Here is a 111540-nt window from a genome sequence, read left to right as displayed (position 1 = left end):
CCAGCGACCCGCTGCCCACCGACCCCGACTGGGCGGGCGGCAGCCTCTACACCGACCGGCGCGAACGCTCCGTCGAGGCCACGCCCGAAGCGCTGTGGCGGGTGGTGGAGGGCATCGGCGGCGACAACGGCTGGTACTCCTTCCCGCCGGCCTGGGCCGTCCGGGGCTGGCTGGACCGGCTCTTCGGCGGGGTCGGCATCCGCCGCGGCCGCCGCGACGCGGCCCGGCTCCGGGTGGGGGACTCCCTCGACTTCTGGCGGGTGGAGGAGATCGAACCGGGCCGCCTGCTGCGCCTGCGCGCCGAGATGCGGCTGCCGGGACTCGCCTGGCTGGAGATGTACGCGGAGCCCGCGCCGGCCCGCGCCCCCGGCGAGGCCCCCGATCCGTCCCCCGCCGGGGGCCCGCGGTCGCGGTACCGCCAGCGCGCCCTGTTCCACCCCCACGGGCTGCTCGGGCACCTGTACTGGTGGAGCGTGTCCCCCTTCCACGCCGCGGTCTTCGGCGGGATGGCCCGCAACATCGCCCGGGCCGCCGAACACCTGAACCAGGAGTCCCACGACAGCGCCCCCGCATCCGCGCCGGCCCCCACCGGCGAAGTACCCCACGACAGCCGTCCCCCACAGCCCTGACGCGGAGCGAGACCCATGAACGTCGCGGTCGTCCTGTACACCTCCGACCTGCGCCTGCACGACCATCCGCCGATGCGCGCGGCCCTGTCCTCCTGCGACGAGGTGGTGCCGCTCTTCGTCCGCGAACGGACCGCCCCGCCCGTCTCCTTCACCGCGCCCAACCGGCTCGCCTTCCTCGCGGACTGCCTCGCCGACCTCGACTCCGCACTGCGCGACCGAGGCGGCCGCCTCGTGGTCCGCTCCGGCGACACCGTCGCCGAGGTCTGCGCCCTGGTCCGCGAGTGCGACGCCGACGAGGTCCACACGGCGGCCGGGGTCAGCGGCTACGCCCGGGCCCGCGAGGAGCGCCTGCGCGCCGCGCTCGAAGCCGAAGGCCGCCGGCTCTACGTCCACGACACGGTGGTGACCGCCGTCGCGCCCGGAGCCGTACTCCCGGCCGGCTCCGACCACTTCGCCGTGTTCACGCCCTACCTGCACCGCTGGGCGGACCTGCCGCTGCGCCCCGCCACCACCGCTCCCCGCTCGGTACGCGTCCCCGACCGCGTCGGCTCGGAGCCGCTGCCCGCCCGCGCCGCCGTCGCCGGGGTCTCCCCGGGCCTGGCGCGGGGCGGGGAGCGCGAGGCCCGCCGCCTCCTGGCGGGCTGGCTGCGCTCCGGAATCACGCGCTACGAGGAGGCCCACGACGACCTCGCCGGCGACGCCACCTCCCGCCTCTCGCCGCACCTGCACTTCGGCACCCTCTCGCCCGTCGAGGCCGTCCACCGCTCCCGGGCGGCCGGCGGCCCCGGTGCCGCGGCCTTCGTCCGGCAGCTGTGCTGGCGCGACTTCCACCACCAGGTGCTGGCCGCCCGGCCCGCCGCCGCGACCGTCGACTACCGGGACCGGCAGGACCGCTGGCGCACCGGCACGGCCGCCGAGGAGGAGACCGAGGCCTGGAAGGACGGTCTCACCGGCTACCCGGTCGTCGACGCGGCGATGCGCCAGCTGCGCCACGAGGGCTGGATGCACAACCGCGGGCGGCTGCTGGCCGCGAGCTTCCTCACCAAGACCCTGTACGTGGACTGGCGGACCGGGGCCCGGCACTTCATGGACCTCCTCGTGGACGGGGACCTCGCCAACAACCGGCTCAACTGGCAGTGGGTGGCGGGAACGGGCACCGACACCCGGCCCAACCGCGTCCTGAACCCCGTCCGCCAGGGCCTGAAGTACGACCCGGACGGCGCCTACGTGCACCGCTGGGTCCCGGAACTCGCCGGGCTGCCCGCGCCGCGCGTGCACGAGCCGTGGCGACTGCCCGCTGCGGAGCGGGCCCGGTACGACTACCCCGAGCCGGTGATCGGGCTCTCCGACGGGCTCGACCGCTTCCGGCGGGGGCGCGGCACCGGGTGACCGCCCGCCCGGCGTCCACGCCGTACCGTGAACGAGTGCAGCCCGCGCCGCCGACCGACCCCGCGCCGACCGACCCCGCTCGGGGCGTGTCCGACGCCGCGCTGAGCACCGGGGCCGTCGCCCGCCACCTGGGGGTCTCGCCGACCACCCTGCGCTCCTGGGAGCGCCGGTACGCCATCGGGCCCGCCTTCCGGGAGGAGGGCCGGCACCGCCGCTGGACCCCGCGGGACGTCGCCCGCCTGGAGCTGATGTGCCGGCTCACCGCGCAGGGCGTACCCCCGTCCGAGGCGGCGCGAGCCGCCCTCGGCACGCCCCCCGGCTCGGCCGCCGTGCGCCCGGCCCCGGTTCCGGCAGGGGCGCCGGGCGGGTCCGCCGCCCTTCCGCTGGGGGAGGTCCGCCCCGAGTGCAGGGGGCTCGCGCGGGCCGCCGTACGACTGGACGCGCCGACCGTGGCGCGACTGCTGGACGCGGCTCTGGCCGAGCACGGCCTGGTGACCGCCTGGGAGGAGGTCCTCGCGCCGACCCTGCACGCGGTGGGCCGCAAATGGGCTTCGGCGGGGGAGCGTTACGTGGAGGTGGAACACCTGCTGTCCTGGCAGATCTCCGCGGCCATGAGCCGGATCCGCCCCCTGGCGGAGCGGCCGCGGACCCGGCCGCTGCTCCTCGCGTGCGCGCCGGGGGAGCAGCACAGCCTGCCGATCGAGGCGTTGACCGCGGCCCTCGGGGAACGCGGCCTGCCCGTGCGGATGTTCGGCGCGGCGCTGCCCGCCGACGCCCTGCGCGAGGCCGCCCGGCGCACCGGCCCGCAGGCCGTCGTGCTGTGGGCGCAGACCCGTACGACCGCCGACGACGGCCTGGCCCGGTCGGTGGCCGCGATCGAGTGGGGGCAGCGCGGGGCGCGCGGGCACCCCGCGCTGCTGCTGGCCGGGCCCGGCTGGGGGACCCGCACCCCGGCACCGCGCAGCCGGCGGCTGTTCGGGCTGCGTTCGGGACTGGCCGTCATCGAGGCGCTCGTGGCGGGCGCGGCTCCATCGACCGGCGCAGCACGTGCAGAGCCCGCCGCATATGGCTCTTGACGGTGCCCAGCGGCATCCCGGTGTGCTCCGCGATCTGTGTCTGGGTCAGGTCCCCGTAGAACGCCAGGCGCAGCACCCGCTGCTGTGCCGACGGCAGCCCGGCCAACTCGCCGAGCACGGCCATCCGCTCCACGACCCGGTCCTGCTCGCTCTCGGGGCGCGTGAGGGAACCGGAGCGGCCGGCGGCCGCCGCTACCCGGGCCCACCGGGTCCGCGCCTCCAGGGCGTCGGCCACCTTGTGCCGGGTGATCCCGGTCAGCCAGGCCCCGAGCCCGCCGGGTCCCGGGCGGTAGCGGCCGCGGCCGCGCCAGGCGGCCAGGAAGACCTGCTGGGTCACGTCCTCGGCCTCGCGCTCGTCGCCCAGCGCGCGCCGGGCGAGGGAGTGCACCAGAGGCCGCCAGCGCCGGTGGACCGCCTCCATGCACGCCTCGTCGCCCGCCGCGAAACCGGCCGCGACGCGTTCGTCGAGCTCCGCCTCGTCCATGCCCCGAGCCTCGCCATGGACGAGGAGCGGGCCAACTCGCACCGTTTGTGCATCGAATTTCGACCTCCTGTCCGAGACCTCCTGTCCGAGACCTCCGATCCGTGACGTCCGGCCGTGACACGCCGCCCGCATCCCCGGGCGCCGACCCGCCGCAGGCCGTAGGGTCCGAGACGTGAGCGACCTGCTGCTGGTGAGGCACGGCGAGACGGCCTGGAGCGCGAGCGGTCGGCACACCGGGCGCACCGACGTCCCGCTGAACGCGCGCGGGGTCGAGGAGGCCATCTCGCTGGCCCCGTTCTTCCGCGGCCGCCACCCGGCCCTGGTGCTGACCAGCCCGCTGCGCCGGGCCGTCGCGACCGCCGAGCTCGCCGGCCTCACCGGTGGCGAGACCGACCCCGACCTGTACGAGTGGGACTACGGCGGCTACGAGGGCGTCACCACCGCCGAGATCCAGCGGAACCGGCCCGACTGGTCCCTGTGGACCGACGGAGTTCCCCCCGGCGACCCCGAGCACCCCGGCGAAAGCGCCGCCCAGGTGGGCGCCCGGGCGGACCGGGTGCTGGCCCGCGTGGCCGACGTACTGCGCGCGGACCGCGGCAACGCCGTCCTGGTCGCCCACGGCCACCTGCTGCGCGTGCTCACCGCCCGCTACCTGGGCCTGCCGCCCGAGGAAGGGCGGCTCTTCCTCCTGCACACCGGCACCTACAGCGTGCTGTCCACCGAACACGGCCTCCCGGTGATCGCGGGCTGGAACAGCAGCCCCTGAGCCCGACGGTCCTCCCGCCTCGCGCACCGGCAGCGCTTGCGTGACCATGCGTACATGGCCCACCAAGGCGACGGCGGCGATCCGGCGGGCGTGCTCCCGGAGGCGGACGCGGGGCTCAAGGCCAACGCGATCGGTTTCCTCGACGCGCTCGTGATCGGTTTGAACTCCACCTCTCCCGCCTACTCCCTGGCCGCCGTCATCGGCCCGATCGTGGCGCTGGCCGGGATCTACGCACCGGGCGTGATGCTGGCGTCCTTCGTGCCGATGCTGCTGATCGCCGCGGCCTTCTACTACCTCAACAAGGTCGACCAGGACTGCGGGACCACCTTCTCGTGGGTGACCCGCGCCATGGGCCCCTGGGCGGGCTGGCTCGGCGGCTGGGCCATCGCCATGACCGGCGTACTCGTCATCGGCTCGCTCGCCGACGTCGCCGTCCACTTCGGCCTGCTCGCCGCGGGCCTCGACAGCTGGGCCGCGAACGAGGCCGTCCGTCAGGGCCTCACCGGCGTCGTGATCCTCGCGATGACCGCCATCTGCGTCATCGGCACCGAGATGTCGGCCCACCTCCAGGACATCCTGATCCTCGCCCAGGTCTTCTTCCTGCTGGTCTTCGCCGTCGTGGCCATCTACCGGATCTACGCCGGCACCAGCACCCTCGACTCGATCGAGCCCTCGATCGGCTGGCTCAACCCCTTCGGCGCCGGCGGCGCCGCCCTCACCGGCGGACTGCTGCTCGGCGTGTTCATCTACTGGGGCTGGGAGTCCGCGGTGAACCTCACCGAGGAGGTCGAGGACTCCGCCACCGCGCCAGGCAAGGCCGGCATCTGGTCGACGGTGGTCCTCCTCGTCACCTACCTGTCCGTCGGCTTCGCCGTCGTCGGCTACTCCGGGACCAAGTTCCTCGCCGAGAACGCCGGCGAGGAGGAGGCCGTTTTCGCCGTGCTCGCGCACGAGGTCATGGGCGGCTGGGACTGGGTCGTGCTCCTCGCGGTCTGCACCTCCGCGCTCGCCTCCACCCAGACCACGATCATCCCCGCCTCGCGCACCGCCCTCTCCATGGCCCGCCGGCACGCGCTGCCCCCGGGCCTCTCGCACATCCACCCGCGGTTCCGGACTCCGGACGTGAGCACGTGGTGGGTGGCCGCGATCGCCATCGGCTGGTACCTCGTCGTCAACCAGATCAGCGAGAACGCGCTCCTCGACTCGCTGACCGCGCTCTCCCTGCTCATCGCCTTCTACTACGCGCTCACCGGCCTGGCATGCGCCGTCTACTACCGCCGCCACCTGCTGGAGAGCGCGCACAACTTCCTGCTCATCGGCTTCGGGCCGGTGGTCGGGGCCGGTCTGCTGGCCTGGCTGCTGGTGGAGTCGATCGGTGACATGTCGAACCCGGAGAACTCGGCCGGCGGAGTCGCCTGGTTCGGGCTCGGCCCGCCACTGGTCATCGGGATCGCCATCGCCGTCGTCGGGGTCCTGGTGATGTGCTTCTGGCGGCTGCGGGACGGCCGCTTCTGGCAGGAGCGGCGCGGGGTGGCCGACCCGGCCCTCGTCCACGCGAAGCATCCGAGAACGAAGCCGGAGCCGAAACCGAAGCCGGAGTCCTGAGGAGGCTGCCCCATGTCCGTCGTCCTGGGCTACGACGAGTCGCCCGGCGCGGAGCGCGCCCTGCGGGTGGCCCTGGAAGTGGCCACCGCCTTCGGCGAGCCGCTGGTCCTGGTGTACGGCGCGGCCGCGCCCGGCTCGACCGGGGAGGAGTACCGCGCCCACCGCGAAGCCGTCCGCGAGGCCGGCCGCAGCGCGCTCGCCCGGGCCGTGGAGGCGGCCGACGCGGCGGGAGTGCCCTCCACGGTCGAGGTGGTCGACGAGAAGCCGGCCCAGGCCCTGCTGGACGCGGCCGATCGGTACCGGGCCCGGGTGATCATCGTCGGGAGCTGGGGCGACAGCCCGATCCGCGGCGCCCTCCTCGGCTCCACCCCGCACAAGCTCCTGCACCTGTCGCCGGTGCCGGTGCTGTGCGTCCCGACGGGCGAGGCGGACCAGCCGTAGGTCCGTTGGCATCCAGGTGGCCGAAGAAATGTCCGTCCGGCTGTACCAGTGGCTCAGTGCAGAGGCCTTGACTTGAGCCAGTGGGCCCATCGGTGGTTATCTGTGTCCTATCCATGTACTTACGGCGCCGCGCGGTGCCGGACGGCAACGAGGCCGGTCCGGAGCGCGGCGCCTTCGCCGTGCCCGTACGCCGCCCACCACCCCGGGCGGACGCGGGCGGGCGTGCGCCATCGCAAGGGGGGCGGCACACCGCCGTGAAGAGGATGTTCGTGGTTCCGGATCCGGGGCGTGTGAGACTCAGGAACTCGCTGCGCGCGGTGATCGGCGTGGCCGCCGCAGTGGCCGTCGCCGAGCTGTGCGGGCTGTCCCTGACCGCCTCCATCACCGGGGGACTGGCGGCCCTTCTCGCGCTCTTCACGGTGCTCGACGCGAACCTGCGCGCCCAGCGGATCACCACCGCACTGCTGCCCGTCGCCGGCTTCCCGGTCCTCGCGCTGGCCACCACCCTGCACGGCGTGCCGCCGGCCCGCGACGGCGCCTTCCTGGCCGTCGTCTTCGCCGGGGTCTACGCCCGCCGGTTCGGCCCGCGCGGGCACGCCCTCGGGATCTTCGGCTTCATGATGTTCTTCGTCACCCAGTTCCTGCACGCCGTCCCCGCGCAGCTGCCCGAGCTGTACGCGGCCGTCGGGCTCGCGCTCGTGTCCGCGGGCGCGGTCCGCTTCGTGCTGTGGCCCATCGAGCGGCGCACCCCGCCCGCAGCCGCCCCGTCCGCCCTGCCCGGAACCGGACTCGCCCGGCCCACCACCCGGCAGGCCTTCCAGGCCACCGCCGCCTGCGCCTTCGCGCTCGCCATCGGCCAGGCGCTCTCCGAGGACCGCTGGTACTGGGCCGTCGGCACGGCTTGGTGGATCTTCGTCAACACCACCTCGCGCGGCGAGACCCTGGTGCGGGGGTTCCGCCGGGTCGTGGGCACCGTCGTCGGCATCGCCGCCGGACTGCTGGTCGCCGTCCCGCTGCACGGTGCCCCCGCGCCCACGGCCGTACTGGTCGCCGTATGCGTCTTCGGCATCTTCTACACCGCCGCGCCCTCCTACTCCTGGATGATGTTCTTCGTCACCGTCATGGCCGGCCTGCTCTACGGGCTCCTCGGCGTGCTCCACCCGGGGCTGCTGCTCCTGCGCTTCGAGGAGACAGCGGTCGGCGCGCTGGGCGCGGCCCTCGCCGTCGTCCTCGTGCTCCCGGTGACCACGCACGCCGCCAACGACGCCTGGATCCAGCGCGCCCTGCACTGCGTACGGGCCTCCACCGCCGCCGCCCTCGACCGGCTGGCCGGGGACCCGGCGGCCGACCCGGCCCCGCACGCCGCCGAGCTCGAACTGCTGCTGGCCCGGGTGCGGATGGCGCTCGCGCCCCTCGTCCACCCGATGAGCCCGCTGCGCGCCCGCAAGGCCAGGGCCCGGCAGGTCCTGGCGCTGCTCGACGACTGCGCCCGCGAGGTGCGCGGGCTGGTGGCCGTCGCCGCCGACCCGCAGGCCTCGCACGACGCCCGGCTGGCCGCGGCCTGCTGGCGCGTGGAGGCGGCCGTGGAAGCCCTGACCGCCCCGAGCAGCGCGACGGAACTCATCGCTCCGGCGGTTCCCCGCCCGGCCGCCGCCGAGCCCGCCCTCGCCCATCTGCACGGCCTGGAGCACGCCTTGGCGGCCCTGCACGCCCCGCTGCGGACCCACCCGAGCTCCCCGCTGGTGATCACCGCCTGACCGGGCACGACTGCCCGGCCGCCCGGCCGACCCTCAACCGGGCCCGGGCGGTGGGCGGATGCTACGTCGCGTCAGACCGCACCCGCAGGCCTATCGATGAAGATCACTCGGAGGAGTGTTCCGTGCGCTCCTCACACACGGCGCTGACCTGCGGCATGTACAACGGGTGATTGTTCATTGCACATTCATCCGGCATGTACAGGGTGGATCTGGTAGGACAGGGGGTAACCGCCCGGAATGGAAATACTTCAACAGCGCTCCACCACCGCTCAGGTGTGGGAAGCGGCCGAGGAGTTCATCCGGCTGTTCCATCGGGAGAATCCGGACTCCGGTGATCCGCGTGTCCGGCTCGCCGCCGTACGGGCCGAGCTCGCGGAGACCGGCACCTACCGGCACACCCCGCAGGAGTTGACCCACGGGGCCAGAGTGGCCTGGCGGAACAGTAACCGGTGCATAGGCAGGCTGTACTGGAACTCGCTGCGGGTCCGCGACCGCCGCCGGCTCACCGACGCCGACCAGATCGCCTCCGAGTGCTTCGAGCACCTGAGAGAAGCGACCAACGGCGGCCGGGTCCGCCCCACCATCACCGTCTTCGCGCCCGACGCCCCGGACCGCCCCGGCCCGCTGATCTGGAGCGAGCAGCTCGTCAGGTACGCCGGCTACGGCGACCACCACTCGATAACCGTCGGCGACGCCCGCAACGCCCCGCTCACCGAGGCTCTGCTCCGGCTCGGCTGGTCCGGCGGCACCGGCACCCCCTTCGACCTCCTCCCGCTCGTCGTCCAGGGCGTGGACGACAAGCCCCGCTGGTTCGACACCCCCGCGGACGCCGTGCTGGAGGTGCCGATCGAGCACCCCGACGCCGAAGAGGGCGGAGACGGCTGGGCGGACTGGGGGCTGCGCTGGCACGCCGTACCCGCGATCTCCAACATGTGTCTGGAGATCGGCGGCATCCACTACCCGGCGGCCCCCTTCAACGGCTGGTACATGGGCACCGAGATCGGCGCCCGCAACCTCGCCGACACCGACCGCTACAACCTCCTGCCGGCCGTCGCCCGGCGGCTCGGCCTCGACACCTCCAGCGACCGCTCCCTCTGGAAGGACCGCGCGCTCGTCGAGCTCAACCGGGCGGTGCTGCACTCCTTCGACCGGGCCGGCGTCACGATCGCCGACCACCACACCGAGTCCCGCCGCTTCCTCACCCACCTGGCGAAGGAGGAGCGCAAGGGCCGCGACGTGGGCGCCGACTGGTCCTGGATCGTGCCGCCGATCTCCGGATCGGCGACCCCGGTCTTCCACCGCACGTACGAGGACCGGCCGAGTGCGACCGCCTACGTCCACCACCACGGCGCTCAGGAAAGGGCCCAAGGGCGAGATTTGGTCTAGACCCTTCTGTTACCGTCGCTCCGGACGGATCCGGAACGGCGGAGAGGGGGCACCCCGTGGGCGGCGCGAACAGTACGGACCACAGCGGCGGACACCGGGCCTGGATCGGCTCGTTCACCTCGGGGGGCGGCCGCGGTGTCACCACCGCGGCCGTGGATCCGCTCACCGGGGCGCTCACCGTGCTCACCGCGAACGAATCCCTCGCGGACCCCTCCTACCTCGCCCACGACCCGCGCACCGGAGTGCTCTACGCGGTGAGCGAGACCGAGGAGGGAGCCGTCGGCGCCTTCCGGCCCACCGAGGACGGGCTCGCCGCCCTCGGGCCGGCCGTACGCGTCGGCGGCTCCGGCCCCACCCATCTCAGCCTGACCGGGAGCGGGCTGCTGGCCGCCAACTACACCTCCGGCAGCGTCAGCAGCCTTCCGCTCGCCGCCGACGGCACCATCGCGGGGCCCGCCTCGGTGCTCGCGCACCAGGGCTCCGGCCCGGACGCCGACCGGCAGGAGCGTCCGCACGCTCACCAGGTGCTGCCCGACCCGAGCGGCCGCTGGGTGCTCAGCGTGGACCTCGGCACCGACTCGGTACGGGTCTGCGCGTCCGACCCGGCCACCGGGAGCCTGCGCGTGCACGCCGAGATCGCACTGCGCGCCGGGACCGGCCCCCGGCACCTCGCCTTCCACCCGGGAGGCGAGGTGGTCTACGTACTCCACGAGCTGGAGCCGCAGCTGACCGTCTGCCGGTGGAACGCGGGGTCCGGGCAACTGGAACCGGTCGGGGAGGTTCCGATCGCCCCCAGGGTCACCCCGGACGGCGTACGGGCCTATCCCTCGGCGATCGTGGCCTCGCCCGACGGGCGCTTCGTGTGGGCGGCCGTGCGCGGCACCGACGTCATCGCCACCTTCTCCCTCGCCGACGGAACCGAGAAGCCGCAGCTCACCGGCACCGTGCCGGGCGGCGGCGACTGGCCGCGGGACCTGGCGGCCGACCCCTCGGGGCGTCGGCTGTACGCGGCGAACGAGCGGTCCGGGGACGTCACCTGGTTCGAGGTCGACCCGCTGACCGGGGAGCCCCGACGGGCGGGCTCGGTCGCCGTGCCCGCCGCCACCTGCGTGGTCTTCGGCTGACCCGACCCGGTCCGAAGGCCCGAACGCGGGAGGGCCCGCACCCCGGAATCCAGGGGTGCGGGCCCTCCTCGCGCAGACGCGGGTCCGGGCGGTGCCGCGGTCAGTGGGGGGCGGCGCTCGGTGCGAGGCCCAGCGCGGCGGAGTACTGGGTGACGGCGAGCTTGCCGAGCGCCGAGTAGGCGCCCAACACCTCGGCGGTCGCGCAGTCGGCCTCCTTGCACGCGGTGTCCAGCAGCCCCTCGGCGGCCTCCGGGCCGATCAGGTAGGGGGCCAGCGCGAGCTGCGTGGAACCCTCGCGGCGCAGCTGCTCGGCGACCGCGGCCACCGAGCCCTCCTGGTCCAGCGCGGCGGCCATCACCGGCACCGCGAGGCGGGCGGCCAGCAGCATGCCGGTGATCCCGGCGGCCTGAACGGCCTCCTCGCCGCCGGTGGTGGCCAGGATGATGCCGTCGGCGGCCGTGGTCACCGAGAAGAGCCGGGCCCGGTCCGCGCGGGACAGGCCAGCCTCGGACAGCCGCACGTGCAGGCCCTCGGCGAGCAGCGGGTGCGGACCGAGTACGTCGGCCAGCTCGGCGGCCGCCGAGGAGTCCATCAGGGCCTGGCGCATGCGGCGCAGCAGGCCGCCGTCGGGGCCGGCCAGCAGCGGCACGACCACGGCGTCGGGGCCGGTCGCCTTCGGCACCTCGTGCCCGGCGGCGCGGGCGAACTCCGCGCGCGCGGCACGCTCCTGCGCGACGGCGGTCAGCACACCGGAAAGGGAGGGGAACTCGGTGGCGTCGTCACCGTCGAGGAAGCCGACGCGGGCGTCCAGACCCGGCAGCTCGGAGCGGCCGATGCTGATGATCTCTTCCGCGAGCCCCCGCGAGGCGGCCGAAGGGGCACCGGGCACGGCGAGCACCAGCGCGGGCGCGCCCTCGGGCGCCACCGCGGGCTCGGGCCGGCGGTGCCGTCCGGTCTGGCGGGGTCGCGGCATTCGTACGGGCAGGCCATTTGCGGGCCCAGTGGGGGAGCTCATGGCGCCGCATGCTACTGGCTTATCGGAACGAGGTGTTCGGGCAGGGCCTGGTCGGGCGGCATCTGTCCGTATTTATCCGCGGAATGTCATATACGGTTCAACCAGTCGGCCAACCGGTGGGACGGTCGGTCGGCCGACGCGCCGACGGGCCGACCGCGCAGCAGGCCGGTCGGCTGGTCAGGCAGAGGACGGCAGCCGCCAGTCCACCGGCTGCGCCCCCTGCCGCAGCAGGAGGTCGTTCGTCCTGCTGAAGGGCCTGGAGCCGAAGAATCCGCTGTCCGCGGACATGGGGGAGGGGTGGACGGACTCCACGGCGGGCAAGTCCCCCAGCAGCGGCCGCAGATTACGGGCCTCGCGCCCCCACAGCACCGACACCAGCGGCTTGCCGCGCGCCGCGAGCGCCCGGATCGCCTGCTCGGTGACGGCCTCCCAGCCCTTGCCCCGGTGGGCGTTGGGCTTGCGCGGGGCGGTGGTCAGCGAGCGGTTGAGCAGCAGGACGCCCTGCCGGGTCCACGGGGTCAGGTCGCCGTTGTCCGGGCGGGGAACCCCGAGGTCGGCATGGAGCTCGCGGAAGATGTTGTCCAGGCTGGGCGGTACCGGGCGGACGTCGGGAGCCACCGAGAAGGAGAGGCCCATGGCGTGCCCCGGGGTGGGGTAGGGGTCCTGGCCGACGATCAGCACCCGCACGTCGTCGAAGGGCTGCTGGAAGGCGCGCAGCACATTCGCCCCGGCCGGCAGGTACGTTCTCCCCGCCGCGATCTCGGCGCGCAGGAAGTCGCCCATGGCGGCGATCTGCCCCGCCACCGGCTCCAGAGCGCGGGCCCAGCCCGGCTCGACGATCTCGTTCAACGGTCGTGCTGCCACGTCGAGTCACTCTACTGGCCGATCAAGGCCGCCCGCACACAGAGCACGTCCGGCAGGTGCTCGGCGAGCAACTGCCAGCTGTCCCCGTCGTCGTGGCTGGCGTACAGCTCGCCGTTGCGGTTTCCGAAGTAGATCCCCGCCGGGTCCGCGTCGTCCGTGCACAGGGCGTCGCGCAGCACCGTGCCGTAGTGGTCCCCGGCGGGCAGCCCCTTCGTCAGCGGTTCCCAGGTCGCCCCCGCGTCCCGGGTCCGGAAGACGCGGCAGCGGTGCTCCGCCGGGACCCGGTCGGAGTCCGCGTTGAGCGGGAAGACGTAGGCGGTGTCGGGCCGGTGCGGATGGGCGGCCACCGCGAAGCCGAAGTCCGAGGGCAGTCCGGCGCCGATGTCGGTCCAGCGGGCCCCGGCGTCGTCGCTGCGGTACACGCCCCAGTGGTTCTGCAGGTACAGCCGGTCCGTGTTCGCGGCGTCCTGGGCGATCTTGTGCACGCACTGCCCGAACTCGGGATTCGGATCCGGCAGGAACACGGCCGAGACCCCGTCGTTGGACGGGGCCCAGCTCTCCCCGCCGTCCTTGCTCCGGAACACCCCCGCGGTGGAGACGGCCACCGTGATCGCGTCCGGGTCGGCCGGGTCGGTGATCACGGTGTGCAGGCCCTCGCCGCCGCCGCCCGGCACCCATCCCGACCTGGTCGGGTGCTCCCACAGCGGCCGGACCAGTTCGAAGGACTCGCCGCGGTCGCTGGAGCGGAACAGCGCGGCCGGCTCCGTCCCCGCGTAGACCACGCCGGGGGCCTCGGGGCCGGCTGGATGCAGCTGCCACACGCGCTCCAGGGAGGCACCGGTGTCCTTCGGGAACTTCACCGCCGCCGCGGCGGGCTCCCGCCAGGTCGCCCCCAGGTCGTCGGAGCTGAAGACGGACGGCCCCCAGTGCGAGCTGTCCCCGCCGACCAGCAGCCGGGTCGCTCCGTCGCGCCGGTCGATGGCGACGGCATAGACGGCCTGGGCGTTGAAGTGGGGCCCGTCGAACTCCCACGGGCCGCCGCCCCTCCTGCGCCCGATGAACAGGCCCTTGCGGGTTCCGGCGAGCAGCACTACGTCGGTCATGGCCGACACCTCCGGACGTCGTTGTCCCAGCACGGCAGCTTTTCCGCCAGTCTGCACCCGCCCACTGACAGCGGCCGGTCGGCACGCGGGCGGCGCACCTCGTTGTACGGGAGGTCTCGTACTACGAGAGAATTCGTAGTACGGTGACTCTCGTACTTAGCCGCCGACTTCCGGTGCGCGTCCGGTCACCTCTGGAGAGCCCTCATGAGTGCTGCCCCCGCGGCCTTCGCCGCCCTGTTCCAGCCGTGGACCATCCGCTCGGTCACCATCCCGAACCGGGTGTGGATGGCCCCGATGTGCCAGTACAGCGCCGAGGCCTTCGGCCCGGACGCCGGAGTGGCCCGCGACTGGCACTTCGCCCACTACGCGGCCCGCGCCACCGGCGGCACCGGCCTGATCATCCAGGAGGCCACGGCCGTCGCCCCGGAGGGCCGGATCTCCCCGTACGACCTCGGCATCTGGAACGACACCCAGGTCGAGGCACTGCGCCGGATCACCGCCTTCCTGAAGACCCAGGGCGCCGTCCCGGGCATCCAGCTCGCCCACGCCGGCCGCAAGGCCTCCACCGACCGCACCTGGAAGGGCGGGCGCCCCGTCGGACCCGACGCGCACGGCTGGCAGCCCAGCGCCCCGAGCGCCGTGCCGTTCGCGGAGGGCCACCCGGTCCCGCACGAGCTGACGGTCGGGGAGATCGGGGAGGTCGTGGAGCAGTTCGCGGCCGCCGCCCGGCGCTCGCTCGACGCCGGCTACCAGGTCGTCGAGATCCACGGCGCCCACGGCTACCTGATCGGCCAGTTCCTCTCCCCGCACAGCAACCGGCGCACCGACGAGTACGGCGGCTCCTTCGAGAACCGCACCCGCCTCGCCCTCGAAGTCGTCGACGCCGTACGGGCCGTGTGGCCCGAGGAGCTCCCGCTGTTCTTCCGGATCTCCGCCACGGACTGGCTGGAGGGGGACGGCTGGACCGCCGACGAGACCGTCCGGCTGGCCGCGCTGCTCCAGGAGCACGGGGTCGATCTGCTCGACGTCTCCACCGGCGGGCTCGCCCCCGGCGTGACGATCCCCCTCGGCCCCGGCTACCAGGTGCCCTTCGCCGCCCGGGTCAAGGCGGCGACCGCCCTCCCCGTCGCCGCCGTCGGCCTGATCACCGAACCGGAGCAGGCCGAGAAGATCCTGGCCAACGGCGAGGCCGACGCCGTCCTCCTGGGCCGGGAGCTGCTGCGCGACCCGTACTGGGCCCGCCGCGCGGCCGCCGAGCTCGGCGCCGAGATCCGTACGCCCGACCAGTACCACCGCTCCTGGTGAACCGGGTGCGGCGCGACGGCACCCCAAGCCCCGCGCCGCACCCCCACCGGCCTGATCGCACCTCACGGTCATACGACGGTTCTCGTACGATGGACCCGACCAAGGATCACCCGAGCGAGTGGAGCCAAGGACATGACGGAACGTGACGCGGCCCGTGCCCTGGCCCACCCCCAGCCCGCCGGGATCCGGCTCGAAGCCGTCCTGCACGCCCTGTCCGACCCGGTCCGCCTCGCCATCGTCCGCGACCTCGCGGCCACGGACGCCGAGCTGGCCTGCTCGTACTTCGAACTCCCGGTCACCAAGTCCACGACCACGCACCACTTCCGCGTCCTGCGCGAGAGCGGTGTCGTACGCCAGACCTACCGCGGCACCGCCAAGATGAACGGGCTGCGCCGCATCGAGCTGGAGGAGCTGTTCCCCGGGCTCCTCGACAGCGTCCTCACCGCGGCCGCCGCCGAGGAGGCGCGGCTCGCCGCGTCGCCCGCGGCCACCTGACGGGCCCGTCGGCAACCGGCCCGCCAGGACCCGGCCCGCCAGGACCCGGCCCGTCAGGACCCGGCCCGCCGAAGCACGCCCGCCGAAGCCCGCCCGGCAGAGCCCGCTCGTCAGCCCGTCCGGCTCGCCGCGCCCAGCAGGCCGGTCCAGTCCGGGATCTTCACCGAGCGACGGCCCAGCGAGCGCCCGAGCTCCGCCTCGGCCGCCTCGATGGCCAGCCAGCCCGGCCACTCCACCGGGCTCAGCCCCGCCTCCCGCAGCGCCTCCAAGGGGTCCCGCGGCAGCGCGCGCCGGGCCAGCGCCCCGGCGTCCTGCAGCAGCGAGGACGCCGTCTCCTTGGCGCAGGGCCGGTTGGTGCCGATCACCCCGGTCGGGCCGCGCTTGATCCAGCCCGCCACGTACTCCCCGACCGAGGCGCGGCCCGCGCGCACGATCCGGCCCGCCGCGTGCGGGACCGTACCGGTCGCCTCGTTGAACGGCAGCCCCGGCAGCGGGACCCCCTGGTACCCCACCGAGCGCAGCACGAGCTGCGCCGGGATGTCCTCGTAGACGCCCGTCCCACTGACCCCGCCCCGGCCGTCGGGGGCCGTCCGCTCGAAGCGCATCCCGGTGACGCGCCCGTCCGGCCCGCCGAGCACCTCCACCGGACGCAGGAAGAACCTCAGCGCGATCCGCCGCCCGCCCCCGCGCGGGGGGTCGGCGGCCCAGCCGCGCAGCACTTCCACATTGCGCCGGTTCACCGCGGGCAGGGCCGCGCCCGGGTCCGCGTACGCCGGGTCCACGGCCATCTCCGCGGGGTCCGCCACGGCGTCCACGCCCGGCATAGTGCCCAGTTCGCGGAGCTCCTTGGTGGTGAACTTGCCCTGCGAGGGCCCGCGTCGGGCCACCATCTGCACCTCGCGCACCCCGCTCGCGCCGAGCGCCCCGAGCGCCGGGTGGGGCATGTCGGTCGGAGCCAGCTCCGGTACGCCCCGGGCCAGGATCCGCGTCACGTCCACGGCGACGTTGCCCGCCCCGACCACGATCGCCGCGCCCACGCCGGGCAGGTCGAAGGCCTCGGCCGCCGCGTCCGGGTGGCCGCTGTACCAGGACACGAAGGCCGTCGCGGAGTGCACCCCGGCCAGTTCCTCGCCCGGAATCCCGAGCAGCCGGTCCCGAGCGGCACCCACGCAGTACACCACCGCGTGGTACAGCTCCAGGAGCCGGTCGGTGGACAGGTGCGGACCGCCGACCTCGACGTTCCCGAGGAAGCGGATCCGCTCGTCCTCCAGCACGGTGCGCAGGTTGCCCTGCAGGGACTTGATCTTCTCGTGGTCGGGGGCCACCCCGTACCGCACCAGCCCGTACGGGGCCGGCAGTCGGTCGAGCACGTCGACCCGTACGCCCGGGACCTCGCGCTGCTGGACCAGTGTCTGAGCGGCGTAGACCCCGCTGGGGCCCGATCCGACGACGGCGATACGAAGCACGGCGGAGCTCCTCCCGCAGGTGCTCCCAGCATGACACCGGGCACCTGCGGCGTCAGCCCATCGCGCGCATCCGGTGGATCTCGGCGCTCTGGGTGGCCACGACCTCGTTGGCCATCTCCTCGACGGCGACGTTGTTGCCGCCGGCCAGCGCCTCGCCGGCCATCTTCAGGGCGCCCTCGTGGTGGGTGATCATCAGCCGGAGGAAGAGCCGGTCGAACTCCGGACCCCTGGCCGCCGCCAGCTCGTCGAGCTGCGCCCGCGTCGCCATGCCCGGCATCGCGCCATGGTCGTGGCCGCCGGTTGCGGTGCCGCCGGTTGCGGAGCCGGGGGTCGCGGAGCCGGGGGTGGGCGCCGGGTGGAGCCCCAGCCACTTCTCCATCGCGCCGATCTCGGGCCGCTGGGCGGCGCTGATCCGCTCGGCGACGCGTCTGACCCCTTCGGCCGAGGCCCGCTCCGGCGCGAGGGCGCTCATCTCCAGGGCCTGGCGGTGGTGCTCGACCATGTTCCGCACGTACGTCTGGTCGGCGGTGTTGGGGCTGTCGTCGGGCCGCTCCTTGGCGGCCTGTTCGGGGGAGAGGGTGCGGGACTTCTCGCCCGGCTTGCCCGGAGCGATCACCGCGGCGGCACCCTCCTTCGGCCCGTCCCCGCCCTCTTCCTCGCAGCCGGTGACGGCGAGGAGCAGGGAGGCGGCCAGGGTCGCCCCGGCCATTCGGTGAAATAAGACTTTTGCCATGTCCATGAAAGGAAGATACTGCCGGGGTCCTGGTTCCGTTCCCATCCCGAACGGAACCGACAGGACTCCCATGGGAGGCACAGTGACCTCGTTGCGCACCAGCAGAGTGGGGACCAGGAGCCTGGGGGCCGCCGTCGCGGCGGCAGGGCTCCTTGCCACGCTCCTCTCCGCGGCCCCGGCATCCGCGACCCCGGATCCGGGGGACTTAACGCCGGGCGCGGCCCGCTCCCGGCAGAGCGCGGACGCCGCTCCGGAAGGCCGGGAGCTCGCACCCGGTGAGATCCCCGGCAAGGACGAGATCGTCCACAGCCGGAACATCAAGCACCTGGCCAACATCCCCAGCACCGACTCCACCGTCATCAACTCCGACCTGGCATTCCAGGGGAAGTACGCCTACGCGGGCAACTACTCCGGGTTCACGATCTACGACATAGGCAACCCGAAGGCCCCCAAGACGGTCTCCCAGGTGCTCTGCCCGGGCGGCCAGAACGACATCTCGGTCCAAGGGGACCTGCTCTTCCTCTCCACGGACTCCTCGCGCAGCGACGATTCCTGCAACAGCGTGTCGCAGCCCGCCACGGAGAAGTCCTCCTGGGAGGGCATCAAGATCTTCGACATCAAGGACAAGAAGAACCCGAAGTACATCAAGTCCGTCGAGACCAGCTGCGGTTCGCACACCCACACCGTGGTGCCGGGTCACCGCGGGGACGTCTACCTCTACGTGTCCTCGTACTCGCCGAACGAGGCCTTCCCGGACTGCAAGCCGCCGCACGACGGCATCTCGGTGATCAAGGTCCCGAAGAAGGCGCCGACGCAGGCCGCGGTCGTCTCCTTCCCGATCCTCTTCCCGGACGGCGGCAACCCGGGCGGACCGGTCAACCCGGGCGTCTCCAAGACCACGGGCTGCCACGACATCACCGTGCTGCCGTCCAAGAACCTGGCCGCCGGCGCCTGCATGGGTGACGGCATCCTCTTCGACATCAGCAAGCCCGAGGAACCGCGGGTGATCGACCGGGTCCAGGACAACGTGAACTTCGCGTTCTGGCACTCGGCCACCTTCAACGAGCAGGCGAACAAGGTGGTGTTCACCGACGAGCTCGGCGGCGGAGGCGGCGCCACCTGCAACGCGGTCGTCGGCCCGGACCGGGGCGCCGACGGCATCTACGACATCACCGGCCGGGGCGACCAGCGCAAGCTCGTCTTCAAGAGCTACTTCAAGATCCCGCGCCACCAGGCCGACACCGAGAACTGCGTGGCCCACAACGGCTCGCTGATCCCGGTCGGCGGCGGCCGCGACATCATGGTGCAGGCCTGGTACCAGGGCGGCGTCTCGGTGTGGGACTTCACCGACTCCACCAAGCCCAAGGAGATCGGCTACTTCGAGCGCGGTCCGCTCAGCACGGACACCCTCGGGGTCGGCGGCTCGTGGTCGGCGTACTACTACAACGGGCACATCTACTCGAACGACATCGCCAAGGGCCTCGACGTGCTGAGGCTCGACGACTGGCGCACCGAGAGCGCCAAGTGGGTCTGGATCGACCGGCTGAACGTCCAGAGCCAGCCCGAGTACCGGTAGCGGCAGGCAGCCCGCACCTAGCGCGGAAACGTTCCGTCGGGCGGTCCGCCGTCCGGCGGGACACCGAGCTCCCAGTCCAGCCCGTAGCGCTGGAACAACTCGGCCCGCAGCCGGGGCCCCGGCATCGGGGCCCCCGGCAGCAGCACCGCGACCACCGCGCCCATCAGCAGCGCCCGCAGCAGCGGGTAGTCCGTGTCCACGTCCGGCGAGCCGTACCGGGTGACGGTGTCCCTCAGCAGCTCGGCCAGCCGCTGCTGCTCCGGGCACTGGACGAAACCCTCCGCCTGGAGGATGCCCGCCATGTGCGTGCGCATCAGCAGCGGATGGTCGCGGGCCAGCCCGAGGATCGCGTCGATGGCGCGCGCGAGCCGTTCGCGGCCGTCGTCACTGCGCGGCTCGCGCTCCAGCGCCGCCTCCAGGGTGAGGTGCATCAGCCGGTGCACGGCCGACTGGAGCAGTTGCCGCTTGCCCGGGAAGTAGTACGAGACCAGGCCGCGCGCCGCCCCCGCCCGGTCGGCGATGTCGCCGAGGGTCGTGGACTCGTACCCGCGTTCGCCGACGAGGTCGACCGTGGCCTGGAGCAGCCGCTCGCGGGAACGTCTGCGCAATTCTTCATTGACCGATGCGCTGCGCGGGGACATGCTTACTCCTGCGTTGACTGGCTTCCAGCCAATATACTCAGCGCACGGGGCCGTCTGCTCTGGGCGACGCGGGGGATCGCCCAGAGCAGGCACTCCCGCACGGCGCCCGGCTATGCGGAACTTCCTCTGTCATATGCCTATCCGGCGCCCGATAGCCGTGCATATGGTGTGGGTCCGGACCATCCCGGGCCGTCACCCCTCCCGGCTCCCCACGGGAGGGCTGCCGCGCGCCGGCGGCCGCCCACGCTCAGGGCAGGTCCAGGGTCGGGGATTCGGGCTCGTACTGGTGCGCCGCGTCGCCCTGCCACTCGATCAGCGCCGACTCGCCGCCGAGGGCCACCTCGTCCGGCTCCGGCACCTCGATCCGGCGCAGGAACTCGATCACGTCCGCATCCGAATGCGCGACGCCGAGGGAGGTCTCCGTCCCCTGCACGCGGATGGTGACCCGCCGGCCGCCCGAAGCGGAGATCCGGTGCACGACGATCGGCGCATGCTCCATCCCCCCAGCCTGCTGCCGGATCGCGGCGGACGCATCCGGGCCGGGGCGCGCGGGTGCGCGGCGGCTACGTCAGCGCGCTCAGCGCGGGTACGAAGGCCACCAGCAGCGGCACCACGGGCACCAGCGTGGCCAGCGCCGTCAGCTGGACCCGGCGCCCCGCCGACAGCCGGGGCGCGGCCGACAGCAGCCGCCGGACCCGCTGCGGGACGTGTGCCTCCGGAGCCGAGCCGGGCCCGAACACACCGCTGTCCTCGTTCAGCCCCACCAGCGCCAGCGCGACGGTGAGCCGCCCGAACCGCCGCGAGGCCACGTCGTCCGCGGCCAGCTCGACCAGCCGGTGCATCTCCTCCTCGAACGCGGCGAACACCGGCACCTGCGGGAACCCGCCGGACAGCGCCCGCGAGCAGTGCAGCAACCAGTCGTGCCGGGCTGCCGCGTGCCCCTGCTCGTGCGCCAGCACCGCGTCCAACTGACTGCCCTTGAGCCGCCCCAGCGCCGCCGTCGTGACCACCAGCCGCGGGGCCGCGCCCGGCAGCCACCAACTGGCGGGCCGCTCGCCCTCCAGTACGACGAGCCGTACGCCGGCGGGGTCCTCTCCCGGCATCAGCGGGGCCCGTACCAGCAGTTCGGCCCCCTGCGCGCGCCGCCGGGCGCGGGCCCGCAGGATCTCCCGCGTCAGCATCGCGCCGGTCCACAGCCCGCAGCCGGCCAGCGCGAGGGCGGTGCCGACGGCCCAGGGGCCGCCCGAGGCACCCAGGGCGTAGGCGTCGACCACCCCGGTCGGGGCCACGGCGAACAGCCGGCCCCGGACCGCCTGCCAGGCGGCGGCCGCGCTCAGCAGCATCGACAGCGCGAAGCACAGCAGCACGGCGCCCACCACGCACTGCCACACCCACAGGGCGACGACGGGTTCACGCTCGGGCCACCGGGCCCGGGCCAGCAGACGGGGGGCCAGCACCGCGGTCAGGGCGCCGAGCAGCAGGAGAGCTGCGGGGACCATCATGCTCCCCACCTTATGAGCGCCCGGCTACCTGCGGGTACGGTCCGGGTGATTGGTGACGCAGCACACTTCCGCTCCTGGCCTCACATGGTCAGCAGCATCGCCAGCATCCCCGTCCCCATGGCCAGCCGGCAGGCCCGGATCAGCTCGGTGCTCCCGCCCCGCCCGCCCCGGTCCCCGGCGCCACCGGTGTCGGCGCCCGCGGCGGCCGTCGCGCCGACCGTGACCAGCCGGGCCCCGCCGAGCACCACGTACCCGGCGTAGTAGACGAGCAGCAGCCCGGTCAGCAGCGGCAGTCCGGCCGTGCCCGCGTGCCCGTGCCCCGGCCCGGAGGCGGCCGCCAGGGCCATGTAGACCATCGTCAGCGAGCCCACCAGGTGGTGGGTGTGGTGCGCACCCTCCCGCAGCAGCCACACCGAGTGCAGCGCGGCGGCGCAGAAGACGACCAGCAGCACGGGCCCCTGCCAGCCCCCGCCCGTCCCGAGCGGCAGCGCCATCAGCGCCATCCCGAACCCCATCAGGGCCTCCCCGGCGGCCGCCGACCCACCGCGCGAACCGCGCCCCGTTCTGCGCACCCGCAGCAGGCAGTAGGCACCGCTCGCCGTGCACAGCAGGACGAGCAGCCAGGCGGAGACGGAGGAGGAGAGGGACATCGCGGGACCGTGCACGGCGGAACCTCCCGGTTCGTCGGCGTCACCGGAAGAGATGCCCGTGCGGAGAGGTCCGCACGCCGTGCAGGGTTAGGCTCTCTGTGCCGGACCAGGCATGTCATATGCCCAGCACCCGAACGGAGCCACCCGATGCCCACCGCCGAATCCAACACCCTGAGCTTCCGCAGTGCCGTCGAGGCCGACGTGCCGCAGCTCGTGGAGCTCGTCGAATCGGCGTACCGGGGAGACGCCAGCCGGGGCGGCTGGACCACCGAGGCGGACTACCTGGAAGGGCAGCGGACCGACGAGGACGGCGTCCGCCGGGTCATCGAGACCCCGGACGGCACCCTTCTCGTCGTGGAGCGCGGGGGCGAGCTCGTGGCCTGCTGCCAGCTCGAACACCGCGGGGACCACGTCTACTTCGGCATGTTCGCGGTCCGCCCCGGGCTCCAGGGCGCCGGTCTCGGCAAGGAGATTCTCGCCGAGGCCGAGCGTCGCGCCCGGGAGCAGTGGGACGCCAAGGAGATGCGGATGACGGTGGTGAACGTACGGGAGGAGCTCATCGCCTACTACGTGCGCCGCGGCTACCGGCGCACCGGACAGATGAGCCCCTTCCCGTACGGGGACGAGCGCTTCGGCATCCCGCTGCGCGAGGACCTGGCCTTCGAACTGCTCGTCAAGTCGCTGTAGTCGCGCCGGCGCCGCCCGTCAGGCCGTGAAGCGGCCCGTGCTGCGGATCTCCGGGAAGTCGGTGGCCGCGCCGTCCAGTTCGAGCGCCCGCGCCAGTCGCAGCTGCTCCAGGGAGTTGACCGTCCAGCCCGTCACCCGCAGCCCGGCAGCGTGCGCCGACTCCACGGTCTCCAGCGTCAGCCGCCGGATGTTCAGAGCGACCGTTTCCGCATGCGCGGCCAGCGCCCGCGCCACGATGTCGTCCGCGTCGCTCCCGCTCTGATCCGCCCGGAGCGCGGTCCGTACGCCCGGCACGAGGCGGGCGACCGCGCCGAGCAGCGCGTCGTCGGGGGATGCCACCTCCACCCGCGCGGTGAGGTCCCGGCTCAGCAGCACCTCGGCGAGCACCCCGGCGGTGCCCCGGTCCCGGACCGACACCTGGAGCGGGGCCCGGACGGCGTCCAGTACCTCCTCCAGGACCGGCACGTGCTGGCCGTCACCGGCGTCCAGCTCGCGCAGCTCGGCCAGGGTCAGGTCGGCGACGGCGCCCGAGCCGTCGGTGGTCCGGTCCACCTCGGCGTCGTGCAGGACGACCAGGGCGCCGTCCTTGCTGAGTCGCAGATCCAGCGCGATGACGTCCATGCCGGAGCGTTCCGCGCGGGTGAACGACCGCAGGGTGTTCTCCGGTTCGACACCCATGACCCCGCGGTGACCGATGGTGAGGAAAGTCAAGGTTCTCTCGCTTCCGTCGACGGCGGCTCCCCGCACGGCGGCGGTGTCCCGACCGGCCGCGCGCGGTGAGGACGCATGCTAGTGCGCCGCGGGTGCGATGAGACCGCCCGTGCAACGGCCCGCACGCGCCTTCCGGCCGTTGCCCGTCCGGGCCTTGGGGCCGCGGCGGGCGCCGGGGCGGGATTGCGGCGTCACCCGGGCGTGGGCGCGTCCCCACCGGCTTGACGTTCCGGCAGGCGCCGGGTTCTGCCTCTTCTCTTGCTTCTTCGAGGTATGACTACTAGTCATATTCCTAACCGAAATAAGCGCGCACGGGACGCAACCCTGGAGGCATCGTGAAGTTCTCCGTGATCTTCGAAGCGCAGCTGGCCGACCCGACGGCGGAGCGGGAGCACCAGGTCATCCGCGACTGCGTCGAGCAGGCGGTGCTGGCCGAGCGGATGGGATTCGACCGGATCTGGGCGGTGGAGCACCACTCCCTGAAGTGGTACGCACACATGTCCGCGCCCGAGGTCTTCCTGACCTGGGTCGCCGCCAGGACGAGCACCATACGCATTGGGCACGGTGTCGTGTGCATGCCCTTCAACTTCAACCACCCGGTCCGGGTCGCCGAGCGGGCCGCGATGCTCGACCTGCTGTCCGGCGGGCGCCTGGACCTCGGCGCGGGACGCGGCGGCACCGTGCAGGAGACCTCGCTGTGCGGGGTCGACCGGGACCGCACGGCGGCGGAGGTCGAGGAGGCGCTGCGGATCATCGGCAAGGCCTGGCAGGAGGAGGAGCTGGAGTACCACGGGGAGCTGATCGACATCGGCCCGCACCCGATCCTGCCGAGGCCGCAGCAGCGCCCGCATCCGCCGCTGTTCCTGGCGTGCAGCCGGGGCGAGACCCTGATGCAGGCCGCCGAACTGGGAATCGGGGCGCTGGTGATGGGCTTCGCAGGCCCCGCGTCGATCGCGGCCATGCGGTCCGTCTACGACGCCGCCATCGCCGGGCGGGACGGCGGCCGGTTCGTGTCCACCGTCGTCAACGACCACTTCTCGGTCCTCTGCCCGACCATCGTGCTCGACGACGCGGCCGAGGCGCGCCGGATCGGCATCCGGGGCCAGCGGTTCTTCGCCCAGTCCATCGGCCACTGGTACGGAGGGGCCGGCGTCCCGGACGAAGCCGTGGTCGAGGGCGCCGACGAGGCGGCGGACATGCGCAGGGCCGCCGAGCAGGTGGTGGCCCGGCTGAACGAGCAGGACATCCCGGTCCGGCCCACCTCCAGGGCCACCTTCAACGCCGACCACGCCTACGGCAGCGCCGACGACGCCATCGCCTACGTCGAACGGCTCCGGGAGGCGGGGGCCGATGAGGTCATGTGCCTGATCCAGATGGGCACGGTGCCGCAGGAGGCCTGCCTGGAGACCCTCCGGCAATGGGGCGAGAAGGTCATCCCGCACTTCGCCGGGCAGCGGTCCGGCCGGACCGCGTGAGCGCCGCCGGGACGCCGGGACCCGACCGGCTCGACCCCGCCGCCCGGCCCTACGCGGATGCGCTGGCCGCCCGCTTCCCCGACCTGGGCGGGGCCGTCACCGACGCGGTCGAGGCCCGCCGGATCCTCGCTGCGGCTGCCGGTTCCGCGACGCAGTCCCCGCCCCCGCTCCCGCCCGCCGTGGGCGCCGTGCTGGACCGCGAGGTCCCCGGGCCCGCCGGGGCGCCGCCGGTCCCGGTGCGGATCTACCGCCCCGACCCGCGGCTCTGGCCGGGGCCCCGGCCGACCGTCGTGTACTGCCACGGAGGCGGCTGGGTCCTGTGCGACCTCGACAGCCACGACACCACCGCCCGGGAGCTGTGCCGGGCCGCCGGCGCGGTCCTCGTCTCCGTCGACTACCGCCGCGCCCCCGAGGCCCGCTTCCCCGCCGCCGCCGAGGACGCGTACGCCGCCCTGGCCTGGGCCGGAGAGCACGTGCGCGAGCTGGGCGGCGACCCGGCCGCACTGGTGGTCGCGGGGGACAGCGCGGGCGGGAACCTCGCCGTCGCCTCGCTGCTGCTGACCCGGGAGCGCGGGGGGCCGGCGGTCGCGCTCCAGGTGCTGCTCTACCCGGTGCTGGACGCGGCCCAGGACACCGCGTCGTACCGGGACAATGCCAGCGGGTACTTCCTGAGCGCCGCGCACATGCGCTGGTTCTGGGAGCAGTACCTGGGGCCGGACGGATACGGCGGGCATCCGCTCGCCTCACCCCTGGTGGCCGACCTGAGCGGGCTCCCGCCCGCGCACGTGGTGGTCGCCGGGTGCGATCCGCTGCGGGACGAGGGTGAGACGTACCACTACCGGCTGATCGGGAGCGGGGGCCGTTCGGCCCTGGACGGGCACCCCGGGATGTTCCACGGATTCCTCGCGCTGGCGGCCGTACTCCCGCATGCCAGGCAGGTCTTGGAGCAACTGGGCGGAGTAATCGCTTCCACCCGAAAGGACGGGAAGAATTTCGGTGAAGAAGGGGGTCGGGCAGGATAATTTCCCGTGCTGCCTCTTGAGTAGGAGAGCCTCACATGCCTACGCTGTCTTTACGTGAGGTTCTCCTGTGGAGGAAGTGACATGACGGAAACTCTTGTGCCGGGTGTCGGCGGTACCGTGATATCCGCTGGCGCGCGGGTGGTCGACCACCCTGCGTGGCCCGAGCTCAAGGCCGCCGTGGAGGAGATCCGCCCCTGGCAGTCCAAGGACGGCTCCATCGACTTCGAAGCCGATGGCGCTCCCGCCCGGGCCGCCGCCGAGGCCGCCGTGGAGCGGGTGATCGCCGGGGTCGAGACGCTCTCCCCGCTGCTCCCGCACGCCGCCTCCTACCACCGGGCGCTCGTCGCCGACCTGCGCAAGTGGGCCGCCGACGGCTTCCAGGTGCCGGACTTCCTCGACTCCCTGCTGGCCTTCCACCCGGCCGCCGGGCGCGAGGACGGGCTCCAGCACCTCGTCGTCTTCCCGATGTACACGCAGAACGGCAACCCGGACCGCAATCTGGAGGCCGTCGCGCTGAAGATGGTGTGGCCCGAGTGGCTCGCCGAGCTGGAGCGCACCCGGTACGACAACCCGCTCTTCCTCGGCATCACCTTCGAGGACTTCACCCCGGGTTACGACACCAACTCCGCCGTGCTCTTCCCGGAGACCATCGCCGTGCGCGAGGCCCCCGAGCGCTTCACCTGGGGCGGCATCTTCTGCGACCGCGAGGCCGCCCGCTACCGCAAGGTCACCGCGGCCGCCGTGGACATCCTGGGCATCACGCTGCCCGAGGACATCGCCGCCATGGTCGACGACCAGGAGCGCTGCGAGAAGGCCTTCGTCCTGTGGGACATGGTCCACGACCGCACCCACAGCCACGGCGACCTGCCGTTCGACCCCTTCATGATCAAGCAGCGCCAGCCGTTCTGGATGTACGGCCTGGAGGAGCTGCGCTGCGACCTCACCGCCTTCAAGGAGGCCGTGAAGCTGGAGTCCGAGGGCAACGAGCACGGCCGTGACGTGCAGTACGCCGTGCTGTTCGACCGGATGTTCCGCTTCCCGGTCTCCGGCGACCGCAACCGGAACTACGACGGCCTCGGCGGCCAGCTCCTCTTCGCGTACCTCCACAAGCACGACGTCGTACGCTGGACGGACAACAAGCTGAAGATCGACTGGATGCGGGCCCCGCAGGTCACCAACCAGCTGTGCGCCGAGATCGAGGACCTCTACCGGGCCGGCATCGACCGCCCGAAGCTCGTCCACTGGTTCAAGGCCTACGAGCTGGTCTCCACCTACCTCGCCCCGCACCCGGGATCCAAGTGGGCCAAGGGCCCCGACGCCCTGGACATGACGCAGCCGCCGCGCAAGCTCGTGGACGACGTGCTTGCGGACGAGTTTCCGCTCAGCATGTTCTATGAGGCCCTCGCCAAGAAGCTCAAGGGCGTGATCGCCTCGACCAAGGGCATCACGGCCCTGAACGCCGAGCACGCCGAGCGGGTCGCCGCGTGAGCACTCGCCCACAGGAGGCTGCACAGATGAACGGCTCCGGGAACGGCAACGGGAAGCTCCACGGAGCGGTGGTGGCGGTGGCCGGGGCCGGCGGGCCCGCCGGCCGCGCCACCCTGCTCCGCCTCGCCGAGGCGGGCGCCGTGGTCGTGGCGTCCGACGCCGACGCGGGACGGCTCGCGGAGGCCGTGGACGCCGCGCGCTACGCACACGGCGGCGCCACCATCACCGGTGACACGGTGGACCTGCTCGACCTGGGCGCCACCAAGGCCTGGGCCGAGCAGACCGAGAAGGAGTTCGGCCGGGTCGACGGCCTCGTCCACCTGGTGGGCGGCTGGCGCGGCAGCAAGACCTTCACCGACGTCGACCTCGCGGACTGGGACTTCCTGGAGAAGCTCCTCATCCGCACCGTCCAGCACACCTCGCTCGCCTTCCACGACGGGCTGCTGCGCAGCGACCGAGGCCGGTACGTGCTGGTCAGCCAGTCCGGTGCGCACAAGCCGGTCGCCAACAACGCCGCGTACAACGCGGGCAAGGCGGCCGCCGAGGCCTGGACGCTCGCCATGGCGGACTCCTTCCGCAAGGCGGGCGGCGAGGACGGTCCGAGCGCGGCGGCTGCGATCCTGGTCATCAAGGCACTGGTGCACGACGCCATGCGCGCCGAGCGTCCCAATGCGAAGTTCGCGGGCTTCACCGACGTCAAGGAGCTGGCCGAGGCCATCGCCGGCGTCTGGGAGCGGCCCGCCCCCGATGTGAACGGACAGCGTCTGTGGCTCACTCCGCAACCGTGAGGACCGCTACCGGGAAGACCGACGCCCGCCGGCACCACGACCCGGCGGTGCGCGGCTTCGCGAGCGACAACTACGCGGGAGTCCACCCGGAGATCCTCGAAGCCATCGCGCTGGCCAACGACGGCCACCAGGTCGCCTACGGCGAGGACGAGTACACCGAGCACCTCCAGAAGATCATCCGCAGCCACTTCGGCCCGTACGCCGAGGCCTATCCGGTGTTCAACGGCACCGGCGCGAACGTCACGGCCCTCCAGGCCCTGACGGACCGCTGGGGCGCGGTGATCTGTGCCGAGTCGGCGCACATCAACGTCGACGAGGGCGGCGCGCCCGAGCGGATGGCGGGGCTCAAGCTGCTCACCGTCCCGACGCCGGACGGCAAGCTCACCCCCGAGCTCATCGACCGGCAGGCGTGGGGCTGGGAGGACGAGCACCGGGCGATGCCGCAGGTCGTGTCGATCACCCAGAACACCGAGCTGGGCACGGTCTACACCCCGGACGAGATCCGGGCGATCTGCGAGCACGCCCACGGCAAGGGTATGAAGGTCCACCTCGACGGGGCCCGGATAGCCAACGCCGCGGCCTCGCTCGACGTGCCGATGCGGACCTTCACGAACACGGTCGGCGTGGACGTGCTGTCGTACGGCGGCACCAAGAACGGCATGATGTTCGGCGAGGCCGTGGTGGTGCTCAACCCGGACGCGGTCCGGCAGATGAAGCACATCCGCAAGATGTCGATGCAGCTCGCGTCCAAGATGCGTTTCGTTTCGGTGCAGTTGGAGGCCCTGCTCGCGAAGGACCTGTGGCTGCGCAACGCCCGGCACGCCAACGCGATGGCGCAGCGGCTGGCGGCGGGGGTCCGGGAGACGGACGGGGTGGAGATCCTCTATCCGGTGCAGGCGAACGCGGTGTTCGCGCGTCTGCCGCACGAGGTGTCCAGGCGCTTGCAGAAGCGTTTCCGCTTCTACTTCTGGGACGAGGCCGCCGGCGACGTCCGCTGGATGTGCGGCTTCGACACCCAGGAGGAGGACGTGGACGGCTTCCTCCAGGCGCTGAAGGAAGAGCTGGCCCGCTAGCCCCTCTCTGGTTGCATAGCTATGCCCCCACCCGTAAATCTATTGATCTACGGTCGGGGGCGTAGCTATGCTCCGGGCCATGGAGCTGATCCAGCAGAACCCAGATATTCATGCCTATTTGGCGTCGGATGAAGTCATCGACCACTGGCACCCCCTGGTGCAGGAAACCGCAGACGGTCTGTGGTCGGCCACCGGCGACGCATATTCATACGCCAAGGCGGCCTTCGAGTTCGTCCGTGACGTGATCCCGCACTCCGCGGACTCGGGAGACCCGCGCGTCTCCTGGCGCGCCTCGGACGTACTGGGCACCCGCAACGGCATCTGCTACGCGAAGTCCCACGCCCTGGTCGCCCTGCTGCGCGCCCAGGGCATCCCCGCGGGCCTGTGCTACCAGCGCCTGACCCTCGGCGAGGACCGGAGCTCCGGGCACGCGGTCCACGGCCTCGTCGCCGTCCGCCTGCCCGGCGCCGAGCGCTGGTCCCGGGTCGACCCGCGGGGCAACAAGCCCGGCGTGGACGCGCGGTTCACCCTGGAGCAGGAGCAACTCGCCTTCCCCGTCCGCCCGGAGCAGGGCGAGCTCGACCATCCCGAGCTGTACGCCGCCGCGCACCCCGCCGTGCTCAAGGCCCTGCGGGAGTCCGCGGACCGAACGGCGCTCTGGCGGAACCTTCCGACGGCTCTGTAGCGGCCCCGGCCGCCGCGGGCCCCCGTGCGGCCACCAGGGCGTGCAGCAGGGCTGACGCCAGCAGCAGTACGGAGATCCCGGCCAGCAGCACCCGCGGCGGGGCCTCGGCGGCGAGCCCCACGAGGGCCGCACCGAGCGACGCGGCCGTCACCTTGAGCCCCGCGCCGAGGGTGAACACCTGGGTCCGTACCGCGTCCGGGGCGTACTGCGACCGGATGCGGAGCGTGGCCGTCAGGATCGGCCCGTCACACACCCCCGCGGCGGCGAACAGCGCCACGCCGACGGGGAGGGACGTGGTGAACGAGGCCCCGGCCAGCGCGACCCCGGTTGCGGCCATGGCCCAGCGCGCCAGGCGCCCCGGAGGCACGGCCGTGATCCGGCCCAGGGTCAGGGTGCCGGCCAGCGCGCCCACCGCGAAGGCCGTCATGAGCAGGCCGCCGGCGCCCGGGCTGTCGAGCCGGGTGGCCAGCAGCACCGAGACAGTGGTGAGCGAGCCGATGCCGACGAAGGCCAGGGTCGTCGCCGAAGTGATCGCCCGCAGCTCGTGGATCCGCCACAGGGCGACGAGCCCCGCCCCGAGCCCGGCGCGAGGGCCGCTGGAGGGGGTGCCCGCGCCCGGATCCCCGTACGGGAGGGTCGCCGCCAGCACCGCCGCCAGGGCGCCCGCCACGACGAGCAGCGCCATCGCGGGCCCGGCCGAGAGCAGGGCCGCGATCAGGCTGACCGCGGCCGGCGCCGTGATCGAAGCGGCGTTGTAGGTGGACGCGTCCCAGCTGTACGCCCGGTCGCGCCCGGCCCCGGCCGGGACCAGGCCCGTGACCAGGCTGGACATGCCGCCCGTCACCATCGGCCCGCAACTGCCGCCGATGACCGCCACCACGAGCACCAGCGGGGCGGGCGCCCGGCCCAGCAGCGCGGCCAGTACCGCCGCGGCGACCGTGAACCCGGCGAGGGCGCCCACGTGGAACAGCCGGGGCCGCCGGGCCCTGGCGGCGGCCGCCCCGGCGAGCGGGGCCGCCAGCACGTGCGGTGCCAGCCAGGCGGTCAGTACGAAGGCCCCGTGGGCGGCGCTCCCGGTGCGCTCGACCGCGAGCAGCACCACGGCCATGGCCATGCCCTCGGAGGCGAACCGCGCGGCCAGTGCAGCCGCCAGGTACCGCCCGAACCCGTGCATCCCCGGTCCCCTCCCCGCCGTATGCATCGAACGTTAAGGCGAAAGGGTCGCGGCGCGGCGGACTCCCGTTCAGATCGCCGGCTCACCGCGCCCCGAACGCACGGTGCGGCCCCGCCGTCGCCGACGGGGCCGCACCACGGTCACGCGTTCGCGGGCCGAGGTTCAGCCCGCTTCCTTGACCTGCGCCGGCGTGGGGGCGGTGCCGCCCAGGTGGGCAGGCAGCCACCACGAGTCCTCGGCGCCCTTCGGCTGGGCCGGGTACGCGCGCTGCGCGGCTTCCAGCAGCTCCTGCACGCGCTCGCGCAGCCGGCGGGTGATGGCTCCGGCGTACTGGTCGGCGGGAGCGTCGATCGGCTCGCCCACCCGCATCGTCACCGGGATGTGGCTGCGCTTGAGGTTCTTCGGGCGGCCCTTGGTCCACAGCCGCTGGGTGCCCCACAGCGCCACCGGGATCAGCGGCACGCCGGCCTCCTGCGCCATGCGCGCGGCACCCGACTTGAAGCTCTTGAGGGTGAAGGACTGCGAGATCGTCGCCTCGGGGAACACTCCGATGATCTCGCCGGCCCGCAGCGAGTCCAGGGCGTGCTGGTACGCCGTCTCACCCTGCTTGCGGTCCACCGGGATGTGCTTCATCGCGCGCATCAGCGGGCCGGACACCTTGTGCCGGAACACCGACTCCTTCGCCATGAAGCGCACCAGGCGCTTCTGCGGCCGCGCCGTCAGGCCCGCGAAGATGAAGTCGAGGTAGCCGATGTGGTTCGACACCAGGACCGCTCCACCGGTCCGCGGGATGTTCTCGGTGCCCTTCATGTCGATACGGATGTCCAGCGCGCGGAACAGCCCGTGCGCGGCGCCGATCACAGGAGGGTAGACGAGCTCAGCCATGGTGGGGAGACCCCGCTTTCTGCCTGGGGAGGTGCTCCCGGCCGGAAGTTACGGCTGCGTAGGTTACGCGGCCATGGGGATCGTGCCCCATACGCGGGCTGCTGGCCAGCCCAGACGCCCGTGCCCGGCGAGATTCTCGTCACGCCGGGAATGCGGCGCACGTGCCGGGCGCTCGATGGTGCGTACGAGCGTACGGCGATGATGTACCGATACGACGGCGGCGACGGGAGGCACGAGGTGCGCGGGGACGAGGGCGGCGGCCGGCTGGGCGCCGCGGAACTGGGTGCGGAGACGGGGGAGCGCGCCAGCCTGGTGCAGTTCTCCAGCGCCTTCTGCCAGCCCTGCCGGGCCACGCGGCGGATCCTCGCCGAGGTCGCGGACATGGTCGAAGGCGTCGCGCACATCGAGGTCGACGCGGAGAAGAACCTGGATCTGGTGCGGGCCCTCGGCATCGAGAAGACCCCCACCGTGCTGGTGCTGGACGCCGGCGGCGGGATCGTCCGGCGAGCCGCCGGGATGCCGCGCAAGGCGGACGTGATCGCGGCCCTGGGCGCCGCGATATGACCGCCGCGCCGGTACGCGCGCCCGCACACAGCGTGACGCGCCCTACATCTGCCCGATGCGGCTTGACTGTGCGCAGGGGTGATCGCCAGGCTGGCGACATGCGGTATGAACTCCTGCTTTACGGACGGGGAACCCCCTCATGACGGCTCCGACGGTCCCGTCGCCCCGCTCGGGCGCAGGCCTGCCCGGCTCGCCCGAGCTGCTGCGCTCGGTGTTCCGCCGCCATGCCGCGGGAGTCGCCGTGATCACCGCCGCGGGCGACGCGGGACCGGTGGGATTCACCGCGACCTCGCTCAACTCCGTCTCAGCCGACCCTCCGCTGCTGTCCTTCACGATCGGCACCGGGTCCTCCAGCTGGCCCGCGATACGCGACTCCGAACACCTCGGCGTCCACATACTCGGTGAGGACCAGAGGGAGCTGGCCGGCCTGTTCGCCCGGAGCGGAGCCGACCGCTTCGGCCCGGCCACCGAGTGGGCTCCGGGGCCGCGCGGGGTTCCGGTGCTGGACGGCGTCCTGGCGTGGCTCGTGTGCCGCGTCGTGGCGCGGGTGCCGGCCGGTGCGCACCGGGTGATCATCGCGGAGGCGGTTGCCGGGGACCCGGTGGGGGAAGGCCGACCCCTGCTGTACCACCAGGGACGCTTCAACGCGTTGCGCGACTGAATCGTCCCTGCTCGGGCGGGTTCGGGTGGCGTTGGCAAGGTCACAGTTCGCCGACCTTGCAACCCGGCTCCACCCACGCTGTACTGACGAGTAACATTCCCTTCGGAGCGCGGGCCGCCCCGACCGGGATCCGCCCAACATGGCGCCTATGCTGCCTGCACAAGGCGGTACCAGAAATGACGATGCGGTAGGAGAGCCGGCGTGAGCCTGAGGATCGTTGTCTGTGTGAAGTACGTGCCCGACGCCACTGGCGACCGGCAGTTCACCGAGGACTTGACCGTCAACCGTGACGACGTCGACGGCCTGCTGTCGGAGCTCGACGAGTACGCCGTCGAGCAGGCGCTGCAGATCGCCGACGAGGCCGACGACGCGGAGATCACCGTCCTGACGGTGGGCCCCGAGGACGCGAAGGACGCGCTGCGCAAGGCGCTGTCGATGGGTGCCGACAAGGCCATCCACGTCGAGGACGACGACCTGCACGGCTCCGACGTCATGGGCACCTCGCTGGTGCTCGCCAAGGCGATCGAGAAGGCCGGCTACGACCTGGTCATCACCGGCATGGCCTCGACCGACGGCACCATGGGCGTCCTCCCGGCGATCCTGGCCGAGCGCCTGGGCGTCCCGCAGGTCACCCTGCTGTCCGAGGTCAAGGTCGAGGACGGCACCGTCACCGGCCGCCGCGACGGCGACTCCGCGAGCGAGCAGCTGGAGGCCTCCCTCCCCGCGCTCGTCTCGGTGACGGACCAGTCGGGCGAGGCCCGCTACCCGTCCTTCAAGGGCATCATGGCCGCCAAGAAGAAGCCGGTGGAGTCCTGGGACCTGGAGGAGCTGGAGATCGAGGCCGACGAGGTCGGCCTGGAAGGCTCCTGGACCAAGGTCGACTCCGCGGCGCAGCGTCCGGCGCGCACCGCCGGCACGATCGTCAAGGACGAGGGCGAGGGCGGCAAGCAGCTGGCCGAGTTCCTGGCCGGCCAGAAGTTCATCTAAGAGCTTCGGCCAACCCCTCAATCGCCCCCAGACACTTCGCAATCGCAGGAGAGCAGTCCCATGGCTGAAGTTCTCGTCTACGTCGACCACGTGGACGGCGCCGTCCGCAAGCCCACCCTTGAGCTGCTGACGCTGGCCCGCCGCATCGGCGAGCCCGTCGCCGTCGCCCTCGGTGCCGGCGCCGCCGACACCGCCCCCGTGCTCGCCGAGCACGGCGCGGTCAAGGTCCTCACCGCCGACGCCCCCGAGTTCGCCGACTACCTCGTCGTACCGAAGGTGGACGCGCTCCAGGCCGCGTACGACGCCGTCTCCCCGGCCGCCGTGCTCGTCCCGTCCTCCGCCGAGGGCAAGGAGATCGCCGCGCGCCTCGCGGTCCGTATCGGCTCGGGAATCATCACCGACGCCATCGACCTGGAGGCGGGTGACGAGGGTCCGGTCGCGACGCAGTCCGCGTTCGCCGCGTCCTTCACCACCAAGTCCCGTGTCTCCAAGGGCACCCCGGTCATCACCGTGAAGCCGAACTCGGCCCCGGTCGAGGCCGCTCCGGCCGCCGGCGCCGTCGAGGCGCTCGCCGTCACCTTCGGCGCCCTGGCCACCGGCACCAAGGTCACCGCGCGCACCCCGCGCGAGTCGACCGGCCGCCCCGAGCTGACCGAGGCCGCGATCGTGGTCTCCGGCGGCCGCGGCGTCAACGGTGCCGAGAACTTCCACATCATCGAGGAGCTCGCGGACTCCCTCGGTGCCGCCGTCGGTGCCTCGCGCGCCGCGGTCGACGCCGGCTGGTACCCGCACTCCAACCAGGTCGGCCAGACCGGCAAGTCGGTCTCCCCGCAGCTGTACATCGCCTCCGGCATCTCGGGCGCGATCCAGCACCGGGCCGGCATGCAGACCTCGAAGACCATCGTGGCCATCAACAAGGACGCCGAGGCCCCGATCTTCGACCTCGTCGACTACGGCGTGGTCGGCGACCTCTTCGCGGTCGTTCCGCAGCTGACCGGCGAGATCAAGGCGCGCAAGGGCTAATCGCCTGACCTGCGCAGATGCTGAGGCCCGGGGCCGCGTGGTGACACTCACCACGCGGCCCCGAGCCGTTTCCTGCAACCATTGACTAGTCAATGACCCGTGACTAAATTCTGCTATGCGGATCTAAGCTTCCGTGAAGCGGAAAAGAGGAGAGTGCACGATGGGTCAGCAGGAGAAGGTGGCGACGAGCCTCGCAGGCGCGGTCAGCGAGGGCATCAGCGCCTCCCTCGCCCCGGTGGACGCGGAACTCGCGCGCCACTACCCGGGCGACCCCGGCACCCGCCAGCCCATCCACACGGTCTACGTGCCCGGTGACGTCTTCGCCGCCGACACCATCCGCTCCTGGGGCGACCAGGCCCTCGCGGCCCTCGACGAGCACGCCCCGGACGCCGCCACCTTCGCCAAGGTACTGGGCATCTCCGACGAACTGGCCGTACCGGTCTACGACCGCGTCCGCGCCAAGCTCGCCTCCGAGCCGATCGAGGACCTCCGCGTCGACTTCGAGGACGGCTTCGGCGTCCGCTCCGACGAGGAGGAGGACCAGGCCGCGGCCCGCGCCGCCCGCCTCGTCTCCGAAGCCTTCTCCAACGGCACGAACGCCCCGTACATGGGCATCCGCATGAAGTGCATGGAGTCCAACGTCCGCGACCGCGGCATCCGCACCACCGACATCTTCCTCTCCGGCCTGCTGGAGCACGGCGGCCTGCCCGAGGGCCTCGTCCTGACCCTGCCGAAGGTCACCTACGCCGAGCAGGTCAGCGCCTTCGTCAAGCTGCTGGAGGCCTTCGAGACCGCCCGCGGCCTGCGCCCGGGCCGGATCGGCTTCGAGATCCAGATCGAGACCAGCCAGTCCATCGTCGCCTCCGACGGCACCGCCACCGTGGCCCGCATGATCGAGGCCTCCAAGGGCCGCGCCACCGGCCTGCACTACGGCACCTTCGACTACAGCGCCTGCGTCGGCGTCTCCGCCGCGTACCAGTCGAGCGACCACCCCGCCGCCGACCACGCGAAGGCGATCATGCAGGTCGCGGCCGCCGGCACCGGCGTACGCGTCTCCGACGGCTCGACGAACGTCCTGCCGATCGGCACCACCGAGCACGTCCACGAGGCCTGGAAGCTCCACTACGGCCTCACCCGCCGCGCCCTGGCCCGCGCGTACTACCAGGGCTGGGACATGCACCCGGCGCACCTGCCGACCCGCTACGCGGCCGTCTTCACCTTCTACCGCGAGGGCCTCGAAGCGGCGGCCGCGCGCCTGAAGGCGTACGTCGCGAAGATCGAGGGCGACGTCATGGACGAGCCCGCCACCGCCAAGGCGCTCGCCGGCTACCTGGTTCGCGGCCTCGACTGCGGCGCGGTCGGCGCCGACGAGGTCACCGCCCTGACCGGCCTGACCCGCGCGGAGCTGGACGCCTTCGCGATCCCGCGCCGCTCGGCGACGCTTACGGCCACCGCCTGAGGCTGACGTACGGCGTGGGGCCCGGCCGGGGAGTTCCCCGGCCGGGCCCTCGGCGTTCACAGGGGTCCGACGATCCAGCGGCACAGGGTTCCGTCGGTGCCCGCGGTGGCCAGCAGACTCCCGTCGGGGGAGAAGGCCACGCCGTGGACGGGCCCGTCGTGGCTGGTCAGCGGGCTGCCGACGAGCCCGCCGGTGGCCCGGTCCCACAGCAGTACCGTCCCGGCGTCGTCGGCCGAGGCCAGCAGTGCTCCGTCCGGTGAGAAGGCGAGGTCGTTGACCGCCGAGGCGTTGCCGGTGTGCAGCGCGCCGACCGGGGCTCCGGTGGCCGGGTTCCGCAGCCGCACGACCCCGTCGGCCCCGCCCACGGCGAGCAGGTCGCCCGTCGTCGAGAAGGCCACGGCCCGGACGGAACCGGTGCTCACGGTGAACTCGCGGACCAGACGATGGCTGGGAACCGCCCACAGCGCGACCTTCCCGTCCATCCCGGAGGCGGCCAGCAAGCCGCCGGGGGAGAAGGCCAGCCCGACGACCTCGCCCGAATGGTCCCGCAGGGCGAAACGGGTGCGCTCGCCGGTGACCGGGTGCCACAGCCGTACGGTGGTGTCCGCACCGGCGGTTGCCAGCAGCCGGCCGTCGGGCGAGAACGCGAGGTTGTGAACGGCGCCGTCGTGGTCCGTCGGGATCTCCCTCAGGGGCCTGCCGGTGAGCGGATCGCGCAAGCACACCGACCGCTTGGCGGACGCCGTGGCCAGCACCGTGCCGTCGGGCGAGAAGGCCATGGCCCGGGAGCCCGCGGACGCGTCGTCGAGCTGGGCGGCGAGGATCCGCCCGGTGACCGGGTCCCGCAGAACCAGTGCACCCCGCGAGGTGGCGCCCGCGAGGATCCGCCCGTCCGGAGAGAAGGCCAACCGCACCAGACCGTCCTCGGTCGACACGGCCGGAAGCTGAACCCCGTACTGTGCGCGCAGTGCGGCGGCGAGGGCACGCTCCGCGAGCGGGACCGTACGGGCGGGGCCGCTGCGTTCGTACAGCCGCACCGTGCGGTCGTCGGACGCGGTGGCGAGCAGCCGGCCGTCCGGTGAGAAGGCGAGCCCGTTCACCGCGTGGGAGTGGAGGCTGAGCGGCGGGCCCACGCGCCGACCCGTGCCGGTGTCCCAGAGCCGTACGCGCGAGTCCTCGCACGTGCTGGCGAGCAGTCCGCCGTCGGGCGAGAAGGCCATCGCGTGGACCGCTCCCCTGTGACCCTTGAGGGTCAGCTCGCCCCCGGGGCCGGGCCGGGAACCGAGTAGCCCCGCACTACCGTCGGTGCGGCCGAAGGCGAGCATCCGGCCGTCGGGGGAGAGGGCCAGCACGTCAGGGGTGTCCACCAGTGGAGGCTTGGGCTCGCCGGGGCGGTGGCGCTCTCGGAACATGTCCCACACCCGCCCGCCGCTGCCCGCGCCGAGCAGGCGTCCGTCGTCCGTGAACGCCACGGTCCGGATCCCGTGGCCGGCGTGATCGGGCAGGGGCGGCCCGGCTTGGCGGCCGGACCTCAGGTCCCAGAGCCGCACGAGTCCGTCGAAGTCGAGCGTGGCCAGGAGGTGCCTGTCCGCGTCGTACGTCATCGCGCGGATCTGAGCGGCGCCCCCGGACAGGGACGGGCCGCCCGGGGTCAGGTCCGAGACGACCAACTGACGTACCACCGACCGGTCCTTGTCGTCGACCGCCAGCAGCACACCGCCCCGCGTGAACGCGAGCGGGAAGGTACAGGCGATCCATCGGGGAAGGGGCACACCCGTGCCGGTGTGCCACAGCTGCACGATCCCGTCGTCGTCGGCGGATGCCAGCAGCCGGCCGTCGGGCGAGAAGGCCACGGACCACACCGCGCCGCCGGTGCGGCCGATGAGCCGATGGAGCGGGGCGAACGGCGCGTCGGCGGCCGTCGCCGACCGGCCTCCGGCGCCCTGTTCTGCGGTGTGCGGGGGCGGTGTCGGCTCCGGCTCCGGTTCGTGTGCGGCCGCGGGCACGGGCACAGGTACGGGCTCGGGCGCCGGAATCCGGGCGCGCCCCGCCCCCGTCGGCTGGAGTGCGGCCAGCTCACGCCAACGCCGTCGCCAGGGGTCCAGTTCCGGGGCCGCGTGCGGGGGGACAGCGCTCTCCTGGCCGTACTCGTCGTACGAGTACAGGATCCGGACCAGCGCCATCAGCGTGTCGAAGCCGAGCAGTCGCCTGCCCCGGAACGCGTCGCTCTGCGTCGCGACCGGGAGCCGGATGCCGGTGTCGGTCCGCGCCGCCCGGAGCGCGAGGTCGCGGTACGAGCGGTTGCCGCGCTCGATCCGCAGGCGGCGCAACTCCGCCGCGAAGGCGGCGAGTCCCTCGTCGAAGGCGGTGTGTGCATCCATCGCCCACCAGGCTAGGGCGGACCCGGCGCGGTCGTCCCGGACTTGCGCGAACACGGTGGAACGCCGTGGAACAGTGCTGAACACCCGTTCCGTTCGGTGTAGTTCGGCAGTGATCGGCTTCGTCCCCGGTTCGTTCCGCCAGTGCGGCCCGAGGGTGTCCCGCCTGGTCGGATCGGGCCATGACGAACCCTGAACCGACGAACCCTGAACCGACGAACCCCGAACCGGCGAACCCGGCACCCTTCCTGACCCTGCACACCGCCTTCGTGCTCGTGACCGCCGTCCTCATCGGCTGCGCGGTGGGCGTGCTGAGCCGCCTCGGCGGTACGCATCCCGCCCTGGCCGTGCTCGCCGGGCTCGGCGCGGCGGGCGGGGCCGTGCCCGTACTGCGGAGCCTTATCCGCTGACCGGGGGGAGTTCGCCCGAGCCGCGCCGGATCAGGCGCGTCGGCAGCTCGATGCGCGACGGGGGCAGGTCGGCTCCCGCGAGGCGCTGGAACAGGCGGTCCGTGGCCACCCGGCCCAGGGCCGCCGCGTCCTGGGCGACCACCGTGACGCCGGGACGCAGCAGATCGGCGAGCTCGAAGTCGTCGAAGCCCACCAGCGCCACCGGACGGGGCCCGGCCGCCAGGATCCGCACCACCGTCACCGTCACCCGGTTGTTGCCCGCGAAGACGGCGGTGACGGGCTCCGGGCCCGACAGCATCGACCGGGCGGCCGCAGAGACGCGCTCGGGCGTCGTCGAGCCCAGCGACACCCAGGATTCGGCCACCGGCAGGTTCGCCGCCGCCATGGCCGTGCGGTAGCCCCGCAGGCGCTCGGTCGCCGTGTGGATGCGGGGGTGGTCGCCGATGAACCCGATCCGGCGGTGGCCGCCCGCGATCAGGTGGGCGACCCCGTCCCGGGCGCCGCCGAAGCTGTCCGACAGCACCACGTCCGCATCGATCCGGCCCGCAGGGCGGTCCACGAACACCGTGGCCACGCCCGCCCGGATCTCCGGCTCCAGGTAGCGGTGGTCGTCCCCGGCCGGGATCACGATCAGGCCGTCCACCCGGCGGGCGCAGAGCGCGAGCGCCAACTCCCGCTCACGGTCCGGATCCTCGGCACTGGAACCGTTGATGAGCAGCGCCCCGTGCGCGCGGGCCACCTCCTCCACGGCCCGGTTGAGCGGCCCGTAGAAGGGATCGGCGAGGTCCTCCAGCACCAGGCCGACCGTGGCCGTGCGGCCCTTGCGGAGCACGCGCGCGCTGTCGTTGCGGCGGAAGCCCAGCGCCTCGATGGCCTCCTGGACCCGCCTCTCGGTGTCGGGGGTGACGCCCGGTTCGCCGTTGACCACGCGGGACACCGTCTTCAGGCCGACACCCGCCCTGGCCGCCACGTCCTTCATGGTCGGCCGGTTGCCGTAGCGGGGCTCGGACGGGCGGCGGGTCTGCGGCACGGTACGGAAACCTCCGGAGGCGATGTGTGGCGATGTGTGACGCGTGGCTGGTCAAAGCTCTGACCACGAGGATAAGCACTCGGCCGATAAGCGGGTTTCCGTGGCAGGGTGGTGCGGGCAAGCCACTGGGGGCTCTGGACGGGCCATGGGGAGAGGGGTAGACGTGATTGTCTGGATCAACGGCACCTTCAGCGCCGGAAAGACCAGCACGGCCCGCGAACTCGCCGGGCTCCTGCCGGACAGCACACTGTTCGACCCGGAGTTCATCGGCGACGCGCTCCGCGTGCTCCTGCCGCGCAAGCGCCTCGCGGAGGTCTCCGACTACCAGGACCTGCCCAGCTGGCGGCGGCTCGTCGTGGACACGGCGGCGGCGATGCTCGCGGAGCTCGGCGGGGTGCTGGTGGTGCCGATGACGCTGCTCAGGCAGGAGTACCGGGACGAGATCTTCGGCGGGCTGGCGGCGCGCCGGATACCTGTACGGCACGTGCTGCTCGCACCGGGGGAAACGATCCTGCGGCATCGCATCGCGACCCGCGAGGAGCCCGGGGCCGCCCATGACGTGGAACTGCGGGTGCGGCAATGGGCGTACGACCACATCCCCGTCTACCAGCAGGCGCTGGGCTGGCTCACGGCCGACGCGCACGTCATCGACAACGGCACGCTGAGCGTGCGGGAGACCGCGCAGCGCATCGCCGAAGCCCTGCGCACCGACACGGCCCGCGCCTGCGACATCGTCCAGACCCCGCATCCGACGGCGGAGACGGTGGCGGCCGGGGTGCTGCTCTTCGACGCCGAGGACCGGGTGCTGCTGGTGGATCCGACGTACAAGGCGGGCTGGGAGTTCCCGGGCGGCATCGTCGAGCCCGGCGAGGCGCCCGCACGCGCCGGGGTGCGCGAGGTCGAGGAGGAGCTGGGCCTCTCGCTCGTACGGCCCCCCGAGCTGCTGGTGGTGGACTGGGAGCCGCCGCTGCCCCCGGGGTACGGCGGACTGCGGCTCCTCTTCGACGGCGGCCGGCTCTCGGAGGCGGACACGGCGGAACTGCGGCTGCCCGGACCCGAGCTGAGGGCCTGGCGGTTCGTGACGGAGGCGGAGGCCGCCGGGCTGCTCCCGCGACAGCGGTACGAGCGGCTGCGCTGGGCACTGCGCGCGCGGGAGCGGGGCCGGCCGCTGTACCTGGAGGCGGGCCGCCCGACGCCGTAGCGGCCCTACGGGCGGGGCGTCGCCGCGGCCGCCGCGAAGAGCGCGGCGGCGGTGTCCGCCACCAAGGGGTCGCCGTGTCCGAAGCACGCCACCGCCGGGCACAGGTCCGCCAGCCGGCGGAAGGACCTGAGGGCCTCGGCCCGGTCCACGTTGAAGACCCCCAGCATCACCGGGCCGACGGCGGCGACGCAGTCACCGGTGAACAGCACGCCGTGCGAGGGCAGATGGACCCCGATGCTGCCCGGCGTGTGGCCCGGGGCGTGGACCGCCACGGCGCCGTCACCGAAACCGAGCGCCTCGCCGTCCTCCAACTCCCGGTCCACCGCCGTCGGCGGGGCTTCCGGCGCCGTCAAACCGTGTGTGTACAGCGGGAGTTCCCAGTCCAGCAGGTCCGGTTCCGGAACCGGGGCCTCGCCCCGGATCACGGGGGCGTCCAGCCGGTGCGCCAGCACCTGCGCACCCCAGCGGGCGGCGAGTTCACCCGCCGCGCCGACGTGGTCGCGGTGGCAGTGGGTCAGCACGATCCGCTCCAGCCGCTCCGGCCGGAGCCCGAGGGAGCGGATCGCCCCCTCGATCGCGGGCGCGCCGCCGGCGTGCCCGGCGTCGATCAGCGTCAGGGCGTCACCGTCGCGCCACAGGTACGCCTGACCGATGGGGAAGCGGAGCATGTGCAGCCGCCCGGGGAGTATCTCGACAAGATCCATACCCCGAACGTACGGGCGGCGCCCCCGCTCCCGGCCGACGGATCGCCGGGAGCGGAATACGCCGACAGCGCAGACCTCAGGCGCGCTTGGACTCCGCGTAGTTGACCAGGAACAGCGCCTCCGCGACCGACAGCCGCTCCAGCTCCTCCGGCGAGACGCTCTCGTTCACGGCGTGGATCTGGGCCTCCGGCTCGCTCAGACCGATCAGCAGCATCTCCGCCTCCGGGTACAGCGAGGTCAGCGTGTTGCACAGCGGGATCGACCCGCCCATGCCGCTGATCTGCATCTCCTGACCGGGGTACGCCGCCTGCAGCGCCTGCGCCATCGACGCGTACGCCGGGCTGCTCGTGTCCGCCTGGAACGGCTGGCCCTGGCCCACGACCTCCAGCTCCAGACGCGCCTTCCACGGGGTGTTCGCCACCAGGTGCGCCTCCAGCAGCTTGATGGCCTCCGTGGTGTCCACGCCCGGCGGAACGCGCAGGCTGATCAGCGCGCCCGCGCTCGCGTGCACCGACGGCGTCGCCCCGACCACCGGCGGGCAGTCGATGCCCAGCACCGTGACCGCCGGACGCGCCCACAGCCGGTCCGCGATCGTGCCCTCGCCGATCAGCTCGACCCCGTCCAGCACCTTCGCGTCGGCGCGGAAGTCCGCCTCCGGGTACTGCAGGCCCTCCCACACCGCGTCCGAGGCCAGACCGTCGACCGTGGTCGAACCGTCCGCCGCGCGCAGCGAGTCCAGCAGCCGGATCAACGCCGCCAGCGCGTCGGGCGCGGCCCCGCCGAACATGCCCGAGTGCAGGTTGCCGCCCAGCGTGTCGATCTTCACCTTGATCAGGGTCATGCCGCGCAGGGTGGCCGTCACCGTCGGCAGGCCGAGGCGGAAGTTGCCCGCGTCGCCGATCACGATGGTGTCGGCGACGAGCAGTTCGGGGTGCGCCTCGGCGTACTGCTGGAGGCCGCCGGTGCCCTGCTCCTCCGAGCCCTCGACGATCACCTTCACGCTCACCGGCACACCGCCGTTGGCCTTCAGGGCGCGCAGCGCGAGCAGGTGCATGATGAACCCGCCCTTGCAGTCCGCCGAGCCGCGCCCGTACCAGCGGCCGTCGCGCTCGGTCAGCTCGAAGGCCGGGGAGATCCAGGCGGCGTCGTCCAGCGGCGGCTGCACGTCGTAGTGTGCGTACAGCAGCACGGTCGGCGCGCCCTCGGGACCGGGCAGGAACCCGTACACCGACTGGGTGCCGTCGGGGGTGTCGAGCAGCGCCACGTCCTGGAAGCCCTCGGTGCGCAGGGCGTCGGCCACCCAGTTCGCCGCGGCCTCGCTCTCGCTCTTGGGGAACTGCGCCCAGTCCGCCACCGACTGGAAGGCCACCAGTTCGGTCAGCTCCTGCTTGGCGCGGGGCATCAGCGAGGCGATGGTCTCGGCGATCGGGTTGGGCGACATGGGCACGCTCCTCTTGGGTGCGACGTTGTTCCGTGTGTACGCCGCCGCATCCGCGGGGTGTGCGCATGGCGGTACGGCGAAAGTCAGCATCGATCCTCGCACAGAGGGGCGAGGTGGTCTCTCACCGTAGGATTTCCCCGGCATCGGGCAACAGGATGATCAGGAGCAGCAGCACATCGTGAGCAGCGAAAGCAGTGACGGCGTACCCGGCACGGCAGGGGAGACGCCCGGGGAGAGCGGCGGGGCCGGCGAGGTGTGGGACGTGGTCGTGGTCGGTGCGGGACCGGCCGGATCCTCGGCCGCGCACGCCGCGGCGGCGGCGGGGCGGCGCGTCCTGCTGCTGGAGAAGGCCGAGCTGCCCCGGTACAAGACCTGTGGCGGCGGCATCATCGGACCTTCCCGGGACGCCCTCCCGCCGGGCTTCGTCCTGCCGCTCAAGGACCGGATCCATGCGGTCACCTTCTCCCTGGACGGGAAGCTGACCCGGACCCGGCGCTCGAAGCAGACGCTGTTCGGGCTCATCAACCGGCCCGAGTTCGACGCGGCCCTGGTCGCGGAGGCCGAGAAGGCCGGCGCGACCGTGCGCACGGGGACGGCGGTGTCGCGGGTCGAGCAGCACGGCGCGGCCGTGCCGGACCGGCGTACCGTCGCCGTGGTCCTCGCGGACGGCGAGACCGTCCTGGCGCGGGCCGTGGTCGGCGCGGACGGCAGCGCGAGCCGGATCGGTGCGCACGTCGGGGTCGAGATGGACACCGTGGACCTCGGCCTGGAGGCGGAGATCCCCGTACCGGAGACGGTCGCCGCGGACTGGAAGGGCCGGGTGCTCATCGACTGGGGCCCGCTGCCCGGAAGTTACGGCTGGGTCTTCCCCAAGGGCGACACGCTCACCGTCGGGGTCATCTCGGCGAAGGGCGAAGGCGCCGCGACCAAGCGGTACCTGGAGGACTTCATCGCCCGGCTGGGGCTGGCCGGTTTCGAACCTGCCGTCTCCTCGGGGCACCTGACCCGCTGCCGCAAGCCCGATTCGCCGCTCTCGCGCGGCCGGGTGCTGGTGGCGGGCGACGCGGCGGGGCTGCTGGAGCCGTGGACGCGGGAGGGCATCTCCTTCGCGCTGCGCTCGGGGCGGCTCGCGGGGGAGTGGGCGGCGAAGATCTCCGAGGCGCAGGACGCGGTGGACGCGCGGCGCCAGGCGCTCAACTACGCCTTCGCCGTCAAGGCCGGGCTGGGCGTGGAGATGGGTGTCGGCAAGCGGATGCTGACGGTCTTCGAGGCCAAGCCGGGGTTCCTGCACGCCGCGATCACCGGCTTCCGGCCGGCCTGGCGGGCCTTTGCCCGGATCACCCGCGGCTCGATGACGCTGGCCGACATGGTGCGTGCGTACCCGCTGGCGCGCAAGGCCCTGCACCTGGTCGACGCCCGCCAGTCGCGATCCCGCCCGCGCGCCTGACCCGCGACCCCCGCGCGGGGCCCAACCCGGCCCCGCCGGCGGCGCAGCCGGGGGTCCGGACCCGGCCCGGCGCCCGTCCCCCGACTGCGCGGCCGGGGGTCGTCCGCCAACGGCGCGGCCAGGATCCGGTCGGTGAGTCCGGCCCCGACCCGGCCCGGCCGTCGAAGAGTCGGCCCCGACCCAGCCCCACCCGCCTGGGTGCGGCCGGGGGCCCGCCGGGGAGTCGGCCCCCGAACCCGGCACCCGGACCGGCCCGCCGGGGGCGCGGTTGGGACGCAGCCGGTAGTACGCCGGGGGGCCCGAGACCCGGATCGGCCCGTCTGGGTCCGGCGGGGGGCCCGCTGGGGAGTCGGGCTCCGGTCCCGGAACTCGGATCGGCCCGTCGGGGGTGAACAACAGTCGTATTTTTCATCAGTAGTTATCTGCCTTCATCAGCTCTTATCCTGATGGCGTGAAGCTTTCCGAGTAGGCGGCGCGCAACGGTGTGCACTACCAGACCGCATGGGCCTGGGCGAAGGAGGGCCGTATGCCGGTCCCTGTCGTGCAGACGCCGTCCGGTATGTGGCTGGTTGAAGAGTCCGCTCCCGAGATCGGCGGGCGGACGGTGGTGTATTGCCGTGTTTCGTCCGGTGACCAGAAGGCGGATCTTGACCGGCAGGTCTCCCGTGTCGTCCGGGGGGCCAACGGGCTGGGGCTCGCCGTTGCCGAGGTTGTGACCGAGGTCGGGTCGGGACTGAACGGGAAGCGGCGGAAGCTGCACCGTGTCCTGTCGGACCCTGCCGTTGCCGTCATCGTCGTGGAGCATCGCGACCGGCTGGCCCGTTTCGGTGTCGAGCATCTGGAATCGGCATTGTCGGCTTCCGGCCGACGCCTGGTGGTGCTCGATCCGCAGGAGACGACCAGCGACCTGGTCCGGGACATCACCGAAGTCCTCACCTCGATGTGTGCCCGGCTGTATGGGCCGCGAGCGGCGAAGAACCGGGCCGCACGCGCTATCGCCGGGGCCACCGCCCCGGCGGCGGAGACGGCCGGGTGAGCGGGGCGGAGCCTGCCGGGAGCGGGAAGAACGAAGCGCCGGGGGTTCGAGGCGCGGCCCGGCTTTCACGTCGTGGGCCACAGACTCGCCCTCGACCCCAACGCGTCCGCCCTGCAGGCTCTGGCCTCGCATTGCGGGGCGGCGCGCGTCGCCTACAACTGGGCGGTGCGGCATGTGCTGGCGAGTTGGTCGCAGCGCGCAGCGGAGGAGACCTACGGCGTCCCCGAGGCAGAGCGCGTTCCGTGGCGGTCGTGGTCGTTGCCGTCGTTGCGGAAGGCGTTCAACGAGGCCAAACACACGGACCCGTTCCTGCGGGAGTGGTGGGCGGAGAACTCGAAGGAGGCTTACAACACCGGCCTCGCGAACGCTGCCGCCGCGTTCGACAACTACGCCAAGTCCAGGCGCGGCGAGCGTAAGGGCGCCCGGATGGGCAGGCCCCGTTTCAAGTCGAAGCGGAAGGCTCGCCTGGCGTGCAAGTTCACCACCGGCACTATCCGCCTCGATGACCGGCGGCATATCGTCCTGCCCCGCCTCGGCCGGATCCGCCTCCACGAGGACGTCCAGCCCCTCGTGGACGCGATCGCCGAAAGCGGGACGCGGATTCTGTCGTTGACGGTGCGGTTCGAGCGGGGCCGCTGGTTCGCGGTCCTGCAGACCGAGGAACGTCAAACCATCGCCCCTGCCAACCGGCCTGGCACGGCGGTTGGGATCGACCTCGGCGTGAAGACTCTCCTCGTCATGGCGGACTCGGCCGGCGAGGTCCGCGAGGTCGCGAACCCCAAGCACTACGGCCAGGCACTCACGCAGCTCCGGAAGGCCTCCCGGACCGTCTCCCGCCGACGCGGCCCGGACCGGCGCACCGGACAGGCCCCGTCCCGTCGCTGGGAGAAGGCCAACGCGGTCCGTAACCGCGTGCACCACCGGGTGGCGAACCTGCGGGAGAACCATCTCCACCAGGCCACCGCGCGTATCCCTGCCGAGTACGGCACCGTCGTGGTCGAGGACCTCAACGTGAAAGGCATGGTCCGCAACCGGCGTCTGTCCCGCCGTATCTCCGACGCGGCGTTCGGGGAGCTGCGGCGCCAGCTCACCTACAAGACCCAGCGCCACGGTGGACGTCTGATCGTCGCCGACCGCTGGATGCCCTCCTCGAAGACCTGCTCCCGCTGCGGTGTGGTGAAAGCCAAGCTGCCCCTCGGCGTGCGTGTCTTCGAGTGCGACGCCTGCGGACTCGTCCTGGACCGGGACGCGAACGCAGGCCACAACCTGACCGCCCTCGCGGCGGCCAGCCGTAAAACGGGTACCGGAGTGGCCGGAGACCCGGGCCCCGCCCTGGTAGTGGTGCCGAAGCCTCGTGGAGCCAAGCAGAAGACCCGCACCGCCCGAACCCGCAAGGGGACGGGCACGCGGGCAGCTGGCGCAACACCCCACCAGGGGACGGAAACGAGAGATCGTCGACAGGACACCAGGCGCGAGCAACTCGCGCTCTGGTGACACCGTCACGAACCTTCCGGACGGAAACGCCCGGAATACTGAGAGTCGCTGAGACTCGAAGCAACGGTGTGGTTGGGCCGTAGGCGGTAGTGCGCTGGGGGTGGGCCCTAAGACTTGGATCGGCCTGTCTGGGTGCGGCCGGGGGGCCCGCTGGGGAGTCGGGCTCCGGACCCGGCACCCGGACCGGCCCGTCGGCGGTTGGGTCGTAGGCGGTAGTCCGCCGGGGGCCCGAGACCCGGACCGGCCCGTCGGGAACCATCGGGGAGTCGGGGCCCCGGTCGGCACGCCCCGGCGAACTCCCGAGCGGAATCCCGGCCTGACGCCCGGCCGAACTTGCGGCGGGACGCCAAGTGTCCCTCGGGCTGGGGGCCGGGACTTCGGTCGCGAGTTCGACCGTGATCGCGAGGCAGGCCGGGAGCGTGCTGGGGAGTCGGCGCGGGCTCCAGGCCGGAAGGCCGGTCAGACTGCGGGCCAGGCGTCCGGCCGGGGAGCCCAGTCGGGAGGCAGGCCGTGAGTGCGGTCGCCAGGCAGGCCGGGAGCCGGTCGGGGGGTTGGGGTGGGCTCCGGGTCGGGAGTCCGGGTGGGGTGTGGGGCGGGGGGTCGGGTGCCTGGCGGGGTGGGTGTTGGGGGCGGGTCATGCGGTGACGGTGATGCGGAAGACCGGGTGGTCCTTGGAGGTGGCCTGGAGTTCGGCGTCGGAGGACTTGGCGGTGACGCCCTGGAAGAACCGGTTGACCTCCCAGCCCCACTTCTCCAGGTAGCCGCGCAGGATGACGGCCTTCTCCGCGGGGTCGGTGACCTCCGTGACGGTGAAGGCGCGCACCTTGCGGCCCACGCGCAGTTCGCCGCCGCCCGCGACGCGCATGTTGCGGACCCACTGGGAGTGGCCGCGGGCGGACACCAGGTACTGGTCCCCGCCCTGGGTGAACGGGTTGACCGGGATCCGCTGCATCTGGCCGGACTTGCGGCCGCGGACCGACAGCTCGGCCGAGCCGGCCAGGCTGAGTCCGAGGCGGGCCAGCTTTCCGAAGAGCGAGTTGAAGCGGGTGGCGAAGGGGCTGGCCTGGACGTAGTACGGGGTGGGCGCGTTCATGATGGCCTCCGAAGCGGTTGGGAGAGCACTGCTCTCGCTTGAGATCAGTGTGCACGGATCGGTGCGCTGAATCAAGAGCACTGCTCTCGAAATGGTGCAGTGGTCTGTTTTTTGTGCAGTGCTCCGCCTGCGTGGCACACTGGCTCACATGAGCACCGTGCGAGGGGCCAGGGAACGGGCCCGCATCGAGGTAACAGCCGCCATCAAGGACGAGGCCCGCCGCAGGCTCGCGGCTGAGGGCGCCGCCAAGCTCTCGCTGCGCGCCGTCGCCCGCGAACTGGGCATGGTCTCCTCCGCCCTCTACCGCTACTTCCCCAGCCGCGACGAGCTGCTGACCGCGCTCATCATCGACGCCTACGACAGCGTCGGCGCCGCCGCGGAGCAGGCCGACGCCCGCTCCCTCGCCGCGGCCGGCACGCCCCGGGCGCGCTGGATCGCCGTCTGCGAGGCCGTACGCGCCTGGGCGCTGGAGCACCCGCACGAGTACGCGCTGATCTACGGCTCACCGGTCCCCGGGTACACCGCCCCGCAGGACACCATCGGCCCCGCCTCCCGCGTCGGCAACGCCCTCATCGGCATCGTCCGCGCCGCCCACGAGGGCCGCGGCCTCGCCCTGCCCCCGCTCCCCGCCGAACTTCGGCCCGAAGCCGCCCGTATGACCGCGGACTTCGCCCAGGGCCTGCCTCCGGAGGTCACTGCCGCCCTGGTCGCCTCCTGGGCGCAGCTCGTCGGGCTCGTCTCCTTCGAACTGTTCGGCCAGTTCAACCGCGTGGTCGAGGACCGCGCCGCCTTCTTCGCGCACGCCGCCGGCCAACTGGCCTACGGGGTAGGGCTGTCCACCGCCGGGTGACCATTGCGGTCCGCGGCGGGCGGGCGCCCGTCAGCTCCGGCTCGCGGCCGCGTCGGCCGGGGCGTCGGCGTACCGCGAGCTCCGGCCGTACGGTGCGAACAGGTGCCGGGCCAGGGCGAGTACGGCGAGTACCGCCACCAGTGCGCACACGCCGTACCAGCCGGCCCGGCCGTAGACCCGCACCCCGATCCAGGAGCCTGCGCTGCCGCCCAGGTAGACGCAGGTCATGTAGGCGGTGTTGAGCCTGCTGCGGGCTTCGGGCCGCAGGGCGAAGACCCGGGCCTGGTTGGCGACCATGCCGCACTGCATCGCGACGTCGAGCAGCAGCGTGCCCAGGACCAGGGCGGCCAGGCCCGGTGCACCGCCCCCGGCGCCCAACGCGAGGATCGCGGCCGAGGCGAGGACTCCGACCATGCAGGCGAGGTTCACCGGATCGGACCCCCGGCGGTCGACCACGCGCCCGGCGAGCGGTGTGCAGAACATGGTCGCGGCGCCGACCAGGGCGAGCGCCCCGACCGCCTGCGCGCCCATCCCGTACGCCGGACCGGTGAGCAGGAGCGCCAGGCAGGTCCACACGGCCGAGAACCCGGCGAAGACCGCTGCCTGGTACGAGCAGGAGCGGCGCAGTTCCGGTTCGGTGCGCAGCAGGCGCAGCGAACCGGCCAGGAGCGCCGGGTACGTCTCGCGCGAGGCCGGAGCCGGGGCCAGAGCCGGAGCCGAGGCCAGAGTCGGGGCTGAGGCCGAATCCGAAGCCCGAGGAGCCGTCACCGGCAACGCCACGGCCAGGACGGTCGCGAGGAGCAGGACCGCGGCCGCGGCCACCAGGTACGGGGCCCGCCAGCCCAGCCATTCGCCGAGGGCCCCGCTGAAGCTACGGGCCAGCAGCATGCCGCCGATCGACCCGCTCAGCAGGGTGCCCATCACCGCTCCGCGGCGATCGGCGGCCACCAGCCCGGCCGCGAGGGGGGCGATGACCTGCGCGGCCACGGTGGTGACGCCGACGAGTACGGCGGCCGCGGCGAGGGCCGCGAGGGAGGGAGCGCAGCCGGCGGCGAGCAGGCCGGCGCCGGTGAGGGCGAGCAGGGTGACGAGGAACGAGCGGTGCGGGAGCCGGTCGCCGAGCGGTACGAGCAGGAACACCCCAGCGGTGTAGCCGACTTGGGTGCAGGTCACCACGAGCGCGGCCGAATCGGGGGAGACGCCCAGGTCGGCGGCGATCAGCGGGCTGACGGCCTGCGGGAAGTAGATGTTGCCTACGGCGACGGCGCAGGTCACGGCCAGGATCAGGACCATCCGGTGTGTCATGCGCCGAAGTCCACGGCACCGGCGCCGCCGGGCCAATCGATGTAGCGTACGGCTTAATGATCAGCTACGTGCTCGGAGTCGACGACCTCGCGGACACGCGGTTCGCCGTATCGCCCCTGCAGGAGACCGTCCTCAGCCTGCGGGTGCTGCGCGATCCGGGCCTGTCCGCGCTGCACCTTCCCTGGCGCAGGTCCGTCCTGGCTTCTCTCGGCTCCCTGGGCGAAGCCGGGGAACCCGCTGCGCTCGACACCGCCCTGCTGCTGTCCCTGGTCTCGGCGCGGCGCACGATCCCCGACTTCCTGACCCCGCGGCCGACGAGCTTCGCACCGGCCTTCGAGGAGGAGCTGGAGTGTGTCCGCCGGACCTCCCCGGAACTGGTCCGCCGCGATCTGCTGGCCGCGCACGCGCCGGACCCGCTGCCCGAACCCTTGCGGGCCGCCACCGCCACCGCCACCGCCACCGCCACCGCCATCGCCGACGCCGATGCGCCCGTCATCCGGCTCCGCGACAGCGTGTGCGAACTCCTGCGGCGGTACTGGGAGATCGCCATCAAGCCGATGTGGCCGCAGATGCGGCTGCTGCTGGAAGCCGACATGACCCACCGGGCGCGCCAACTGGCCGTGGGAGGTGCCCGCCTGCTGTTCTCCGACATGCACCCGAACCTGCGCTGGCAGAGCGGCGTACTGCACATCGACAAAATGATCGGCAGGCACAGCGTCGCGGCGTCCGGCCGAGGGCTGCTGCTCGTACCGTCCGTGTTCGCACACAAGCCCGCGCCCCCGGTCAGCCCGGAGGAACCGCCGCTGCTGGCCTATCCCAGCCGGGGGGTGGCGACCCTGTGGGCCCCGGCGCCCATCGCGGACGCACCCGCTCTCGTGGCCCTGCTGGGCGCGCCCAGGGCGGGACTGCTGCACCTCCTCGAAGAGCCGCTGGCCACCGTCGAGATCGCGCGCCGCCTGAGGGTGACCCCGAGCGCCGTGTCCCAGCACCTGCGCGTCCTGTACGACACGGGCCTGGTCACCCGGGCGCGCAGTGGCCGGCAGGTCCTGTACCGCCGCAGTCCCCTCGGCGACCGGCTGGCCGGCGAGCGTTCCCCCGGCCCGCGTTGACGCCGCGCCTGGTCCCCGGCCCGCGTTGACGCCGCGCCTGGTCCCCGGCCCGCGTTGACGTCGCGCAGGGTCCCCGGCCTCACCACCGCTGCCGGGTCAGCCGGCGGTGAGCGTCACGCAGGGCAGGCCGACGCTCGCACCGCCCCGGAAGCCTTCCGCGCACAGCCGGGTGCCCGCCGGGAATTGGCGCTGCGGGTACGCCTGGTCGCGGTAGGTTCGGAACTTGGCGACGTCCTCGACCTTGGTGCGGGCGCTCCAGCCGTCGGTGGTCCACACCCGTGCGGAGATCCGGTTCGGCTGATTGGTGTTGGTGACCGACACCTCCACCCTGCCCAGGTACGTCCCGGTGTCGTAGGTCTCGATGCAGACGGAGTGGTTGCACCACTTGCCGTCGGCCACCGCTGGTGGGCCGGCGGTGAAGACGCCGCCAAAGGCCGCAGCGACCGTGGCAATACCCGTAACGATCTTTCGGAGGGTGGTCATGGCTGCGATAACGACCAGGCCAGGACCTTGTCACGCGCACCCCCGAGGTGATCCCGCAGCTGCGGGCGATCGTTCGCTTTTCTGTTCCTCATACCAAAGGGAACGGTTCTGCGGTGCGCGCCGGGGCGGCCGTCTAGTGTTCCTCGGGTCGCGCCCCTTGCCGCCGCCGGAGGAACCGCCATGGCTCGCGCCGCGAGAGCCCTGTACGCCGTTGTCGTCACCCTGTTACTCGCCTCCCCGGCGCCCGCCGTGACCGCCTCGGCGAGCGCGGCCCGCCCCGGGGCTCCGGAGGCCGCGGCAGCACCCGCGCCCGCGCCCGCGCCCGCGCCCGCGCCCGCGCCCGCGCCCGCGCCCGCGCCCGCACCCGCACCGTCGGTGACGCCGACCCCCCGGACACCCGGCGTACGGGGCCTGGAGATAGGCGTCCCCGCGTACGCGTGGGCCGACGCCCCCATGCTCGGCGACCTCACCGCCACCGGCCCGGCCGCCTCCGTGGTGGTCCTCAACCCCGGGAACGGCGACGCCCCCTTCGACGCCTCCTGGCGCGCCCGCGCCGACGTCCTGCGCGGCGGGACCACCGCCACCGGCGAGAAGACCAAGGTCCTCGGCTACGTCCACACCGATCACGGCAACCGCGACCCCGCGGCCGTCAGGGCCTCGGTCGACAACTACCTGAAGGCCGGCGACGGCCGTCTCCACGTGGACGGGATCTTCTTCGACGTCGTCAGCCGCGATTGCGGCCCCGCCAACGCCACCCGCGACCACTACGCGGAACTGCGCCGCTACGTCCAGGACACCATGCGCGCCGTCGACCGCGCCGCGCCCGACCTGGTCGTCAACAACCCCGGGACCGCCATCGCCGACTGCTACCTGGAGCCCGGCCGCCGGACCGCCGACGTCTTCGTGACGTACGAGGACACCTACGCGGCCTACGCGGGCGGCGGTTGGCTCGGCGGCAACGTCTTCAACGACCTCACCGGCTACCGCGCCGGTACGGAACTCGACCCGACCGGCACCGCGTTCTGGCACCTCGTGCACGACGTCCCCGACGCGACCGCGATGCGCGCCACCCTTCGGACCGCCTTCGAGCGGGGCGCCGGCTACGCCTACGCCACCAGCGCGGACATGCCCAACCCGTGGGACACGAGCCCGGCGTGGCAGTACCGCCCGCAGACCTCGTACGCCGCCACCCTCGGCTGACGCGCTGCCCGCCCCCGGGGCCCCTAACGCCCGTCGTTCTCCGGGCGGCGGGAGAAGCGCCACAGGAGGTGGGTGACCCGTAGCAGGAACACCGCCGCTGCCAGGATCCCGCCCGCCACCGACAGGGCCCGGCCGACGGCGGGCGAGAGGTCGAAGGCCGGCACCGGGCCGTACACCGCCCCGAAGACGACGGCAGCGGCGAAGCATCCGCTGACGAACGCGTAGCCGATCTCGATGGTGATCGCGTCCCGGTCCGCCTGAGTACGTCGCCCCATGCGTGCAGTGTCACAGCGCGTGGCGCACCGTCACAAGGACGCCCTCTCGCCAACCGCTCAAATGCCGGCGGTGTCGCTCCACAGCCGGGCCAGCGCCAGATCACCCCTGACGCCCGGACCCGCCAGCGGCAGGCGGTTCCACAGCGCCGCGTACAGCCAGGACGCCTCGCCGGTCAGCTCGCAGTCCGCCGCCGCCGGTTCCCCGGCGGTGTCCCCCCGCACCGCACGGGCCGGCTCCGGCGACAGCAGTACGTTCCACACCGCGCCCGTGTCGGCGGCGTGGACCCGGACCAGCCGCGGCTCCGGGGTACGCACCCGGCTGCGCGGCCGCGCGTGGAAGCCGGTCAGCAGCTCGTCCACCCCGTCCTCCGCGAAACCGGGCTCCACCGGCGAGTACGCCGCGCCCAGGGCCGCCTCGGCGTCCATCCGGTGCACCGTGGTCTCGTGCGCCTGGCGCCGGGCCCAGAACGCCAGCGGCGAGGGCGGAGCCGTCGGCAGGAAGGTCCAGCACTGCACATCTGCCGGGGCCTCGCTCAGGGTCCGCACCAGCGCCGCGTGCCCCTCGCGGAACCAGGCCAGCAGCTCGGCGCCCACCAGCTCCGGCGCCTCCGGGAACGGCCCGGGCTCCACCTGGGCCTCCCTGACGTACCCGGCGGCCCAGCGGTGCACCGAGCCGGTGTGCCGCAGCAGATCGGCCACCCGCCACTCCGGACACGTGGGCACCAGGGCGTCCGTACCGGCCTGTTCGGCGACATCGGCGAGCAGTTCGCCCTCACGGGCCAGCGTCTTCACGTACTCGGTGATCTCCATGCCCGGAGTCTGCCAGCCGGCACCGACAATGGGAGGCATGAACGGGGAGCTCTTCCCGCGCGAGCGCACCGAGATCGCACCCGGTGCCGTGCACGTGCCCGACTGGCTCGGACCGCGCCGGCAGCGGGAGTTGCTGCACGCCTGCCGGGAGTGGGCCCGCCCGCCCGCCGGGCTGCGCACCGTCCACACCCCGGGCGGCGGGACGATGACCGCCCGGCAGGTGTGCCTCGGCCTGCACTGGTACCCGTACGGCTACGCGAGCACCGCCGTGGACGGCGACGGGGCGCCGGTCAAGCCGATGCCCGGCTGGCTCGCGGAGCTGGGGCGGGCCGCGGTGGCCGCCGCGTACGGAGCCGGTGCGTATGGGACCGCCGCGTACGGGGAGGCGTCCGACGGCGGGGTGCCGTACGCGTACGACATCGCGCTGATCAACTTCTACACCGGTGACTCCCGGATGGGCATGCACCGCGACGCCGAGGAGAGGTCCCCCGCGCCGGTCGTCTCGCTCAGCCTGGGTGATTCCTGCCTCTTCCGCTTCGGCAACACCGCCTCGCGCGGGCGTCCGTATCGGGACGTCGAGCTGCGCAGCGGGGATCTGTTCGTCTTCGGCGGGCCGAGCCGACTGGCCCATCACGGGGTGCCGAAGGTCCTGCTCGGCACCGCGCCGCCCGGTCTGGGGCTGACCGGGCGGCTGAACATCACGCTCCGGGTCGGCGGGCTGGGTTAGCCGGCGGCGTCCGGGACCCCCCGATCATGCGAGGATCGCTGTCATGAACGGCAACGGGGCCCCGCCGCGGGTGGGGGATGTGACCACGGGGTCCACCGCTTCCACGAGTGCGTCCGAGAGCGCATCCGCAAGCGCTTCCACGAGGACCAAGCTGGAGCGCGGCCGCGGTGCGCTCGGCCCGGCACTGGAGCTCGTCCACACCGGCCGGGCCCCGACGCGGGCCGTACTGACGGCCGAGCTCGGTGTCACCCGGGCCACCGCCGGAGCCGTCGCCGCCGAGTTGGAGGCGCTCGGGCTGATCCGCGTCGACTCCCGCCCCGGTGGTGCGGGCGGCACCCAGGGCCGGCCCTCGCACCGGCTCTCGGTGGACGAGAACGGCCCGGTGGCGCTGGCCGCGCAGGTGCACTCGGACGGCTTCCGGGCCGCGCTGGTCGGCCTCGGCGGCCGGATCGTCGCCACCGCCCCGGGCAAGGTCACCGTCTCCGCCGACCCGGCCCAGGTGCTCGGCGCGGTCGTCGAGGCGGGCGCCGCGCTGCTCGCCGAGTCCGGGCGGCGCTGCATCGGCGCGGGCCTCGCGGTGCCCTCGGCGGTCGCGGAGCCGGAGGGTACGGCGCTCAACCCGCTGCACCTGGCCTGGCCCGCCGGGGCCCCGGTACGGGCCATCTTCGCCGAGTGCGTGAAGGCCGCCGGGATCGACGGCCCCGCCCTGACCGGCAACGACGTCAACCTGGCCGCACTCGCCGAGCACCGGCACGGCGCGGGCCGCAGCGCCCAGCACCTGCTGTGCGTGGCCACCGGGCACCGCGGGGTCGGCGGGGCGCTGGTGCTGGACGGCCGCCTGCACAGCGGGAGTTCGGGCCTGGCCCTGGAGGTGGGCCACCTCACAGTGAACCCGGAGGGGCGGGCCTGCCACTGCGGCGGCCGCGGCTGCCTGGACGTGGAGGCCGACCCGCTGGCCTTCCTCACCGCGGCCGGACGCACGCCCGGCCCGGAGGTCTCGCTGCTCCAGCAGGCTCGCGACCTGTTGCGGGACGAGCCCGCGGAGCCGGCGGTACGGGCCGCGGTCGAGGAGCTCATCGACCGGCTCGGCCTGGGCCTGGCGGGCCTGGTCAACATCCTGAACCCGGACCGGATCATCCTGGGCGGTCTGCACCGGGAACTGCTGTACGCCGATCCGGAGCGGCTGCGCGCGGTGGTCGCCGACCGCAGCCTGTGGGGGCGCAGCGGGGGTGTGCCGATCCTGCCGTGCACGCTGGACCACAACAGCCTGGTCGGCGCCGCGGAGCTGGCCTGGCAGCCGGTGCTGGACGACCCCCTGGGGACGCTGGGCGCGGCGGCCTGACGCGGGCGCCGGGGCGCGTGTGCGGGGCGCGGGGGCGCGGGGCGCTCCGCCGCCCGTGCGGCCCTGCGCCTTCGCCGCCTCGGCCGGCCCCGCGCGCGGGCTCGCACCCCGCGCCGCCCGGGCCGTCGCGTCCCGTGGGCCGCGCGTCCCGTACCGCTCCGTGCGCTACCCGGGCCCGGGGCCGACCGGGACCGCCACCGGCAGGCCGGTCGCCAGGGTCTCGGGGGAGACGGCGGCCAGTGCCGCCCGGGCGGGATCCCGTACAGGCTCCGCACAGATGCCCGGAGGTGCTGTCGGCGCCGCCCGGGCCGGGGTGGCGCGCAGGGAGAACCAGACGGCCTTGCCGGTGCCGTCGGCGTGCCGTCGCGCCCCCCACGTCTCGCTGACCGCCTCCACGAGCGCGAGGCCGCGCCCGGAGGTCTCCAGGGCGTCGGCCTCGAGTTCGCGCCGCACGGGCAGCCGCGGGTCGCTGTCGCAGACCGAGACGGTCAGGCGCCCGAGGCGCAGTTCGATCTCGACCGTGCAGGTCTTGTGCGGCTGCGCATGGCGGTGGACGTTGCTGAGCAGCTCCGTCACGCCGAGTGCGGCTCGGTCTATGAGCGGGTCGAGCTGCCAGTGGCGCAGTTGCGCCGAAACGATCCTGCGGATCTGGCCGATCCGCAACGGCAAGGCCTGCAGTTCGACGACGCAGTGCCTGCGGGAATGACTTATCACGGCTGCGACTCCCCGACATGAGTGTTACGGGTGCTGCACCCTCGGTAATGCCCCACCAGGGTCACCCACCGTGCGCATCTATGCAACCGAAAGCGATCGAAAGCAATCCGCATAGATACCCAAAGTGACCGTTTGTGCAGGTGAGGGGGGTACATTGCGAAAGCAAGGCTGCGGAGAAAACGCAGCGGCCACCCCGAGCAAGGGCCGCGGAATCGCACGGGCGCGGAAACGCACCGCTTGCGGACGGCTTGCGGAAACGCACGGTTCAGCACACGCACGAAGGAGCACGGCGCCATGAGCACCACCGGTACGACCGCCACGACCGTCGACGTCGACCGCAGCGACGCGGACTACCGCGCCTGGCTGAAGGAGGCCGTCCGCAAGGTGCAGGCGGATGCCAACCGCTCCGCCGACACCCACCTGCTGCGCTTCCCGCTCCCCGAGGCCTGGGGCATCGACCTGTACCTCAAGGACGAGTCCACCCACCCGACGGGCTCCCTCAAGCACCGCCTCGCGCGGTCCTTGTTCCTCTACGCCCTGTGCAACGGCTGGATCCGCCCCGGCCGCCCGGTCATCGAGGCCTCCTCCGGCTCCACCGCGGTCTCGGAGGCGTACTTCGCCAAGCTGATCGGCGTGCCGTTCATCGCGGTCATGCCGCGCACCACCAGCCCGGAGAAGTGCCGGCTCATCGAGTTCCACGGCGGTGAATGCCACTTCGTCGACGACTCGATGAAGATGTACGAGGAGTCGGCGCAGCTCGCGGCCCGCACCGGCGGGCACTACATGGACCAGTTCACGTACGCGGAGCGGGCCACCGACTGGCGCGGCAACAACAACATCGCCGAATCGATGTTCCAGCAGCTGAAGCTGGAACGTTTCCCCGAGCCCGCGTGGATCGTTGCCACCGCGGGCACCGGCGGCACCTCCGCGACCATCGCCCGCTACGTGCACTACATGCAGCACGACACCCGCATCTGTGTCCCGGACCCGGAGAACTCCTGTTTCTTCGACGGCTGGACGAACCACGACGCGCACGCGAGCAGCGACTGCGGTTCGCGCATCGAGGGCATCGGCCGGCCCCGCATGGAGCCGAGCTTCGTGCCCGGTGCGATCGACCGGATGATGAAGGTCCCCGATGCGGCGAGCGTCGCCGCCTGCCGCGCGCTGGAACAGGCCATCGGCCGCAAGGCGGGTGGCTCGACGGGTACCGGCCTGTGGAGTTCCCTGAAGATCATCTCGGAGATGGTGGCGGAGGGCCGCACGGGCAGCGTCGTCACCCTGCTCTGCGACCCGGGCGACCGCTACCTCGACAAGTACTACTCCGACTCCTGGCTCGCGGCGCAGGGGCTCGACATCGCGCCGTACGCGAAGACGATCGAGACCCTCCTGACGACCGGCGTCTGGCGCGAGCCCGCGGCCTGAGCGCGAACGGCCCCTGGCCCCGCCGGGAGCGGGGTTGGCGCAGTCGCTGTCGGCGCCCACGGCCACGGCACTAGGCTGTGCGGACTTCGGCCGCGGGGGTCGCGGTGGAGTCTCGGGGGAGCCATGCCGGAGCCGGTCGACCAGCCTGTGGGATCCGGAGCGGGCGGAGCGCCGACCTGCCCGCGGTGCGGCCGCGAGGACTGGGTCTCGGGGGTCAGCGCCGCCTACCTCGCCGCGAGCTCCGAGCTCCGCACCGAGAGCGGGCGCGGCGAGGACTCGTCGGTCACCACCCGCGAGGAGAACTCGGCGATGGCACGGGCGCTGTCCCCGGCCCCGCCCGAGCCGTCGGGCAACGCGCGCTCCTGCACCGCGTCGGGCTGCGGCACGGTCCACTTCTCCGGCGAACCGGGCCTCACCCTGCAGGAGTTCCGTACGCGCGTCTGGACGGCGGGCGGCTACGGCGACCTGGTCCGCAAGCACCCGGCGGTCTGAAACGGGCACCGCCCCGGCCGGCGGGCACCCGCCGGCCGCCGCGGTTCGTGGCTACTGACCCGCTTCGCGCCTGGCGGCGAGCCTGAGGTCCAGGGCGCGGACCGCCGAGCGGAAGGAGCTGCCCAGCCCCGGGCGGGCGGCGGTGAGGCCGAGGCGGAAGGGGGCCGAGCCGTCTGCGGCGAAGGTCCAGCGGACGTCGGTGCCCGGCCCCGGGCCGACCGGGGCGAGCCGCCACTCCTCCAACAGTGCGCGCACCCCGGGGACGTTGGTCTCGTCGACCCGGTACGCGTAGCGCTGCCCGGGATCCGACGCCATGATCGCCTCCTGGAACCGGGCCCCGCCCAGCAGCTTGATCTCGCGGCCGGCCCCGCCGTGCGTGGGGCGGGCGAGGGTGACGGCCCTGAACCAGCGCGGCCAGCCCTCGACCTCCTCGGCCAGCGCCCGGTAGAGGTCCTCGGGTCCCGCCGCGGCGTGGGTGGTGAACGTGAGTCGCACCGGGGCGTCCTGGACGAAGTCCAGCCCCACCGGACGGAGTCGACGAGCCATGGCGGTACTCCCTGAAGGTGAGGAGTGGAACGTGCGTGCGGGTCACCATAACTGGCGGATCGTCAGATGTCCGCCGCGGGGCGGATTCCCGCGGTACGGCACCTGGGCAGGAACGACCGCGCGCGGGATGCTGGACCTGCGCCGATCCCGCCCCCCGCCAGCGGAGGCCGCAGTGCCGGATGCCGTTGACCCCTCCGATCCTGCCACCGTCCCCGTCCCCGTCCCCGTCTCTGCCCTCGTCCCTGTCCCCGTCTCTGACCCTGCCACCGTCCCTGCCCCCGTCCTTGCTGCCGCCCCTGTGCCCCCGCCGGCGCTGGAGCTGCTCGTGCACGGCGTTGCCGGCGACCCGCCCGGGGAGTTGCTCGGCGACCCGCGTACCGTGCGGGTCACCGGCGACTCCATCGCCGCCGTCTTCCGGCGCACCGACGACGCCGACGCCGAGGCCCACCCCGAGCGGTACGCCGACAGGCCCGTGCCCGAGGCCTACTGCTGGTCCCGGCTCACCTCCGGCAACGGCGCCCGCGCGCTGTGGCTGCTGCTCCTGCCGTTCATGGTGGCCAACCTCGCCCACTGGGCCCGCCCGGCCGGACGTGGCGCGCCGCGCGCGGTGCGGACGTACGGGGTGCTCGTGCGGCTCATCGCGCTCAGCCTCACGGTGCTGCTCATCGCGGCCGCCTGCGAGGTCGCGCTCGACCTGTTCGCCTGGCAGAGCGCCGCCGCGCCCCTCGGACCCGCGTTCCTGCGACCCGGCACCTGGTGGGGCCAGCCCGGGCGCCGCCTCGCGGTCGGGGCGCTGGTGCCGCTCGCGCTGACCGGGCTGCTCTGGTACCTGTCCAGCCGCACGTGGAGCGCCTACGAGTCCCAGCCGCCGCCCGCCGCCACCGACCCGACCCCCGCCACCGGCCCCGGCCCCGACCCCGCCGCCGAGGGCGCGCCCGCGCTCGGCCGGCCCGGATTCTGGTACGGGCGCCGGCTCGTGGCCCGGCTGCGCGCGGCGCACACCGCCGCCGGGCTGCTCACGGTCGCCGCGGCCGTCGCCGCGCCCACCGCCCGGTACGACCGCCGGGCGGCCGCCCCCGTGCTCGAAGCCCTCGGCTGGACACTGCAGGCGCTGCTCGCCGCCGGTGCCGCCGTCGTGCTCTGGGTCGTCTGCCGGCGCGGCCGCACCGAGGCGCGGGCCGACCACCGCCTCGACCGGGCCGCCGTCACCCTGCTGCCCGGCGCCGCGCTCGCCCTGCTGGCCGCCGTCCTGCTCCACACCTGCTGGTCGCGGCCGGGCTGGACCGCCACCGGGCGGCTCCCCGGCGACCTCGCCTTCGGCGTGCTGATGCTGGGCCAGGGCGGCTGCGTGCTGGCGCTCGCCGCCGTCGCCTTCCACCTGCACCGCCGGGCGCCCGGCCGCGACCCCGCCGTCCTGTACGGCCTCGGCGGCCCGGCCGTGGCCATGCTCGGCTGCGCGCTCGGCGGGGTGATGTCCGGCGGGGTCGCCCAGCGCGTCGCCGACTGGCTGGGCGCGGGAGCCGCGCCCGGGCGGCTCGCACCGCCACCGCCCGCACCGCCCGTACTGCTGTCCTGGCAGGCCGCCGTACTGCCGCCGCTGCTCCTCGTACTCGTCCTGCTCGCCGTCCGGTTCGGGCTCCGCGGGGCCCGCGAGCGGCGCCGGGTCGCCCGGACCGTGGCCGCCGAGTACCCGGGGGAGACCCCCGACCGGTCGCGCAGCCGCCGGATCGCCGGGGCGAGGGCCGCCGCCGCGCTCACCGATTCCGCGCCCTGGTTCGTCGGCGCCGTCTCCGGGATCACCCTGCTGCTCGGTGCGGGCGCCCTCGCCGGAGCCTGGATCGGCGGCCGGGTCCCGGGCGAGGCGGCCCGCGGCGCCGGCCCGGTGCTGGAGACCGCCGCCCGCGCCGCGCAGGACGCCGGGTCCTGGCTCGTCGGCTTCGGCTTCGTGCTCTTCGTGACCTGGGGCCGGCGCGCCTACCGGGACCCCGCCGCCCGGCGCACCATCGGCATCCTGTGGGACGTCGGCACCTTCTGGCCCCGGGCCGCCCACCCCTTCGCCCCGCCCTGCTACGCCGAGCGCGCCGTGCCCGACCTGGCCTGGCGGATGACCGGCTGGACCGGCCGCACCGGGGGCCGCCTGGTGATCTCCGGCCACTCGCAGGGCAGCGTGCTCGCGGCGGCCGCCGTCTGGCAACTGCCCCCGCACGTGCGGCGCCGGGTGGCCCTGCTGACGTACGGGTCACCGCTCGGCCGGCTCTACGGGCGCTGGTTCCCGGCCTACTTCGGCCCCGGGCCGCTCACCGCGCTGCACGGCGAGGTCGACTGCTGGCGCAACCTCTGGCGCGCCACCGACCCCATCGGCGGCCCGGTGCTCCCCGGCACCGACCAGGCCGTGGACCGCGGCCCGCTGCCCGACCCGGTCGCCTACGGGCGCAGCGCGCGGCACCCGCTGCCCGCGCCGATCCTGGGCCACTCCGACTACCAGGCCGACCCCGCCTTCGCCGCCGAACGCGACGCGCTGCTCGCGCGGCTGGCGGCGGGCGCGCGGGCCGGCGTACCGGCCGCGAGGCTCAGTACGCAGCCGGCGCCACAGCCGGTACCGCCGGCGCCGGGAGCGCCGGCAGATCCGCCGGGAACAGCAGGGTGAGGTCGTCGGTACTCGGCTCCGACAACTGCGCCACCCGGCCCGCGTGCCGTTCGACCATCGACTCGAAGGTCTGGCGCGCGGTGCGGCCGTTGCCGAAGGCCGGGCCCTTGGGCAGGTCCGTGAAGTACTCCAGCAGGGCCTTGGCCGCGCCCTCGCCGAGCCGGTACTCGTGCTCCTCCGCCTGCTGCTCCACGATCCGCAGCAGTTCCCCCGGCCCGTAGTCCCCGAAGGTGATGGTCCGCGAGAACCGTGAGGCCACGCCCGGATTGACGGTGAGGAACCGGTCCATCTCCGCCGTGTACCCGGCGACGATCACCACCACCGCGTCCCGGTGGTCCTCCATCAGCTTCACCAGCGTGTCGATCGCCTCGCGGCCGAAGTCCCGGCCCGATTCCTCGGGCGCCAGCGCGTACGCCTCGTCGATGAACAGGACGCCGCCGCGGGCCCGGTCGAAGGCCTCCTGGGTACGGATCGCCGTGGAGCCGATGTGCTCGCCGACCAGGTCCACCCGCGACACCTCGACCAGGTGGCCGCGCTCCAGCACGCCGAGGGAGGCCAGGATCTCGCCGTACAGCCGGGCCACCGTGGTCTTGCCGGTGCCGGGGGAGCCGGTGAAGACCAGGTGTCGGCGCACCGACGCGGCCTTGAGGCCCGCCTGTTGCCGCCTGCGGCCCACCTCGATCATGTCGGTGAGTGCGCGGACCTCGCGCTTGACGCTGTCCAGCCCCACCAGCGCGTCGAGCTGGCCCAGCACTTCGCCGGAGCCGCGGGCCGCCGTCGCGGACGCGGCCGGATCCGCCTCGTCGGCCGGCCGCGGGGTGGGCACGTCCGCCGCGGCCCGTGCCACCGGGCCCTGCGCCGCGGACTCGGACACGGTACGGATCCCCGGCCGGGCCCCGGCGTGCCCGCCGGCCGAGGCCGACTGGGCGGCGAGCCGCGGCCCCGGCTCGTCGCTGGTGCACTCCACCGCGCTCGGGCCGTCCTCCGCGAACTCGTAGCCCCCGCGCGCGCAGCGCTCGGTGTGGCAGCGCTCCAGCGCGGTGCGGCAGCCGTCGAGGACGTGGAAGCCGAAGCCGGCGCTGCCCGTCACCCGGCAGGCCGTGAAACTGCCGCGGCCGCCCGCCGACACGTAGAACCCGGCCTCGGTGGGGGAGCTGACCGTGCACCGCTCCAGGACCGGATCGGCGCCCTTGGTCACGATCACGCCCGTCTGGACGGCGTCGACGGTGCAGTTGGCGACGGTGCCGCCGCTGCCGTGGTCGCGGAACCAGGCTCCCGTCGCGGCTTCCCGGATCCGGCAGTCGTCGAGTTGCACGGTCGCCCCGTCGCTCACCGAGACGGCGGTGTTGCGCACCTGCGACAGGTCGCTGTCGACGACGTCCGCGCGTGATCCCCGGTCCAGGACGAACAGCGCGTCCGGCACGTCGTGCACCCGGCACGAGTCCAGCGAGGCACTGGCGCCGTCGCTGATCCACACCGCCGGATAGTCGCCCGTGCTGTCGTGGATCTCGCAGGACTCGGCGACGACCCGGGTGCCCGGATCCCATACGGACAGGCCGTTGCGGCCGAACCGGCGCACGGTGGTGCGGCTGAGGGTGAGCACCGAACGCGAGCGCAGGTCCACCGCGTTCTCGGGGATGTCGTGGATGTCGCAGCCGGCCAGGGTGAGCACCGCGTCCGTGTCCAGCGTGACGCCGTCGGCCGAGGTGCGGTGCACCGAGCAGTCGGTGAGTACCGCGGCGGCGCGCGCGGCGACCTGCACGCCCGCGCCCTTGATCTCGTACACCTCGCAGCCCAGCGCCTCCAGGCCCGAGCCCTCGCCGGTGACCCCGATGCCCGCGCCGGTGGCGTGGTGGATCCGGCAGCGCTCCAGCCGGGGGCGGCCGCCCCCGCGCACCGAGACGCCCGTCTGGCCGGCCGCCACGACCTCGCACTCCTCGAACACCCCGCCGCCGCCGTCGAGTACGGAGATGCCGACCCCGGTCGGGTTCTCGACCGTGCACCGCCGCACGAGCGGCCGGGCCCCGCCGCCGCGGACCTCGATGCCGGCCGCCGAGCGGGTGCTGACCCGCAGGTCGGTGAGTTCGGGGGAGCCGTCCTCGACGAGGAGCGCGGGCGCCGCCCGGTCCTGGCCCTCCAGGTACAGGTCCTGCACCACGGCCGAGGCGCGCACGGTCAGGGCGACTCCGTCGGGCGGGGCGATGCGCACGGAACCCACCGCGCCCTCCGGCCCGCGCAGGGTCACGGCATGGTTGAGGACCAGGTTCTCCCGGTAGGTGCCGGGGGCGATGGAGAGCACGTCCCCGTCGCCCGCCACGGCCAGCGCAGCGGACAGCGTCGGATACTCACCGGAGCGGCGACGCCACCGCGAAGACCCGCCGTGCGTCACCTGGACCGTGCCCTGAGCCATGGTGCTGTCGTGCCCCCACCCTCGTACTCGCGCTGCCGATGCGACCGGAGCCGATCAAAGCGACTGAAGCGACTGATCTGGCCGCTCCACCGTAGCGCGCGCGGGGCCCGGGAGTTGCCAGGTCAGCTGCCCGCGCCCGCCCGGCCCCAATCGGGTCCCACTGCGGCCCACGCACGGTCCAGCCGTATGTACCGCCGATGCATGAGCCGACGTACGACCAGTCGCCGCACGGTCTCCACCAGCGCGGCGGCGGCCAGCGCGGACGCGAGGCCCGCCATCACCGCGTGGAAGTTCGCGGCGGACGGGTCGAGCGGACGTCCCACCACCCGGCCCTCGGTGTCGGTCCAGATCCGGAACTGGTCGCCGGCGCGCGGGGGCTCCTCCGCGGCAGGCACCGTGCCCTGGTGGCTGCTGCCGTCGGGCGCGGTCCACGCGGCCAGGATCTGGGTGCGCTGCGGGGCCTGCCGCTGCGCCGCCGGATCGGCGGCCGCTCCCGCGGGCGGCCCCGGGGCCGGCCGGACCACCACCGCGGGGACGAGATAGCGCTCCTGCCGCTGCTCGCGCACGGCCCGCTGGAGCGTGCCGTCGACCTGGACCCCGGCCATCCAGCCGACGGCCGGAGCCGCCACCAGGACGCACACCAGCGCGGCGAACGCCACCCACGCCTCGAAAAGGTCCGTCTGGCGGCGCAGCGGATTGCGCCGCCATCGCCAAACACCCATTGCTGTCCGCACGGTCCGGCTCCCCCTACTTGTGCCAGTCTCCGTCTGTCTGCCGTCCAAGCCTCCCGCACCCCCCGGTGACGCGCATTCCGGGACTCGCGAGACTTGTGTCACCCAATCCGGTGCATGCCCTGCGGGCATGCCTGAGGAGCCGTCGCTCGGGATGTGTCTGTCCGCGGCGACTTTTCCTCACACGTATTGAATGGTCCAACGGCCCCGTCGTGGTGCTTGGTTCCAGTCTTCTTCGAGAGCCCCTCGAACGAGTCACTCCAGAACGCGGACCTCGTCGCCGACGCGCACGGTGCCCAGCCGCACCGGCACCAGCAGCCGGCCGAAGGCGAGCGACTTGCCGATGCGACGGTGCCTGCCCAGGGTCTTCAGCGGCTCCTTGCCCCGTTCCGCCGTCGCCTGGTCGGTGGTCGTGACGATGCACCGCCCGCACTCCCGGGCCCCCCGGAAGACGGCGTCGCCGATGGCGATGCGCCGCCAGCCGTCCTCGGCCCACGCCTCGGCCCCGGCGACCACCACGTTGGGGCGGAACCGGTTCATCGGGAGGGGCCCCTCATCGGGGTGGTCGCCCTGGGCGATCAGCGAGTTGAGGGCGTCCAGCGAGGCGAGGGTGGCGACCAGCAGCGGATAGCCGTCGGCCAGGCTCACTGTCTCGCCGGGCAGCGCGTACTGGGGATCGACGGGCCGCCGTACGGCCGGGTCGTCCAGGTGCACCAGCCGCGCCGGCACCCCGAGGTACGCGCTGAACCAGTCGGCCGCGGCGCCCGCCGCGACCACGGTCTCGACCTTCTTCCCGAACAGGACGACCGGCTCCAGCGGCCCCGGTTCGGGTACCTCCACCAGCACGTCCGGCATGCCCGGCGCCGACAGTGCCACCCCGCCGCTCCCCAGCGGACGGGCCGTGGCCAAGGCCAGCCGCGGCTGCTGGCGTTGGGTGATGACCGTGCCCTCGGTGTCCACCACCGCCCACCGGCGGTCGCCGGACAGACCCCAGGGCTCCACGGCCACCTCGTCGGGAGCTGTCCCCGCTACCGACTTGACGGGATGGACGTGGAGCGCCTGGACATACAAGTTCGACATGGAGGCATAGTGCCAGCCGCCTCCGGTCGGTCAGTAGCCCCGTCCCTGCTGGTACTGGCGGCCGTACGGGTCCTCGTACGTGGCGGCCGGCACGGGCGCGGGCTGCATCTGCATCGGACGCGGCGAGGCCGGACGCATGGCCTCGTACCCGGTGCCCGTGGCGACCGGGCGGGGCTGCTGCAGCTGGGGCTGCGGCACGTATCCCGTGCGGGCCGCGAGCGGCTGCTGCTGCGGGATGTACGGCGTGGGCGCCTGCTGCAGCGGCATCGGCTGCGGCGCGGCCTGCTGCTGGTACGGGTACCCGTACGCCGGGGCGTGCTGCTGCGGCATGGCCGGGGGCAGCGCGGCCGGCAGCGCGGGCAGCGCCGACGGGAGAGCCGGGAGGTACCCACCGCTCGAATAGCCCGTGCTCGGGGAGTCGTACGCGGCCGGGACGCGGATCGGGGCGATCTGCGGAGTGCCGCGTTCGGCGACGAGGGAATCGTAGATGGGGGTGTCCGGGAAGGAGGGCGCGGAGTAGTAACCGCCGCCATAAGTGGAGCGGGGGGAGGTCATGGGACCTAAGTTAAGCCCACGACTTCACCGGGTCCATAGCGAGGTGTCACCAACACCGCCCTGACCTGCATATTCGCAGGTCAGGGCCACACCTTTCACTTGACGTTCACGTGCACGATTCGTCACTTCCACCCCAGCTTGTTCCTACTCGTACTCACCGGTTGGGTGTTGCACCGACTTCGTACTGACGCAGCGTCACAAGCCGGTGACCTCGGATGACTCAGGCTTCCGCGACGTTTATCCGGTGCGTGACGGTTTCAGGCGTCGCTGGGCCGGGCATAGGTACGGCCCTTCCAGGCCGCCCCCCGTCCGCGGTAGTGCTGCACGGCCGAGTCGACGGTCATCAGGAGGTACAGCAGCGCCGTGAACGGAAGCAGCGGAGCCAGCCTCGCCGGCTGGCGGTAGTAGCGCAGCATCGGCAGGTAGGTGCCGGCCATCAGCAGCCAGGCGAGGGCGCCGGCCCAGGCGGTGGCGGGGTACCGGGTCGCGAGGCCCGCGAGGAGGGCGGCGGGCGGCACCAGGTAGACGAGGGCCAGCCCGGCCACCGCGCCGGCCAGCACCAGCGGGTGGTGGCGCAGTTGGGCGTAGGCGCTGCGCGAGACCATCCGCCACAGGTCGCCGAGCGCGGGGTACGGGCGCACGCTGTCGACCCGTTCCGCGAGTCCGAGCCAGATCCGGCCGCCGGAGCGGCGCACCGCGCGGGCGAGCGAGACGTCGTCGATGACGGCTTGGCGGATCGAGTCCGGTACACCGGCGCGCACGGCCGTCCGCGTGCGCAGCAGTACGCAGCCGCCGGCGGCCGCGGCGGTGCGGCCGGCGGGGCGGTTGATCCAGCGGAAGGGGTAGAGCTGCGCGAAGAAGTACACGAAGGCCGGAACGACGAGCCGCTCCCAGACGCTGACGACGCGCAGCCGCGCCATCTGGGAGACGAGGTCGAGGTCGGCGGAGGTCGCGGCGGCGACCAGCTCGCGGAGGCTGTCGGGCTCGTGCGCGATGTCGGCGTCGGTGAGGAGCAGGTAGTCGGGCTCGTCCGCGTGCGCGGTGCGGGCGAGCGCGATGCCGTGGCGCAGCGCCCAGAGCTTGCCCGTCCAGCCGGGGGCGGGGTCGCCGGGGGCGACGACGGTCAGGGGCAGGCCGGGATACTCGCGGGCGAGGCGGCGGGCGAGGTCGGCGGTGCCGTCCGTACTGCCGTCGTCGACCAGGATGACCTCGGCCTCGCCGGGATAGTCCTGGGCGATCAGCGAGGGCAGGCTGAGGGACAGCACCCCGGCCTCGTCCCGGGCCGGGACCACGATCGCGACGGACGGCCAGCGGGCGGGGTCGCTGCGCGGCGGGAGCCGGACGTCGGTCCGCCAGAACATGCCCTGCCCGAGGGCGAGCCAGAGCCAGACGGCGAGCGAGACGAAGGCGGCTGCGGTGAGGAGGCCCATGACGGCAGTGTGCCGGGCCCTGCGGGGCCGGGGGCGGATTCGCACCGCCCGCCCGCCGGGTGTCGCCGCCGGTCCCGTGCACGACGGCGCCCCGGCCCGCGCCCCGCGCGGTGTGGCAGCGGCGCCCCGCCAGGGCTCCGCACCGGGCCCCGGCCCCGGACGCCGCCCGGACCGCCGGGATCCGGCGGTGGTGAGGGGGGAATCCGGGTGCGGTCGACTAAGGTGACCAGGTGAAGATCGCCCTGATGGATTCCGGTATCGGCCTGCTCGCGGCGGCCGCCGCGGTGCGGCGGCTGCGGCCGGACGCGGATCTCGTGCTGTCGTCCGACCCCGACGGGATGCCCTGGGGACCGCGGACCCCCGCCGACCTCACCGAGCGCGCACTCGCCGTCGCCCGCGCCGCCCGTGCGCAGGGGCCGGACGCGCTGATCGTCGCCTGCAACACCGCGTCCGTGCACGCCCTGACGAGCGTGCGCGTCGAGCTGGAGCCCGCGATCCCGGTCATCGGGACGGTGCCCGCCATCAAGCCCGCCGCGGCCGCCGGCGGCCGGGTCGCGATCTGGGCCACCCCGGCCACCACCGGCAGCCCCTACCAGCGCGGACTGATCCGCGACTTCGCGACCGGCGCACGGGTCACCGAGGTGCCCTGCCCCGGACTCGCCGACGCCGTCGAGTACGGGGACGAGGCCGCGGTCGTCCGGGCCGTCGCGGCCGCGGCGGCGCTGACCCCGCCGGACATCACCGACGTGGTGCTCGGCTGCACGCACTACGAGCTGGTCGAGGAGACCATCCGGGCCGCCCTCGCCGAGCGCACCGGCGGCGACGAGCTCGTCTACCACGGTTCGGCCGAGCCCGTCGCCCTCCAGGCGCTGCGCCGCCTCGGCGCCGGGCCCGAGCCGGATCTGCCGGCCACCGGAACCCTGACCGTGCTCCTCAGCGGGCGCCCGGGCGCACTCCCCGAGGCCGCCCTCGGGTACGCCGAGGGGCGGCTGCTCGGAGGTCACCGCGCAGGCATCGGGCGCTGACCCGGCCCCTCCGCCGCCAGGCGTACGGCCAGCTCCTCCAGCGCGGCCGCGTCCAGGACCCGGTCCCCGAAGCCCGGCAGCGGGACGTGGAGCGGAGCCGTCCAGGCCTCCGGGATCGCCGCCGCGCCGTAGCGGGCGCCGGCCAGGGTGCCGGTCACCGCCGCCACCGTGTCGGTGTCCCCGCCCAGGTCCACGGCGGCCCGTACGGCGTCCGCGAACCCGCCCGTGGTGCGCAGCGCCCACACCGCCGAGCCCAGACAGGGCCAGACCGCCCCGTTGAACTCGGTGGCCAGTCCCGGGTGCCAGTCGGGGGCGAGCACCCGCGCGTACCGCTCGCGGTGGTCGGGGTGCACCGCCTCCAGGACCTCGGGGAGCGCGGCCAGCGGATCGGCCCCGCCCAGTGCCACCCGTACGAGCTCGTGCAGGACGGCCGTACCCTCCCAGGCGGCCCGGTCGCCGTGCGTGAGCGCCGCGATCCGCCGGGCGGCGTCCATGGTGCCGGCCCGGCCCGCGGGGGCGAAGTACACCGCCGAGGTCGAGGCCCGCATCAGGGAACCGTTGCCCGCCGCCCGGGCGTTGACCTGGAAGTGCAGGGCGGCGGCCAGGTCCCACGGCTCGCCGTTGGTCAGCACGTCCTCGGTCTGGAGCCCGATGTCCTTGGGCTGCCCCGCCGCCCAGCGCCGGAACCGCGCGAAGACGTCGGGGAGTTCGAGCCCGCCGTGCTCCAGCAGGGACTCGCCGACCAGCACCGCCATCTGCGTGTCGTCGGTGGCCTCGCCCGGGTCCCAGCCGCCGCCCCCGCGCATCTCCTGGCCGCGCGCCGTCAACTGCCCGGCGGGGCCGAACTCGTAGGGCGCGCCGAGCGCGTCACCGGCCGCCGAGCCCAGCACGGCTCCCACGGCGCGGTCCAGCGGGGTGTTCACAGTGCCGCCTCCTAGATCCGTGCGGCCAAACTAGCGCGAACCCCGCGAACGCCCTGACCGGCGGCACCAGGCACTAGTGCTGCGGCTGCGCCCGGGCGAGCCGCTGTTCGACCTCCTCCCCGGACAGGTCCTCCAGGTGGGTCAGGAACACCCACAGGTGCCCCGACGGGTCCCGGAGGATGGCGGTCCGGTCGCCGTGGAACTGGTCCGCCGGCCCGTGCAGCAGCTCCGCGCCCGCCGCCACGGCCCTGCGTACGAGGGCGTCCACGTCCGGGACGAACACGTGCAGCGCCACCGAGGTCCCGCCCAGCTCCGTCGGGGCGGTGAAGGGGCCGTCGGAGGTGTCGCCGAGCATCAGGACGGCGTCGGCGATGCGGATCTCGGCGTGCAGGATCCCGCCGCCGCCCGGGCGGTCGAGCCGGAACTCCTCCACCGCGCCGAAGGCCCGCTCGTAGAAGTCCATGGCGGCGGCCGCGTCGGCCACCATGATGTGCGGCACCACCGCCGTGCGGTAGCGCTGGGGAACGGTCTGTACTGCCTCGTGAGTGGTCATACGAACGACCGTAAAACCTCAACTTTGGTCCAGGTCAAGCCCCTGCCGGGCGCCGAGCCGCCCAGCCCCCGAGTGGGCGAGAGGCAGTGGCGTACGTGCGGAACGTGAGTACGCTGCTACACATGACCGGTCACCCCCCGGGTCCGCTCTGGACGGGCCGGGCCTCCAACCGCGCGCAGTGGCTGCTCGCCGCAGCCGGAGCGGCCTGTCTGGCGCTCGGCATCGAACTGGCCGTCGACTACGCCTGGGACCACGGCATCATTCCGCTGCTCATGGCCGTGATCGGCTGCCTCGCCGTGGGCCTCCTCATCCTCTACGGCACCCTCGCCTTCGTGCACGTCGCCGTGAGTATCGACTCCGAGGCCGTGGAGATGCGCTGCGGCCACATCGGCTTCCCGCGGCGCAGGATCCGCCTCGCCGACGTGACCTCCGCGGAATTCCTCCCCCGGATCACCCCCCAGCAGTGGGGCGGCTGGGGCTACCGCTGGCGCCCCGAGAAGGGCACCGCGATCATCGTCCGGCGCGGCGAGGGCCTGGAACTGCGCCTCGACGACGGCAAGCTCTTCACCGTCACGGTGGACGACGCCCAGAACGCGGTGCTCGTCATCCGGGCCCACCTGCGGGCCCTCACCCGCTGATACGGAAGGCGGGCCGTGGGTCCGTACGGGGCCGCGACGCGCGGGGACGTACACTCCGCCAGATGAGCAGCAGTGCGACCCGCGCGGCCGGGAACGAGCCGTCGAAGCCCGCCGTCCGAGAAGAAGCGGAACCGGAATCCGGGCTGACCGCCCCCGGCCCCGCCTCAGACGCCGCCCCCGGCGGCCCCGCGGCGCGCAAGGCCGCGCGGCTGGTGCGCCCCGCGCTCGCCGCCCTCTCCGGAGCGCTGCTCTACCTCAGCTTCCCGCCCCGCCCCCTGTGGTGGCTCGCCCCCGTCGCCCTCGCCCTGCTCGCCTGGTGCCTGCACGGCCGCCGCGCCCGGGCCGGCTTCGGCCTCGGCCTCCTGCACGGCCTCGGCTTCCTGCTGCCGCTGCTCGTCTGGACCAGCGAGGGCGTCGGGCCCGTCCCGTGGCTCGCCCTCGCCACCCTGGAGGGCCTCCTCATCGGCCTCACCGCCCTCGGCATCTCCCTCGTCAGCCGGCTGCCCGCTTGGCCGCTGTGGGGCGCGGCCGTCTGGGTCGCCGGCGAGGCCCTGCGCGCCCGGGCCCCCTTCGGCGGCTTCCCCTGGGGCAAGCTCGCCTTCGGACAGCCCGACGGGATCTTCCTCCCGCTCGCCGCGGTCGGCGGCACCGCGCTGCTCTCCTTCGCGGTCGCGCTGTGCGGATTCGGTCTCTACGAGGCCCTGCGCGTCGGCGCCGACACCCGCCGGGCCGGCGCCGCCCTGCTCGCGGCCGTGAGCGTGGCCGCCCCGCTGGCCGGCGCCCTCGCCGCGAAACCGCTGGTCTCCGACGCCGCCGAGGACGGCACCGCCGTGGCCGCCGTCATCCAGGGCAACGTGCCCCGTGCCGGATTCGACTTCAACGCCCAGCGCCGCGCGGTCCTCGACAACCACGCCAAGCGCACCATCCAGCTCGCCGAGGACGTCAAGGCCGGCCGCGCCGAGCAGCCCGACTTCGTCGTCTGGCCGGAGAACTCCTCCGACATCGACCCGTACCGCGAGTCCGACGCCTACGCCGTCATCGACCAGGCGGTCAAGGCCATCGGCGTGCCCGTGGCGATCGGCTCCGTACTGGTCCCCGAGACCGGGCCGCTGCGCAACACGATGATCCTCTGGGACCCCGTCAAGGGACCCACCGAGACCTATGACAAGCGCAAGATCCAGCCGTTCGGCGAGCGCATCCCCATGCGCTCCTTCGTCCGCCTCTTCAGCTCCGACGTGGACCGGGTGCGCCGCGACTTCGGCCCCGGCAAGGAGCCCGGCGTCTTCGACATGGCGGGCTCCGGCGTCGGCATGGTCACCTGTTACGAGGCCGCCTTCGACGACGCCGTCCGCTCCACCGTCCGGGCCGGTGCCCAGGTGATCGCCGTGCCCAGCAACAACGCCACCTTCGGCCGCACCCAGATGACGTACCAGCAGCTCGCGATGGACCGGGTGCGGGCCGTCGAGCACAGCCGGACCGTCCTCGTCCCGGTCACCAGCGGGGTCAGCGCGGTCATCCGGCCCGACGGAACGATCGTCAAGCAGACCGCGATGTTCACCGCCGACGCGCTCGTCGACGAGATCCCGCTGCGCTCCACCGAGACCCCGGCGACGCGGTTCGGGCCGCTGCCGGAGTACGCTCTGCTGGCCCTCGCGGCCGGCGGATTCGGCTGGGTGCTCGCCCGTCGGATCCGGGCCCGCCGGAGCTGATCCGCGCCCCGGTGCCGCTTAGGGTCGGGGGATGACCACACCTGACTTCATCCGAGAGCTCCGGGCCACCGCCGGGCACCAGCTGCTCCTGCTGCCCGGCGTCACGGCCGTCGTCATCGACGACCTGGGCCGGGTACTGCTCGGCCGGAGGTCCGACACCGGGCGCTGGTCCGTCGTCGGCGGGATCGCCGAGCCGGGGGAGCAGCCCGCCGAGACGGCGGTGCGCGAGGTGTACGAGGAGACCGCGGTGACCTGCGTCCCGGAGCGGGTGGTCCTCGTCCAGATGCTCGAGCCGATCACCTACCCCAACGGGGACATCTGCCAGTTCCAGGACATCACCTTCCGCTGCCGGGCCACCGGCGGCGAGGCGCGGGCCAACGACCACGAGTCGCTGGAGGTGGCCTGGTTCGAGGTGGACGCCCTGCCGCCGCTGGAGCCGTTCGCCCTCGACCGCATCCACCGGGCCCTGCGGGACGAGCCGACCTGGTTCGCGATGCCCGCCGGAGCCCCGCAGCAGTAGGCGGGTCAGTCGGAGGACGGGGCGGTCGGAGGGCCGGTCAGTCGGAGACGGCCGCTTCCCGGTAGAGCTCCACGGCCTGGTCGCCCATCACCGCGCTGTACGAGACCTCGGGGACGGTCCCGCCGCCCTCGTAGCCGCCCAGGACGCCCGCCAGGGCGCCGTCGACCAGCCAGGGGCTGCCGCTCGTCCCGCCGCTGAGGTCCGGGCATTCGATGCGGCGCTGGGTCTCGGAGAACAGCGTCGTGCCGTTGGCGCAGCGCAGCGGGGTCTCGCCGCTGCTCGGGTAGCCGACGACCGTGACCGTCGCGTCGCCGGGCTGCTCGGCGGCCACGGGGAAGCCGCCCACGGTGTCCTCGACCTCCCGCCCGTCGACCGGGGCGACCGTCGCGAAGGCGATGTCGTCGTCCGGGTCCTGCCCGTCGGTCCAGTCCGGGGCCACGTACATGCCGGTCAGCCGCCACACGCCGTACGGGGCCTTGCCGTCCCGGTAGCCCGGCGCGAAGACGGTGCCCTCCAGGTCGCCGAGGCAGTGCGCGGCGGTGGCGATCACGTTGCGGTCGTCGCTGCGCACCACCGCGGCGGTGCAGAAGTGGCCGCCGTCGAGCCCGCCCGCGAAGAGCGCGCCCACCCGGTCGGCGGCCGCGTCGGGGACGGCCTCCGCGGTGACGCCCAGCGGCGGTTCGGCCATGGCGTCGGGCAGGTCCACGCTGAGCAGCGCGGCCATCGCGGTGAGGGACAGCAGGATCCGGGACGTCCGCCGGGCACGAGCGCGGGAGCGGCGGCCGGGTCGGGGGAGGGTGCACTGGATCATGCTCCGAGCCTCTCCGGCGAAGCTATGTCCGGAGGCCGAAATTCCATATGAATCCGCTGTGAATCCCGGCCCGGGCCCGGCCCGGTCTAGCGGCGTTCGTACACCGTCACCCGGCGGCCCCGGACCTGGTGGTCCTCCACCACCCTGAACCGCTCCTTGAGGACCGCCGCCTTCGCCTTGTCCCGGTCCGACCCCGACGGCTTCGCCACCTTCGCCGCGTCCGTCACCAGCAGCACCCGCTCCTGCGCGAGCAGCGCCGCCCGGATCCGCGCCGGGTCCGCCTCCTCGCCCTTGAGCGTGCCCGAGGCGACCGGCGTACGGGCCAGCGCGATGTCCGCCAGCCCCGTGAAGGCCGCCGGCGAGACCAGCGCGGTGTCCCGCCGCGCCGCCGGTACGAACAGGACCGCGTCCCCGTCGTGCTTCAGCCGGGCCACCGCCCCGGCGACCGCCAGCACGTCGTCGACCCGGCTGGCCGGAGCCCGCTTGCCCAGCTCCACCGGCAGCAGCGCCAGCACCGCGACTCCGACCACGCCCGGCACGAGCAGGCCCGCCACGCGCGGGAACCGGGGGGCGGTGACGCGTACGGCGGCGCCCAGTGCGGCGCCGATCAGCAGGGCCAGACCGGCCATGCTGAACAGCACGTACCGGTCCAGGAACAGCGGCTGCACCAGGGAGAGCCCGATCAGCCCCAGCTGCGGAACCGCCAGCAGCGGCAGCCCGACGGCGGCCGTCGTCAGCCGTCCCGCGCGAGGACGGTTCCACCGATCCGCCCACGCCCCGAGCCCGCCGATCGCCAGCAGGATCCCCGGACCGATCATCATGTGCCAGGTCAGCGGCGGTATCCACGACACCTGGTCGGACTGGCCCCGGCTGAACAGGATCAGCGGCAGCGCCCCCGCCACCGCGGCCCCCGAGGCGAGCAGCCAGCGCCCGCACACCCCGCGCCCGGCCCGCGCCCACCACAGGGTCGCCGCATGCGCGGGCAGCACCAGCAGCGACAGCCAGTTCAGCAGGGCGCAGACCAGCACGGCGAGCCCGTACGCCGTCCAGCGCGGCCACGTCCGCCGCCCGGGCCGGTCCCGCCCGGGCCGGTCCGACACGAGCGACACCAGCAGCAGCGTCGCCCCCGTCGCCCCGGCCGCGACCAGGGCGTACGGCCTGCCCTCCTGGAGGTAGAACTGCACCGCCGGCAGCAGCCCGAGGGCAAGCCCTGCGCCGAGCCCCGCCCAGAAGCCCGCCAGCCGGCGCCCGACCAGCGCCACGCACGCCGCCGCGGCGGCGACCGCGAGCACGGACGGAAGCCGCAGCGTCGTCGTACTCGCGCCGAACACCTCGAAGAGCCCGTGCATCAGCAGGTAGTACAGCCCGTGCACGGCGTCGACGTTCGCGAGCATGTGCCAGATCTCGCCCGCCGAGCGCCCGGCCACCTGCCAGGTCGCCGCCTCGTCCCGCCACACGCTGTCCTGCCGGGAGAGCCCCCACAGGCCGAGGGAGACGGTCCACAGGACCGGAAGCAGCCACACGAGGTGCCGGCGCCGGCCGGACGGAGGGCGGGGTATGTCGGAAAACATGAAGGCGCGCGGATCCTCGGTGGGCGGCTCGGGCGGAAGCCACCAGTCTATGGACGCGGCGGCGGATTTCCGGACACCGTGTTGTGCGCCGCGGAGCGTGAACGCACTACCCGCCCGCACCTAGCCTCGCCCCAAGAGCACCAACGAGGGGCGGTACCCGGTGAACTGGCTCATCCACGACTACCGCGAGAGCGATCTCGCCGCCGTCGTCCACCTGATCGACACCACGGCAGAACTCGGCCAGGAGTCCGTCTTCTCCCTCGCCGAGTGCATCAGCGCCCTCACGGACCGGCAGCCCTGCGTCGTCGCCGTCCACCAGGGAGTACCGATCGGCGCGGCCCTCGCCTGCGTCACCGGCGAGCGGGCCTGGGTGATGCGCATCGCCATCGCCGCGGGCTGGCGCGGCCGGGGCCTGGCCAGCGCCCTGCTCGTCGAGCTGGAACGGCGGCTCATCGCGGCCCGCGTCGGCCGCATCGCCTACGTCCTGCCCGAGGAGGACCTGCTCGGCGAGGGCCTGCTCAACGCCGGGTACACGCGGCAGCCGGCCGTCGCCTACTTCGAGAAGACCGAGCCGCTGCACGGTCCGGCCGCGGGCCTCCTCGACGACCTCGGCGGCCGCTTCCTGCCGAACGACCTGTGGACCAAGGTCGCCGGCATGGAGAAGGAGAAGGACCTCATCGAGCGGCGTGTGGTGCTGCCGCTCGCCGAACCCGAGCGGGCCGCCGCGCACGGGGTGCGCCCGCCGCGCGCCATCACCCTCTTCGGCCCGCCCGGCACCGGCAAGACCACCTTCGCGCGCGCCATCGCCTCGCGGCTCGGCTGGCCCTTCGTGGAACTGCTGCCCTCCCGCCTCGCCGACCAGGGCAACCTGTCCACCGCCCTGCGCGAAGCCTTCGCCCGGATCGCCGAGCTGGAGCGGGTGCTCGTCTTCATCGACGAGGTCGAGGAGATCGCGCCCGTGCGCACCGAGCCCGCGCAGCCCGGCGGCATCCACGGGGTGACCAACGAGCTGCTCAAGCTGATACCCGGCTTCCGCGAGGGCGACGAGCGGCTGCTGGTCTGCGCGACCAACTCCATCCGCTCCCTCGACCCGGCCTTCCTGCGGCCCGGGCGCTTCGACTACCTGATCCCGATCGGCACCCCGGACGCCGGGGCCCGCGCCGCGATCTGGGCGCGCTACACGGCGGGCCGCGCGGACGTCGACGTATCGGCCCTGGTGGCGGCCAGCGAGCTGTTCACCCCGGCCGACATCGAGCACGCGGCGCGGACCGCCGCCCAGGTGTCCTTCGAACGGGACCTGGAGGCGGTGGGCGCCCGTGGCGCGGTGGCGGCGCAGCTGGGCGCGACCACCGAGGACTACCTGGCGGCCATCGCGCAGTGCCGCCCGACGGTGACCCCGGCCATGACGGGCGAGTTCGCGGCGGACATCACCGCGCACGCCCGGCTCTGAACGCGAAGTGGCCCGCAGCCACTCCCCAAAGCAGCTGCGGGCCTCCCGCGCGGACTTGGCATCCGTGCGGGACGGCCACGCTCCGGTTGGGGTGTTCGCCGGCTGGAACGTGACGCGCATGGGTGCCGGAGGGCGTCCTGAGCGCCCTCGTCAACGCTTCCGAGTCAACCAGCGGACGGGGTCCGCGCGCTTCGGCCGTACGGCCACGGCCACCCCGGCCGGAAGTACCGGCCGGCGGCCCCGCACCCCGGGGCCGAAGGGCCCCTGGGCTACTGTCGGCCCATGGGCTTCGTCATATTCATGACCCTGCCGGGGCTGGCGCTGCTGCTCACCGCGATGGCGTTCCTCGACCTGGCACTGGTGCGCGCGAACCGTGCAGGGCTGCTGCCCTGGCGCTGGAACGGCAGGCAGGGGCAGATCTCCTCCACCGGCTTCGAGCAACTGCACGCGAGCTTCTCGCCGGGCAAGCAGAACGAGCTGAAGGAGCGGCAGAGCGCCCTCGTCATGCGCGACGACGAGGAGGACGGCGCGCCGCCCCGGTCCCGGGTGGACCTCGACGCCGGGCGCGCCGTCATCCGGCTGTCCCCGCGGGCTACGGGCGGCAGCGGTACGTGAACTCCACCGCCGCGGTGCGGGGCTCGGGCGAGATCAGCTGGAGCTCCGCCCTGGCCGGGTAGGCACCGGTGCCGTGGAACGTCCACAGCAGGTGCAGCCGTGCTTCCCCACGGCCCCGCGGCACCCGTTCGGTGAGCGGCTCCGACCGGGTTCCGTCGCTGCGCACCCAGCGGTACTGAAGGACCCCCGCGCGCCCGTTCGTCCGTACGACGGCCACCACATCGGCCGCCGAGTCGCAGGCGGGACCCTGCGGATCGGTGCTCACCGCCACCTCCCGGACGGCGATCGAGGGCCCGTAGTGCCGCCAGCCCAGGTACGCGAGGACCGCGAGCAGGACCACCGCCGCGAGGGCGTACCGGCGCAGCCCCCGCCCCCGCCGGGGCCGCCGGACGGCGGCCGGGACGGCCACCGGGAACGGCGCGGGCATCGCCGCCGTGACCCCGGGACCGAAGCGCAGCACCGACCCCTCGACCCGGTCGGGGGCGACCTCGGCCGGCTCGGGGGGCCCGCTGAACCAGTGGCTGCCGAGGACGGTGGCGCTGTAGTCGTCGTCGCCGGCGTGGTGCGGGACTCGGGGATCGCTCATGACGGCGGCTCCTGGCAGCGCAGCAGGCGCTGAGAGTCGGTTTCGGGACCTGGGGCCGCGGGCTTGGTGGTGACCCGCACCCCGCCGAAGCAGCCGCGCCCGCGGGTGAAGGTGTGGGACTTGACCACCGAGACCGGATCGCCGGCCGGGACGGTGAAGGTCTCCGTACCGTCGGGCACGGAGTACGCGCCCTGCGTGTAGTCGGTGAACCACTCCACGACGACGGTGACCGTACCGGTCCCCTGGGTCGCCACGGACACCGTGGCGTCGCCCCGGTAGATGCCGGGCTTCAGCGCGACGTCGAGTTTGGTGACCTTCAGCGTCGGCGTCGGGGTCGGAGTCGGCGACCAGGTCACCGTCGGCTTCACCGTGGGGCTCACGGACGGGCTCGCGGGCGGCGAGTACGACGGCGTGGGCGAAGGCGAGGCGCTCGGCGAAGCCGAAGGGCTCGGGCTCGGGGACGCGGAGGGCGACGGCGTCGGGGTCGGCGAGGGCGACGAGCCCGGGGTGGCGCTCGTCGTCGCGAACGCGCTCACCGCCGAGGCCCCGCCCGGGGCGGCGCCGATCGCGTCCGTCGTCAGCACCAGCACCGCGCCGAGCACCAGCGACACGCCCGCCGCGAGCCAGCCGCGCCGACCGGGGGACCAGCCGGAGCCCGGGGGCAGCGTGGTCGTGGCGACCGCGGTCGTGCCCTGCGCGGGCGCCCCCGCCGAGGGGAACAGCAGGGGCAGCAGCGCGGCCAGCGCCGCCAGCTTGCGCTGTCCGCGCTCCTCCCACTGCGGCCCGTACGCCGCCAGGGCCACGCCCTCCAGCTCCGCCACGAACGCGTCGGCGTTCTCCGGCCGCTGCTCCGGAGCCTTCGCCAGCCCCCGCCGGATGAGCGGGCGTACGGGCTCGGGCGCCTCGGTCTCCGGGACGGGCGCCTCGATGTGCTGGACCGCGAGCTCCGCGAAGTTCTCCCCGTCGTACGGCTTGCGCCCGGTCAGGCATTCGAAGAAGGTCGCCGTCGCCGCGTACACGTCGGCCGCGGGGGAGGCCGGTCGGCCCTGCCACTGCTCCGGGGCCATGTACGCGGGCGTTCCGGCCACGCCCGGGGTGGTGCCGCGGCCCGCCGCGATGCCGAAGTCCACCAGCTTCGACGAGCCGTCCGCCGCGACCAGCACGTTCTCCGGCTTGTAGTCCCGGTGGACCACGCCCGCCCGGTGCGCGGCGGCGAGCCCCAGCAGGGAGCCCTTCAGCACCACCAGAGCGGCCTCCGGAGCGGCCTGCCCGGACTGCTTGAGCAGCGCCCGCAGGGAGATCCCGTCGACCAGCTCCATCACGATCGCGGCGCCGCCGGGGGCCTCGACGTACTCGTACAGGCCCACCACGTACGGGGAGCGCAGCCCGCCCAGGAGCCGCGCCTCGGCCCGGAACTCCCGTACGAAGGCGGGGTCCTGGAGCATGCGGTCGCTGAGGTACTTCACGGCGACCGCGGTGCCCGTACCGTCGTGGACGGCGAGCACCACGCGGCCGCTGCCGCCCGAACCGAGTTCCCGGATGTGCGTGTAGCCGGGGACCGTCCACGCGTCCTTCATCGTTCCTGCCCCCTGCCATGGCGATCCGTGCCCCGCGGCCGGTCGGTCGTCGACCGGCCATCTGCTGGGACACGATTTCGCCACGGCCGGTTCCCGCGGGCGGGGTGTCTCAGGCGGCGGCCGATACCGCGCCGATCATGGCGTGCAGCCGGTCGGCCGCCGCCCGTCCGAAGTCCGGGTCGTTGATGTGGGTGTCGTAGTCGTAGAGCCGGGCGGCGCTGCCCCGCAGTCCGTCGCGCAGCGCCGAGAACAGGGCCCGGTCCGCGTCGGGGTCATGGTAGGGGCCGCCCGGCGCGCCGAGCGTGGACAGTCCGCGCAGTGGGACGCAGACCGCCGTGGGGCCGGTGGCCGCACGGAGTTTCGCGGCGACCCTGCGGCCCAGTTCGGCGCATTCGTCCTCGGTCGTACGGACCACCGTGATCGAGGGGTTGTGGACGCGGACCCGCCGGTAGCGGGCCCGTTCCGGCAGGGTCTCCAGCGGGCCGAACTTCACCATGTCCAGCGCTCCCAGGCTCACCACCTGCGGAATCCCGGCCCGCCCGGCCGCACTGAGCCGGTCGGGGCCCGCGGTGAGGATCCCGCCGCACAGGTCGTCGGCCAGCTCGCTGAGGGTGAGGTCGAGGACGCCGGTGAAGACCCCTTGGCCGGCGAGCTTCTCCAGGGTGCGCCCGCCGGTGCCGCTGACGTGGAAGACCAGCACCTCGTAGCCGAGTTCGGTGAGCCGCTCCCGGGCCGCGTCCACGCCGATCGTGGTCACGCCCGCCATGCTCGCCGCGATCAGCGGACGGCTGCCCGCGCCCAGCCGGACCGGACGGCGCAGTTCCAGCGAGAGGCGCTCGAAGGCCCTGGCCATGCCGACGACGGCCTCGACCGCGTTCGCCATGATGGGGGCGGAGACGCTGTTGATCCCCGCGATGTCCACCACGCTGTACATCATCGTGATGTCCGCCGACCCGACGTACGGGGCCACGTCCCCGGACGCCATCGAGGAGACCATCAGTTTCGGCACGCCCAGGGGGAGTGCGCGCATCGCCCGGGTGGCGATGGAGGTGCCGCCGCTGCCGCCGATCGCGAGCACCCCGTGCAGCCGGCCTTCGGCGTGCAGGCGTAAGAGGGTCGCTTCCGCGCCCCGGGCCATTGTGGTCACGGCCGCACCCCGGTCGGCGGCCGCGCGTAGTTCCGAGAGCTCCGTCCCCGCTGCCCGCGCCACCGCTTCACGCGGCACGTCGGCGGGCACCCGGGGTTCGCCCATGATTCCTGTGTCGACCAACACCACTTCGACGCCGGCGCCGAGCAGCCGCTCGCGCAACCAGCCGTACTCCACACCCTTGGTGTCCAGGGTTCCCACCAGCACGACGTTCGTCATAGGTGCAATGTCCATGCAGGTGGGGTTTGTTGGCAAGTAAAGGGTGGGTCAACCCTTCGCTAGCCCCAATAGCCGCTCCAGAAAAGGGAGTTGGGACACCACCAGCTTGTTTCTGGCCACCTCGGGAGCGAACCAGGCCACCCGGTCCAGCTCCGGGAACTCCTGCGTCCGGCCCGAACCGGCGGGCCACTCCATGCTGAACGTCCCGGGCACCATCAGCGCCGGATCCAGGTCGGCGCGTACCGCCCAGATCGTCACCAGCTTCCCGCCCGGCACCCGCACCTCGCCCAGGGGCAGGTACGGGCCCTGCGGCGGAGGCAGCCCGATCTCCTCGGTGAACTCCCGGCGCGCGGCATCGCGCGGGGTCTCCTCCGGGCCGTACTCGCCCTTGGGGATCGACCACGCGCCCGCATCGCGCCGCTCCCAGAACGGGCCGCCCATGTGGCCGAGCAGGACTTCGACGTCATCCGGACCGCCCCCGGCGGCACCGTGGTCGATCTCGCGGAACAGGAGCAGCCCGGCGCTGCGCTTCGGCGTCATGCGGTGATGTATGCCCCGCGCGGGCGCGGCTCAGCACCCGGCGCGGGCCCCGGCAGCGCGTGCGCCGCCGGATCAGTGGTCGTGCGGGCCCCGCCGGTGCACCGGTCCGTGCGCGTCCGCGCAGTGCGGATCGGACGACGGGTCCGGGCCGGGGATCTCGCCCGCGCGGCCCACCGTGAGCAGGGAGTCCTGGGCGTGGTCCACCTGGAGGGTGGTGTGCGTGATCCCGTACTCCTTGGCCAACAGCCCCTCCAGGTCGCGGCGGACGGCGTGGCAGTCGCTCTCGGGCGCCACCAGCACGTGGGCGGAGAGCGCCGCCTGACCGGAGGTGATGGTCCAGATGTGCAGGTCGTGTACCTCGGTGACGGGCGGGTGTCCGGCGAGCCGGTCGCCCACGGCGTCGGGGTCCACGTGGGCCGGAGCCGCCTCCAGGAAGATCCGGCCGGACTCCCGGACCAGTCCGTAGCCCGCCTTCACCATCAGCACGACCACCACGAGGGAGGCGATCGAGTCGGCCTGCCGGAAACCGGTGGTGAGCACGATCAGACCGGCGACGGCGGTGCCGATGAAGGCGAACAGGTCGTTGAGGATGTGCTGGTAGGCGCCCTCGACGGCGAGCGAGGTCCGGTTCGCCTTCGAGATGAACCAGGCCGCGACCACGTTGACGGCGATCCCCGCCAGCGCCGTGACCAGAACCAGGCCGCCTTCCACCGGTGGCGGGTCGAGCAGCCTGCGCACCGCCTCGTACGCAAGCCAGACCGCCAGCAGGAGCAGTGTCAGGCCGTTGGCCTGGGCGGAGAGTATCTCGGCGCGCTTGAGGCCGTACGTGAAGCCGCCGCGCGCCGGGCGGGCGGCGAGCCGCATCGCGATCAGCGCCAGGACGATCGAGACGGCGTCGGTCAGCATGTGCGCGGCGTCCGAGATCAGGGCCAGGGAGTGCGCCACCACACCGATGACGACCTCGATCGCCATGAAGGCCGCGATCAGGCCCAACGCCATGGCCAGCCAGCGGCGGTCGGCGTCGGCCGCGACACCGTGGCTGTGCCCGCCCGGACCGTGGTCGTGGCCGTGACCGCCGTGGCCGCCGGCACCGCCGTGGCCGTTCCCGTCGTGGTCGTGTGCCGGGTCGTCGTGCTCGTGCGGCGCGTGGTCGTGCGCACTCATGGCGTCCCCCGTTTGATTTCGGACCGGTCGCTGTTCGGATCTGTCGCGTGAAGTGAAGCGCACCTGGCGGAGATGGGCAAAGGCTGCAACGGGGACCGTTGTCATTACCTATAACACCGGCCTGACCTGCGATTATGCCGGGCGACTGCCGGGTCGGCCGGATCGTGGGAAAATCTGACCATGGCCCAGCGCCCCGGTGTGCCGACCGCGCCCGAGCTCGTTCTGGAGACCGACAGGGGCTCCACCGCGATGACCCCGGGCCGGACGTACCACGTCGGCCGAGACCCCCTCTGCGAGATCTGCCTGGAGGACGCACGCGTCTCCTGGCACCACGCGGTCCTGCGCCCCGACGGCGACCACTGGACGCTGGAGGACGAGAACAGCACCAACGGCACCTGGGCCGACGGCCACCGCGTCCACGAATGGGCCGTCGGCGTCGGCAGCGAACTGCGCTTCGGCAGCGCGGCCGACGGCCCGCGAGCCCTGCTGGTCGGCCCCCCGCCCCCGCCCCCGGCCCCGCCGCCCCCGTCCGCGCCGCCCGCACGGGCCACGGCACGCCCCTCCTCGGTGTCCAGCCCGGCGCTGACCGGCACCTTCGCCCGGCCGACCGCCATCCGGCCGCTGGCCGCCCGTACCGCCGTGCGGATCGGCCGCGCCCCCGACAACGACCTCGTCATCGACGACCTCGTCGTCTCCCGCCGGCACGCCGAACTGCGCTCCCTCGCCGACGGCACGTACGAGATCGTCGACCTCGGCAGCCACAACGGCACCTACCTCAACGGCGCACCCGTCGAGGGCGCCGCCCGCCTCGCCGAGGGCGACATCGTCGGCATCGGGCACAGCGCCTTCTGCCTCGTCGGGGACCAGCTCCAGGAGTACGTGGACACCGGCGAGGTCTCGCTCGACGTCCAGAACCTCGCCGTCGCCGTCGACCACGGCCGCAAGACCCTCCTCGAAGGCGTCTCCTTCCCCGTCGGCGCCAAATGCCTGCTCGCCGTCGTCGGCCCCAGCGGCGCCGGCAAGTCCACCCTGCTCGGCGCCCTGACCGGCCTGCGCCCCGCCGACCACGGCACCGTCCTCTACGACGGCCGCGACCTGTACCGGGACTACGCCGAACTGCGCAGCCGCATCGGACTCGTACCGCAGGACGACATCCTGCACGCACAGCTCACCGTCCGCCGCGCCCTCGCCTACGCCGCCGAACTGCGCTTCCCGCAGGACACCGCCAAGGCCGAACGCCAGACCCGGGTGGACGAGGTCATCGGCGAACTCGGCCTCCAGCAGCGCGCCGACCAGCCCATCCACAGCCTCTCCGGCGGCCAGCGCAAGCGCGTCTCGGTCGCACTGGAGCTCCTCACCAAGCCCTCGCTGCTCTTCCTCGACGAACCCACCTCCGGGCTCGACCCGGGGATGGACCGCTCCGTGATGCACATGCTGCGCGGCCTCGCCGACGACGGCCGCACCGTCATCGTCGTCACCCACAGCGTGCTCAGCCTGGACGTCTGCGACCGGCTCCTGGTCCTCGCCCCGGGCGGCCGCATCGCCTACTTCGGCCCGCCCGAGGAAACCCTCGGCTACTTCGGCTTCGAGCAGTGGCCCGAGGCCTTCGAGGCCTTCGAGAACGAGCGGGGGCGCGACTGGGCCGCCGAGTACGCCGCTTCGGCCCAGCACCGCCGCTACGTGACGGGTGCCCCCCGCCAGCCGCGCCTCGACGGGGAGGACCGGGCGGCGGGCTTCGTCGCCGCGCCCCCGAAGGCCCAGAGCTGGGGCTCCCAGCTGTCCACCCTGATCCGGCGGTACGCGGCCGCACTCAGCGCCGACCGCACCTTCCTGGCCATCATGATCGCGCTCCCGTTCGTCATGGGAGCCATGGCCCGCGCCCTGGCCGGCAGCACCCTCACCCAGGAGACGGCGATCAACGCCCTGCTCATCCTGTGCGTGGGCGGCGTACTGACGGGCGCCGCCAACGCGGTGCGCGAACTGGTCAAGGAACGCACCATCTACCAGCGCGAGCGCGCCGTCGGGCTGTCCAGATCCGCCTACCTGATGTCCAAGGTGGTGGTGCTCGGCGCCGTCACCGTGGCCCAGGCGGTGGTGCTGACCCTCGTCGGACTGTTCGGAGTGAAACACAACGCACCCGACGGCAAGGGGGTCCTGCTGCCGCCCCTGATCGAAATCACCCTGGCCGTCGCCCTGTTGTCGTTCACCGCGATGATGCTCGGCCTGCTCGTCTCCGCCCTGGTGCGCAAGGAGGAGGTCACCATGCCGCTGCTGGTCCTCCTCGCCATCGTCCAAGTGGTGTTCTGCGGAGCGCTGCTCCAGCTCGACGGGGTGCCGGTGATCGAGCAGCTGGCCTGGTTCGTGCCGTCGCGGTGGGCGCTCGGCGCGATGGCCGGCACCATCGGCCTCGGCGCGATCGTGCCCGGCGAGCTCACCGACGACCCGCTCTTCGCGCACACCACCGGGGTGTGGCTGCTGAACCTGGGGATGCTGGTGGGCCTGTCCGTGCTGTTCGGCGTGCTGGTCGCGCGGCTGCTGCGGCGGCACGAGCCCGCGATCATGCGGAAGTAGGGCGGATGACCAGCCCTGCGGAGCCCGGTGGGGAGTTCCGTCCCACCCATGTCGTGCCCCAGGAGGGGCTGCCCGCCTGGGAGGCGCCCGACGTGTCCCGGCCGACCGCGTCCCTGGACGCCTTCCTGCCCGTGCGCCTGCTGTCCCGGCGCGGGGAGTGGGGGGAGGTCCTGTGCTCCAACGGCTGGTCCGCGTGGGTGGACGGCCGCCTGCTGGTGGCCGTGCCGCAGCCCCCGCCGACCGGCGGGCGGCCCCTCGCGCGCACGGAGGACCCGCAGCCGCTGCTCGCCCACACAGCCGAGGCGCTGGAGCGGTACCGGCGGGCCGTGCGGGAGTACGCCTCGGGCGGGGTGGACTCCGGGGCCTTCCGGCGCGGCACCCGGGGACTGCGCGCCGGGGTCGTGGTCGACGGGGAGTCCGTGTGGCTCTACGACGAAACGGCGGGACGGTGGATGTACGCCGACGGGACCCGTCTGACGACCTACGCGGTCGTCTCCGGACCGGGTGCCAGGGCCGCGCCCGAGGCCCCGCCGCAGGACACCGACCCCGCGGGAGCGGCCGACGTACAAGAAGCCGACACCGGGGCCGTCGCCGGTCCCGGTGCCGATGTCGATGCGGATGCCGGTAGCGGTAGCGGTGTCGGCACCGGCGGGACGCACGAGCCGACGCGGATCGCGGACCTGCCCGGTGCCGGGCCCGGGCCCGGGGCCGGAGAGCGGTGATGGCCGAGGAGCCGCTCGGCGGCCGCGCCTCCGACCTGCGGGGGCGGCGGATCGCCGGGTACGTGGTCGAGAGCGAGATCGGGCGCGGTGGAATGGCGGTCGTCTACCGGGCGCACGACGTACGCCTGGACCGGACGGTGGCGCTGAAGCTGCTGGCCCCCGAGCTCGCGCGCAACGACACCTTCCGGCAGCGGTTCGCGCACGAGTCGAAGGTGGCGGCGGCCATCGACCACCCGCACATCGTGCCGGTCTTCGAGGCGGGGGAGACGGACGGGCTGCTGTACATCGCGATGCGGTACGTGGCCGGACAGGACCTGCGGGCCATGCTCGACCGCACCGGGCCGCTGCCGGTGGCGACGGCGGCGCGGATCGCCGGGCAGGTGGCCTCGGCCCTGGACGCGGCGCACGGGCACGACCTGGTGCACCGGGACGTGAAGCCCGGCAACATCCTGGTGGCGGAGGGCACGGACAGCGAGCACCCCGAGCACGTGTACCTGACGGACTTCGGGCTGACGAAGAAGTCGCTGTCGCTGACCGGGTTCACGAGCGTCGGGCAGTTCGTGGGGACGCTGGACTACGTGGCGCCGGAGCAGATCTCCGGGAAGCCGGTGGACGGCCGGTGCGACGTCTACAGCCTGGGGTGCGTCGTCTACGAGACCCTCGCGGGCGGGCCGCCGTTCCAGCGGGACGACGACATGGCGCTGCTCTGGGCCCACCAGTACGATCCGCCACCGCCGCTGAGTTCGCGCCGGGCCGGAATGCCCGCAGGGGTGGACGACGTGCTGGCGAAGGCGCTGGCCAAGGCGCCGGAGGACAGGTGGGCGAGCTGCCTGGAGTTCACCGACGCGCTGCGGCGCGAGGGGGCGGAGCCGGTCGCGGAAGCGGGCGGGGCGGGCGGTGGAACCGGCCATCCCCTGACCCGCGTGGCGGGCGGGCCGGCCGCGACTGCCCTGGGGCCGGACGCGGGGCAGGATCCGGGGCCGCCGCCTCCGCCGCCGAGGTGGGCGATGCCGGTGTTCCGGGGGCGCGGCTGAGCGTCAGTCGCCGGTGTCGGAGGGGCGGCAGAGCACGTGGGCCGTCACCTCGGTGTGAGAGGCGGAGGCGTACCAGCCCGTACGGCCGTCCGCGTCGAAGACGGGGTGGCTGGCCAGGAGGGTGTGCCGGTACCCGCCCTCGGCGTCGCGGTCCCGGCGGGCGGTGGAGTAGCCGCCGGACTGCACGGTCATGCCGCGCGGGCAGAACACCTGGCTGACGGCCACCGCCTCGGCGCCGGGGGCAGCGCGGCCCGTGGGGCCGGCCAGGTAGCGGGCGCCGGTGCTCGTCGCCTGGGTGGGCAGGGCGGTGGAGAGGGTCAGGGCCAACGCGGAGACTGCAAGCAGGCCAGCGGCATGAAGCGGCCGAAACAGGCCTTTGATCGTGTTCACGGAGGCGAGCGTGACATGCAGAAACGATCCCCCGATGAGCCGATTTCCGTGCGTTCACCCGTATGGCTCAGTTAGTCTCGATCTTCATGAGCACTCTGCAGACGATTGGTGACGTACCCGTCCTCATGTGCGCCGACGAAGGCGAGGCCATCCGTGGCGAGGGCGACGTCCTGGACCTGATCGGAGACGCCGGCTACCAGGGGGCCGAGTGGGTCGTGATCCCGGTGGGACGATTGGACGAAGCGTTCTTCCGGCTGCGCAGCCGCGTCGCCGGCGACATCGTCCAGAAGTTCGCCAACTACCGCCTGGGAGTGGTCGTCCTCGGTGACATCTCCGGCCATACGGAGAGCAGTTCGGCGCTCCGGGACTTCGTCCGCGAATGCAACCGGGGGCGGCAGACCTGGTTCCTCACCGATGTCGAGGAACTGCGGGAGCGGCTGAGGGGCTGAGGGGCTGAAGGGCGGAAGGGCGGACGAATGGCGACGGAACCCACCCCGTGGTCGGACGCCGTCCCGGTCCACGGGGACCTCCTCGCGGCGAAGGCGCGCGTGTACGACCCCTGCGGGATGGCCTGCTCGCAGCCGGTCCCGGAGAACGAGAGCGCCGAGTACGCCGCGCACGCCTTCACCGTCGACGGACTCGCCCTCCGGTTCCGCGCGGCCAGGACGACCCCCACCAAGGTCGGCCAGTTCGTCACCGTGTGGAAGCGGTCCCCGGGTGGGCCCATCCAGCCCTTCGACGCGACCGACCCCGTCGACCTCTTCGTCGTCAGCACCCGCGACGACGGTGGATCCGGATCTGGCCTCGGCTTCGGCCAGTTCGTCTTCCCGAAGGACGCGCTCGTGCGACACGGTGTGGTGGCGGCAGGCGGCTCCGGTGGGAAGCGGGCCTTCCGCGTCTATCCGCCCTGGGCGACCACCACCAACCGGCAGGCCGCGAGCGCGCAGGCATGGCAGCTGGAGCACTTCCTGGACCTCCACGAGGACCGGCCCGCCGACTGCGCCCGGGCCCGAGACCTCTACCGCGGCGCGTAGGCCGGTCCCCGTCCGGGCCGCCCCGGCGGGCCGGGCCCGGCCATGATCCGCCAGACACCCCCTAAGGGGCTGTCGGGCCCACGGGCCCGCGGTGGCGCAGGGGGCGCGCGACGAGGGCGCCGAGGAAGCCCGCCACCGCGCCCCAGAGGAAGGCGAGGCCCACCGTGCGCCACAGGACGGGGCGGAGTTCCACCTTGCCGCCGAGGCCGTCGACGTCGCCGATGCCCAGCAGCGACAGCCCGATCCTGGCCTGCACGGAGGCCAGCAGGCACACCACCAGGGTCGCCAGGGCCAACGCCACGGCCAGGTGGAGCGCGTGCTGCCAGGGGCGCAGGTCCGCCGGGGAGCGGACGGCCGCCAGGACACCCGCGCCGAGCAGCAGGACCGCCGCGACCGCCACGAGCCACCAGGCCCGGGAGTCCTGCCGTGCGAGGGAGGCCACGTCCACCGTCGACAGGTCGGATCCGCGCAGCACGTGGTCCAGCAGCTGGGGCATCGGCAGCCCGAACGGGCCCTCGACCTTGCCCTCCCAGGCGCCGCCGAGGCCGAGGGTGAGGGCGAGCCAGGCGAGGTTCGGCAGGCCGAGCAGGACCACGGCCAGGGTGCGGGCGGCGTGCCCCTGGGTCGCCGCCACCACCAGACCGGCCACGACACCGAGGACGACGTACGCGAGGAGCAGCGCGACCACGGCGAACGCGGCCGGTCGCACCGCAGAGTGGAAGCGGATCAGCCCGGCCGGGAGCGGCGCCCGGCGCGAGATCAGCAGGGCGGCCAGCAACAGGCCCAGGATCCACAGCAGTCCGAAGAAGAGCGTGGCGGGCAGCGCGGCCTTGAACCCCACCGTCGGGGAGGAGTCGAGGAGTTCGCCGATCTCCTCGCCGATCTCGCCGGCGGGGGAGTCGCCCGTGGAGACGGCGAAGGTCTGCCGGGCCAGGAGCGCGGAACCCGTCAGCGCCAGCAGCCACAGCAGCACCAACGGGGCGGCGCGGGACAGCAGTTCGCGCGGTCCGGCCACGGCGCGGTTGTGCAGGGGCCGCAGGAAGCACCAGCCGGCGGTGAGTGCCCCCGCCAGGCTCACGGAGAGGGGGAGTACGGACAGGCTCGCGTCGGCCCCCGCCAGGAAGCCGGCCCCGCCCGACACGTCGACCGCGCCGCCGGCCGCCATCACGACGACGGCGGCCACCACGCGGGGGAAGGCGCCGCCCGGCAGATCGCCCGCGCCCGCCAGGGTCAGCCCGGCGGCCGCGACGACGGTCATCACCACGAAGCCCGCGACCACCGCGACGAGGGCGTCGCGCCATGCTCTCGCGGAGGCCCCGGGTGTTCCGGCGGGGGTACTGCCGGACGTACTGGGCGTACGGCTCACCCTGCAACCGTAGGCACCCTCCGCTTGCGGGCACCACCTGAACGGCGCACACAATGGTCGGCAAGAGTGAATAGATCCGGAGATTTCCGTGCAATTGCAGCGGAACCTCCACTTGGGACCGGAACTCCTCCGTCTGGGAAGAAGAGCCCGTGACCACGCAACCCTCTGGTCAGCAGCCGCCGTCGTCGCCGTCCGAGCGCCCCACCGGCCCTCCGTCCGGCCCGCTCTCCGGCGGGCAGCAGGGGCCGCCCTCATCGCCGCCTCCCGGTCCTCCCGGGGCAGGCGGCGACGGCGGCGCGGGGGGTGCGGGGCCCGGGGGTCCCGGGGGGCCTGGCGACGGCTCTGGGGGCTCCGGGGGCCCTGGAGGCCCTGGGGGCCCTGAGGGCACGCCGGGTGCGCCGGCCAAGGAGCCCTGGTGGCGTTCGGTGCCCAAGCTCGCCACCATGCTGGTCGCGGTGGCCGCCGCCGTGGTCCTGGTCGTGGTGCTGACCCGGCCGACCGGTACCTCCACCTCTGCGGGCGGTGAAGTGTTCCTGCAGCCCGCGGCGGCCTCGGGTCCGGACCCGTTCACCGAGTCGACCGCGGCCAAGGAGGCCACGCCGCCGCCGGAGAGCCCGCTGCCGTCCGCCAGCTCCACGAAACCGCTGCCCGACGGGCCCCGGACCACCGGGCCCACCGCCACGCGGAGCGTCAGTGGATCCTCGCCCGGCCTGTACGGCGGTACCAAGGACCTCGCGAGCTGTGACGTCGAGAAACAGATCAAGGTGCTCACCGCGGAGCCGGCCAAGAACACCGCCTTCGCCTCGGCACTCGGCATCCAGCCGGCTTCCGTGGCCGCCTACCTGCGCTCGCTCACGCCGATGCAGCTGCGCATGGACACCCGGGTCACCAATCACGGCTACCGGGACGGCAAGGCCACCAGCTACCAGGCCGTGCTCCAGGCCGGCACGGCCGTACTGGTCGACGACCGAGGGGTGCCGCGGGTGCGGTGCGCCTGCGGCAACCCGCTCGGGGCGCCGGTGGCGCTGAAGGCCAACCCGAAGCGGTTCGGGCAGACGTGGAACTCGTACCAGCCGACGAAGGTCGTGGTCATCGCGCCGTCGGTGACCGTCGTGAAGAAGTTCGTGATCTACGACCACAAGGAACGCCACTGGTACGAGCGCGACCGCGGCGACCACCACGGCAAGCGCGACAGGCCGGTGCCGCCGCCGGTGATCGTGCCGCCGCCGCCGATCACGCCTCCGTTCACGCCGATCACGCCGCCGGTCACCAAGAGCCCGGTGACGCCGTCGGAGTCCGTGACGTCGCCGTCGGAATCTCCGTCGGAGTCCGTGACGTCGCCGTCGGAATCTCCGTCGGAGTCCGTGACGTCGCCGTCGGAGTCCCCGTCGGGGTCGGTGACCTCGCCGTCGGAGTCCCCGTCGGATTCGCCGTCGATACTTTCCTCCGAGTCCCCGTCGGGGTCGGTGACCGATTCCCGGTCGCCCTCGACCGCGCTGGAGCCCTCCGGGGCCGGTACGCCGTGCCCCTCGCTCTCCGGCACCGTGATCGTGCCCCCGCCCCCGGGCGCCCCGACCGGACCCTGCCCTCCGCTGTCGCCGCGGGTGGCGTCCCCGTCGTCTCCGTCGTCGTCGGCGGCGCCCGCCTCGCCGGAGTCCGTTGCCCCGGAGCCCTCGTCGCCGCCGGCCCCGCGGACCTCGGCGGAGCCGAAGCCTCCGGCCCCGCCGAGTCCCACATCGGCGAAGCCGGAGCCGAAGCCCGAGGTGCCCCGGACCTCGGCGGCGCCGGAGACGACGGTCCCGCCTCCTCCTCCTCCTCCTCCGCCTCCTCCGCCCCCGCCTCCTCCTCCGCCGTCCGAGCCCGCGCCCCCGCCGCCGCCTCCTCCTCCGCCCCCGCCTCCGACGTCTGAGCCTGCTCCTCCTCCGCCTCCTCCGCCTCCTCCGCCTCCTCCTCCGCCTCCTCCTCCTCCGCCTCCTCCGCCTCCTCCGCCTCCGACGTCTGAGCCTGCTCCTCCGCCTCCTCCTCCGCCTCCTCCGCCTCCGCCGTCTGAGCCTGAGCCGCCCCGCCTCCCTCGCTGACCATCGCGCCTTCGACGGTTCGGCCCGGTGCCGGCAACGGCACCCAGCAGCGGGAAGGTTGCGGGCGCGTACTAGCGGACTCGGCCGTACATGTTCGGGTTGTAGTAGGAGAAGGACGAGACGCGCACGTTCTTGCCGGGACGCGGGGCCTCCAGGTACTGGCCGTCGCCGAGGTAGATGGCCACGTGGTGGATCCCGGAGGCGCGGCCGTTCGAGGACCAGAAGACCAGATCGCCGCGGCGCAGTTCCGAGCGGTCGATCGGGGTGGTGGCCCGGTACTGGTCGTCGGCGACCCGGGGGAGGGAGATGCCGGCGGAGCGGTAGGCGGCTTGGACCAGGCCCGAACAGTCCCAGCCGCGAGGGCCGTTGCCGCCCCAGACGTACGGGTCGCCGAGGTGGTTCTTGGCGAAGGAGATGGCGCCCTCGGTGCCCTGGCGCAGGGGAGTGCCCGAGCTTGAGCCCGAGGATCCGGAGCCGCCGCCGGAGGAGCTGGAGCCGCCGCCCGAGCTTCCGGAACGCCCCGCGTTGCGCTCGTACTTGTCCTGGTGGCTGGTCCAGCGCCACCAGCCGGTGGCGTCCTTGTACCAGTACACGCGGTCCGTCGAGTCCCAGCCGGCGCGGCCGCGGAAGGTCGGCTCCGAGGTGCGGGGGGAGGACGCGGACGGAGCAGTGGGAGCGGAGGACTTCTTGCCGGACTGGCCCGACTGGCCGGAATTGGCGAGGTACTTGTCGTAGTGGGAAGTCCAGCGCCACCAGCCGGTCTGGTCCTTGTACCAGTACTTCGACCCGTCCCAGCCCGCGTGGGACGGCGCGGGCTCGGCCGACGCGACGCCCGTGCCGGCGCCCATCAGCAGGGTCGCACCCACCGCCGCGACGACGGCGCCGCGTACGGTGCAGCGGCGCCGCGAGGCGCCTGCGGTGAGGGTCGTCGCGCCTGCGGCGCAGCCGGCGCAGTCGCAGCTGTCGGGTATGTTCTCGGTGAATTCGGGCGTGCGCATGCGGGGTTCCTTTCCTTCGGGGGGATCCTCAGTGGGCGTCGGCGGCAGGGCCGCGCGCCGTGTAGAAGGCCACGGTCAAGTCCTTGACCAGGGCCTTCCGTTCGTAGTCGTCCAGGCTCACGAGCCCGCGGTCCGACATCCGGTGGACGGTGTCGTCGACCGCGTCGATGACGGAGGTCAGGACGGAGTCCCGGTGCCGGGCGTCGATGGAGGCGATCCGGCGGCGCTGCATCGCGGCGGCGACCTCGGGGGCGTACTCGACGTGCAGCGGCCGGGCGGAGAAGACCTCGACGCCGACGGCCCGGCACTCCGCGGCGAGCAGTCGGGTCAGTTCCTCGCCGACGGCCTCGGTGTCGCGCAGGGTCCCGGGGTCGACCGGTCCGGGGTCGAAGGAGTCGGCGGGCATCCGGGAGAGCACCCGTGCGGTCGCGGACTCCACCTGCCCGCGCAGGTACTCGGTGTGGTCGTCGACGGCGAGCAGCGCCCGGGCGGTGTCCTTGACCCGCCAGACGACGAGGATGACGGCCCGCAGTGCGGTGCCCTCGGCATCGACGACGGCGAGCGGCTCGCTGCGCCAGTGCCGCAGTCGTACGTCGACCCGCGCGTGCCGTGGCAACGGGCTGGACCAGATGAGTCCGGTGCGGCGGATGGTGCCGCGGTAGCGGCCGAAGAGGGTGAGCGCCCAGGCGTGGCCGGTGCGGCCGCGGCGGAGCCCGCCAAGGGCGGTGACCGCGATGACCGCGCAGCAGAAGAGGAGGGCCAGGGGCCAGGCCTCGGCCGGTACGGGGGAGGGGCGCAGGTCCGCGTTCCGCAGGAGCACCCCGGCCCCGGCCGCGGCCGCCGCGGCGGCGAGCAGGGCCCACCAGCCGGAGCATGCCCGCGCGGGGCGCTCGGTGAGCGCGGGGTCGAGTACGGCGGGGAGGGTGCGGGGGGTTGTCGGAGCCTGTGCCGGGGCCTTGGCGGCCGGCCGGGGTACGGCTCCGTGGACCCGTCGGTGCCGGATGGTGTCGGTCTGGGGGTCGGGGACGGGGGTGGGGGGCTCGTCGTCCCGGAAGAGGGGTTCGAGGACGAGGGGGTCCCGGTACGGCCGTACGACCACGCCCCCGCCGGAGGAGCCGGGTATTCGCGCCGGGCCCTGCCTGCCTTCCCGGTCCTCCTCGGCTCCCTCCGCCGGGCCTCCGGTCGTCGAATTCGGCGCTTGCGACAAGCCACACCCCACACTGCCGTGGGCGCCAATGTCCCTCTGCGAAGGGGTGACTGACGCCGATAAAGATGATCAAGATGGAACCGATCTTCGCGGAATCGTACAAGTCGCCCATTCGGGAAAGGTCTCGACAGGCCGGGACTTTGGTCCCTTTTCGGTTCTGCCGTGACTCCGTCCGGCGGGCTTCCTCGTACGTTGCGGTGGAGCCGCGGCCCGCCCGGGCCCGGTACGGGTGGCCGTCGGCGCGCGGACCTGCCCCGACAAGCCCCGGCTACGCGCGAACGCCGCCCCGCGGGGCCGCCGCCCGCCCGGACCCGGCACTGCGGCACTACACTCCCGGCGCCGGCGACGGCGGACCCGCACCGCGGCCCTGCGCCTCGCGCCCGCACGGCGGCTTCAGCCTCGCCCCCCCCGGGCGCGGCACGGCGGCCCTGCGCCTCGCGCCCGCACTGCGGCTTCAGCCCCGCACCCCGGGCGCGGCACGACACTGCGCCCCCGCGCCCGACTGCGGCTCCGGACCTGCACCCCGGACGCGGCACGCGTCACTATGCCCCGCGCCCTGTCGAGCCCCGCCCCCACCGGGACCTGGACGCCGGAAGTGGCCGCCCCCCGGCAGAGCCTCCGGCAGACCTGCGAGGTGCGCCGCACCGGGGTCCCGGTCCGGACCCGGGTACCCGACCAGCCCGGGAAGGGGTCCCACGGGTCCCGCGCTGACGGGGGCCAGGCTGGGCTCGGAGGCCCGGGCAGCCCGTGCCGGGGCTGTGTTACGGCCGCGGGGGTGCTGCGGTGCGGTGCGGTGCGGTGCGCTGTGGGTCGGGGCGGGCGCGAGGGTGCCGCGGTGCGGGTCTGGGCTGTGGGGCGGGCGCGGGAGGTGCGGCCCGATGTGGGCGCGGCAGGCACGGGGGCGCCGACGTGCCGCGGTGCGGCCCCATGAGGGCGCGGCCGGCGCGGGGGCGCGGATGTGCCGCGGTGCGGGCCCCGCGCCGCCGACGTGCCGCCGTGCGGGCCCGCGGCGGCCGGGCGGGCGCCGGGCCGGAGGCGGGGCGGCGGCCGGGCCGGGGCAGGCGGTGGGGGCTCGGGAGTGAGACCCTGGCTGCATGGCCGAGAGGGGAGAGAGCCCCCGGGTCGACTGGCCTGCCCAGCCGGACACGAGCCTCGCGCTCAACCGCATGGGCACCTTCGACTGGGACCTCGACAGCGGGCGGATGTTCCTGGACTCCACCGCCCTCGAGGTCCTGGACCTGCGCCCGGAAGAGTTCAGCGGCACCCCCGCCGGGCTGGGGGCCCGGGTCGCGCCCGGCGAGCAGGCCCGGCTCGACGCCAAGGTCGCGCAGGCGTTCAAGGACGGCCGCAGCCACTACGGGGCGTACTTCCGCAGCCGCCGCCGGGACGGGTCCCCGGGCTGGACGCACGTCCAGGGCCGCATCCTGCGGGACCCGCACGGTCGCCCGTACCGCGTCATCGGGATCCTGCGCGACGCCGCCCACGACCCGGGCGAGTCCGGTGCGGGCGGGGAGCAGGCGGAGGGCCGGCGCCGGATGACCGGAGTGGTCGAGCGGACCACCGCCATCCTCGCGCACGCCCGGACCGTCAACGACGTCACCGACATCCTCAAGGACCCCGAGGCCCTCGGTCACCTCGGTGCGGTCAGCGTCATGCTCGGCATCGTGGACGGAGGCCGGATCCACCTGGTCGCGGAGGGGCAACTGGGCTCGTACGTACCGGAGATCGAGTACACCCGGATCGACGCGCAGCTGCCGATGAGCGAGGCCGTACGGAACATGCAGCCGGTCTTCCTCGCCTCCCGCGAGGAGTTCCAGCGGCGCTACCCGCAACTGTGGCCGTACATCGAGCCGTTGTCCGTGCGCAGCGGCGTGTACCTGCCGCTGATCGCCCAGGGCCGTACCATCGGCGCGCTCGGCCTGCTCTACACGCGGGACGGCGATTTCACCGCCGAGGAGCGCAACCTGCTCGTGGCGCTCGGCAGCGGCATCGCGCAGAGCCTGCAGCGGGCCATCCTCTTCGAGCAGGAGCACGACCTCGCCGAGGGACTCCAGCGGGCCATGCTGCCGCGCCGGATCCCGGAGGTGGCGGGCGCGCGGATCGCCGTGCGGTACCGGGCCGCCCGCGTGGGGCGGGACATCGGCGGCGACTGGTACGACGTGATCCCGCTCGGCGAGGGCCGGGTCGGGGTGATGATCGGCGACGTGGAGGGGCACGATACGGACGCCGCCGCCGTCATGGGCCAGTTGCGGATCGTGCTCCGCGCGTACATCACCGAGGGGCACACGCCGGGGACGGCGATGGCGCGGGCCTCCGCCTTCCTGCGGGAACTGGAGACGGAACGGTTCGCCACCTGTACCTACGCCGACATCGACCTCACCACCGGCATGGCCCAGCTGGTCCGCGCCGGGCACCTCGACCCCGTGGTGCGCCGTGGCGACGGCAGCTGCCACCGGCTCCAGGTGGCGGGCGGACTGCCGCTCGGGCTCCCGCCCCGCGACCCGCACGGCACCGGCAACGGGTACCCCGTCACCAGCGTCGAACTGCATCCGGGCGACACCCTGCTGCTCTGCACGGACGGCCTCACCGAACGGCCGGGCGCCGGAGCCGGAGCCGGAACCGGAGCGGGCGTCGAAGGTCGTACCGAAGACGGTGACGAGATCGGCATGCGCGAGCTCATGGACGCGGTCCGCGACGGCCCCGTCGACGTCGAGGAACTCGCCGAGGTCCTGTGCGACCTGGTCGGCGACGCCGGCGGCGGGGACGACATGGCCCTGCTCCTGCTGCGGCGCCGCGGCACCCCCACCCCGCGCGGCGGCGGCCCGCTGCGCCAGCGCCTGCTGCCCGGCGACCCGGACGCTCCGGCGATGGCCCGCCACCTGATCCGGGCCGCGGCGGCGGCCTGGGGCGCCTGGGACCAGGCGGACGAGATCGAGCTCGCGGCGGACGAGCTGATGACCAACGCCCTGGTCCACACGGACGGCGTGGGCCACGTCAGCATGCGGCTGACCTCGGAGGGCCGGATCCGGATCGAGGTCGAGGACACCAGCAGCGCGCTCCCGCGCCGGCGCGAGGCGGACGACTGGGCGGTGTCGGGGCGCGGCCTGATGCTGGTGGACCGGCTCGCGGACGCCTGGGGCGTGGAACCCCGGGGCGGCGGCAAGTGCGTGTGGTGCGAGTTCGCCGTCCCGGGCCGCGACGGTACGTGACCCGCGCGCGGCCGGTGAGCATGCGCCAGCTCCCGCCCCCGCTCTCGGTGCAGAGCGGTCGCGAGGCGTTGGGGCGAATGGCTGGACACGCGCCGACCTGGGCGGTTCCCGCCGCCGGGCCCCGTCCGGCTGGTCGATCCTGCCGGGGTGCAGACACTCCGCAGGCTGCCCTCGGTCCTCCTCCCCGCTCTCCTGCCGGTACTGCTCACGGTGGCCCTCGCCGCGCCCGCCGATGCCGATGCCGACGGCGGGACCGAGGGCATCGAGACCGCCCGCACCACCCGCCAGGTCGCTCCGGGCGTCCGGCTGGAGTCGTACGACCGGCTGGAGGCCGACCGCTGGCTGCGCGTCGATGAACTCGTCGTCGAACTCGGCGGTTCAGCCACAGCAGGCACACCAGCCACACCAACTACGCCTGTCGTCGCCCCGCTCGCCCCGGACCCCTCGGACGGGCCGCGCGCCGACTACCTCGGCGGCCGCGGCCCCGCCACCGTCGGCGAATCCGCAGCCCGCCATCCCGCCGGGCCCAGCCGGCGCGTGGTCGCCGCCGTGAACGGGGACTTCTTCGACATCCGGGGTACTGGCGCGCCCCTCGGCCCCGGCCTGAGCGCCGGCCGGCTGCTGCACGCCCCGGCACCGGGGGCGGGCCAAGCGGTCGGCTTCGGCGCCGACGGCTCCGGCCGCGTGCTCCGCATCGGCCTCGCCGGGAGCGTCACCCTGCCCGGCGGCGCCGGGGGCGCCCCGCTGGCCGGGTACAACACCGCCCGACCGCCCGCCGACGGCTTCGCCGCGTACACGGCCGACTGGCCCGGGACCGAGCTCCCGGAGGCGGGCGGCGGCGCGGCCGTGGAACTGCGCGACGGCGTGGTCACCGCCGTCCGGCCCGCGGTACGCCGCCCCGCGCGCCGGGGGCGCCCCGAGCCCGGCACCACCCTGCTGGTCGCGGGCGGGACGGCGGTGCCCGACCTCGCGGCCCTGCGCCCCGGCGACGCCGTGGCCGTGACGGCGCGGGCCGTCACCGAGGGGGGTCCGGTGCCGGTCGCCGCGCTCGGCGGCCGGGAGGCCCTCGTCGTCGCCGGGGTCCCGCAGAACCACGACGGCGAACCGAACAACGCCGCAGCCCCGCGCACCGCGGTCGGCTTCTCCCGCGACGGGCGGCGGATGCGGCTCGTCACCGTGGACGGCCGCCAGCGCGACAGCGGCGGCCTCACCCTGACCGGGCTGGGCCGGATGATGCACCGGCTCGGCGCCCACGACGCCCTCAACCTCGACGGCGGCGGCTCCTCGACCCTGCTCGCCGCGGTCGCCGGGGCGACGGCCCTCGCCGTGGAGAACTCCCCGTCGGACGGACGGCAGCGCCAGGTTCCCAACGGCCTCGCGCTGACCGTCCCGGCCGGCTCCGGCCTGGTCTCCGGCTACCGGATCGGAGCCCTCGGCGGCGCCGCCCGCGCCTTCCCCGGGCTGACCCGCACGCTCACCGCCACCGGGTACGACGCGGCGCTCGGCCCCGTCGGCCAGGCCGGCCCGCCGGGTAGCGGGACCACCCCGGCCTGGTCCGCCGAGGGCGGCGCCATCGACTCCGCGGGGGTGTTCCGCGCCCCGCACCGGGGGCGGGCGGCCGTGCACGCCCGGCTCGGCGCGGCCCACGGCACGCTCGGCCTCGACGTGCTCGGCCCGCTGCGCGGGATCCGCTTCGGCCCGGCCGGGATCGGGCCGACCGGGATCGGGCCCGCCGGGATCGGCCCGGCCGGGATCGGGCTGGCCGGGCAGGGGGAGAGCGCCGGATTCACCGTGACCGGGTACGACGCCCAGGGCGCGGCCGCCGTCGTCGAGCCCCGCGACGTGACCCTGGTCCACGACCCGTCCCGGTGGCGCGTCGCCCCCGACGGCCGGGGCGGATTCACCGTCACCGCCCTCGTCCCGCGGGCCACCGGACGGCTGCACGCCACCGTCCGCACCGGCGGGTCCAGGGCCTTCACCGCCGAACTGGCGCTCGGCGTGGGCCTGTCGGACCACCCCGTCGCCGCGCTGGCGGACGCTGCTCGCTGGACCGGGCCGGGCGCGGCCCCCGCCGCGGGGCACCGGGGCCGCGGGCTCTCCCTCGACCTGCCCGCCGCGAACGCCGCGAACGCCGCGAACGCCGCGAACGCCGCGAACGCCGCGAACGCCGCGAACGGCGCGCCCACCGCGAACGGCGCCGCCGCGTCCGCCACCGCGCCCCGGCCGCTGCCCGTACCGGAGCCGGCCCGGTCGCTCACGCTCCAGGTGCACGGCGACGGTTCGGGAGCCCGGCCCGCCGTGGAGCTGGCCGACGGGGAGGGCGCGGCCGTCACCCTGCGCGGGCCCGTCGTGGACTGGTCCGGCTGGCGGGAGATCGAGCTCCCGCTCCCGGCGATGGCGGAGCGCCCGTTCACCGTCACCCGGCTCTCGGCGGCAGCCGGGCCGCGCCCGGGCCGGCTGCTGCTGGACACGCTCCGGGCCCGGACCCCGGACATCGCGACCGTCCACGCACCCGCTGCCGCACCCGACCCGGTCGTGGCCGACGCGGCGCGGGTCCGGGCCCGCCCCTGGCGGTTCGCCGTCCGGCCGGCCCGTACCGCCGGGGCCGGTGCGCACTCCGGAGCCGACCTCGTGCTGACGGGCGCGGAGCGGCGGGCCTTCGTCCACCGCGGAGTACGGTTCCTGCCGCTCGACACGGCCCGGCGCACCCTGCGCGGGGGCGGCCTGGAGCGGATCGCGGCCCTGCGCGCGGCCCTGGCGGCTGCCGCCGGGGAGCCGGGCACCGGCGCGCTGGCCCTCGTACAGCGGTATGCGCCGGGCACCGTGGACCGCAAGGAGGCCGCCCTGCAACTGCACTGGCTCGCGGAGTTCCGGCGCACCACCGGGAAACGGGCCGCGGTGATCACCGTCGGCGCACCCCGCTTCGCGGCCGGCCGTACCGAGGGCGTGCTCACCGTCGCGGCCCCGGGCACCGGCGCCACCCTGGTGGGCGCGGACGCCTTCGCCGCGGGGGACTGGCTCTCCGTACTGCCGCCGCCGGGCGCGTAGTCCCGTACGGGCTGCGGCTCAGAGCCGTACCAGCGTGACCTCGGTGGCCTTCACGCTGGTCCACACCGGGGTCCCGTCGGTGATGCCCAGGTCGGCGGCGGCCTCCGGGGTGATCTCCGCGACCAGGTCGGGGGCCTCGGCCGAGGCGATCAGCACGCGCAGCCGGCTCCCGACCGAGGTGATCTCCCGTACGGTGCCCGGCCAGATGTTACGAGGGCTGCCGCCCGGGCGGTCCCGGTGCACGGACACCGCCTCGGGAGCGATGATCGCGAGCGCCTCCGCCCCCTCGGGCAGCGCCTCGGCCACCACCAGCCGGCCCCCGGCGGCGAGGGCCAGCCCGTCGGCCGACGCCGTGCCGGGCCAGGCGTTGCGCCCCAGCATCCGGGCCACCCACGGGGAGCGCGGATGGCGGGTCACCTCGGCGGGCGGGGCGTCCTGGAGGGCCTGCCCGTCGGACAGTACGAGGACCCGGTCGGCCAGCGACACGGCCTCGACGGGGTCGTGCGTGACGATGAGGCAGACGCCGCCGAAGTCCGCCAGATGCGTGCGCAGGGTGTGCCGGACCCGGGCCCGCGTCGTCTGGTCCAGGGCGGCGAGGGGCTCGTCCAGCAGCAGCAGCCGCGGCCGGGCGGCCAGCGCCCGGGCCAGTGCGACCCGCTGCGCCTGCCCGCCGGACAGCTCGGCGGGCCTGCGGTGGGCGAGGTGCCCGACGCCGAGCCGGTCCAGCCAGGCCTGCGCCTCGCGGCGGGCCTCGGCGCGGGGCACCCGGCGGGCGCGCAGCCCGTACATGGTGTTGGCCAGTGCGTTCAGGTGCGGGAACAGCGCGCCGTCCTGCGGCACCCAGGCGACCTGCCGCCTGTGCGGGGGCAGCGCGGTGACGTCGGTGTCGCCGAGCCGGAGCGTGGCGTGGGCGCGGGGGGTGAGGCCGAGGAGGGCGCGCAGCAGGGTGGTCTTGCCGGCGCCGTTCTCGCCGACGACGGCGATGGTGGTGCCGGGCTCGGCGTCGAGCGTGAGCCGGTTGAAGCCGGTGACCTCGGCGTGCAGCGGCCAGCGGTCGCCGCCGGGTTCGGTGGTTGCGTCGGCCGCGGCGGGTGCGGGGGCGGGTGACGGGTCCTGCGCCGAGGCATCGGCCGCGCGGTCCGCCTCCGCCGCGTCGGCCTTCGCGCCACCGGCCCTCGCTCCGTCGGCCTTCGCGGCGACGGGGGTGCCCGTCCACCGCCCGCGCAGGGCGATCAGTACGCCCATGGCGATGGCGAGCAGCAGCAGGGACACCGAGGTGGCGGCCTCCGGCTGGTCCTGGAGCAGCAGGTAGACCTGGAGCGGCAGCGTCTGGGTGGTGCCGGGCAGGTTGCCGGCGAAGGTGATGGTCGCGCCGAACTCACCCAGCGCCCGGGCCCAGGTGAGCGCCGCGCCCGCGATGAGCCCCGGGGCCACCATGGGCAGGGTCACGGTGAAGAACACGCGGACCGGTGAGGCACCCAGGGAGGCCGCGGTCTCCTCGTAGCTCTCCTTGAGGCCGCCGAGCGCGCCCTCCAGGCTGATGACGAGGAACGGCATCGCGACGAAGGTGGCCGCGAGGACGGCGCCGGAGGTGTGGAAGGGCAGGGTGATGCCGAAGCCGGCCTCCAGCCACGGCCCGAGCAGTCCGCGCCGGCCGAAGCCCAGCAGCAGGGCGACACCGCCGACGGTCGGCGGCAGGACCATCGGGAGCAGTACCAGCGAGCGGACGAGGGCCTTGCCCCTGAAGTCGACGCGGGCCAGCAGCCAGGCGAGCGGCACGCCGAGGACGAGGGACAGGCCGAGCGCCCAGCACGACACGAGCAGCGACAGCTTGAGCGCTTCGACCACGCCGGGGCTGGTGAGGTGGGAGCCGATCTCGCTCCACCGGGTCCGGACGAGGATGCCGACCAGGGGCAGCAGCAGGAACGCCACCGCGAGCAGGGCGGGGAGCGCCAGCGTGACGGGGGTTCGGGTGCGGCGGATGCGGAGTCTGGTCATGAGGCGATCCTGGCTGGAGATGCTGTGACGGCGGGGAATCGGCGGGGCCGGAAGTGCGGAGCCGACGCGGAGAGGGGCTGCCCGTCCCCCCGGACCGGGCAGCCCCTCTTCGCGTCCCGAGGGCGGTTACGCCTTCTGGAAGCCCGCGTCCTGGAGGATCTTCTGGGCCTCCGGGGTGCTCAGCCAGGCCACGAACGCCGCGGCGGCCTCGGCGTTCTTCGACACCTTGAGCGTGGCGGCAGGGTAGGAGGCGACGGCGTTCTGGTCGTCCGGGATCTCCACGCTGACGACCTTGTCGCCGGACTTGGCGGAGTCGGTCTTGTAGACGAGGCCGGCGTCGGCCTCGCCCAGCTCGACCTTGCTCAGCACGGCGCGGACGTTGGGCTCCTGGGAGACCGGCTTCACCTCGATCTTCTGGGCGTCGAGGATCTGCTTGCTGTAGCGGCCGACCGGGACCTCGGGCGCGGCGAGCACGACCTTGATCTTGCTGTCGGCCAGGTCCTTCAGCTCGTCGATCTTGAACGGGTTGCCCTTGCCGGCCGCGATGACCAGGCGGTTCTTGGCGATGACGGTGGGGTTGCCGGTCTCCGTCCTGAGGCCGTCCATGGTCTTGGTGTCGGCGGTGACCAGCGCGTCGGCGGGGGCGCCCTGCTTGACCTGGGCGGCGAGCTCCTGCGAGCCGGCGAAGGAGAAGGTGATCTTGGTGCCCGGGTGGGCCTTCTCGTACGCGGCGCCCGCGGTTTTGAACACGTCGGTCAGGGAGGACGCGGCGAGGACGGTGAGGTTCGCGGCCTTGGGTGCGCCCGGGGCGGAGCCGGAGCCGGAGGCCGAGGGCGTCGCGTCGGCCTTCGGGTCGTCGCTGCTGCCGCAGGCGGACAGCACGGGCACGAGGAGGGCGGCGGCCAGGGCGGCGGCAGCGGTGCGGCGGCGGTTCAGGATCGGGGACATGGGCTGGTGCTCCTCGGTCGGGTCGGCGGCCGGCCGGGTGCCGGGTCCGCGCGGTGATGACCCGCGCCGGTGACGGGCGGAGCGGGTGGGCGGTGCTGAGCGGATGGTTCGGGTTCGGGTTCGGGGTCGGCTGCGACTGCGGCTGCGGGCCCGGTTCAGGTGCGGTCGATGTGCACGCTGGTCGACTTCACGCGGGCGGTGGCCCGCATGCCGACGGCGAGGCCGAGTTCCTCGACCGCCTCGCGGGTGAGCAGGGAGACGAGGCGGTGGGGACCCGCCTGGATCTCGACCTGGGCGGCCACGTCGCCGAGCTTGACGGCGGTGATGATGCCGGGGAAGGCGTTGCGGGCCGAGGTGTACGCCTCCTCGTCCTCGCTGTGGGCCCCCTGGGCCACCTCGACGGCGAAGGCGGCCAGGGCCCGGCCGTCGATCAGACGGCGGCCGCCCTCGTCGCGATGGGTCACGACTCGGCCGGCGTCGGCCCAGCGGCGCGCGGTATCAGGGCTGACGCCCAAAAGGCGGGCCGCCTGGCCGATGGTGTAGGACTGCATGTGCGACAAGGTAGGGGCACCTGTCCAGCATTTGCAATTCCATTGGGATGATGTACATGGCAGTTGCCATACCTATTGTCGCAACCGCCAAAAGTCATTCCTTTTCGCGCGGCCGAAATGGCTAGAGTCGGGGCATGGCAGATGAGGGAACAGGGACGGGAACAGGTGCCGGAACCGCTCGCGTGGACGCCTGGATCTGGTCGGTCCGCCTGACGAAGACCCGCGCGATCGCCGCCGGCGCGTGCCGGGCGGGCCACGTGAAGGTCAACGGCGAACGGGCGAAGCCGGCGCAGCCCGTGCGGGCGGGCGACGAGGTGCGGCTCTTCCACGCGGGGCGGGAGCGCGTCGTGGTGGTCAAGCGCCCGGTGACGAAGCGGGTCGGGCCCCCGGTCGCGGCGGAGTGCCTGATCGACAACAGCCCGCCGCCGCCGACCCCGGTGGAGGCGGCGGTGGTCGGCATCCGCGACCGCGGTGCGGGCCGCCCGACGAAGCGCGAACGCCGCGAGATCGAGACCCTGCGCGGCCGCTGAGTACGGGTTCGGGCCCGGGTTCGGGCCTGGGTTCGGGCCCGGAGCCGGGTCCCGGCCCGGGCGGCGGTCCCGGCAGGTCCCGTCAGGTCCCTCAGGTCACGTCTTGTGGTAGGTGGAGGCCTCGACCGCCGACGCGAGGACCGCGTCCAGGCCGGCGCCGGCGGAGGCCGTGACCGTGGCCGTCACCGCGCCCTCGACGAATGGGGCGTCCGCCAAGCGGGCGCCCTCGGGCAGGTCGCCCTCCTCCAGCAGCGCCTTCACGGTCAGCACCGAGCTGCCCAAGTCTGCCAGGAGCACGACCCCGGAGCCCTGGTCCACCGCACGGACCGCCGCCATGATCAGCTCCGCGCTCGTGCCCAGACCGCCGTCGGCCGTGCCGCCCGCCGCGGCGACCGGGGCCACCGGTCCGCCCGCCGCCAGGCCGCGGGCCAGCTCCGCCACCGACTCGGCGACCGCCGCGCTGTGCGAGACCAGCACGATCCCCACGGGGGCGGTCACGAGCCCGCCCCGGCGCCGTCCACCGCGTCCACCGCGTCCGCGGTGTCGGCGAGCGCGCCCAGCAGCAGTGCCGCCGAGGTCGCCCCCGGATCCTGGTGGCCGATGCTGCGCTCGCCCAGGTAGCTGGCCCGGCCCTTGCGCGCCTGCATCGGCACCGTCGCCAGGGCGCCGTTCTCCGCCGCGTCCCCGGCCGCGCGGTAGGAGGTGCTCAGGGCCGCCACCCCCGGAACCAGGGCGTCCAGCATGGTCTTGTCGCCCGGGGCCGCGCCGCCGAGCTGCGCCACCGCGCCCACTCCCGCGTACAGGGCCTGGCGCAACTCGTCGTCGGAGACCTCGGCGGCGTCCCCGAGCTCCTTGCCGGTCCGCCGCAGCAAGGTCCCGTACAGCGGCCCGGAAGCGCCGCCGACCGTCGAGATCAGCGTCCGTCCCGCCAGTTGCAGGACCGCGCCGGGAGCTGCCGGAACCTCCGCGTCCAGGGAGGCCCGTACCGCCGTGAAACCCCGTAGCAGATTGCTTCCGTGGTCGGCGTCCCCGATGGGGGAGTCGAGCTCGGTCAACCGGTCCGCCTCGCGCTCCACCACAGCCGCGGCGGCCGCCATCCAGCGGCGGAAGAAGTCTGCGTCACGCACCGGATCTCCTCGCCTCGCCCGGCGGGTCGGCCGGTCGGTAGGTCCCACGGCCACCATACGGTCACCGGCCCCAGCGCAGCGCGACGGTCTGGACGGGCGCGTCCCACAGGCGCAGCAGCTCCTCGTCGACCCGGCACAGCGTGACCGAACAGCCTGCCATGTCAAGCGACGTGACGTAGTTGCCCACGAGCGTCCGCGCCACCGGCACGCCCCGCTCGCCCAGCACCCGCGCCACCTCCGCATGGAACCCGTACAGCTCCAGCAGCGGCGTCGCCCCCATCCCGTTGACCAGCGCGAGCACCGGCCCGCTCGCCGGACCCACCTCGGCCAGCTCCTCCAGTACGGCGCCCACGGCGATCTCGGCGATCTCCCGCGCGGGCATCATCGCGCGCCGCTCCCGGCCGGGCTCGCCGTGGATGCCGACCCCCAACTCCAGCTCGCCGTCGGGCAGGTCGAAGGTCGGACTGCCCTTCGCGGGGGTCGTGCACGCGCTCAGCGCCACTCCGAAGCTGCGGGAGGAGTCGTTCACCCTCCGGGCGATCGCCGCGACCCGCTCCAGCGGCGCGCCCTCCTCGGCGGCCGCGCCCGCGAGCTTCTCCACGAACAGCGTGGCTCCGGTGCCGCGCCGCCCGGCGGTGTAAAGGCTGTCCGTGACGGCGACGTCGTCGTTGACCAGCACCCGCTCGATGCGCAGGCCGTCCTCCTCGGCGAGTTCGGCCGCCATCTCGAAGTTCAGCACGTCCCCGGTGTAGTTCTTGACGACGAACAGCACCCCCTGCCCGCTGTCCACGGCCGCCGCGGCCCGCAGCATCTGGTCGGGCACCGATGAGGTGAACACCTCCCCGGGACATGCGGCCGACAGCATCCCGTACCCGACGAACCCGGCGTGCAGCGGCTCGTGCCCGGAACCGCCCCCGGACACCAGCCCGACCCGGCCCCCGCCGCGCACGTCACGCCGTACGACGACACGCCGCTCCACGTCGACGTCCAGCTCGGGATGCGCGGCGGCCATGCCCCGCAACGCATCGGCGACGACGGTCTCCGGACTGTTGATCAGCATCCTCATGGACATCTCCCGGGAGGTTGACAGGCGGCTGTCTGAGGCGCGCCGACCGGGGCGCCCCCACCGTGACGTTAGGGGAGCCCGCCGCGCGGCGACAGGCTGCGCGTCGGCCCGACGCCGCCGCGCGGGGGGATGCGTCAGCCCCGCCCCTCTGTGGCGGGGAGTTGAAAACGTTCGATCGTTTTGAACGAATAGAACTATATGATTGATAGATCTTGACGATCGAAAATCGACTCCATAGAGTCAGCGCGGCCTCACTCAGCCGCAAGGAGCCCCAGATGTCTGTGCGCCGCCCGCGAGCCCTGCTCGCGATGGACCCCGAGCTTCTGCCCCGCCTGCTGGACGATGCGACCGTCCGCCGGCTCCACGAGGTCGCCGAACTCGACCTCGGTATCGTCGCCGACGACTTCGCCAGACCCGAGGTGGCGGCTGTGCTGGCGGAGGCCGAGGTGTTGCTCACCTTCTGGGGGGCTCCGGCCATCGACGCCCGCGCCCTCTCGGCCGCGCCCCGCCTCAGGACCGTCGTGCACGCCGCCGGATCCGTCAAACACTTCGTCACCGAGGCCTGTTGGGACCGCGGCATCACCGTCTCCTCCGCCGCGCTGGCCAACTCCCTGCCGGTGGCGGAGTACACCGTCGCCATGGTCCTGCTCGCCAACAAGTGCGTGATGCAGCTGCGCGAGGAGTACCGCCGGGACCGCGGCAGCCGCCACGACTGGCACCTGCGCTACGGCCATGCCGGCAACTACCGCCGGACCGTGGGCATCGTCGGTGCCTCCCGGATCGGCCGCCGGGTGATCGAGCTGCTGCGCCCATATGACCTGGAACTCGTCGTGTACGACCCGTATCTGACTGAGCTTCAGGTCCAGGGTCTAGGTGTCCGGGGCGTGGGGCTCGACGAGCTCTGCCGGATCTCCGACGTGGTCAGCCTGCACGCACCGGAGCTGCCCGAGACGCGGTCGATGATCGACCGCCGGCGCCTCGCGCTGATGCGCGACGGCGCCACGCTGATCAACACGGCACGCGGCTCGCTGGTCGACGGCGCCGCGGTCACCGAGGAGTTGGCCTCCGGGCGGCTGCACGCGGTCATCGACGTCACCGAGCCGGAGGTCCTGCCGGCCGACTCCCCGCTGTACGACCTGCCGAACGTGCTGCTCACCCCGCACATCGCCGGTTCCCTCGGCAACGAGCTCCACCGGATGGCCGGTTCCGCGATCGAGGAGATCGCCCGGTACGCCGCCGGCCTGCCCTTCCTGCACCAGGTCCGCCGCGAGGACCTGGACCGGACGGCCTGACGCCACGACGCCGTCGGCCCGAACTGATCGTATTGATCAATAGTTCACATGCTCTTGACGTTCAAGATGGCCTGGGCAAATGATTCAACCCGTTCAGCCCACTCGCCAAGGAGCGGTTCAATGAAGGTTCAGTCCTTGCGTGCCTACGGTGCGGTGGCCGCAGCGGTGTCTCTCGCCCTGCTGACCTCCGCCTGCGCCGGCTCCGAGTCCACCGCGCCGTCCGCCGCCAAGGGCGACGGCAAGCCCGTCACCCTCACGTACTGGACCTGGACCAGCGGCGCCGAGGCCGCGGCCGCCGCGTTCAACAAGACGCACACCGACATCCAGGTGCGGTTCTCCCAGATACCCGGCGGGGCCGACGGCTACAGCAAGATCAGCAATGCGATCAAGGCGGGTGACGCGCCCGACGTGGCGACCATCGAGTACAGCATGGTCCCGGAGTTCGCGAGCCAGGGATACCTGGAGGACCTCACCGGCTCCTCCGGGGAGCTGGTGAAGAAGAGCTTCCCGGCGGGCGTCCAGAACCTGGTCACCTTCGGCGGCAAGACCTGGTCCGTCCCCTTCGACGCCACCCCGCAGGTGTACTTCTACCGCAAGGACCTCTTCGAGAAGTACGGGGTGGCGGTCCCCAAGACCTGGGACGAGTACCGGGCCGCCGCCGAGAAGATCAAGGCCGCCGACCCCAAGGCGCGCATGGGCAGCTTCCCCACCGACGCCCCGCTGGAGGCGACCCTCTCCTGGCAGGCCGGCGCCAAGTGGTTCGAGGTCGAGGGCGACGCCTGGAAGCCCGCCATCGACGACGCCCCCTCGCAGAAGGTCGCCACCTTCTGGCAGGGCATGCTCAAGGACGACCTCGTCTTCAACTACGGGGCCGGCACCCCGGAGGAGAACAAGTCCAGGGCCGACGGCACCACCGCCAGCATCCTGGGCGCCTCCTGGAGCGCGGGCGGCATGATCGCCGCGATGCCCGACCTCAAGGGCAAGTGGGGCATCGCCCCCATCCCGAACTGGGGCACCCCGGCCAGCGGCATGTACGGCGGCACCAGCTTCGCCGTGACCAAGGGCAGCAAGCACGCCAAGGCCGCGGCCGAGTTCATCAAGTGGGTGACGACCGACCCGGCCGCGATGGAGGCCCGGATCAGCGCCCTGAAGAGCCCCAGCAGCGCCCTGCCCGCGAACCCGGCCATGGCCGCGGTGGCGGCGAAGGCCTTCGACACCTCCTACTTCGGCGGCGAGGACCTCTACAAGCTGAGCGGTGAGCAGGTCGGCACGATCGTCCCCGGGTGGACCTGGGGACCGGTCCAGGGCAAGGTCAACGCCGACTTCAAGGACGAGGCGGCCAGGAGCGGCCTGCTGAACGGTCTGGCCAAGGCCCAGGAATCGGCCCGGTCGGCCATCGAGAGCCGCGGTCTCAAGCTCGCCAAGTGACCCCGCCGGGGGCGGCCGGCCCCGATGCGCCGGCCGCCCCCGCCCCGGCCTCTCCATGCCCGTCCCGTCCCGGCCACGCCCGTCCCGGCCATGCGGTTCCGTACCGCCCGCACCGCCAAGGAGCCTCCCGTGGCATCACCGCCCACCCTCCCGGCCCGCGCCGGAAGCACGCTGCGCCGCAACCAACGCGGAGCCGCCGCCCTGTTCCTCGTCCCGTTCTTCGTCCTGTTCGCCATCGTCATGGTGGCGCCGGTCGTCTACGCGGCATGGATGAGCCTGTACCGGGAGCAGTCCTCGGGACTCGGGTTCGGAGGCATCGAGCGCAGCTTCGTAGGTCCGGCCAACTACTCGGCGGTGCTGGCCGATCCGGCGTTCCACTCGGCCTTCCTGCACGTCGCCGGGTACTGCGCGGTGTACATCCCGGTGATGATCGGCGGGGCTCTCGGGCTGGCCCTGCTGGTCGACTCGGCCCACGCCCGGGCCAAGCGCTTCTTCCAGCTCGCCTTCTTCCTGCCGCACGCGGTGCCGGGCCTGATCGCCGCGATCATCTGGATCTACCTCTACACCCCCGGACTGAGCCCGGTGCTCGACTGGATCGACGCCTCCGGCGGCAGCTGGAACTTCTTCTCACCCGGCAACTCCCTCTCGTCGATGGTCAACATCGCCGTCTGGCAGTGGATCGGCTACAACATGGTGATCTTCTTCGCCGCACTCCAGGCCGTGCCCCGCGAGGTCATAGAAGCCGCCACGGTCGACGGCGCCGGGGCCTGGCGCATCGCCGTGGGCATCAAGGTGCCGATCATCCGCTCCTCCGTGGTCATGACCGTCCTCTTCACCTGCGTCG

104 protein-coding genes and 1 pseudogene (2 of these 105 only partly in view) are annotated in these 111540 nt (G+C 73.7%); 56 read left to right on the top strand and 49 right to left on the bottom strand.

Features of this window, described 5'->3' with window-relative positions; genetic code table 11:
- The 3 genes from AB0M99_RS01820 to AB0M99_RS01810 all read left to right on the top strand — a co-directional run.
- A protein-coding gene (locus tag AB0M99_RS01820) for an SDR family oxidoreductase (RefSeq protein ID WP_365916437.1) crosses the window boundary here: on the top strand, window positions 1-629 show its 3' end. The gene continues 973 nt to the left of window position 1, outside the view; the window shows 629 of its 1602 coding nt (coding positions 974-1602); its start codon lies beyond the left edge, outside the window; the stop codon is at window positions 627-629.
- A gap of 15 nt (window positions 630-644) precedes the next feature.
- A complete protein-coding gene (locus tag AB0M99_RS01815) occupies window positions 645-2018 on the top strand; it encodes a deoxyribodipyrimidine photo-lyase (RefSeq protein WP_365916435.1) in 1374 nt (457 codons plus the stop codon).
- An 86-nt stretch (window positions 2019-2104) separates the two neighbouring features.
- Window positions 2105-3094, top strand: coding sequence for a MerR family transcriptional regulator (locus tag AB0M99_RS01810; protein WP_365916532.1), 990 nt, complete (start codon window positions 2105-2107; stop codon window positions 3092-3094).
- On the opposite strand, the gene AB0M99_RS01805 is transcribed toward AB0M99_RS01810, so the two are convergent.
- Window positions 3018-3578 carry a sigma-70 family RNA polymerase sigma factor gene (locus AB0M99_RS01805; protein ID WP_365916433.1) on the bottom strand — a complete coding sequence of 187 codons (561 nt, stop codon included), beginning with the start codon at window positions 3576-3578 and terminating at the stop codon, window positions 3018-3020. The genes AB0M99_RS01810 and AB0M99_RS01805 overlap by 77 nt on opposite strands.
- Window positions 3579-3750: 172 nt before the next feature.
- Here AB0M99_RS01805 and AB0M99_RS01800 point away from each other — a divergent pair, with 172 nt between their 5' ends.
- The 6 genes from AB0M99_RS01800 to AB0M99_RS01775 all read left to right on the top strand — a co-directional run bounded on the left by AB0M99_RS01800 (window position 3751) and on the right by AB0M99_RS01775 (window position 10657).
- Complete coding sequence (locus tag AB0M99_RS01800; protein ID WP_365916431.1) at window positions 3751-4344, top strand: histidine phosphatase family protein; 594 nt, start codon at window positions 3751-3753, stop codon at window positions 4342-4344.
- Window positions 4345-4398: 54 nt separating this feature from the next.
- Window positions 4399-5949 carry an APC family permease gene (locus AB0M99_RS01795; protein ID WP_365916429.1) on the top strand — a complete coding sequence of 517 codons (1551 nt, stop codon included), beginning with the start codon at window positions 4399-4401 and terminating at the stop codon, window positions 5947-5949.
- A 12-nt stretch (window positions 5950-5961) separates the two neighbouring features.
- The gene (locus tag AB0M99_RS01790; RefSeq protein ID WP_365916427.1) at window positions 5962-6390 is read left to right on the top strand and encodes a universal stress protein; all 429 of its coding nucleotides are present in this window, start codon (window positions 5962-5964) and stop codon (window positions 6388-6390) included.
- Between the two features lie 263 nt (window positions 6391-6653).
- Window positions 6654-8147 carry an FUSC family protein gene (locus tag AB0M99_RS01785; protein WP_365916530.1) on the top strand — a complete coding sequence of 498 codons (1494 nt, stop codon included), beginning with the start codon at window positions 6654-6656 and terminating at the stop codon, window positions 8145-8147.
- Window positions 8148-8384: 237 nt separating this feature from the next.
- Window positions 8385-9533 carry a nitric oxide synthase oxygenase gene (locus tag AB0M99_RS01780; RefSeq protein ID WP_365916425.1) on the top strand — a complete coding sequence of 383 codons (1149 nt, stop codon included), beginning with the start codon at window positions 8385-8387 and terminating at the stop codon, window positions 9531-9533.
- Between the two features lie 56 nt (window positions 9534-9589).
- On the top strand, window positions 9590-10657 hold the full coding sequence (locus AB0M99_RS01775; protein ID WP_365916423.1) for a lactonase family protein: 1068 nt from the start codon (window positions 9590-9592) through the stop codon (window positions 10655-10657).
- A gap of 100 nt (window positions 10658-10757) precedes the next feature.
- Here the strand turns inward: AB0M99_RS01775 and AB0M99_RS01770 are convergent, their stop codons facing one another.
- The 3 genes from AB0M99_RS01770 to AB0M99_RS01760 all read right to left on the bottom strand — a co-directional run bounded on the left by AB0M99_RS01770 (window position 10758) and on the right by AB0M99_RS01760 (window position 13639).
- The gene (locus tag AB0M99_RS01770; protein ID WP_365916422.1) at window positions 10758-11672 is read right to left on the bottom strand and encodes a hypothetical protein; all 915 of its coding nucleotides are present in this window, start codon (window positions 11670-11672) and stop codon (window positions 10758-10760) included.
- 177 nt (window positions 11673-11849) lie between these two features.
- Complete coding sequence (locus AB0M99_RS01765; RefSeq protein ID WP_365916420.1) at window positions 11850-12536, bottom strand: uracil-DNA glycosylase; 687 nt, start codon at window positions 12534-12536, stop codon at window positions 11850-11852.
- Between the two features lie 11 nt (window positions 12537-12547).
- Window positions 12548-13639, bottom strand: coding sequence for an exo-alpha-sialidase (locus AB0M99_RS01760; RefSeq protein ID WP_365916418.1), 1092 nt, complete (start codon window positions 13637-13639; stop codon window positions 12548-12550).
- Between the two features lie 204 nt (window positions 13640-13843).
- Between AB0M99_RS01760 and AB0M99_RS01755 the strand changes: the two genes are divergently transcribed.
- Complete coding sequence (locus tag AB0M99_RS01755) at window positions 13844-14944, top strand: NADH:flavin oxidoreductase/NADH oxidase (RefSeq protein ID WP_365916416.1); 1101 nt, start codon at window positions 13844-13846, stop codon at window positions 14942-14944.
- Between the two features lie 132 nt (window positions 14945-15076).
- Window positions 15077-15439: a helix-turn-helix domain-containing protein gene (locus AB0M99_RS01750; protein ID WP_365916414.1), complete on the top strand. Its 363-nt coding sequence runs from the start codon at window positions 15077-15079 to the stop codon at window positions 15437-15439.
- Between the two features lie 110 nt (window positions 15440-15549).
- On the opposite strand, the gene AB0M99_RS01745 is transcribed toward AB0M99_RS01750, so the two are convergent.
- Both AB0M99_RS01745 and AB0M99_RS01740 read right to left on the bottom strand, forming a co-directional pair.
- Complete coding sequence (locus tag AB0M99_RS01745; protein ID WP_365916412.1) at window positions 15550-16905, bottom strand: FAD-dependent oxidoreductase; 1356 nt, start codon at window positions 16903-16905, stop codon at window positions 15550-15552.
- Window positions 16906-16957: 52 nt separating this feature from the next.
- Window positions 16958-17614: a DUF305 domain-containing protein gene (locus AB0M99_RS01740; RefSeq protein ID WP_365916410.1), complete on the bottom strand. Its 657-nt coding sequence runs from the start codon at window positions 17612-17614 to the stop codon at window positions 16958-16960.
- A 94-nt stretch (window positions 17615-17708) separates the two neighbouring features.
- On the opposite strand from AB0M99_RS01740, the gene AB0M99_RS01735 reads away from it, so the two are divergent.
- On the top strand, window positions 17709-19214 hold the full coding sequence (locus AB0M99_RS01735; RefSeq protein WP_365916408.1) for a hypothetical protein: 1506 nt from the start codon (window positions 17709-17711) through the stop codon (window positions 19212-19214).
- A 17-nt stretch (window positions 19215-19231) separates the two neighbouring features.
- On the opposite strand, the gene AB0M99_RS01730 is transcribed toward AB0M99_RS01735, so the two are convergent.
- The 4 genes from AB0M99_RS01730 to AB0M99_RS01715 form a co-directional block, all read right to left on the bottom strand.
- A complete protein-coding gene (locus AB0M99_RS01730) occupies window positions 19232-19855 on the bottom strand; it encodes a helix-turn-helix domain-containing protein (protein WP_365916406.1) in 624 nt (207 codons plus the stop codon).
- 247 nt (window positions 19856-20102) lie between these two features.
- Window positions 20103-20354 (bottom strand): hypothetical protein, encoded by a 252-nt coding sequence (locus tag AB0M99_RS01725; RefSeq protein WP_365916404.1) that lies wholly within the window; start codon window positions 20352-20354, stop codon window positions 20103-20105.
- Between the two features lie 64 nt (window positions 20355-20418).
- Window positions 20419-21357 (bottom strand): M48 family metalloprotease, encoded by a 939-nt coding sequence (locus AB0M99_RS01720; RefSeq protein WP_365916402.1) that lies wholly within the window; start codon window positions 21355-21357, stop codon window positions 20419-20421.
- Between the two features lie 80 nt (window positions 21358-21437).
- Complete coding sequence (locus AB0M99_RS01715; RefSeq protein WP_365916400.1) at window positions 21438-22007, bottom strand: DUF5134 domain-containing protein; 570 nt, start codon at window positions 22005-22007, stop codon at window positions 21438-21440.
- A 147-nt stretch (window positions 22008-22154) separates the two neighbouring features.
- Between AB0M99_RS01715 and AB0M99_RS01710 the strand changes: the two genes are divergently transcribed.
- Window positions 22155-22694, top strand: coding sequence for a GNAT family N-acetyltransferase (locus AB0M99_RS01710; protein WP_365916398.1), 540 nt, complete (start codon window positions 22155-22157; stop codon window positions 22692-22694).
- An 18-nt stretch (window positions 22695-22712) separates the two neighbouring features.
- Here AB0M99_RS01710 and AB0M99_RS01705 read toward each other — a convergent pair whose 3' ends face one another.
- Window positions 22713-23405 carry a glycerophosphodiester phosphodiesterase family protein gene (locus AB0M99_RS01705; RefSeq protein WP_365916396.1) on the bottom strand — a complete coding sequence of 231 codons (693 nt, stop codon included), beginning with the start codon at window positions 23403-23405 and terminating at the stop codon, window positions 22713-22715.
- A gap of 335 nt (window positions 23406-23740) precedes the next feature.
- Here AB0M99_RS01705 and AB0M99_RS01700 point away from each other — a divergent pair, with 335 nt between their 5' ends.
- From AB0M99_RS01700 to AB0M99_RS01675, 6 genes are all read left to right on the top strand, one after another.
- The gene (locus AB0M99_RS01700; protein WP_365916394.1) at window positions 23741-24880 is read left to right on the top strand and encodes an LLM class flavin-dependent oxidoreductase; all 1140 of its coding nucleotides are present in this window, start codon (window positions 23741-23743) and stop codon (window positions 24878-24880) included.
- Complete coding sequence (locus AB0M99_RS01695) at window positions 24877-25902, top strand: alpha/beta hydrolase (protein WP_365916392.1); 1026 nt, start codon at window positions 24877-24879, stop codon at window positions 25900-25902. Before AB0M99_RS01700 ends, AB0M99_RS01695 begins: the two co-directional genes overlap by 4 nt.
- 81 nt (window positions 25903-25983) lie before the next feature.
- Window positions 25984-27390 (top strand): DUF6421 family protein, encoded by a 1407-nt coding sequence (locus AB0M99_RS01690; protein ID WP_365916390.1) that lies wholly within the window; start codon window positions 25984-25986, stop codon window positions 27388-27390.
- A 26-nt stretch (window positions 27391-27416) separates the two neighbouring features.
- Window positions 27417-28178, top strand: a complete 762-nt coding sequence (locus tag AB0M99_RS01685) for an SDR family NAD(P)-dependent oxidoreductase (RefSeq protein ID WP_365916388.1) — start codon at window positions 27417-27419, stop codon at window positions 28176-28178.
- Complete coding sequence (locus AB0M99_RS01680) at window positions 28175-29251, top strand: low specificity L-threonine aldolase (protein WP_365916387.1); 1077 nt, start codon at window positions 28175-28177, stop codon at window positions 29249-29251. The genes AB0M99_RS01685 and AB0M99_RS01680 overlap by 4 nt, the downstream gene beginning before the upstream one ends.
- 79 nt (window positions 29252-29330) lie before the next feature.
- Window positions 29331-29936 (top strand): transglutaminase family protein, encoded by a 606-nt coding sequence (locus AB0M99_RS01675; protein ID WP_365916385.1) that lies wholly within the window; start codon window positions 29331-29333, stop codon window positions 29934-29936.
- Here the strand turns inward: AB0M99_RS01675 and AB0M99_RS01670 are convergent.
- Both AB0M99_RS01670 and AB0M99_RS01665 read right to left on the bottom strand, forming a co-directional pair.
- On the bottom strand, window positions 29872-31110 hold the full coding sequence (locus AB0M99_RS01670; protein WP_365916383.1) for an MFS transporter: 1239 nt from the start codon (window positions 31108-31110) through the stop codon (window positions 29872-29874). The genes AB0M99_RS01675 and AB0M99_RS01670 overlap by 65 nt on opposite strands.
- Before the next feature lie 162 nt (window positions 31111-31272).
- Window positions 31273-31995 (bottom strand): lysophospholipid acyltransferase family protein, encoded by a 723-nt coding sequence (locus tag AB0M99_RS01665; protein ID WP_365916381.1) that lies wholly within the window; start codon window positions 31993-31995, stop codon window positions 31273-31275.
- A gap of 198 nt (window positions 31996-32193) precedes the next feature.
- Here AB0M99_RS01665 and AB0M99_RS01660 point away from each other — a divergent pair, with 198 nt between their 5' ends.
- The 5 genes from AB0M99_RS01660 to AB0M99_RS01640 all read left to right on the top strand — a co-directional run bounded on the left by AB0M99_RS01660 (window position 32194) and on the right by AB0M99_RS01640 (window position 36689).
- A complete protein-coding gene (locus AB0M99_RS01660) occupies window positions 32194-32559 on the top strand; it encodes a thioredoxin family protein (RefSeq protein WP_365916379.1) in 366 nt (121 codons plus the stop codon).
- A 139-nt stretch (window positions 32560-32698) separates the two neighbouring features.
- Window positions 32699-33220, top strand: a complete 522-nt coding sequence (locus tag AB0M99_RS01655; RefSeq protein ID WP_365916377.1) for a flavin reductase family protein — start codon at window positions 32699-32701, stop codon at window positions 33218-33220.
- 201 nt (window positions 33221-33421) lie between these two features.
- Window positions 33422-34207: an electron transfer flavoprotein subunit beta/FixA family protein gene (locus AB0M99_RS01650; protein ID WP_365916375.1), complete on the top strand. Its 786-nt coding sequence runs from the start codon at window positions 33422-33424 to the stop codon at window positions 34205-34207.
- Between the two features lie 60 nt (window positions 34208-34267).
- The gene (locus AB0M99_RS01645) at window positions 34268-35230 is read left to right on the top strand and encodes an electron transfer flavoprotein subunit alpha/FixB family protein (RefSeq protein ID WP_365916373.1); all 963 of its coding nucleotides are present in this window, start codon (window positions 34268-34270) and stop codon (window positions 35228-35230) included.
- 160 nt (window positions 35231-35390) lie between these two features.
- On the top strand, window positions 35391-36689 hold the full coding sequence (locus tag AB0M99_RS01640) for an aldolase (RefSeq protein ID WP_365916371.1): 1299 nt from the start codon (window positions 35391-35393) through the stop codon (window positions 36687-36689).
- Window positions 36690-36745: 56 nt separating this feature from the next.
- Here AB0M99_RS01640 and AB0M99_RS01635 read toward each other — a convergent pair whose 3' ends face one another.
- The gene (locus tag AB0M99_RS01635; protein ID WP_365916369.1) at window positions 36746-39070 is read right to left on the bottom strand and encodes a WD40 repeat domain-containing protein; all 2325 of its coding nucleotides are present in this window, start codon (window positions 39068-39070) and stop codon (window positions 36746-36748) included.
- A gap of 179 nt (window positions 39071-39249) precedes the next feature.
- Between AB0M99_RS01635 and AB0M99_RS01630 the strand changes: the two genes are divergently transcribed.
- Window positions 39250-39477 carry a hypothetical protein gene (locus AB0M99_RS01630; protein WP_365916367.1) on the top strand — a complete coding sequence of 76 codons (228 nt, stop codon included), beginning with the start codon at window positions 39250-39252 and terminating at the stop codon, window positions 39475-39477.
- Here the strand turns inward: AB0M99_RS01630 and AB0M99_RS01625 are convergent.
- Window positions 39467-40456, bottom strand: a complete 990-nt coding sequence (locus AB0M99_RS01625) for a LacI family DNA-binding transcriptional regulator (RefSeq protein ID WP_365916528.1) — start codon at window positions 40454-40456, stop codon at window positions 39467-39469. The genes AB0M99_RS01630 and AB0M99_RS01625 overlap by 11 nt on opposite strands.
- A 214-nt stretch (window positions 40457-40670) precedes the next feature.
- Here AB0M99_RS01625 and AB0M99_RS01620 point away from each other — a divergent pair, with 214 nt between their 5' ends.
- Window positions 40671-41708, top strand: coding sequence for an NUDIX domain-containing protein (locus tag AB0M99_RS01620; RefSeq protein WP_365916365.1), 1038 nt, complete (start codon window positions 40671-40673; stop codon window positions 41706-41708).
- 5 nt (window positions 41709-41713) lie between these two features.
- On the opposite strand, the gene AB0M99_RS01615 is transcribed toward AB0M99_RS01620, so the two are convergent.
- Window positions 41714-42412, bottom strand: coding sequence for an MBL fold metallo-hydrolase (locus AB0M99_RS01615; RefSeq protein ID WP_365916363.1), 699 nt, complete (start codon window positions 42410-42412; stop codon window positions 41714-41716).
- 76 nt (window positions 42413-42488) lie between these two features.
- Window positions 42489-43853 (bottom strand): dipeptidase, encoded by a 1365-nt coding sequence (locus tag AB0M99_RS01610; RefSeq protein WP_365916361.1) that lies wholly within the window; start codon window positions 43851-43853, stop codon window positions 42489-42491.
- Between the two features lie 142 nt (window positions 43854-43995).
- Between AB0M99_RS01610 and AB0M99_RS01605 the strand changes: the two genes are divergently transcribed.
- The 3 genes from AB0M99_RS01605 (at window position 43996) to tnpB (ending at window position 47830) form a co-directional block, all read left to right on the top strand.
- Window positions 43996-45300: a geranylgeranyl reductase family protein gene (locus AB0M99_RS01605; RefSeq protein WP_365916526.1), complete on the top strand. Its 1305-nt coding sequence runs from the start codon at window positions 43996-43998 to the stop codon at window positions 45298-45300.
- 484 nt (window positions 45301-45784) lie between these two features.
- Window positions 45785-46336, top strand: coding sequence for an IS607 family transposase (locus AB0M99_RS01600; protein WP_365916359.1), 552 nt, complete (start codon window positions 45785-45787; stop codon window positions 46334-46336).
- 72 nt (window positions 46337-46408) lie between these two features.
- A complete protein-coding gene (gene tnpB / locus AB0M99_RS01595; RefSeq protein ID WP_365916357.1) occupies window positions 46409-47830 on the top strand; it encodes an IS607 family element RNA-guided endonuclease TnpB in 1422 nt (473 codons plus the stop codon).
- Window positions 47831-48464: 634 nt separating this feature from the next.
- Here tnpB and AB0M99_RS01590 read toward each other — a convergent pair.
- Window positions 48465-48923 carry a nitroreductase family deazaflavin-dependent oxidoreductase gene (locus AB0M99_RS01590; protein WP_365916355.1) on the bottom strand — a complete coding sequence of 153 codons (459 nt, stop codon included), beginning with the start codon at window positions 48921-48923 and terminating at the stop codon, window positions 48465-48467.
- A 148-nt stretch (window positions 48924-49071) separates the two neighbouring features.
- On the opposite strand from AB0M99_RS01590, the gene AB0M99_RS01585 reads away from it, so the two are divergent.
- Window positions 49072-49773 (top strand): TetR/AcrR family transcriptional regulator, encoded by a 702-nt coding sequence (locus AB0M99_RS01585; protein WP_365916353.1) that lies wholly within the window; start codon window positions 49072-49074, stop codon window positions 49771-49773.
- Window positions 49774-49803: 30 nt separating this feature from the next.
- On the opposite strand, the gene AB0M99_RS01580 is transcribed toward AB0M99_RS01585, so the two are convergent.
- Window positions 49804-51078, bottom strand: coding sequence for an MFS transporter (locus AB0M99_RS01580; RefSeq protein ID WP_365916351.1), 1275 nt, complete (start codon window positions 51076-51078; stop codon window positions 49804-49806).
- A 56-nt stretch (window positions 51079-51134) separates the two neighbouring features.
- Here AB0M99_RS01580 and AB0M99_RS01575 point away from each other — a divergent pair, with 56 nt between their 5' ends.
- Window positions 51135-52187: a metalloregulator ArsR/SmtB family transcription factor gene (locus AB0M99_RS01575; RefSeq protein ID WP_365916349.1), complete on the top strand. Its 1053-nt coding sequence runs from the start codon at window positions 51135-51137 to the stop codon at window positions 52185-52187.
- 96 nt (window positions 52188-52283) lie between these two features.
- Here the strand turns inward: AB0M99_RS01575 and AB0M99_RS01570 are convergent, their stop codons facing one another.
- Complete coding sequence (locus AB0M99_RS01570; RefSeq protein WP_365916347.1) at window positions 52284-52670, bottom strand: hypothetical protein; 387 nt, start codon at window positions 52668-52670, stop codon at window positions 52284-52286.
- A gap of 180 nt (window positions 52671-52850) precedes the next feature.
- Between AB0M99_RS01570 and AB0M99_RS01565 the strand changes: the two genes are divergently transcribed.
- Entirely contained in the window at window positions 52851-53870 is a 1020-nt protein-coding gene (locus tag AB0M99_RS01565; protein WP_365916345.1) for a spherulation-specific family 4 protein, read from the top strand.
- Between the two features lie 23 nt (window positions 53871-53893).
- Here the strand turns inward: AB0M99_RS01565 and AB0M99_RS01560 are convergent, their stop codons facing one another.
- Together AB0M99_RS01560 and AB0M99_RS01555 are read right to left on the bottom strand one after the other, a co-directional pair.
- The gene (locus AB0M99_RS01560; RefSeq protein WP_365916343.1) at window positions 53894-54145 is read right to left on the bottom strand and encodes a DUF6332 family protein; all 252 of its coding nucleotides are present in this window, start codon (window positions 54143-54145) and stop codon (window positions 53894-53896) included.
- Window positions 54146-54202: 57 nt separating this feature from the next.
- Window positions 54203-54955, bottom strand: coding sequence for a maleylpyruvate isomerase family mycothiol-dependent enzyme (locus AB0M99_RS01555; protein ID WP_365916341.1), 753 nt, complete (start codon window positions 54953-54955; stop codon window positions 54203-54205).
- A 37-nt stretch (window positions 54956-54992) separates the two neighbouring features.
- Between AB0M99_RS01555 and AB0M99_RS01550 the strand changes: the two genes are divergently transcribed.
- Window positions 54993-55682, top strand: a complete 690-nt coding sequence (locus AB0M99_RS01550; RefSeq protein ID WP_365916339.1) for an alpha-ketoglutarate-dependent dioxygenase AlkB — start codon at window positions 54993-54995, stop codon at window positions 55680-55682.
- Window positions 55683-55725: 43 nt separating this feature from the next.
- Window positions 55726-57024: an ROK family protein gene (locus AB0M99_RS01545; protein WP_365916337.1), complete on the top strand. Its 1299-nt coding sequence runs from the start codon at window positions 55726-55728 to the stop codon at window positions 57022-57024.
- A gap of 165 nt (window positions 57025-57189) precedes the next feature.
- Here AB0M99_RS01545 and AB0M99_RS01540 read toward each other — a convergent pair whose 3' ends face one another.
- The gene (locus AB0M99_RS01540) at window positions 57190-57738 is read right to left on the bottom strand and encodes an ATP-binding protein (RefSeq protein WP_365916335.1); all 549 of its coding nucleotides are present in this window, start codon (window positions 57736-57738) and stop codon (window positions 57190-57192) included.
- Between the two features lie 294 nt (window positions 57739-58032).
- Between AB0M99_RS01540 and AB0M99_RS01535 the strand changes: the two genes are divergently transcribed.
- The gene (locus AB0M99_RS01535) at window positions 58033-59160 is read left to right on the top strand and encodes a PLP-dependent cysteine synthase family protein (RefSeq protein ID WP_365916333.1); all 1128 of its coding nucleotides are present in this window, start codon (window positions 58033-58035) and stop codon (window positions 59158-59160) included.
- Window positions 59161-59283: 123 nt separating this feature from the next.
- On the top strand, window positions 59284-59652 hold the full coding sequence (locus AB0M99_RS01530; RefSeq protein WP_365916331.1) for a hypothetical protein: 369 nt from the start codon (window positions 59284-59286) through the stop codon (window positions 59650-59652).
- Between the two features lie 51 nt (window positions 59653-59703).
- On the opposite strand, the gene AB0M99_RS01525 is transcribed toward AB0M99_RS01530, so the two are convergent.
- Window positions 59704-60198, bottom strand: a complete 495-nt coding sequence (locus AB0M99_RS01525) for an SRPBCC family protein (protein ID WP_365916329.1) — start codon at window positions 60196-60198, stop codon at window positions 59704-59706.
- 127 nt (window positions 60199-60325) lie between these two features.
- Here AB0M99_RS01525 and AB0M99_RS01520 point away from each other — a divergent pair, with 127 nt between their 5' ends.
- Window positions 60326-62845, top strand: coding sequence for a hypothetical protein (locus AB0M99_RS01520; protein ID WP_365916328.1), 2520 nt, complete (start codon window positions 60326-60328; stop codon window positions 62843-62845).
- Here the strand turns inward: AB0M99_RS01520 and AB0M99_RS01515 are convergent.
- The 5 genes from AB0M99_RS01515 to AB0M99_RS01495 form a co-directional block, all read right to left on the bottom strand.
- A complete protein-coding gene (locus tag AB0M99_RS01515) occupies window positions 62769-65255 on the bottom strand; it encodes a right-handed parallel beta-helix repeat-containing protein (RefSeq protein WP_365916326.1) in 2487 nt (828 codons plus the stop codon). The genes AB0M99_RS01520 and AB0M99_RS01515 overlap by 77 nt on opposite strands.
- A gap of 122 nt (window positions 65256-65377) precedes the next feature.
- Window positions 65378-65977 (bottom strand): hypothetical protein, encoded by a 600-nt coding sequence (locus AB0M99_RS01510; protein WP_365916324.1) that lies wholly within the window; start codon window positions 65975-65977, stop codon window positions 65378-65380.
- Window positions 65978-66241: 264 nt separating this feature from the next.
- Window positions 66242-67066, bottom strand: a complete 825-nt coding sequence (locus AB0M99_RS01505; RefSeq protein ID WP_365916322.1) for an MOSC N-terminal beta barrel domain-containing protein — start codon at window positions 67064-67066, stop codon at window positions 66242-66244.
- A gap of 30 nt (window positions 67067-67096) precedes the next feature.
- The gene (locus tag AB0M99_RS01500) at window positions 67097-67621 is read right to left on the bottom strand and encodes a DUF6643 family protein (protein WP_365916321.1); all 525 of its coding nucleotides are present in this window, start codon (window positions 67619-67621) and stop codon (window positions 67097-67099) included.
- Window positions 67622-67878: 257 nt separating this feature from the next.
- Complete coding sequence (locus tag AB0M99_RS01495) at window positions 67879-69051, bottom strand: glycosyltransferase (RefSeq protein WP_365916319.1); 1173 nt, start codon at window positions 69049-69051, stop codon at window positions 67879-67881.
- Between the two features lie 230 nt (window positions 69052-69281).
- Between AB0M99_RS01495 and AB0M99_RS01490 the strand changes: the two genes are divergently transcribed.
- Window positions 69282-70076 carry an aspartate/glutamate racemase family protein gene (locus tag AB0M99_RS01490; RefSeq protein WP_365916317.1) on the top strand — a complete coding sequence of 265 codons (795 nt, stop codon included), beginning with the start codon at window positions 69282-69284 and terminating at the stop codon, window positions 70074-70076.
- Here AB0M99_RS01490 and AB0M99_RS01485 read toward each other — a convergent pair.
- The gene (locus AB0M99_RS01485; protein WP_365916315.1) at window positions 70052-70999 is read right to left on the bottom strand and encodes an ADP-ribosylglycohydrolase family protein; all 948 of its coding nucleotides are present in this window, start codon (window positions 70997-70999) and stop codon (window positions 70052-70054) included. The two genes, AB0M99_RS01490 and AB0M99_RS01485, sit on opposite strands and share 25 nt — an antisense overlap.
- Before the next feature lie 73 nt (window positions 71000-71072).
- Window positions 71073-71552, bottom strand: a complete 480-nt coding sequence (locus AB0M99_RS01480) for a VOC family protein (protein WP_365916313.1) — start codon at window positions 71550-71552, stop codon at window positions 71073-71075.
- A 122-nt stretch (window positions 71553-71674) separates the two neighbouring features.
- On the opposite strand from AB0M99_RS01480, the gene AB0M99_RS01475 reads away from it, so the two are divergent.
- The 3 genes from AB0M99_RS01475 (at window position 71675) to AB0M99_RS01465 (ending at window position 74419) form a co-directional block, all read left to right on the top strand.
- The gene (locus tag AB0M99_RS01475) at window positions 71675-72190 is read left to right on the top strand and encodes a hypothetical protein (protein ID WP_365916311.1); all 516 of its coding nucleotides are present in this window, start codon (window positions 71675-71677) and stop codon (window positions 72188-72190) included.
- A gap of 62 nt (window positions 72191-72252) precedes the next feature.
- Complete coding sequence (gene lnt / locus AB0M99_RS01470; protein ID WP_365916309.1) at window positions 72253-73899, top strand: apolipoprotein N-acyltransferase; 1647 nt, start codon at window positions 72253-72255, stop codon at window positions 73897-73899.
- A 31-nt stretch (window positions 73900-73930) separates the two neighbouring features.
- Window positions 73931-74419, top strand: a complete 489-nt coding sequence (locus AB0M99_RS01465) for an NUDIX domain-containing protein (protein WP_365916307.1) — start codon at window positions 73931-73933, stop codon at window positions 74417-74419.
- Between the two features lie 37 nt (window positions 74420-74456).
- Here the strand turns inward: AB0M99_RS01465 and AB0M99_RS01460 are convergent, their stop codons facing one another.
- Both AB0M99_RS01460 and AB0M99_RS01455 read right to left on the bottom strand, forming a co-directional pair.
- Window positions 74457-75230, bottom strand: a complete 774-nt coding sequence (locus AB0M99_RS01460) for a trypsin-like peptidase domain-containing protein (protein WP_365916305.1) — start codon at window positions 75228-75230, stop codon at window positions 74457-74459.
- 86 nt (window positions 75231-75316) lie between these two features.
- Window positions 75317-76801, bottom strand: a complete 1485-nt coding sequence (locus AB0M99_RS01455; RefSeq protein WP_365916303.1) for a hypothetical protein — start codon at window positions 76799-76801, stop codon at window positions 75317-75319.
- Between the two features lie 160 nt (window positions 76802-76961).
- Here AB0M99_RS01455 and AB0M99_RS01450 point away from each other — a divergent pair, with 160 nt between their 5' ends.
- Complete coding sequence (locus tag AB0M99_RS01450; protein WP_365916301.1) at window positions 76962-78251, top strand: bifunctional GNAT family N-acetyltransferase/ATP-binding protein; 1290 nt, start codon at window positions 76962-76964, stop codon at window positions 78249-78251.
- Between the two features lie 282 nt (window positions 78252-78533).
- Complete coding sequence (locus AB0M99_RS01445; RefSeq protein WP_365916299.1) at window positions 78534-78866, top strand: DUF6191 domain-containing protein; 333 nt, start codon at window positions 78534-78536, stop codon at window positions 78864-78866.
- Here AB0M99_RS01445 and AB0M99_RS01440 read toward each other — a convergent pair.
- The 5 genes from AB0M99_RS01440 to AB0M99_RS01420 all read right to left on the bottom strand — a co-directional run bounded on the left by AB0M99_RS01440 (window position 78844) and on the right by AB0M99_RS01420 (window position 84099).
- Complete coding sequence (locus AB0M99_RS01440) at window positions 78844-79452, bottom strand: hypothetical protein (protein ID WP_365916297.1); 609 nt, start codon at window positions 79450-79452, stop codon at window positions 78844-78846. The two genes, AB0M99_RS01445 and AB0M99_RS01440, sit on opposite strands and share 23 nt — an antisense overlap.
- The gene (locus AB0M99_RS01435; RefSeq protein WP_365916295.1) at window positions 79449-81029 is read right to left on the bottom strand and encodes a serine/threonine-protein kinase; all 1581 of its coding nucleotides are present in this window, start codon (window positions 81027-81029) and stop codon (window positions 79449-79451) included. Before AB0M99_RS01435 ends, AB0M99_RS01440 begins: the two co-directional genes overlap by 4 nt.
- A gap of 109 nt (window positions 81030-81138) precedes the next feature.
- Window positions 81139-82395 (bottom strand): Tm-1-like ATP-binding domain-containing protein, encoded by a 1257-nt coding sequence (locus AB0M99_RS01430; protein WP_365916293.1) that lies wholly within the window; start codon window positions 82393-82395, stop codon window positions 81139-81141.
- 48 nt (window positions 82396-82443) lie between these two features.
- Entirely contained in the window at window positions 82444-82935 is a 492-nt protein-coding gene (locus AB0M99_RS01425; RefSeq protein ID WP_365916291.1) for an NUDIX domain-containing protein, read from the bottom strand.
- Between the two features lie 72 nt (window positions 82936-83007).
- Window positions 83008-84099, bottom strand: coding sequence for a cation diffusion facilitator family transporter (locus tag AB0M99_RS01420; protein ID WP_365916289.1), 1092 nt, complete (start codon window positions 84097-84099; stop codon window positions 83008-83010).
- Between the two features lie 180 nt (window positions 84100-84279).
- Between AB0M99_RS01420 and AB0M99_RS01415 the strand changes: the two genes are divergently transcribed.
- From AB0M99_RS01415 to AB0M99_RS01405, 3 genes are read left to right on the top strand one after another with little or no spacing between them, the layout of a single operon-like run.
- Complete coding sequence (locus AB0M99_RS01415; RefSeq protein ID WP_365916287.1) at window positions 84280-86670, top strand: FHA domain-containing protein; 2391 nt, start codon at window positions 84280-84282, stop codon at window positions 86668-86670.
- Window positions 86671-86675: 5 nt separating this feature from the next.
- Window positions 86676-87392 (top strand): hypothetical protein, encoded by a 717-nt coding sequence (locus AB0M99_RS01410; RefSeq protein ID WP_365916285.1) that lies wholly within the window; start codon window positions 86676-86678, stop codon window positions 87390-87392.
- Entirely contained in the window at window positions 87392-88426 is a 1035-nt protein-coding gene (locus AB0M99_RS01405; protein WP_365916283.1) for a serine/threonine-protein kinase, read from the top strand. The genes AB0M99_RS01410 and AB0M99_RS01405 overlap by 1 nt, the downstream gene beginning before the upstream one ends.
- 3 nt (window positions 88427-88429) lie before the next feature.
- Here AB0M99_RS01405 and AB0M99_RS01400 read toward each other — a convergent pair whose 3' ends face one another.
- On the bottom strand, window positions 88430-88753 hold the full coding sequence (locus AB0M99_RS01400) for a hypothetical protein (RefSeq protein WP_365916281.1): 324 nt from the start codon (window positions 88751-88753) through the stop codon (window positions 88430-88432).
- Between the two features lie 149 nt (window positions 88754-88902).
- On the opposite strand from AB0M99_RS01400, the gene AB0M99_RS01395 reads away from it, so the two are divergent.
- Both AB0M99_RS01395 and AB0M99_RS01390 read left to right on the top strand, forming a co-directional pair.
- Entirely contained in the window at window positions 88903-89265 is a 363-nt protein-coding gene (locus AB0M99_RS01395) for a DUF4180 domain-containing protein (protein ID WP_365916279.1), read from the top strand.
- A gap of 27 nt (window positions 89266-89292) precedes the next feature.
- A complete protein-coding gene (locus AB0M99_RS01390) occupies window positions 89293-89850 on the top strand; it encodes a MepB family protein (protein ID WP_365916277.1) in 558 nt (185 codons plus the stop codon).
- A gap of 61 nt (window positions 89851-89911) precedes the next feature.
- On the opposite strand, the gene AB0M99_RS01385 is transcribed toward AB0M99_RS01390, so the two are convergent.
- The gene (locus AB0M99_RS01385; protein WP_365916275.1) at window positions 89912-91216 is read right to left on the bottom strand and encodes a streptophobe family protein; all 1305 of its coding nucleotides are present in this window, start codon (window positions 91214-91216) and stop codon (window positions 89912-89914) included.
- Window positions 91217-91659: 443 nt separating this feature from the next.
- Between AB0M99_RS01385 and AB0M99_RS01380 the strand changes: the two are divergent.
- Window positions 91660-92328: pseudogene (locus AB0M99_RS01380) on the top strand (DUF6777 domain-containing protein); the annotation flags it as partial.
- Between the two features lie 17 nt (window positions 92329-92345).
- Here AB0M99_RS01380 and AB0M99_RS01375 read toward each other — a convergent pair.
- The gene (locus AB0M99_RS01375) at window positions 92346-92759 is read right to left on the bottom strand and encodes a hypothetical protein (protein WP_365916538.1); all 414 of its coding nucleotides are present in this window, start codon (window positions 92757-92759) and stop codon (window positions 92346-92348) included.
- Between AB0M99_RS01375 and AB0M99_RS01370 the strand changes: the two genes are divergently transcribed.
- Entirely contained in the window at window positions 92739-93125 is a 387-nt protein-coding gene (locus AB0M99_RS01370; RefSeq protein WP_365916536.1) for a hypothetical protein, read from the top strand. The two genes, AB0M99_RS01375 and AB0M99_RS01370, sit on opposite strands and share 21 nt — an antisense overlap.
- A 240-nt stretch (window positions 93126-93365) precedes the next feature.
- Here the strand turns inward: AB0M99_RS01370 and AB0M99_RS01365 are convergent, their stop codons facing one another.
- Together AB0M99_RS01365 and AB0M99_RS01360 are read right to left on the bottom strand one after the other, a co-directional pair.
- Window positions 93366-94292, bottom strand: a complete 927-nt coding sequence (locus AB0M99_RS01365) for a C40 family peptidase (RefSeq protein ID WP_365916273.1) — start codon at window positions 94290-94292, stop codon at window positions 93366-93368.
- A 28-nt stretch (window positions 94293-94320) separates the two neighbouring features.
- Window positions 94321-95499: an SPFH domain-containing protein gene (locus tag AB0M99_RS01360; protein WP_365916271.1), complete on the bottom strand. Its 1179-nt coding sequence runs from the start codon at window positions 95497-95499 to the stop codon at window positions 94321-94323.
- Window positions 95500-96593: 1094 nt separating this feature from the next.
- Between AB0M99_RS01360 and AB0M99_RS01355 the strand changes: the two genes are divergently transcribed.
- Window positions 96594-98708, top strand: a complete 2115-nt coding sequence (locus AB0M99_RS01355; protein WP_365916269.1) for a SpoIIE family protein phosphatase — start codon at window positions 96594-96596, stop codon at window positions 98706-98708.
- A 147-nt stretch (window positions 98709-98855) separates the two neighbouring features.
- A complete protein-coding gene (locus AB0M99_RS01350) occupies window positions 98856-101756 on the top strand; it encodes a phosphodiester glycosidase family protein (RefSeq protein ID WP_365916267.1) in 2901 nt (966 codons plus the stop codon).
- Window positions 101757-101774: 18 nt separating this feature from the next.
- On the opposite strand, the gene AB0M99_RS01345 is transcribed toward AB0M99_RS01350, so the two are convergent.
- The 3 genes from AB0M99_RS01345 to AB0M99_RS01335 form a co-directional block, all read right to left on the bottom strand.
- Complete coding sequence (locus AB0M99_RS01345; protein WP_365916265.1) at window positions 101775-103754, bottom strand: ABC transporter permease; 1980 nt, start codon at window positions 103752-103754, stop codon at window positions 101775-101777.
- 126 nt (window positions 103755-103880) lie between these two features.
- A complete protein-coding gene (gene modA, locus AB0M99_RS01340; protein ID WP_365916263.1) occupies window positions 103881-104702 on the bottom strand; it encodes a molybdate ABC transporter substrate-binding protein in 822 nt (273 codons plus the stop codon).
- A 155-nt stretch (window positions 104703-104857) separates the two neighbouring features.
- On the bottom strand, window positions 104858-105253 hold the full coding sequence (locus AB0M99_RS01335) for a helix-turn-helix transcriptional regulator (RefSeq protein ID WP_365916261.1): 396 nt from the start codon (window positions 105251-105253) through the stop codon (window positions 104858-104860).
- A gap of 134 nt (window positions 105254-105387) precedes the next feature.
- On the opposite strand from AB0M99_RS01335, the gene AB0M99_RS01330 reads away from it, so the two are divergent.
- Window positions 105388-105783 carry an RNA-binding S4 domain-containing protein gene (locus tag AB0M99_RS01330; protein ID WP_365916259.1) on the top strand — a complete coding sequence of 132 codons (396 nt, stop codon included), beginning with the start codon at window positions 105388-105390 and terminating at the stop codon, window positions 105781-105783.
- A gap of 96 nt (window positions 105784-105879) precedes the next feature.
- On the opposite strand, the gene AB0M99_RS01325 is transcribed toward AB0M99_RS01330, so the two are convergent.
- The 3 genes from AB0M99_RS01325 to dhaK form a co-directional block, all read right to left on the bottom strand.
- Window positions 105880-106281: a PTS fructose transporter subunit IIA gene (locus tag AB0M99_RS01325; protein ID WP_365916257.1), complete on the bottom strand. Its 402-nt coding sequence runs from the start codon at window positions 106279-106281 to the stop codon at window positions 105880-105882.
- A complete protein-coding gene (dhaL, locus tag AB0M99_RS01320) occupies window positions 106278-106910 on the bottom strand; it encodes a dihydroxyacetone kinase subunit DhaL (RefSeq protein WP_365916255.1) in 633 nt (210 codons plus the stop codon). Before dhaL ends, AB0M99_RS01325 begins: the two co-directional genes overlap by 4 nt.
- A 61-nt stretch (window positions 106911-106971) precedes the next feature.
- A complete protein-coding gene (dhaK, locus tag AB0M99_RS01315; RefSeq protein ID WP_365916253.1) occupies window positions 106972-107976 on the bottom strand; it encodes a dihydroxyacetone kinase subunit DhaK in 1005 nt (334 codons plus the stop codon).
- A 275-nt stretch (window positions 107977-108251) separates the two neighbouring features.
- Between dhaK and AB0M99_RS01310 the strand changes: the two genes are divergently transcribed.
- The 3 genes from AB0M99_RS01310 to AB0M99_RS01300 all read left to right on the top strand — a co-directional run.
- Window positions 108252-109268, top strand: a complete 1017-nt coding sequence (locus AB0M99_RS01310; protein ID WP_365916251.1) for a hydroxyacid dehydrogenase — start codon at window positions 108252-108254, stop codon at window positions 109266-109268.
- Between the two features lie 120 nt (window positions 109269-109388).
- Window positions 109389-110696, top strand: a complete 1308-nt coding sequence (locus AB0M99_RS01305; RefSeq protein WP_365916249.1) for a sugar ABC transporter substrate-binding protein — start codon at window positions 109389-109391, stop codon at window positions 110694-110696.
- Between the two features lie 240 nt (window positions 110697-110936).
- A protein-coding gene (locus AB0M99_RS01300) for a sugar ABC transporter permease (protein WP_365916524.1) crosses the window boundary here: on the top strand, window positions 110937-111540 show its 5' portion. The gene runs 212 nt beyond the window's last position; only the first 604 of its 816 coding nucleotides appear in the window; its start codon is at window positions 110937-110939; its stop codon lies off the right edge, out of view.

It is taken from the genome of Streptomyces sp. NPDC051183 (genome assembly GCF_040682455.1).
Lineage (GTDB): Bacteria > Actinomycetota > Actinomycetes > Streptomycetales > Streptomycetaceae > Streptomyces.
This window is presented reverse-complemented; position numbering and strand designations above follow the sequence as displayed.

Bases quoted from the DNA above. Each gene is read 5' to 3' on its own strand.
- AB0M99_RS01815 (WP_365916435.1), top strand. From the start codon at position 645: ATGAACGTCGCGGTCGTCCTGTACACCTCCGACCTGCGCCTGCACGAC.
- AB0M99_RS01805 (WP_365916433.1), bottom strand. From the start codon at position 3,578: ATGGACGAGGCGGAGCTCGACGAACGCGTCGCGGCCGGTTTCGCGGCG.
- AB0M99_RS01795 (WP_365916429.1), top strand. From the start codon at position 4,399: ATGGCCCACCAAGGCGACGGCGGCGATCCGGCGGGCGTGCTCCCGGAG.
- AB0M99_RS01790 (WP_365916427.1), top strand. From the start codon at position 5,962: ATGTCCGTCGTCCTGGGCTACGACGAGTCGCCCGGCGCGGAGCGCGCC.
- AB0M99_RS01785 (WP_365916530.1), top strand. From the start codon at position 6,654: ATGTTCGTGGTTCCGGATCCGGGGCGTGTGAGACTCAGGAACTCGCTG.
- AB0M99_RS01780 (WP_365916425.1), top strand. From the start codon at position 8,385: ATGGAAATACTTCAACAGCGCTCCACCACCGCTCAGGTGTGGGAAGCG.
- AB0M99_RS01770 (WP_365916422.1), bottom strand. From the start codon at position 11,672: ATGAGCTCCCCCACTGGGCCCGCAAATGGCCTGCCCGTACGAATGCCG.
- AB0M99_RS01760 (WP_365916418.1), bottom strand. From the start codon at position 13,639: ATGACCGACGTAGTGCTGCTCGCCGGAACCCGCAAGGGCCTGTTCATC.
- AB0M99_RS01755 (WP_365916416.1), top strand. From the start codon at position 13,844: ATGAGTGCTGCCCCCGCGGCCTTCGCCGCCCTGTTCCAGCCGTGGACC.
- AB0M99_RS01750 (WP_365916414.1), top strand. From the start codon at position 15,077: ATGACGGAACGTGACGCGGCCCGTGCCCTGGCCCACCCCCAGCCCGCC.
- AB0M99_RS01740 (WP_365916410.1), bottom strand. From the start codon at position 17,614: ATGGCCGGGGCGACCCTGGCCGCCTCCCTGCTCCTCGCCGTCACCGGC.
- AB0M99_RS01735 (WP_365916408.1), top strand. From the start codon at position 17,709: ATGGGAGGCACAGTGACCTCGTTGCGCACCAGCAGAGTGGGGACCAGG.
- AB0M99_RS01730 (WP_365916406.1), bottom strand. From the start codon at position 19,855: ATGTCCCCGCGCAGCGCATCGGTCAATGAAGAATTGCGCAGACGTTCC.
- AB0M99_RS01725 (WP_365916404.1), bottom strand. From the start codon at position 20,354: ATGGAGCATGCGCCGATCGTCGTGCACCGGATCTCCGCTTCGGGCGGC.
- AB0M99_RS01720 (WP_365916402.1), bottom strand. From the start codon at position 21,357: ATGATGGTCCCCGCAGCTCTCCTGCTGCTCGGCGCCCTGACCGCGGTG.
- AB0M99_RS01715 (WP_365916400.1), bottom strand. From the start codon at position 22,007: ATGTCCCTCTCCTCCTCCGTCTCCGCCTGGCTGCTCGTCCTGCTGTGC.
- AB0M99_RS01710 (WP_365916398.1), top strand. From the start codon at position 22,155: ATGCCCACCGCCGAATCCAACACCCTGAGCTTCCGCAGTGCCGTCGAG.
- AB0M99_RS01690 (WP_365916390.1), top strand. From the start codon at position 25,984: ATGACGGAAACTCTTGTGCCGGGTGTCGGCGGTACCGTGATATCCGCT.
- AB0M99_RS01685 (WP_365916388.1), top strand. From the start codon at position 27,417: ATGAACGGCTCCGGGAACGGCAACGGGAAGCTCCACGGAGCGGTGGTG.
- AB0M99_RS01675 (WP_365916385.1), top strand. From the start codon at position 29,331: ATGGAGCTGATCCAGCAGAACCCAGATATTCATGCCTATTTGGCGTCG.
- AB0M99_RS01670 (WP_365916383.1), bottom strand. From the start codon at position 31,110: ATGCACGGGTTCGGGCGGTACCTGGCGGCTGCACTGGCCGCGCGGTTC.
- AB0M99_RS01665 (WP_365916381.1), bottom strand. From the start codon at position 31,995: ATGGCTGAGCTCGTCTACCCTCCTGTGATCGGCGCCGCGCACGGGCTG.
- AB0M99_RS01660 (WP_365916379.1), top strand. From the start codon at position 32,194: ATGATGTACCGATACGACGGCGGCGACGGGAGGCACGAGGTGCGCGGG.
- AB0M99_RS01655 (WP_365916377.1), top strand. From the start codon at position 32,699: ATGACGGCTCCGACGGTCCCGTCGCCCCGCTCGGGCGCAGGCCTGCCC.
- AB0M99_RS01645 (WP_365916373.1), top strand. From the start codon at position 34,268: ATGGCTGAAGTTCTCGTCTACGTCGACCACGTGGACGGCGCCGTCCGC.
- AB0M99_RS01640 (WP_365916371.1), top strand. From the start codon at position 35,391: ATGGGTCAGCAGGAGAAGGTGGCGACGAGCCTCGCAGGCGCGGTCAGC.
- AB0M99_RS01635 (WP_365916369.1), bottom strand. From the start codon at position 39,070: ATGGATGCACACACCGCCTTCGACGAGGGACTCGCCGCCTTCGCGGCG.
- AB0M99_RS01630 (WP_365916367.1), top strand. From the start codon at position 39,250: ATGACGAACCCTGAACCGACGAACCCTGAACCGACGAACCCCGAACCG.
- AB0M99_RS01625 (WP_365916528.1), bottom strand. From the start codon at position 40,456: ATGAAGGACGTGGCGGCCAGGGCGGGTGTCGGCCTGAAGACGGTGTCC.
- AB0M99_RS01615 (WP_365916363.1), bottom strand. From the start codon at position 42,412: ATGGATCTTGTCGAGATACTCCCCGGGCGGCTGCACATGCTCCGCTTC.
- AB0M99_RS01610 (WP_365916361.1), bottom strand. From the start codon at position 43,853: ATGTCGCCCAACCCGATCGCCGAGACCATCGCCTCGCTGATGCCCCGC.
- AB0M99_RS01590 (WP_365916355.1), bottom strand. From the start codon at position 48,923: ATGAACGCGCCCACCCCGTACTACGTCCAGGCCAGCCCCTTCGCCACC.
- AB0M99_RS01585 (WP_365916353.1), top strand. From the start codon at position 49,072: ATGAGCACCGTGCGAGGGGCCAGGGAACGGGCCCGCATCGAGGTAACA.
- AB0M99_RS01580 (WP_365916351.1), bottom strand. From the start codon at position 51,078: ATGACACACCGGATGGTCCTGATCCTGGCCGTGACCTGCGCCGTCGCC.
- AB0M99_RS01575 (WP_365916349.1), top strand. From the start codon at position 51,135: ATGATCAGCTACGTGCTCGGAGTCGACGACCTCGCGGACACGCGGTTC.
- AB0M99_RS01570 (WP_365916347.1), bottom strand. From the start codon at position 52,670: ATGACCACCCTCCGAAAGATCGTTACGGGTATTGCCACGGTCGCTGCG.
- AB0M99_RS01565 (WP_365916345.1), top strand. From the start codon at position 52,851: ATGGCTCGCGCCGCGAGAGCCCTGTACGCCGTTGTCGTCACCCTGTTA.
- AB0M99_RS01560 (WP_365916343.1), bottom strand. From the start codon at position 54,145: ATGGGGCGACGTACTCAGGCGGACCGGGACGCGATCACCATCGAGATC.
- AB0M99_RS01555 (WP_365916341.1), bottom strand. From the start codon at position 54,955: ATGGAGATCACCGAGTACGTGAAGACGCTGGCCCGTGAGGGCGAACTG.
- AB0M99_RS01550 (WP_365916339.1), top strand. From the start codon at position 54,993: ATGAACGGGGAGCTCTTCCCGCGCGAGCGCACCGAGATCGCACCCGGT.
- AB0M99_RS01545 (WP_365916337.1), top strand. From the start codon at position 55,726: ATGAACGGCAACGGGGCCCCGCCGCGGGTGGGGGATGTGACCACGGGG.
- AB0M99_RS01535 (WP_365916333.1), top strand. From the start codon at position 58,033: ATGAGCACCACCGGTACGACCGCCACGACCGTCGACGTCGACCGCAGC.
- AB0M99_RS01530 (WP_365916331.1), top strand. From the start codon at position 59,284: ATGCCGGAGCCGGTCGACCAGCCTGTGGGATCCGGAGCGGGCGGAGCG.
- AB0M99_RS01525 (WP_365916329.1), bottom strand. From the start codon at position 60,198: ATGGCTCGTCGACTCCGTCCGGTGGGGCTGGACTTCGTCCAGGACGCC.
- AB0M99_RS01520 (WP_365916328.1), top strand. From the start codon at position 60,326: ATGCTGGACCTGCGCCGATCCCGCCCCCCGCCAGCGGAGGCCGCAGTG.
- AB0M99_RS01515 (WP_365916326.1), bottom strand. From the start codon at position 65,255: ATGGCTCAGGGCACGGTCCAGGTGACGCACGGCGGGTCTTCGCGGTGG.
- AB0M99_RS01510 (WP_365916324.1), bottom strand. From the start codon at position 65,977: ATGGGTGTTTGGCGATGGCGGCGCAATCCGCTGCGCCGCCAGACGGAC.
- AB0M99_RS01505 (WP_365916322.1), bottom strand. From the start codon at position 67,066: ATGTCGAACTTGTATGTCCAGGCGCTCCACGTCCATCCCGTCAAGTCG.
- AB0M99_RS01500 (WP_365916321.1), bottom strand. From the start codon at position 67,621: ATGACCTCCCCCCGCTCCACTTATGGCGGCGGTTACTACTCCGCGCCC.
- AB0M99_RS01495 (WP_365916319.1), bottom strand. From the start codon at position 69,051: ATGGGCCTCCTCACCGCAGCCGCCTTCGTCTCGCTCGCCGTCTGGCTC.
- AB0M99_RS01480 (WP_365916313.1), bottom strand. From the start codon at position 71,552: ATGACCACTCACGAGGCAGTACAGACCGTTCCCCAGCGCTACCGCACG.
- AB0M99_RS01475 (WP_365916311.1), top strand. From the start codon at position 71,675: ATGACCGGTCACCCCCCGGGTCCGCTCTGGACGGGCCGGGCCTCCAAC.
- lnt (WP_365916309.1), top strand. From the start codon at position 72,253: ATGAGCAGCAGTGCGACCCGCGCGGCCGGGAACGAGCCGTCGAAGCCC.
- AB0M99_RS01465 (WP_365916307.1), top strand. From the start codon at position 73,931: ATGACCACACCTGACTTCATCCGAGAGCTCCGGGCCACCGCCGGGCAC.
- AB0M99_RS01460 (WP_365916305.1), bottom strand. From the start codon at position 75,230: ATGATCCAGTGCACCCTCCCCCGACCCGGCCGCCGCTCCCGCGCTCGT.
- AB0M99_RS01455 (WP_365916303.1), bottom strand. From the start codon at position 76,801: ATGTTTTCCGACATACCCCGCCCTCCGTCCGGCCGGCGCCGGCACCTC.
- AB0M99_RS01445 (WP_365916299.1), top strand. From the start codon at position 78,534: ATGGGCTTCGTCATATTCATGACCCTGCCGGGGCTGGCGCTGCTGCTC.
- AB0M99_RS01440 (WP_365916297.1), bottom strand. From the start codon at position 79,452: ATGAGCGATCCCCGAGTCCCGCACCACGCCGGCGACGACGACTACAGC.
- AB0M99_RS01435 (WP_365916295.1), bottom strand. From the start codon at position 81,029: ATGAAGGACGCGTGGACGGTCCCCGGCTACACGCACATCCGGGAACTC.
- AB0M99_RS01430 (WP_365916293.1), bottom strand. From the start codon at position 82,395: ATGACGAACGTCGTGCTGGTGGGAACCCTGGACACCAAGGGTGTGGAG.
- AB0M99_RS01425 (WP_365916291.1), bottom strand. From the start codon at position 82,935: ATGACGCCGAAGCGCAGCGCCGGGCTGCTCCTGTTCCGCGAGATCGAC.
- AB0M99_RS01420 (WP_365916289.1), bottom strand. From the start codon at position 84,099: ATGAGTGCGCACGACCACGCGCCGCACGAGCACGACGACCCGGCACAC.
- AB0M99_RS01415 (WP_365916287.1), top strand. From the start codon at position 84,280: ATGGCCCAGCGCCCCGGTGTGCCGACCGCGCCCGAGCTCGTTCTGGAG.
- AB0M99_RS01410 (WP_365916285.1), top strand. From the start codon at position 86,676: ATGACCAGCCCTGCGGAGCCCGGTGGGGAGTTCCGTCCCACCCATGTC.
- AB0M99_RS01405 (WP_365916283.1), top strand. From the start codon at position 87,392: ATGGCCGAGGAGCCGCTCGGCGGCCGCGCCTCCGACCTGCGGGGGCGG.
- AB0M99_RS01395 (WP_365916279.1), top strand. From the start codon at position 88,903: ATGAGCACTCTGCAGACGATTGGTGACGTACCCGTCCTCATGTGCGCC.
- AB0M99_RS01390 (WP_365916277.1), top strand. From the start codon at position 89,293: ATGGCGACGGAACCCACCCCGTGGTCGGACGCCGTCCCGGTCCACGGG.
- AB0M99_RS01365 (WP_365916273.1), bottom strand. From the start codon at position 94,292: ATGCGCACGCCCGAATTCACCGAGAACATACCCGACAGCTGCGACTGC.
- AB0M99_RS01355 (WP_365916269.1), top strand. From the start codon at position 96,594: ATGGCCGAGAGGGGAGAGAGCCCCCGGGTCGACTGGCCTGCCCAGCCG.
- AB0M99_RS01345 (WP_365916265.1), bottom strand. From the start codon at position 103,754: ATGACCAGACTCCGCATCCGCCGCACCCGAACCCCCGTCACGCTGGCG.
- modA (WP_365916263.1), bottom strand. From the start codon at position 104,702: ATGTCCCCGATCCTGAACCGCCGCCGCACCGCTGCCGCCGCCCTGGCC.
- AB0M99_RS01335 (WP_365916261.1), bottom strand. From the start codon at position 105,253: ATGCAGTCCTACACCATCGGCCAGGCGGCCCGCCTTTTGGGCGTCAGC.
- AB0M99_RS01330 (WP_365916259.1), top strand. From the start codon at position 105,388: ATGGCAGATGAGGGAACAGGGACGGGAACAGGTGCCGGAACCGCTCGC.
- dhaK (WP_365916253.1), bottom strand. From the start codon at position 107,976: ATGAGGATGCTGATCAACAGTCCGGAGACCGTCGTCGCCGATGCGTTG.
- AB0M99_RS01310 (WP_365916251.1), top strand. From the start codon at position 108,252: ATGTCTGTGCGCCGCCCGCGAGCCCTGCTCGCGATGGACCCCGAGCTT.
- AB0M99_RS01305 (WP_365916249.1), top strand. From the start codon at position 109,389: ATGAAGGTTCAGTCCTTGCGTGCCTACGGTGCGGTGGCCGCAGCGGTG.